The following is a 115,343-nucleotide window of genomic DNA, read 5'->3' on the forward strand; positions in this document are numbered from 1 at the left end:
TAGTAAAAAATGCAGTTGCTTTTCCGCTAAAAATAGATTCTTTTGCAAAAGGGAAATAAGCAATTAGAATTAGCGTGAATATTACAAACTGTTTTAAAATTTTAGAAAGAATTTCTACAGGTGTAGTAAATCGATATACTTCATAAAAACCAACAAAAAAGGCAATTAAAAACCAACCGATAATTTGATAGGTTTCAAAATAAATAAAGTCAATATTTAAACCTTGGTAAAAAAAAAGGGATAAAAAAACCAAGGCCAATAAGTCAACTAGAATGCTTATTGGTCGTATGAATTTTGAATATCTACCTCTTTGAGCTGCTACCATCTTAATGAATAAATCCTGAAAAATCTTTATGCTCTTCTTTAAGTAATTCCTCTGTTGAAAGGGTTTTAAAATAATCGTAAGTTATTTTCATTCCTTCAGATCGAGACACTTTTGGCTCCCAACCTAAAATTTCTTTTGCTTTTGAAATATCCGGTTGACGTTGTAATGGATCATTTATAGGCAAAGGATGATACACCACTTTTTGATTTGTTCCTGTTAACTTTATAATTTCGTTTGCAAAATCTTTAATTGTAATTTCATCAGGGTTTCCGATATTTACCGGTAAGTTATAATCAGATAATAACAACCTATAAATTCCTTCTACTTGATCATCAACATAACAAAAGGAACGGGTTTGCATGCCGTCTCCAAATATAGTTAAATCTTCACCTCTCAAGGCTTGACCAATAAATGCGGGAATTACGCGTCCGTCGTTTAAACGCATTCTTGGCCCGTAAGTATTAAAAATTCTAACAATTCTGGTTTCTAATCCATGAAATGTGTGATAAGCCATTGTTATTGACTCTTGAAAACGCTTGGCTTCATCATAAACTCCTCTTGGGCCAATGGTATTCACATTTCCATAATATTCTTCTGTTTGAGGGTGCACTAAAGGATCTCCATAAACCTCAGATGTAGAAGCTATTAAAATTCTGGCTTTTTTAACACGTGCCAATCCCAACAAATTATGCGTTCCTAAAGAACCTACTTTTAAAGTTTGAATTGGAATTTTTAAATAATCAATAGGACTTGCTGGAGATGCAAAATGCAAAATGTAATCAAGTTGCCCCGGTACATAAACAAATTTGGTTACATCATGATGATAAAATTCAAAATTTGAAAGCTTGAATAAATGTTGAATGTTTTTAAGATCTCCCGTAATCAAATTATCCATGCCAATCACATAATATCCTTCTTTGATAAAACGATCACATAAATGAGAACCTAAAAAGCCTGCGGCTCCTGTAATTAATATTCTTTTCATATTATTTTGTTTCTGGGGCATTCTCTTTTTTTGTATTAAAAAGACAAAAAAGTAGAACAAAAAACATAATGCCTCTTTGCCGACTTAAAAAACTTTCTGTCAAAAATAAACTTATCATTAGAACTGCAAAAGCAATTTGCATAAAATCTTTTGTCTGTATGGTTTTAATAGTGTTAAAAAACAACATTGTTACCATAATCAAAAAACCAAAAAAGCCAATTTCTGCAAAAACTTGAATATATTGGTTGTGAAAGTTTTTATTCAAATATCCATCTTGCTCTTCATTCCCTTTGAAAAGGTTATAATTACCTACTTTTTCATCAATTTTTATTTGTGCTGCATTTAAACCAAATCCTTTCCAGATAATCGGTTCTTCAACTAAAAGTTCAGAAAAAATACGGATTTGAAAAATTCTAAATGCTGTTCCAGAAAAATAATCATTTGGTGTAAATTGTTCATTATTCCAAGCCTCTCTTACACTTATGGCATTACTACCATTAAACTCATTATCAAATTGAGAAATACTACTATTATGAGAATAGTTAGACTGAAATTCTTCTTCAAAGCGATCTTTAATTTTTCCAAAAAACAAAAAAGCAATTACCGGAATTAAGAGTATTACCGTTATTTCAATTTTTCTATTAACGCGTTTTCTAACTGCCGTTAAATAGTTTATAACTACTAAAACCGAAAAAACAACTAGAATGTTCTTGGAAGATAGTAGAATTAAAAAAGCAAAGAGCAAAAAAGTAATAAAAACTTCAAAACGGTTTTTTGAAACGCTATTGAAAAAATAAAAAAAAGCCATTGCAACATAAACAGAAACATGTATGGCATTTACCGGTTCAGTGACTAATTCATGATAAAAAAACACGTCTTGATTTCCTGAGTCTATAAACCTTATAATGGCTTTTATGAGGTAAAAAACAACATAAAGCACCATTGTAAAACTATAGTATTTCATGATTTTATGTGCCTGTTTTTCAGAAAAAGGCTTCATAATCATGAACATAACCGGTATAATTAATAAACCTAATTCTTTAGGCAATGATTTTATCGATTTAGCTACATCAATACTCCAGAAAATAGAAGCGGCATAAAGTAAAAAAAGTAAAATTGGCAAACCTAAAACAAATTGAAAACAAAATTGTTTGTGTTTTAATAAAACAGAAAATACAAAAAGGCCTAAAAAAACATTGTTAATTCCAAGTGATAAAGGAATAGTGCAACACAAAAAAACAAAAGGAATAAACGAAAAATGAGTGTTATTTTCTGTTTTTAAATCCAGCCATACATTGTTCAAAAAGTTGAAGATATTCTCCATTTATTTTCTCCCAGTTAAAATTAGTTATAATGGCTTCAAAGTTTTTTTGAATAAACTGCAAGTTATCACTTTTTTTGATTGTAAGAAGTAATTTTTTAACCTCTTCAGCATTTGAAAAATAATAGGTGTTTTCTTTTAAAATACCACGATTGAAATCATTGTTATGAGCCAAAACCAATGCTTTTGAGGCCATTGCTTCTAAAAGTGAAGGATTTGTACCACCAACAGAATGTCCGTGGAAATATAAGTTAGAATAATACCTTAAATTATTCAAATGTTCTAAATTATAAATTGCTCCTAAAAAACGAATATTTGTGTGGTTTTTGTATTTATTTTTCAAATATTCACCAAATTTTGTTGCATGATTTCCGATTACTAATATTGGTGTTGTTTCACCGCTTTTTACCACACCATCCAAAACCATTTCAAAATTATTTTCGGGTTCAAAACGAGCCATAATCATGTTAAATTTTTCTTTTTCAACCTGATATGTCTTAAGAATCTCCTCATCTGGATTAGTAAAAGGATGAGCTCCATATGCAATATAGGTGGAGTCTTTTTTGTATCTTTTTTTTAAAAATGTTTGAATTCCAATAGAATCTGATATTAAATAATCACTACTGTTTGCCGCCAAACGTTCTGCAAAACGCAAAAATTGTTGAACCAAACGATTGTATTTGGAACGTTTCCATTCAATACCGTCCATATTGGTAATGATAATTGATTTTTTGGGAAGCAGAAAAAACCAAACTGAATTACTAGTGTAACCTAATTGCAGAATGATATCAAAATCCCTTTTACGTGAATCTAAGATACAATTGTAATCATAGATAAATTGGCCAAATGTGCCATATTTATATTCCGGATCATGTTGGTGTATAATGTGTACTCCTTTAAAGTTTTTTTCTTGAAATTTATGATTATGGGAGTTGTAACAATATACTTCGTGTCCATTTTGAGCCAAAAACACCGAAAAAAATTCGGCAAACTGTTCGAAACCTCCATAGTAGTTCGGTATTCCACGAGTTCCGAGAATTGCTATTTTCATCTATTTTCTAATTGTTTTCAAAAATAGTTAAATAAATATTGTACGAAAAGAAAATTAAAAACTAAAGTTCATTTAAAGTTTGTTCAAATGCTTCAATGTAGCTTCTTTCAGAAAAGTCAGCAACTATTCTGTCATGTCCTTTTTCTCCCATTTGTTTTCTGAGTTCTGAGCTGTTGATTAAAGTAATAATTGCTTCTGACAGTTCAGAAACGGAATTAGGTTCTACCAAAAAACCGGTACTGTTATTTTGAATTATTTCTTTTAATCCGCCATGGTTTGTTGCAACTACAGGTTTTTTGGCCAACATTGCTTCTGCTGCAACCAAACCAAATGATTCTTTTTCTGTAGAAGGCATTACAGCAATATCTGTACAATTCCAGATATCATCAAGAGAAGAAGAAAAAGGTAATATTTTAACCTTGTTTTCTAATTTATTGTCCTTGATATAATTTATAACATCCTCCAAATAAAATTCTTGACCAGGGACAGGAGAGCCAACAAATAACAGCTTTAAATTTGAATAAACAGCCACTAATTCTTTAAATGCTTTTAATAAAAAAATATGCCCTTTTAATCTGCTTATTCTACCAACTAGTGTAATAATAATATCGGTTTCATCAAATCCAAAATCAGTTTTTTTAGAATTGCTCCTGATGTCATAAATGGGTACGCCATTATAAATAACCATACATTTCTTTTCGATTCGTGGTTCTCGTTGAACACAATTCTGTTTTGTTGCTTCCGAATTACAAATTATTATATTTGAAAAATAGTAAGCCATTTTCGGAAAGAACCAGGCTATAATTCTAGGGTGTTCAATTATTTCATGAACGTGCCAGAGGTGTTTAATTTTGTTTCTTTTAGAAAATAAAGCTCCAATCAAAACGGCAAAAGTATTTGAATAAACGATATCAAAACGATGTTTTTTGTGCAATTTGTTTAAAATTGAAAAAGCAGAAAAAAAATCTTTACAAAATTGTAACATGTTTTTAAAACGAAACATATCTCTGTAAAGTTTTAAAACAGGTGCAATTACCACTTGAATATTAAGTTTCTCCAGTTCAAGCTTCAAAGGTCCTTCATTGGGTAAGATTACTACTGGAAAAAAAGAATTACGGTCAAGATGATGCAACAAAAGTAAAAAAGTGCGATCAGAGCCGTATAATTCAGAAGATTGGTTTATGAAAAGAATTTTTTTCAATTTTTAATTTCTTTTATTAGTGAAGAATAACAAAGCTCCCAAAATAAAAACTATTGTGTCTTGTGTATTATAAATTCCGGTAATGGTAATTGTTGTAAAAAAATAAAACAAACCTATTGCAGAAATTAATACCGTTTCTAATGATGAGTTGTAATGAATTTTATAATAAAGGGTAAAAAGAAAAAATATATACAAAAGCAAACCAAAAATCCCTGTTTTATATAACACATATGGATACCCATTATGTAATTCTGAAATATACCTCATACCGTCTTTTTCGCCAGAGAGAGGAGCTTTGAACTTTAAATCTACTAAAGAACCGTGGCCAACACCAATAAGGTAACTTAATGGTTTTGTATCCATTAATGCAATGGCTCTATTGGCTTCATAACCTCGCCAATGATCCCATAAATCTTTGTGATTTTCTCGGTCAACTTTTGTTTTAAAAATTTCAGATGGTGCAATTTTTACTTTGTATAAGAATGCTTCATATCCTTTTGCATTTCTATCAATTTTTACTGAAAACAAATAGGTGTATAATAATGCAATGAACAAAAGTATTACTGAAATTATTTTTAATGATTTCATTGTGATTTTTGTATAGCCATAAACAGACATCAACAAAATTATTGAAGCTACAATCATGGTCCTGGAGAAGTAAAAAAAGCAAGAAATCAATAAAAGTAAAAGGATGGTTTTTCTCTTTAGTTCAGAATTAAATAATTGCTTTTTATAATAAATTGGATAAAAAATCAAGAAGAAAACCGCAAAAAGTTCTAAGAAATTATCTCTTGTATATTGTCGGATAGCGTGAACACTTCCTGAAGTAAAATCTGTAAATACAACAACAATAAACAAGTGTATTATTGCAGAAAGCACACCTGTTAAAATAATTGTTTTATAAAATTTTTCTTTATCATTAATTATTTGAAAAAACAAAAATCCAATAAGCAAGCCTTGAAGTGGTTTAATGAAATGAAACACATCTTTTAGAGCTTGTGTAATGGAATTATTAAAAACTAAAAAACCAAGAAAACCAAGAAAAAATACAATGTAAATTGGTGCTGTAATTTTAAAAAAAGATAAAGCTATTTTAGGCTTTTCATACAAAACAAACAAAACCAAAAGTAAAAGCTGAAAGAGAACATTAAACTTAAAAGATGGAATGTACATTTGAAACAAAAGTACAAGTATAAAAATTGTTTTATAAAAAGCAACTTTATTAATCTTCATAAGGATTTATTTGAATTCCAAAAATAAAGAATTAATCTAATCTTAATGCTAATTTTAGTTTTTTTACCATTGAATTAGTTGTTAATGCTAGTGATAGCATTAGTTTGTCTAATCCTTTTGTATGTTTCTTGATAAAAATTTTATAGCCTTTAATTAAAAGTGGGTTTTTTGATTTGTTAAAACCTACATAATGAATGTAGCTCATTTCAGGAACAAAAAGCCTTTTTAAATTTCTATTTGCTATTTTTTTTGAAAAATCTACATCTTCTACATACATAAAATAATCTTCATCAAAGCCCCCGACTCCTTGAAATAGTTCTTTTGAAAGCAGTAAGAAGGAGCCTCCCAACCAATCAACTTCATAGTGGGGTTTTGAAAAATTTCCAGTTGCAAATTCTTCTCCCATTTGTTGCAACTTTTTCATCATAAACATATTTGAAACGTTGGGAAAATTTCCAAAAACCGGAACATATTCTTTATTTGCGTTTAGCATTTTTATTCCAATAACGCCAACATCACTTCTTTCTTCAAGAATTTTAATTGCCGGTGAAATATCATCTAATAGAATAGTATCATTATTAAATAATAAAACATATTTTCCTTTTGCTTTTTTTACTGCTTCATTGTTTCCTTTTCCAAATCCGAAATTTATTTTAGATTCAATAAGAAAAACGTTTGGGTAGTTTTGTTTGATAAAATCACAACTTCCGTCTTGAGAATTATTATCCAAAACTAAAATCTCGTGTTGAATATTTTTAAGAGCTATCTGTAAAGATTCAAAACAATCTTTTAAAAAATGTTTTCCGTTGTAGTTTATAATTATGACAGATAATTGAATCTCCATTTAAAATAATGTATAAAAACCCAGTTTCTTTTTTATGTAATAAATGCAAAGTAAATTAATAACAATATTAGAAACCAAGCTTGCAATTGCAGCCCCATTAATACCATAAATTGGAATCAAAATATAGTTTAAAGTAACATTTACTAGGAAGCAAACGATGGTAATATTTTTTAAAATTTTTTGATGATTGGTCATGTTAAGAATCTGATCAACATTTCCGGAAATAGCACTAAATAAAACACCAATTGCCACAATGATTAATGTTGCACTTCCGGTAATGGCAAGAGTTCCAAAAAAAGACAGTATAAATTTACTGAAAATAACAAGAATTGACACTAATGGAATAGATAAAATTAAAATCAATCGGGTGGCATTATGAATTAATTTTTTTAACTCTTCCATAGCTCCTTTACCATATAATTCAGCCATTTTTGGTGTAATAAATGTACTTACTGAAACAATTACCAAAAATCCTACACTACCAATTTTGTAAGCAATGTTATAAATTCCTACTTGAGCTTCATCTACTAACATGCCTAACATAATAACATCTGTCCAATTCAACAAAAAAAGCAATAAACCACTAAACATCATTGGTGATGCCGTTTTAATTAGTTTTTTTGTTGGAATGGTATTCTCGATATTGGATAATTTAGCTTCATAGGTAACTAAAAACTCTGTGATAACTAATAAAATTATTGATATTGTAAAGGCTAAAAAAGTATAAAAATCTGATTTTCCAACAGCGTAAAACAAAAACAAAAAAATACCTAATAATAAATTTGGTAGCCCAAACATAAAAATATTATAGGTGAGAAATCGCTTGATGGCAATAAAATAATATAAAAACAACTCATGAATAATAAAAAAGGGAATTGTTATGGCTCCCATTTTTAAAAACAAAATAAGATTAGAGTTATTAAAAACAGTTGTTGCTATAAATTCAGCTCCAAAAAAAAGTACAATTATTGGTAGTATTGAAAGTAGAAGTGTTATTTTAATCCCTTTAAATAAAAGTACTTTTGCTTCTCTATTTGATAAATTTTTATTTCCAATCAGCAGAATTAAAGCATTTGGAATTCCTAATGCAAAAATCATTGCTATTGCTTGAGTTATGGTAAAAATTAATGAAAAGTTTCCATAATTTTCTATGCCAAAAAGGTTAGAAATTATAAAAACGATAAGAAATGAAGTGCCTAAACCAATAATTCTAAATAAAAAATTTAGGCCTGAAGAGGAAATTAATACTTTTAAATTATCAGAAAAAATATTCATTAAATAATGGCTTATTTTTTTATGGCAACCACAAAATATTGAGGAGTAAGAAATTGCTCTAGTATTCCAAATGTAATTGTATTAATAATTTTTGCAATGGATTTTCCTTTATAACTATTTATTGAACCTTTTGATTTTATAACTTTAAAACCATTATTTTCTAATAGTTCTAAGATGTTCTTTTTGCAATAAAACCGTACGTGAGTATAATCAAAAATACCACTGGCTTCATATTGAAAATTTCCTTTTAAAAATATTTTACTAAAAACTGAATAATGTCTGACATTGGGCATACTAACAACAATTCTTCCTTTTTCAGTTAGCATCTTGTGGCTTTTTAAAAGCACTTTGTTCGGATTGTTTAAATGTTCCAGAACATCCGGTAATAAAATCACATCAAAGTTGTTTGAAAAATGATCTGTTTGAAGTTCTTCCACATTTCCAAACAACATTTCATCAACTCTCGAATATTTGTCAAGCACTGCTGAATCTTTATAAAGCTCTATTCCAATGACTTGATTTGCATAACCGTTTTCTTTTAAATAATATAAAGTATCACCAAAACCGGCCCCTATTTCTAAAATTTTTTGATTTTTTGATTTTTCAACACCAAAACCAATTAAGTCTAGTCTAACGTGAGAATAATAATCTACCTCTTTATTGTTGTAATCCATTCTTTGGGGTGTTATTGTAAAGCCATAAAAATAAAAAAAGTTATCCTATTTAGAGATAACTTTTAGTATAAAGATTTATTTATTTTATTTTTCGATTACTTTTTTTATTTCATCTGTAAGTAATTCATTAGACCACATTAAAGGATCATAAAAAACACCATCTGGAGTAACTATTGAAATAACAGAAGATTTGTTGTCATATTTCACTTGATTTTCTAACAAATAAAAGTATCTCGAAACCAATGAATCTTTTGCTTCAAAGACATTATCATAAAATTTTAAACGCATTGAATTTACCACAATTGATTTTTGCTCCGGATTTTCACCAAGATCTAATCTAATGTTGGTTGGCAATACATTATTTGGCATTTTGAATACAACTTCCTGAGAATTTTCACTTCCTTTTTGTGGGAGTCTAATTGACATTTCATCATTAAAATTCAATGAACCGTCTTCAGTATAGTACAATTGAAAAACATCGTCTTTTGAAAACGTAAGATTAAAACCTACCTCAAAAACTTCTGGTTCTTTAGTTGCTTTTTCTGTTTGTTCTTCTTTTCCTTTACAAGATGATAAAAGTGTTAAAACCAGTAACACATAAATAAAATATAGATTTTTCATTTTATAAATTTTTGTGCAAATATATAGATATATCAATTCAAAAAAATTTTTCTAAATGATTTTTTAAATGATTTATCAATTGATAATAAGAAATTCTTCATCCATATAAAATCCTGAATTTGAACCATTAACTATATGAACTCCAATTCTATAATTACCTTTAGATAATTTTTTTAAATCAATCATGCCTTTAAACCCTGAATAGTCATAGTTTGTTGTATTTCCAAAATAATTGGTTACATCTTCTCTAACGGTTTTCTCTGGAATTAATTCATAATGGTCTTTATCGTTAGTTATAATTAATTTTATTTCAGAATTTGTGGCATCAAAATCTTTAAGAGCTGCCCAACCTGAAATCATTATATATTTTTTGAGTTTATGAATTTTCTCAAAATTTGCTACAATTTCATGATTATTATGCTTTGGTAAATGAGTTATTGATTTTAATTCATACGTAGAAATTAAGTTTAATGGAGGTATTTCTTCAAACAATTCAACATGATAATTGCCTGTTTGATCTTTAATTGCCAATCCTATTTTGTAAATATCTTTCTCTAGGGTATTGGTAAATATAGTAACTTCAAAACCTGAGTTTTCTAAATTCTCTGCATTAAACGCTGAAGTTATATCATTTCTTTTAATTAATTTGACCTTTTGCAGATAGGTCTTTTTTTCGCCATGAAGAACGACGTTAATTGTGTCTAAAGTATTGTTTTTATGTTCTTTTAAAAAAGCCCATCCATTTATTTTTAAATTATTTTTTGTCTCAAGTACTTGTTCAAAATTTTTACTAATAATATCACTATCAAACTTTAAGTTTTTAACTTCCTTAAATTGAAATGATTTATTAATTACATTTTGTAAGGAATCCTTTTTAGTTGAATTTAATTCTTTTAAACCGGCTAGAGTGGTGTTTGATTTAAAAATTAAATAATAGCCATCTAAAATAACATAATCAACTTCCTTAGAATAAATCAACGGATAAAATGTTTCAATATGGTCTTTTGTCGTAACTATAAGATGATTTTTATCAATTTCACCATTTGCTATATCCTCATTTAAATTTAATAGAAAATCTTTATTTAAACTATTTGTTTCTCTGGCCACATATCCCATTGTAATTGGGAGTTTGTTTTTTAATGCAATAAAACATAAATCTTGATAATCTGAATCAAATTTAAGATTGTTATTATAAGGCGGATAGGTAATCAGTTTATCAAAGTTACTGGTTATTTCTAGCCATGATTTTTCATTAAACTTGCTTAATGTATAAGTTCCTTTTTCTAAATTCCTAAAGCTTAAAATAGGATTAATATCTATGAACTGAATAATTGTAATACCAATTAAAACAAACAATTTAATAGAATAATTTAACTTGATTTTAGAAAGTTGAATGAGTGACACAACAACAATCAAATAATAAAATATCCAAACAAATCTTCCGCTAGCCCTAAAAACACCTCCTAATTTATTTATTATTTCCGGAATTGAAAAACTAAAGATTATTGAATCGTTTATTGAAACTTTATTTGTGATTGAAAAAAGAACACTAAATAATATCAAAACAAAAAGTAAGATTTTCTTAAAATTCAATTTCATTTGAAATTTTGTTTTCACAAAACCCACAAACAAGCTAATCACAGCTATAAAAATCAAAACCATAAAACCAATTCCTAAATAACTATATCCTTCATATTGTAAATCACTAACGAGTTTTAACTTGGGTAATATCAATGAAAAACCATGAGAATTATATAATGAATTTAAATTTAAACTATATAAACCATAACTGTTTTCTACTTCCATTTCAACTTTATTATCAAATGAAATCAACCCTATAATAAACCATAAAATTATAACAGAAAGCAGCGATATGATTGGATAAAGTAGTGCTTTTTTTAAAGACAAAACTTTGTCAAAAAAATAATTTTTAAGTGGTAAAATAAAGTTGAATCCCACTATCATTAAAAACAAATAGGGATTGATTAATGAACTTATTACCAATAATAAAAATTGCTTCTTATTTATTTTGTCAACATTTTCAGGTGTCGGATTCTGTAAGTAATAATATATTGACGCTAATATTAACCAATGTGCACATAAAGCGGGATGCATAGCTCTATAAACCAACATAGGGTTAATTGAAACTAAAACAACAGAAAGTAATATATATATCGCTTTGACATTGTATGTTTTTAAAATTTTAATTGTAAAAACCCCCATTAAAAGATGATTCAATAGTAACCAAAATCCAAAATATTGAAATTCTTCAGGCAATAAAAAAGATATGGATTTAAAAAATAATGCTAATAAGGGAATTGAATCGGTATAACCAACATTTGAACCTGCAGGATAATTATAATTTTCAATGTGACCTAAAGGAAAATGCCATGCTTCATTTTGAAAATTTGCCCAACCTAAGTAGTGAGTACCCCAATCATGATTAGCAGACAAAAGCCAATTTATATTGGAAGGATTTAATATGTGTAAACCATAAATATAATGAAAAAAAGCAATTATAATTATAAAGCTAATTCCATAAATATAGTTGTTTTTCATTTCAGTTTAATATTTGGTATGTAATACGAAAAGTTCTTTTATAATCTTAAATCCGCTTTTAAATCCAAGTTTTGAACCATCAACATCCACCCAATTATAGATAGGGATTTCTCTGCCTGTTTTTAATAAATCTTTTTTTTTCATTCGTATAAAAATTTCAACATCAAAAAGCCATGAAGTTAAAAATGGCTTGTCAAATACTTCCTTAACAATTTGACTTGAAAAAATTTTGGCTCCACATTGTGTGTCATATATTCCTAATTTAAATCTGGTGTTAATTAAAGTAATAATCACTCTGCCAATAATATGACGGTAGAATTTTCTTTGAATCCCTGAATTCAACAACAGTATTCTTGAACCAATTAAAAAAGAATATTTTAAATCTTCAATTTCAGAAAGTAATCGTTTTATCTCTGAAGGAGGTGTTGAAAAATCTGCATCAAAATAACTAATAAAATCAAATGAATTTTCCTTACTGATTTGATTTACTGCTTTATAAATTGTTGCTGCTTTTCCTTGATTCTGTTTATAATCCAATACAACAACTCTCTCAGGATAACTAGATGAAATATTTTGAATTAAATTTAAAGTGCCGTCATTACTGCCGTCATTTGCTAAAAAAATAGTTGCTGATGTGGAAGAAATCAAAGCTAAAATGTCCGATTCTCTGAGCCTATTCTCCTCATTGTAACAAGGAATTATTATCGCTATTTTTTGCATAAACAATAACAAGATAATCCGGGAATTTGAATCCCGAGTTTTTTAAATACTAAACTTTTAAAAAAATCAATTTGCAACATTGTATTAATTAAAAATGTTTTTAAACCGCTTCCTTTCCAATTATCAATAGAAGCTTCTTTATTTTTATTTAAAAATTTGTCCAATTTTCTAAACAAAAGAAGTGATGTAAAATAATATCCTTTGTCTATAATCGTAAAGTTATTTTTTGTTAATAGAGTAGATAATTGATTTAAAGTATATCTTCTGTAATGGCCCAGCAAAACATCATGACTTGAGAAAACAGACTGGAAAGCAGGGACAGCAAAATAATAATAGTTATCCCCTGAAAAATTTAGATTGTCCAAAATTATTTTTTCGTCTTGCAAATGCTCCAAAACATCCATACATAAAAAGAGAGTTGCGTCATTAGAGGAATATTTTTCAATGTATTCTTCTATACTTTGCAAATAAACTACCTCACTATTGGAGTTGTTTTTCTTTAGTTGAATAATAATTTCCGGAGTATATGCAATATCAATTGCAAAATACCTTTTTGCCATTTTCTTTTCAACCAATGTATGTATAACATATGCATCGCCACTTCCAATATCAACAATACGATCAATTGGAAAATTGATTTTAGATTGTTTCAAAAAAGTATGTAGAACATTTTTTCTTGACGTCTCCCAAGGATGTCTTCTATAATTATTTTTATTCTCAAGTCTTGAAAACTCCGATATATCCATTATAATAAACTGTGCCGATTAATTAGCCAAATGTATTCTTTTTTTCTCTTAACTACATTAAAAAAATATTACCTTAAATCACACAAACATAGGAAAATATCTTTTTGTTTTTATTTTGCTATTTTTGCAAATCCCAAATAAATATACTGCTATGATTTTACAAAGAACTTTTATCAGCCTTCTTCTTCTATTTTTATCTTTAAATCTAGAGGCTCAAAACATTGTTATCAATGAAATAATCACGTCTAATTCTTCCATAAACACTGATGAAGATGGTGATTATGAAGATTGGATTGAACTATTCAACACCTCTACTGAAGCTGTAAACTTGATAAATTATGGCTTGTCAGACAATCCAAATAATTTATTTAAATGGATTTTTCCTTCTGTATTGATTCAACCCGGAGAACACGTATTAATTTGGTGTTCAAATAAAAACCGAACTAATCCGGATTTTCCGCTTCATACCAATTTTGCAATTAGTGCCGGAGGAGAAACAATTACTTTAACCTATCCCAACGGAACAATTGCTGACCAAATTCCTCCCATCGTTATTCCGGCAAACTTTTCTTATGGTAGAGCACCGAGCGGATCTTCCACCTTTGCAATTTTTGAAATACCAACACCCGGACTATTAAATGCCAATGAAGGTGTTTCTGAGGCATTGACTCCTCCGGTTTTTTCTGTAGATTCCGGTTTTTATGCCACATCTTTTACACTAACTATTTCTCATCCAGACCCTAGTGTAAGCATAATTTACACCTTAGATGGTTCAGAACCTACTGAAGATAATTTAGATGGAAAATCATATTTTTATAAAAATCAATATGAAGAATTTCCCGGAAACGTTTCCGGAAATTTACTTGAAGAATCTTTTACTACTTACAATTATAACAACGTTATTACTATTATTGACAGAAGCAATTTACCTAATAAAATTGCCTCAATTTCTTCAACATACAATCAAAATCCTACTTATATTCCTTCACAAAATATATTCAAAGGAACTGTAGTTAGAGCCAAAGCAATTAAAGAAGGCTCATTTTCAAGTGAAACTGTTACCAATACTTACTTTGTTACACCTGAATTATCGGACAGGTTTTCATTACCAGTTGTTTCAATCAGTTTAGATGAAGCCTTTTTGTTTGATTATGAAGACGGGATTTATGTTGCCGGAGTAGATTTTGATAACTGGAGAGCTGAAAACCCTTTAGAAAACGCAATATCTTCAAATGCAAATTACAAGAGAAGTGGTGATGAAACTGAAAAGAGTGGGAATTTTAGTTATTTTTTAAATGGAAATCAGGTTTTAAATCAAAATATTGGTGTTAGATTACACGGTGGTTTTTCTCGCTTGTTACCAAATAAATCACTTCGTTTATATGCCCGATCAGAATATGGCAATAGCGTTTTTAATCACTCCTTTTTTAATGACTCTGAATTCAATAGTTTCAAAAGATTAATTCTTAGAAATTCAGGAAGTGATGCTTATTCAACCTATTTCAGAGATGCATTTATTCAGAAAGCTGTTTCGCATTTAAATTTTGATACACAAGCATATCAACCTACCCTAACTTTTATAAATGGAGAATATTGGGGCCTTTTAAATCTGAGAGAACGCTATGATAAACATTATTTTGAACGGGTTTATAATGTTAATGAAAATGAACTTGATTTTCTTGAATACAATGGTTTTTTAGTTAAAGAAGGAGATTTTATTCACTATGAAAATATGTTAAATTATATTGAAAATAATTCTCTTCAAAATACGGCCAACTTCAACTATGTAAAAACTCAAATGGATATTGAAAATTTTACAGATTATTTTATCTCAAATATATATGCCAGAAATACAGATTGGCCTCATAATAATATTGAATTTTGGCGTAAAAAAACAACTCAATATGAACCGGATGCTCCATATGGACAGGATGGAAGATGGCGTTGGGTTTTAAAAGATACTGATTTTGGTTTTGGTGCAGAAGGTGGAGAACTTGCTTATTTACACAATACTTTAGCCTTTGCTACCTCTACTGGTGGTGATGAATTTACAAATCCCGAATGGTCCACTTTGATATTGCGTAAATTACTTGAAAATTCAACTTTTAAAAATTATTTTATAAACAGGTTTGCAGATTTGATGAATACAACCTATTTACCTTCAAGATTAGAAATGATTATTGATACTATGAAAAGTGGTATTGAAAATGAAATTATTGAACACGGACAACGTTGGGGATCTTTTCAATCGATTAGTCAATGGAATTCAAATATTGATAACATGATTAATTTTTCAAATCAGCGATCGTTTTATCAACGAAATCACATTCGTGAAAAATTTGATATCAATTCAAACATTGATGTTCAACTCAATGTTTCTGATGATTCTCATGGTTTTATAAAAATAAATACAATTGAAATTCAACCAACAACTCCCGGAGTAAATGAAAACCCATATCCTTGGGAAGGTGTTTATTTCAAAAACATCCCAATAACTTTCAAAGCTATTGCAAAACCAGGATTTCAATTTAGTCATTGGTCCGGAGCCTCATCAAGCTCGATAGAAGATATCTCAATAAATCCTAATGGAAACATTCAATTGACAGCACATTTCATTCCTAGTGAAGTAATTGAAGAAGATATTCCTATTTATTTTTGGGTTATGGATAACGCTATAGCAAACGACACACCTTTAACCTCAATAAATTCTACTTTTGAAATTCCGGCTGAAGGAACATTAACATTTCAGTCTTGCTTGGTGGGTTATCCTTTTACGAACACACACCCAAATTGGCGAAAAGCTTCAATGGAACGCAGAAACAGCCCTACAACCATTAATTACATTCCTGAAGCAAATGGGAATGTTTCTTTTGAAACTTCAGGCATGAGAGGATTACAGATTAAACAACCGTTTAAAAATAACGGTGAAGAAAACCAAATGATTTTTTCTTTTTCAACTTTAGGTTATCAAAATATATTATTTGGCTTTGCTGCAAAAAATGAAAATGCAGCCGATCAAATCTTGATAGATTATTCTGTGACTGAAGATATCCAATGGACCACACAAGGTTTAACATCATCCCCATTTGAGTTGAGTAATAATTTTGAATTATTTGAAACTGATTTTACTTCTATTGAAACTGTAAATAATAATCCGAATTTTAAAGTCCGATTGCGTTTTGATGGTCCAAACATGACATTAGACAATGGCGATCGTGTTACTTTTAATAATTTCAGCGTAAAAGGAACAACATATAGTTTTAATGTTGATGATAATTCAACTCTTCAATTTAATTTATATCCCAATCCGGTTATAGATATTTTAAAAATTGATCATGCTTATGAAAATGTTGAGTATACTTTGTATTCAGTTGATGGTAAATTAGTTCAAAAAGGTAAGGTAATCGATTCAAGAATTAATCTTGTTACATTGCAAAAAGGTCTTTATCTACTTCTATTGGAAGTTGATGGAAAAACGGATATTAAAAAAATTATAAAGAATTAATTCAACTTTTTTTAAAACAAAAGGCTCAGTGTTTATAATTCATTGAGCCTTTTTTATTTTGATAATTTATGTGTTTTTTAAACTTGTTTCCCAAGACATAACCTCAACACCAAAAGTATTCTTAACTTTACTCTTATCTAAAACACTATAAGCAGGTCGTTTTGCCGGTGTTGGAAAACTTGTTGTTGGAATTGGCTCCAAATTGATAGTAACGTTGTTAAATTCAAAGATTTTTTTGGCGAAATCATACCAACTGCATTGACCTTCATTGGAGAAGTTGTAAATGCCGAAGAGAGATGCTAAAATAAATTCAGCATGACAAAACTTAATAATTTGAATTAAAACTTCGGCTAAATCAACAGCGTTTGTAGGAGTTCCGATTTGATCGTTTACAACTGATAGTTTATCTCTTTCAGAAGCCAAACGAAGCATCGTTTTCATAAAATTATTGCCAAAATGAGAATACACCCAAGACGTTCGGATGATGAAATGTTTATGCCATGTTTCTTGGATGGCTTTTTCTCCGCCTAGTTTTGTTAGACCATAAACCCCAGTTGGATTTGGGAAATCATTCTCGGTGTAAGGAGAATAATTAGTTCCGTCAAATACAAAATCTGTGGAAATGTGAAGTAAAATGGTGTTAAATTCTTTAGAGACTTCAGCCAAATTCTTTGCTCCAATTACATTAATTAAATGGGCTTTTTCCGGTTCGCTTTCTGCTTTGTCAACAGCGGTATAAGCTGCCGCATTAATGCAAAAATTTGGTTTATATTGTTTAAATAGTTGTTTAATGTTGTTCAAATTAGTTATGTCTAACTGCCTAGAATCACAAAAAACAAATTGAATATCAGGATGTTTTGGAGCAATAAATTGAAGTGCTTGCCCTAATTGTCCGTTGGCTCCAGTAACTAAAACTACCATGCTTTTTTGGCGTTAGCTAGTGTTGGTAATTGGATGTCTTTTTCAGAAATGATTAGTTTCTCTGTATCGAAATTCCAATCGATTCCAATCGTTTGATCGTTGTAAATAATCCCACCTTCCGATTCTTTATTATAAAAATTATCACATTTATAAAAAAATGTTGCGGTTTCACTTAATACTAAAAATCCGTGAGCAAAACCTCTGGGTACAAAAAATTGTTTTTGATTTTCAGCTGATAAAACTACGGCTTCATATTGACCAAAGGTTTTAGAACCCGGTCTGATATCAACAGCTACATCCAAAACTTCTCCCTGAATTACTCGAACCAGTTTCGCTTGAGCAAATTCACCGGTTTGGTAATGTAAACCTCGCAAAACACCTTTGGATGAAAATGATTGATTGTCCTGCACAAAATGTACGGATTGCTCTAAAGTATTTTGAAAAGTCCGCTCGTTAAAACTTTCCATGAAATAACCTCTTTCGTCACGTATAACATTCGGTTCTAAAATAAAGCATCCTTGTAGTTTAGTTTCTATAAATTTCATTTTCAATTGCATTACACAACATTAAACTTCTTTTTTGAACATTGATTTAAATAATTAGTAAGATCTGAAAAGTAATTTTTACAATTTCTTTTAATTTCAAAAATCTGTGTTCTAAAATCTATCCGTTTGGTTTAAAATCTTAAATTAAGCCCATCAAATGAGTTCCATAGCCGCTTTTCAGTAATGGTTCGGCTATTTTTTTCAATTGATTAGCATCAATGAAACCCATTCTATAAGCCGCTTCTTCAATGGCTCCAATTTTTAAACCTTGTCGTTCTTCAATTACTTGAACAAACTGTCCGGCTTGCATTAAAGATTGAAAGGTTCCGGTGTCTAACCACGCGGTTCCTCTGTCAAGAATACTAACTTGAAGATTTCCACGGTTTAAATATTCTTTGTTAACATCTGTAATTTCCAATTCGCCGCGATGACTGGGTTTAATATTAGCTGCTATTTCTAATACCGAATTATCATAGAAATAAATTCCCGGAACAGCATAATTTGATTTTGGATGTTGCGGTTTTTCTTCAATGGATAATACTTTTCCACTTTTATCAAAATCTACTACCCCATATCGTTCAGGATCCAAAACATGATAAGCATAAATAATTCCACCATCCGGATCATTGTTCTTTTGAAGTAATTCTGCCAAACCGGTTCCATAGAAAATATTATCACCTAAGATAAGAGCAACTTTATCATTTCCAACAAATTCTTTTCCAATGATAAATGCTTCTGCTAAACCGTTTGGATGTTCTTGCACAGCATATTCAAAACGACATCCCAACTTACTACCGTCTCCCAAAAGTTGACGAAACAGTGGCAAATCATGAGGCGTTGATATGATTAAAATTTCACTAATTCCAGCCCACATTAAGGTTGACAACGGATAATAAATCATCGGTTTATCATAAATCGGCATCAACTGTTTACTTACGGCCAAAGTCAAAGGATGTAATCGCGTTCCCGACCCACCTGCTAAAATAATTCCTTTCATTTTTTACGCGTTTGCTAATTTTTGTTGTCTTTTATAAAAACTTAACAACAGACTAATGACAATGAACCCTAAAATAAATATAAATGGCAAAATTAATTTTAATTTTCCATTTACAGATTTCGTGTTTTTTATATTTAAAGTACTACTTAAATCTTTAATTACTCTGTCTATATTAACTTTTTGAATACGCAAGTTAGCTTGTTCGGTAATCAATTCTTCTTTGGTTTTTAAAACATCGTTCAATTGAGAGTTTTCATTGTTATAATAAACCAGTCGATCGCTTTTTAAGGCTGATGCATCCAATGAACTTGAAAATTCTGCTAAAATTCCATCAATTTGCTCAAGCATTTGATCATTATATTTCATTTGAATCTCAGTATTATTAATCACTTCTTTTTGTAGAGACTTATAATAATCAGAGTCATTTAAAAAATTTAAAATGGGTTGAACAGTCTTATCTTCAGAAGTTATTTCTGAGGTGGTAAACTTTACTAGATGATAAAAATAGTTTTTACTGGTTACCTTGTCTTCTAATATTTTTTGAATGTTACCATCTTCAGCCATTAATTTAATTAAATTAAAATTTTCAGATGTATTATTGATAAACCGGTAGGCGTCGATAATCGGTTCAATTTCAATTTTTTTAAAATTATCAACTTGCTTAATTCCAATTTGCTTTAAAAAAACAGTATCCTTTTCTTTAATTTTTGCATTTAACTGCTCAACTTTTGAATACAGATAATCATTAGAACCAAAATTTGGCATAACAATTAATTGATTATCGTAAACTTTTGAGGTTGTATCCAAATAATAACCAAGACCCACTCCAATTATAAATAAACCTATAATCCAAATTAAATTTCTTTTTAAGAATAAAATTCCATTAAATAAAGCCATTAACAACGATTCAAAGCCATTTGAAATTTTCTTAGAAATCTGACTTAAATCTATTTCTTGATTATCCGTGTTTTGAGGTACGTTCGAACTCATAAAATTTTATTTTATATTAAAAATTTGCTCTAGTATTTTAATGGTAATCAAATAGGTTGGTTTTACACCTGTAGTCCCCAAACCTCCTGAAGCTAATGTACTTCCTGTTTCTAACGGATTATCAGATGCATAATAAGCATAACGAACTTTTACGTCAGGATGTATACTCTTTCTGATTTTTGATGCAGATTGAATTGCTTTTTGATAATAAGCTCCTTCCATCTCTAATCCAATAACGCCCCAAGTGGAATCATGAAAGAACTTTAATAAATCTTTGTTTTGTAAAGACGTTCCCAAAACCGTAACCATTGGTCCGGCACAAACCGGAATACCATTACCTTCAAACATTTCTTTAGTTAACTCGTTTTTAAACGGATAATTATCGGCTGTTCCTTCGTTAATATGAGCATTCGGAATCATGATATCACCTTTTCCTCCTTCTAAAATTCCTGCTTTTCCCATAATGGAAACCGATTCTACATTCAATAAAATCTTGTCTTTTCCGGATTTAAAAGGTTTTAACAGCTCGTCAATGGTTTCATAAGCTTGCTCTCCAAAAGCATAATCCATAACAATCAGCACAGGCTTCTCTTCTTTGAATGTTGCTTTGGCAAAATCTGACTTTGAAAAATCAACTTTTGAAGAATCAAAAATCTGAACATCTATATTTGTTCCTGACTGATCCGGTAATGAAATCATGCCATTTTGTAAAGCAATATTTTCTACTTTTCCTCTCAAATCATCAGCTCCTGATTTGCTCAAATCTTCATAAATGGCATAGGTATCTGCTCCTTTATATTTTGAACCGATTGCTTGTTTAGAAAAAATGGAATTCATGACACTGTGCATGTTGGCACTAATGATATGAATCGGTCTGTTGATTAGATTTTTTTTCAACAAAACCTCTTTGATGTTTGTGGCCCAAATTTCACCATGAATGTGGTGACCCAATCGCTCTCTTAAAATTGGGCTGAATGTTATGGTTCGTTTGTTGTTTTGAATAACTTCTTCAATGGCTAATTTTCCCAACCAATATATAATGTGAAGCAATCTGTCTGGTTTTTCTTTGGTACCAAAATCTTCGTAGATGGCTAAGACTTCAGAAAATGGTCTTCCTAAAATATTGGAAGCATGAGAAATTGCTTTCTCTTTATCCATTAAAGAAAGTTTTTTATTTTGTAGTACAACTTGTTCCAATTTTTCCCAATCACGGGTTACTTCAAAATTATTTTCATCCAATAAAACCCGGTCTTTAATTTTATGTGATTCAATAAAAATAAAGGTCAAGTGGGTTAAAATATCATAGATGTCAGAACGTCCTCTTGTAATTTCAACGTTCATTTGTTCTTCATCTATTCGATAACAATTTCTTCTTCTTTTTGGTGGAACTATTGCTTGAAAATGTGATTTAGAATAGCCTTCATCCGAAGTCAAATTGATAAAACGACATTCTTCAATACCAACGGGAAGTCTTTCAATTACATATAATAATCCGTTTAATTCTACTTTTTCTTCTGCAATGGTTCCATAAATTTCCGGCCTTAATAATAACAACGCTTCTCTGAGTGTATCACCCGAAACTCCCATAGGTTTATAAAACCCACGGTTAAACAAATGTCTCATGGTAATATAAAGACGTTCAATTGCCGCAGATGACTCTTGGGCTCGTGAACGGGATATGTTTTTAATTTCTTTCATTTATATCTATTTTCTAACCCACAAAGGTAGTTTTTTTTATTTTTAATTGGTTAATGTAAGGTTAATAGCTGGTGTCATCACTTTATTGTCCCAAGGCTTGTCTTTTTTTGATGCATAAATTTTATTCCTTACCCATTTACCTCCGTAATATCGAAAAGAATTTTTTGTTTCAGAATAATTAATTACCAATGACGGTGCATAATTAATTTGTTCATTTTTGTTCTTTGATTTACCTGATTTGTATTCAAAAACGTATTTGTTTTCATCAATTATGAGCCACTCTAAACCGATAACAATTCCTTTCTCAGAAAATTTTATGTTGTTTTTAGAAACATCAATTTTGTTGTTTCTCATCCCTTTTTTTACAGATACAATTAACTCTTCATACAATAAATCATTTGAAGGTATTGAATCATTCATCTCATAAATCCGAATTTTTAATTTTGCGTCTTTTATTTCACTATTACTATAAAAACTAATACTTTTGATATAGGGCGTTTCGTTGTATTTTTCTTGAAAAGGAAATAATTTACCATAAATCCAAGGTTTATCTCCTGATAGTTGTGTGTGGTGTATTTTTTTTGCGTCTCCTATTTCTAACTCCTTTGTTTTTTTGAGATTTTCAACTACAACTTCTTCTAATTGATAGATTTTAGGATTTAGTAAAACACTTTTTGCTTTTAATGAAGAAATTATTTTTGTTTCATACCCCAAAGCAGAAAAAACAATATTTTTATTCTCGTTTAAAACCAAATCAAAAAAACCTTTTTCATTAGAAGTTGTTCCAATGTTTTCATTTTCCACCCAAATATTAACATATGGAATGGGTTTTCCGGTTAAACTGTCTTTCACTACACCGGAAATTTGAGCGGTGAGGTTTGAAATGATGAATAATAAAAAAAATAGTTGTTTAAATTTGAACATTTTTTTGCTTTTATTTTTTTGCAGGAGATTCTTATTTCGACTTCGTCATCTTGCAGAATGACAAAAAGTAATTCGACTTGCAACCCGAACCCCGCAATTTTATAACTTTTTAACTAATTTATCTGCTATGATTCTATCATTACTCAATCGCGGTAACTTGTTTTGACCTCCCAATTTTCCAATGGATTTCATATAATTATTGAACCCTTCTTTTTTAACCGGAGTTATCACAACTGTTCTTAAGATTTTGCCCGAGATTAAGTCGTCATAATACACATTTAATTTTCGCATGGCTGCATCAATTTTTAAGGCGAATGCATCCATATCTTGTGGTGGGTTTTCAAATTCTATAAACCATTCGTGGTAAGGTAATCCGTTTTCAGGATTAATTTGAGGAGCCACCGTAAATTCATTAACGCTGGCAGTTGTTCCTTCTAAAGCTTCTTTTAAAGCTTGCTCTACTTCACTCCCGATAACATGCTCACCAAAAGCCGAAATAAAATGTTTGATTCTACCGGAAACAATCACACGATGTGGTTTGAGTGAAGTAAACTGAACAGTATCGCCAATATTATATCCCCAAAGTCCGGCATTAGTAGAAATAATCAAAGCATAATTCACCCCTAATTCCACTTCGCCAATAGTATATCGTTTCGGATTTTCGGTAAAGAATTCATCCGCTTTAATAAATTCATAAAAAATGCCGTGGTTCAATAACAATAACATTCCTTTTTCCTTTTGCGAATCTTGGTAAGCAAAAAATCCTTCCGAAGCCGGAAACAATTCAATGGAATCTATTTTTTTTCCAATTAAGCTTTCAAATCGAGCTCTGTAAGGTTCAAAATTGACACCTCCATAAACATATAAACTGAAATTCTTAAAAATTTCTCCCACTTTCTTATTTCCTTTTTTTTCAAGTTTCTCAAAATACATCTGAACCCATGAAGGAATACCTGAAATCAAAGTCATGTTTTCCTTAAAGGTTTCTTCAACAATAGCATTTACTTTGGTTTCCCAATCTTCAATACAATTGGTTTCCCATGAAGGCATTCTGTTTTTTGAAAGGTATTTTGGAACATAATGGGCAACAATACCTGAAAGACGTCCTAATTTAATTCCATTTTTTTCTTCTAAAACAGGACTCCCTTGCAAGAATATCATTTTTCCCTTAACAAAATCAGCATTCCCGGTTTCATGAATATAACTTAACAAAGCATTTCTAGCCGATTGAACATGAAACGGAATAGACTCTCTGGTTAACGGAATATATTTTGCTCCTGAAGTCGTGCCTGATGTTTTGGCAAAATACACCGGTTTCCCTTTCCAAAGTATGTCTTTTTTACCTTCAATAACCAAATCAACATAGGGTTTTAAGGCTTCATAATCTCTAACAGGCACAAAGTTGGTAAAATCTGAAAACGTTTTTATTTTAGAAAAAGAATGATCACTGCCAAACTTTGTCTTTGCTGCAGCTTTAAGTAAGTTTCGAAAAACTTTTTGCTGTGTTGCAACCGGATTGGAAGTCCACTTGAGTGTGTCTTTATGTATTTTTTTTGCTAAGAGTTTAGCGGCTAATATTTTTATTCGCATAATTATTCAAAATCAATAAATTGTGATGGATCTATTGGAAAACCATCTTTCCATAATTCAAAATGCAAATGAATTCCTGTTGATTCTTTTCCGGTTGATCCTGCTAAGGCAATAACTTCACCAGTTCTCACAACGTTTCCTTGAGCTTTTGTCAAAGTTGCGGCATGTTTATAAACAGATAAAATTCCGTCACGATGATTTATAATAATTACATTTCCTGTTGAAGGTGTCCACTCCGAAAAAATCACAGTTCCATTTGCCACAGCTTTTATTGGTGTGTCTCTTGCGAGGGCAATATCAATGGCAAAATGATTGTTTTTAACATTGTATTTTTCTGTCACATGTCCTTTTGCCGGAGGAAATAAAACCAAACTCATGTTGGATTGTGCTTTTTCAAAAAGATTATATTTATCTTCCTGAGCTACTTGCTCTCGTAACTTAATTTCCTCTTTTGAAGCATTCAATTGATATTTAGAGGCATCTTGAACTTCGGCATTTAAAACAGAATCTTTATTAAACTTGGCATATTCTAAATCACCGGTCAATATTTTTCTGATGGATTGAATATAAGCTTCATTCTTTTTTACTTCAATTTCCAGAGAATCCGATTTTACAGACAACAATGTGGCTTCTTTTTTCAATTTTCCGGAAGTATACCCGGGAATATATTCCCTTAATGGAGTAAAAGCAATGATATAGGTGGTTATTGCAATTAAAAGAATTGAGGATATGGTCAAGACCACAAAAACATTCATCAGGTTTAATTTCAATGAAAAAATTTCTTCAAACGTGTCTTCGTTTAAAATAACCAACCTTCTTTTGTTAAAAAGTCTGTTTTTTAATTTTTGTCTTTTTAGTCTTTTACCAGACATGTTTTTATTTTAATATACAAATATAATAATTATACCTTCTTTAAAAAGTGTCGTATTTGTTGTTTAATGCAAATATAATTCACTTTAACTTGGTTTTTAGTTAAGAATTACTAATAATATAGACAACTACACTAATTTATTTTTACCTTTGTGTTCTTAATTTAGATATTATGAATGCATTAGCAATATTTTTAGGTTTTATTGGAGTTCCGCAAGTTATTTTGATTGTGGTGGTTTTGCTTCTTCTTTTTGGAGGTAAAAAAATTCCGGAATTGATGAAAGGTTTAGGAAGTGGTATCAAGGAATTTAAAAATGCCGCAAAAGAAGACCAGCCTGCTGACAAAAAAGAAGACGATAAAAAGGAATAACTTTTAAAAAGTTCCTATAATTTATTATTCCAAATTCCATGAAAACAGTCATTCGGATTTGGAATTTTTAGTATAAAAGAAAAGCCTCCGAAAATTAATTTCCGGAGGCTTAAAAGAAAATATATGTAGGTTGTTATTTTAAGTCTTAGGTTTTTCTAACCCTTAAACCTTTTACTTAAAAATTAACTGTTTATTATAATACAATAAAAATGCCTAAATAATAGTAAACCTGCCAGTTTCTCTATAAACCATTATTTTTTAGTTTTAATTTATTGAAATTCAGTGATTTAATTTTAAATGAAATTCCTTTTTTAAGATTCAAAAATGAAATTCTATTTATAAAAAAAGTGTATAAACTGAGTAATTTTATGTGTAAGCTGTATATTTTTTATACAATTTTTTAAATTACCATCGTCAACTGAATCCTTTTTCTCACTTCATCTACCTCAACCACTTTTACTTGCACATGCTGATGCAATTTCACTACTTCATTCACATCCGAAACAAAACCGGCTTTGAGTTGCGAAATGTGAACTAATCCACTTTCTTTTAATCCAATATCCACAAAACAACCAAAAGCAGTGATGTTATTGACAATTCCGGGCAAAATCATACCGGTTCGCAAATCGGACATTTTTTTGACATTCGGGTCAAATTCGAATACTTTTGCCGATTTTCTTGGGTCTAATCCGGGCTTTTCGAGTTCTTTTAAAATGTCTTTTATTCCTAAAATTCCAATGGTTTGGTTTGTATAATTTTCGGGCTTGATTAAGGCTATTTTTTCTTTATTTCCGATTAACTCGGATAACGAAATTTTTAAGTCTTTCGTCATTTTTTCTACAATTGCATACGCTTCCGGATGTACTGCCGAATTGTCCAACGGATTTTTTCCGTTTTGAATACGGATAAATGCTGCTGCTTGTTGATAGGCTTTTTCACCCAATCGTGGCACTTTCTTCAATTGCTTTCGATCTTCAAACGGACCATTTTCTGAACGAAAAGCCACAATGTTTTCAGCCATTTTTTCGCCAATTCCCGATACGTAACTCAATAATGATTTACTGGCGGTATTCAAATTTACACCAACCGAATTCACACAACGAACGACAACTGTGTCTAATTCTTCCTTTAATTTCGTTTGATCTACATCGTGTTGGTATTGACCCACTCCGATGGATTTGGCATCAATTTTTACCAATTCTGCTAACGGATCTGAAAGTCTTCTTCCAATAGAAACGGAACCTCGAACGGTGACATCATAATTTGGAAATTCATCTCGTGCTATTTTTGATGCAGAATAAACGGATGCTCCCGCTTCAGAAACTACAAAAACTTGAATTGGTTTATCGAAAGCAATTTTTTTGATGAAAAACTCGGTTTCGCGACTGGCTGTTCCGTTTCCGATTGAAATGGCTTCAATGTTGTAAGCATTCACCATCGAACGAATTTTCTTCATTGCCATCGCATTTTCATTTTGTGGCGGATGCGGATAAATGGTTTCATTGTATAACAAATCGCCTTTTTCATCCAAACATACCACTTTACAACCTGAACGATAACCCGGGTCTATAGCCAAAATTCGCTTTTCACCCAAAGGAGGAGCAAGCAACAACTGACTTAAATTTTGAGCAAAAACATCAATGGCTTTCGCATCTGCTTTGGTTTTAAATTCTTGTAGCGTTTCGTTGGAAATGGCGGGTTCTAACAACCTTTTATAACTGTCTTTTATGGCTAATTTCAGTTGATGTGATGTTTCCTTGTTGTTTTTAATGGTATTATTTTCGATGAATTCCAATGCTTCTTCGGGCTCGATTTCGATATTCATTTTTACAAAACCTTCGGCTTCTGCACGCAACATGGCCAATAATCGATGCGATGGTGTTTTTGAAAGTGGTTCTGCCCATTCAAAATACTGATTAAATTTTTGAGCATTTTCATCGTCTTTTTTTGATTTAACCACTTTCGTTGAAACAATTGCTTTTCGTTGAAATAAACGTCTCAAATTTTTTCGAATAAACATGTTTTCATTAATCCATTCGGCGATTATATCTCTTGCTCCTTGTAATGCTTCTTCTTCATTGGCTACTTTATCATTCAAATAGTTGGAAGCAATGAATTCAATATCATCGCTGTTTTGAACCATGATGATTTTAGCTAACGGTTCCAATCCTTTTTCACGAGCCACGTCGGCTTTGGTTTTTTTCTTCTTTTTGTAGGGTAAGTAGAAATCTTCAATTTCTTGTAAATCGAAAGAATTTTCAATTTTCAACTTTAATTCCGGAGAAAGTTGACCTTGCTCGTCAATCGATTTTAAAATGGATTCTTTTCGCTTAACGATTTCTTCAAATTGCTTGTTGAGTTTAAAAATCTGCTCGATTTGAACTTCATCCAAATTGCCGGTTTGATCTTTTCGGTAACGGGAAATAAAAGGAATGGTGCAGTCTTCGTTGAGTAAATTTATCGTGTTTTCGATTCCTTTTAAGGGAATATTAAGTTGGTTTTGTATGAATTGTATGTTGATCATTAGGTAATAAATTCTAAATAATTTTGTTTGTTAATTACTTCAAAGGATGCTTCCGGATAGGCTTTTGCAAAAGCAATTGGAATTTTAGCCTTCCTATTTTCATTCCATTTGAATTCAAAAGCATTGATACTATCTGCTTCGGTTTCTAACCAATCTAATTCTTGTTGGTCATAGGTTCGCCAGAAATAATTATGTTTTGACATTTTTTGATAGGCTTGTTTTTTCATCCGTTCAGAGGCGAGATAATTTTCCCATAAATCGCCAACATCTGTTCGGTTATTCAACGTAGTAAAATTATTAATAATGGCATTTCTGATACCATTATCGTAAAAATACCAACGGCTTGATTTGGTGATTTCTTTGCGAAGATTTCTTGAAAAACCCTCAACTTTGAACAAAATAAACACTTTAGACAACAAATCTAAATAACGTTCTACTGTGTTTTTAGACATTTGCAATTGATTTCCTAACTCTTGCAACGAAACTTCTTTACCGATTTGAAAAGCAATCAATCGCAACAAATCATAAATTTTATCTGCGTTTTTAATGCCATCAAAAACCAAAATATCTTTTAACAAATAAGCATTCACTATTTCTTTTAAATAGTCTTTTTTTTCATCCCACGATTCATAATGAGTCAACTCAGGATAGCCGCCATAAAGTAAACGGGTTTCAAGATTTTCGGTAGTTTGTTTATAATTTTCAAATTGTAAAAACTCAGATTGTGCCAACGGAAATAAGTACAATGTGCTTTTCCTTCCTACCAATGGTTCGCCTAATTTATTGGATAAATCAAACATTGACGAACCGGTTGCAATGACTTTTATTCCATCTATGGTATCTACTATGAATTTCAAAATCAGACCAATATCTGTAATATTCTGAGCTTCATCAATAACCAAAAGGGAAATATTTTGCAACAATTTTGAATAGTTAGCCAAACTTCTCTCTTCTAACAAACGAGCATCGTTTACGTCTTCACCATTTAGTTGAAGTACTTTTTCATCTGCATTTTCCAAATATTTTTTTATCAGTTGTGTTTTGCCTACGCGTCTGGCTCCCAATAAAATTAATACTTTATTCGGTTTTAATTTGGATTGAAAATCAGCTAACACAGCTCTATTATAATAATTCATTTTGAAAATTGAATTAGCATTTAAAGAACAAAGATAGTAAAAAAATGTAAATTCCGTCAGTTGATTGACGGAATTTAGCTAAATTGAGTCAGTTGGTTGACGGAATTTACAAAAAACACATTATTTTAAAACAATAAAAAACAGAAAGACTACCTCAAAAAGGCAGAAAACCTGTTAGGAAACAATTACCTGCTACCCTTACTTTTTCTCATTACTAATTAAAATTTTTTAATGATGAAAAAAGCAATTCTTTATTCCGTAGCAATTCTAAGCGTATTTTTAACTGTTTCTTGTTCAACTGATGATTATAATGAAAACGAAATTCGATTGGAAAACACAGAGGTAGATGAAAATGGAGGTATAAATACAAGTCCACCCAAAAAAAACGGATAATAATCCCTAAAAAATAATTTTTATATCTTTACGAATCATACATTAACAATGATTCGTAAAGTTTATATTGCCTTTTTGTTACTGATTTCATGCCAAAATGAAGAGTCGAAAAAAACATCAAATCATAATGAATTAGATCAACTCATTATTGATGCTAGAAATGTTAATAATAAAGAAATCGGGGAAAAGAAGCTTGAACTAGCCTATCAACTAAATAATAACTTAGCCAACGATTCTATAAAATCTCGCTTTTTCAGAAAAATTTCGTGTGAATATTATAATTATGGTCTTTGGGAAACCTACTATAATCTGACAAAAGAGAATATTGTTTTTGCAAAAAAAATCAATGATACTTTAACGCTTGGTAAATTATACTATGATTTAGGAGATTATTTTTATGAGAAAAATATAAATGATTCTTCATTTTATTATTACAACCAAGCTTTAAAAGCCATCCCTTTTCATAATAAGGAAAAAATTAGAACTCAATTTAATATTGCAAAATTATATCTAAATGAAAATCAATTAATTGAAAGCGAAGTTCAATTAATTAAAACAATATCTCAAGCAAAAGCAGAAAACAATGTTCGATTATTATATGAATGTTATAGTGTGCTTGGTGGTGTTCAAAATGGTTTAAAAAACTATACTGAAGCAATTAAAAGTTATCACATCTCAAAAAATTACTTAAATAAAATTCCCAATGACGAACTTTATCCTGTTTTAGTAAGTGAAAACTATAATAACACGGCTAATGTTTATCTTGATATGAAAGATTATTCTAAGGCAATAGAATTTTATCAAAAAGGTTTAAATTATGGAAATATCAGAAAAGAATCCCCACTTGTTTATTCTATTCTAACTGATAATTTAACTTATGCAAAATTAAAAAGTGGCACATTAAAAAGTCCGGACAAATTTTTTGAAGCTCTTCGAATTCGAGATAGTCTAGATAATAAGTTAGGTATAATTATGAGTCAGCAGCGGATTGGAGAATATTATTTGCAAGAAAAAGATAGTTCTAAAGCTTTGCAACACTTTTCGATTGCTTATGAATTGGCAAAACAAACAAGAACACACAGAGATCAACTTGCTATATTGAAACTAAAAAAGCAAGCCAATCCGGCAAAAGCTGCTAAATATCAAGAAATTTATATCAACCTAAGCGATTCTTTGCTATTAGAAGAACGCAACACCCGAAACAAATTTGCCAAAATTGAATTTGAAACCGAACAAATTGAACAAGAGAAAACTGATTTGGCAAAAAAGATGAATTTCATTTTGATTCTTTCAACACTTACTGTTTTCTTACTTGGTACGTTGTATTTTTTATACAGACAAAAGGTTAAAAATAAAGTACTTGTTTTAGAAAAAGAACAACAAAAAAGCAACGAAGAAGTATATAATTTGTTATTAACCCAACAACAACAAGTTGATCAAGTAAGAGCTTTTGAAAAAAAACGAATCGCCACAGAACTTCATGATGGTGTAATTAGTGAACTTTTTGGAATCAGATTGCATTTAGAACGGCTTATTTTTCTGGAAAAAGAAGTAGATAAAGCTAATGTAGAAAACTATCTGGGAAAACTTAATTCTCTTGAAAACGAAATTAGGCAAATTTCACATAAACTGGCCGAAGAAACAGCTTTTAGAAACGAAGGTTTTATTTTGCTTGTTGAAAATTATTTAGATGAGTTTGAAAACGACTTTGCCATTGAAACTGATTTGTTATATGATGCTTCACTTTCGTGGGAAACCCTCAGTAATGAACAAAAAATAAATTTATTTAGAATTATTCAGGAAGCACTCACCAATGTTAGAAAATATGCTAAAGCTAAAAAAGTGACTGTTTCATTTGGTTTAAACAATTCATTATTTGAATTTTCTATTGTTGATGATGGAATTGGTTTTGACGTTTCAAAAAATAAAAATGGAATTGGTTTAACAAATATGCATTTTCGATTAGAAAATCTTAATGGAAACCTACACATTACTTCTACTGAAAAAGGCACAACAATTAAAGGGAATTTTCCTATTTAATTATTGCTCAATTGAGATATTTTTGTACTTTTGATTAAATCCGTTTTCAAATGAAAATCGCATTAATAGATGATCATCCAATCATTATTGAGGGCTATAAATCTATTTTAATTTCAAAAAAAATTGAATCAGACGAGAACATCGCTGTCTTGTGTTCGCTTGCTGAGGCATATACTTTTATTAAAGAAAATGCAGAAAATCAAGTTGTGATTGATTTGTTTGTTATTGACTATAATATGCCTGAGAATATTGAAAACAACCTTTACAATGGTGAAGATTTAGCACATCAAATTCGTCTCTTCTTACCCAATGCTAAAATTGTTTTATTGACCTCTATTGCTACACCAATTTTATTGTTTGAAATTATTCAACGTTTACAACCGGAAGGATTATGGTTAAAAAGCGATATTGGTATGCTCAGTTTTTTAAATCATACTACTAGTGTTCTTTCTGGAACAACAGTTTATAGTGAATCTGTAAACAAAGCATATAGAAACGTTGCAAAATACACCTCAATTTTAGACGAAACGAATCGAAAAATTCTATTGTTGCTTAACGACGGAATTAAAACAAAAAACTTGCCTGACTATTTAAACTTATCGATTGACACGATAAATCACCGCAAATCTGACCTTAAAACACTTCTTGGTTTAGACAAATCGGATGATTTTGAACTACTAAAAAAGGCAAAAATGCTAGGATTGTTGTAATTTTTTTCAAAATTCTATTATTTATAAAAATCATAAATTGCTTTAATACAGTTGATTAACTTTTTACATGTCAATATCGTCAGAAAAACTGCCTCAAAAAGGCAGAAAAGCTGCTAGGTAGAAAAAAACGAATGATTTAAACTTGTAGAGAGTTAATTATTTTGGTAAATGTAGTCGCGAATACGTTTATTAAAACTTTAAATCAGGGCGGAACAAACTAACTAAAAAGTAACCCTAATGTTTTCGTCTTTATGACAGGTTTTCTGTAAATGGGAAAATCTTAGTATGAAAAATTTATTTTTTACCTTAGCGTTTATGCTTATTGGGACTTTTGCATTTGCAAATAGTTTAGAAATCGAAAATTATTCAAATGAAAATCAATTGAATTTATCTCAAAGCTATCTTGTTGAAGATACTAGATGTACATCTTGGACTACATTTGTTTCTTGTGGTTTTACATGGTATAGTTGTAATTCAAGTTTTGCCAGTATTGAAGAACAGTGGGAATTTGTAGAATATATTCACGGATTACATTGTAATTAATTTATTCAAAATTAAACCCAACAATAAGAAAAGTTAATGTTGGGTTTTTAACTAAACTTAGATTATATGTCAAAATATATTATAAAATACGTTTGTATTTGCTTGTTATTTAACTCATATTTTTTCTTTGCCCAAGAAATTGTGGGTGGAAATCCCAGTTTTCCGTCCGATCCATATAATGTAAAAAATATAGATGTTGCCAATCAAAACATATTCTACGAATATACTTATGTAAAAAATACCGATGAGAAATTAAAAACAAATTCAGCTTTAACAATACTCCAAGTTGGAACTAATTATTCAAAATATGTGGATTTTTATACCTTAAAACTCGATTCGTTGCGGGAAAAACACAGCAAACTAAACAGGATTGAAAAAAAAGAGATAAGTGAGCAAATGGAATATAGAAGAGAAATTGGTTTTAAAATGACGATTATAAAAAACTTTAAAAACACGGGTTTTATTGCCCAGTCTAGAATCCCAAATAATGATTACGAATTTGAAATCATGTTTCCAAAGTTACAATGGAAATTAGTGCCAGAATATAAAACTATTTTAGACTATAAAACACAGAAGGCCATAATATATTATTCTGGGAGAAACTGGATAGCTTGGTTTGCCGAGTCTATTCCAATCCATTTAGGACCATATACATTTGGTGATTTGCCTGGCTTAATACTAGAATTATACGACGAAGATAACAATCACCATTTTATTGCTATCGGAATAGACCAAAAACCACATATAATTTACAAAAGAGAAGAAAAAAAAACAATAAAAACCGCAAAGAAAGAGTTTTTTAAAACAGAAAAGAGTTTTCATGATAGACCCGACTTGTTTTTTGATATTAATGCCGTCAGAGGGGTTGATAATTTTCCTAAAATACCATATAATCCAATAGAACTTGACTAATGATGAAAATAAAATTGTTGTGTTGTTTTATTCTAATTTCTTATTTTTCGGTTTCTCAAACAATCATAAGTGGAACATTACTTAACGAAAACAATATGAGTATTACAGGTGCAAGTGTTACTATTAATAATATCGATACAGAAAACATTATTGCTTTTGGTATTTCTGATACTACTGGTAAATATGTTATTTCTTATATTAATGAAAATGAAAATGTTCAAATCAATGTCCGCTTAATAGGTTATGCTCAAATTTCTGAAACTATTAGTAATAAATCTCAAACCAAAAATTTTATTTTAAAAGAAAAGGCTTTAGAGTTAAAAGAGGTTACCGTAAAATCATCACCTATTACACAAAAAGGAGATACAATAAAATATTCCGTAAGTTCTTTTTCAAAAGAACAAGACAGAAGTATTGGCGACGTTTTGAAAAGAATGCCAGGAATTGAAGTGCTTTCTAATGGTCAAATACTATATCAAGGCAAACCCATTAACAAATATTATATCGAAGGATTAGATTTATTGGAAGGTAAATACAATTTGGCAAATGACAATTTACCTTTTAAAGAAGTAACACAAGTTCAAATTTTAGAAAATCATCAACCTATAAAAGTACTAGATAGTTTAAAATTTTCTGACCAAGCTGCTATTAATATAAAACTCAAAAATACCTTTACATTTACTGGCCAAGCGAAATTAGCTATGGGTCTTAGTCCTTTATTATGGGATGCAAATATTACACCAATGCTTTTTACAAAAAAAAAGCAAATGCTTACTACCTATCAAACCAACAATACCGGAGACAATGTGGCATTACAACTTCAAAAACTAACCATTGAAGATGTAATTAATCAAACTGAAGGCAAGTCAGTAAAATCAGATTGGTTAGCCATTCAACAATTAGCAACTCCTAACTTTTCAGAAAAAAGATGGTTAAATAATTCAACCCATTTACTATCTGCAAACTATTTACATAAACTTAAGAAAGAGTATGAATTACGTTTAAACACATCATATCTTAATGATTATCAACAACAAAATGGATATACCAACACTCAGTTTATTACACCAACTAATACGATTACGTTGTTAGAGGAAAAACATAATCAATTTTTTTTTAATTCTTTTCAAACCAATTTAACCCTTCAAAAAAATGCAGCTAAAAACTATATCAAAAACAGTTTAGAATTTCAAGGTTTTTGGGATAGTCAGAGAGGAAATATTCAGCTTAATAATGATAATTTAAAACAACAATTACAAAATGAATTTTTTAAAATTTCTAACACGCTAAATTCAATATTTCCGGTTGGAAAGCAATTGTTAACGCTAAGCTCTTACATCAGTTTTAATAAAACACCTCAATCACTAAAAGTAAATCCAGGACAATTTGAAGAAACTATAAACAACGGCAATCCATATCAAGAAATTATTCAAGAAATTGATTTGAACACATTTTATTCTAACAATTCATTTAGTTTTACTAAAGGTATAGATAGATTTTCTTTTGAACCAAAAGTTGGTCTCCAACTAGAAAATCAGCATTTAAATAGTCAAATAGTAATCTCTGAAACTACTATTTTAAACAATGTGTTTTCTAATGATTTAGAATGGATGCGATCTAAAATTTATTTTGAACTAAATACCCAATATAAAAAAAACAAATGGCGTTTAGAGCTAATAACACCTATCAATCTAAATAATTATAAAATAAATGATAAGCCATTAATGCAAAATGAAAATTTAAGCAGAACAACTTTTGAACCAAAATTATTAGTGATTTTCGACATAAATAACTTTTGGAAATTCAATACTTCAGCTGGTTTAAGTAATCAATTTGGTACAATAAACCAACTTCATTATGCTTATATTGTTCAAAATTATAGAACCATACAGCGTATTAATGCACCATTACCTCAATTAAATAGCCAATTATTTACCGCCGGTATTTACTATAGAAATCCAGTAAAATCATTGTTTTGGAACATTATGTATATAAATGCAAAAAGCGAAAACAATCTCCTTTATCAAACACAAGTTTTACCAAATGGAGCAACAGAATTGCAAGCCATAAAGCAAGATAATAGTAAAATTAGTCATACTATTTCAAGTAGAATAAGCAAGTATTTTAGTGATATAAAAACAAGTATTAGTTTTAATACTAGTTACAGATTGCAAAACTTTGAACAAATTTTAAATAATAATTTAACAAACATAACAAATGAAAACTTGAATATTGGTAACAAAATCGAAACAGATATTACCAATTGGTTTGCTTTTGAATATCAAGCAAATTGGGTGTTTTCAAAAAGTAAAATTCAAAACCAATATAATCCTACGGTAACACAACAGAATCATTTGTTTAACTTTACTATTCTTCCAAAAGAAAATCAATTGTTATCAATAAAATCGGAATATATTAACAATGATCTATTTTCAGAACGATCAGAAAATTTATTTACAGACATCATCTATCGATATACCATCAAAAAAAGAAAAATTGATTTAGAATTCCAACTCAATAATTTATTCAATACCAATCGTTTTAGAACTATTAACATCAACGATTTTAGTTATGTAGAAACTAATTTTGATTTAAGACCTAGACAAATTATTTTTAAAATAAGATTCTCTCTTTAAAATATAGATTGAACTAAATCTAGCAAAACTTCTTAATCCTGCACAATAAAATCCTTCGGGTCCACTTTTTGAAATTCAGGTTGAATATTCACGTGGTTAATGTCGAATTTTTCATAAAGTACTTCTTCAATTTCGTGTAATAAATCGTTGAACTCACTCATTTTTATGTCTGCTGCACAATCTAAATGGGCTTCTAAATGCAGTTCTTCTTCATTCAAATGCCACACATGAATGTGATGTAATTTTCCAACTCCTTTGATTTGATGTACTTCTCTAACAATTTCTTTAATGTCAATTGTGTCTGGAGTGAAAAGCATCAACATTTTTGTAGATTTTATAAATAAATCTGTTCCAACAATGATTAAGTATACAGCAATCAGTAAAGTCATTACACTATCCACCCAATAAATTTGATAGAATTTCATCAACAAACCACCAGTTAAAACTGCTACAGATGCCATCATATCGGTAAACAAATGCAAATAAGCCGACTTCATATTCAAATTATGAGCAGCATCTTTACGAAGTAATAAAACTGAAAATCCGTTTACTAGAATTCCTAAAAGTGCCAACCAAATCACTAAAGTTGATTCAATGGGTTCAGGTTTAATTAATCTGAAAATGGCATGATAAATTAAAATAAACGCCACAATAATTAAAGTTGCAGCATTGATAAACGCAGCAATTAATTCGGCTCGTTTATAGCCAAATGTATGACTTACAGAGGCTTTTCGTCGAGATAATTTGTGAGCCACTAAACTGAAAATGAGCGACAACACGTCCGAAAAATTGTGCAACGCATCCGAAATTAAAGCCAAACTACCCGAAATAATGCCACCAATCACTTGAGCAATTGTAATCAACGTATTGAGTAAAATGGATAAAATCAGATTTTTTCCGGTTACGTTGTGCTTGTGGATTTTTGGGTTGGTGGACATTTGGGCTTTTATTTTTAACCATTAAGGAAATGAGGTTCATTAAGTTTTATTTCTTAATGTCGCTTAATTCCTTAATGGTTTAAATTGTTACGAACAACTTATTTTATTCACTCGATTCTGATGTCTTCCGCCTTCAAAATCAGTTTTCAAGAAAGTATCAACTATTTCCACCGCTTGCGGAATCGAAGTAAATCGTGCCGGAATACTAATGATATTCGCATCGTTATGTTGTCTGGCCAAAGCCGAAATTTCTTTTGTCCAACACAAAGCCGCTCTAATGCCTTGGTGTTTGTTGACTGTCATAGCGATACCGTTTCCGCTGCCGCAAATAACAATGCCTAAATCTGCTTTTCCGGTTTCAACATCTGTCGCAACAGGGTGACCAAAATCGGGATAGTCAACGCTATCTGTTGAGTTGGTTCCGTGATTAATGACTTCATGACCTTGTTTTTCTAAAAATGCAACGATGGCTTTTTTATAATCCGGGCCAGCGTGATCGTTTCCAATTGAGATTTTCATTTTAGTTGTGTTGTTATTTTTATCTTTACAAAAATAATCAAATTCAATCAGCTTAGGATGAAATTTAACGGTCAGGTTTGTTCGTTTGATGATAATGCATTGTATTGGGAATTACACATCCCGATTCCGCCGGCTGTTTTTGAAAAATTAGTCAAAGAAGCGAAAGATAAACGCGTAGTTTGTACTCTAAACGAAAATTTTTCTTTTCATTGTGCGATGTTGCCAAAAATCACTTTTCATTATATTTTATTGAATAGAGAAATCTCTAAAAAACTTAATTTGCATTTGAATGATGATGTTAAAGTGGAATTAGTGAAAGACGAAAGCAAATACGGAATGCCTTTATCTGAGGAAATGGAAGAAGTTTTTTTCAGCGACCCCGAAGGAAGCGATTTGTTTCATCAACTCACACCCGGAAAACAGCGAACGTTAATCCATGTGGTGAATAAATACAAAAGTTCGCAACTGCGGATTGAAAAATCATTCGTTATTCTAGAGCATTTGAAAAAACGAAAAGGTGTTTTGGATTTTAAAGGGTTGAATGAGTATTTTAAGAATTTTAAGAATAAATTTTAATAGTGGCCACAAATTCACGAATTCTACAAATTAGAAGAAATAATTCGTTAATTCGTGCCAAACAAAAATTAAATGAAAAAATACGATTACATCATCCTAGGTTCCGGATTATCCGGTTTGCTTACCGCTTATCGGATGGCTACTGATACTTGGTTTTATGATAAATCGATTTTAATTATCGACCAAAAAATCAAAAACCAAAACGACCGTACTTGGTGTTTTTGGGAAGAACCAAATGGCGAATTTGATTCCATCCTATCCAAAACCTGGGAAAAAGCATTCATAGGAAATCAGGATTTTCAACAATCGTTTGAAATGCATCCTTATTTGTATAAAATGATTAGAAGTAGTGATTTTTACAAATTGGTATTCGATAGTATTTCATCCAAATCTAATTTTACTTTAATAAATGATGAAATTTTTAGTTGGAAAACAATTGAAGATTCGGTTGAAGTTCAAGGAAAAAATCAAACCTATTCCGGTAGTTCTTTATTGAATAGTTTCTTCGATGTCAATCCGCTTTTCAACCAAAAAAAGTATCCGTATTTAAAACAACACTTCATCGGTTGGTTTATCAAAACAAAAGCGGAAATTTTTGATGATTCTGAAGTGAAATTTATGGATTTTACGATTGAACAAGATGGAAATACGCGTTTTATGTATGTCTTACCAACATCTAAAACCGAAGCTTTGTTTGAATATACCTTGTTTTCAGAAGATTTATTAGAAATAACGGAATACGAAAAAGCCATTCAAAACTATCTTCAAAATCTGGGGATAACTGATTATGAAATTGTAGAAAAAGAAGCCGGAAACATTCCGATGACTTGTTTTCCGTTTCACAAACAAAATTCGGAACGCGTTTTATTTATTGGAACGGCCGGTGGTTGGACAAAAGCAAGCACGGGTTTTACTTTTTTCAACAGTAAAAAACAAACTGAAAAATTGGTTGAATTCTTAAAAACTAATCAAAACCTTTCAAAATTTCATCAAAAAAATCGTTACTGGTTTTACGATTTAATTTTGTTGGAAGTTTTACATCAAAACAATGAACTGGGAGCTCAACTTTTTGGAACACTTTTTAAAAAAAATTCCATTCAAAATATCTTTCAATTTTTAAATGAAGAAGGAACTATTTCCTCCGATTTAAAAGTAATGTTAACGTTACCAAAATGGCTTTTTATTAAGGCTACTTTTCGGGCTTTGTGGAAATTGGTGTAACCGTTGTCGCTTGTCTGTTATCGGTTGACAGACAACGGATAACTGATAACAGACAACTTTTTAAACGTTAAATCTTTCCATTGTTAACAGTATTTCATAATTGCTTGATATTCAGATAACATTAAATTAACATTAATTGTTAATAAATTCAGATAGAATTTTAGAAGTATTTTGAAGAAGTATGGAAATTTTTTCTAATCAAAAATTGAAATGAATTAATCAACTTTTGTTTTGATTTTTTACTTTAAAATTATCAACTTTTTAAACTCGGTTTTCAACAGTTTTTCACAACAAACTTATTAAAAATTTACACCAAAAAGTTGATGTTAACAACTGTTAATAAAAACTAAAAATTTCTTCATTTTGAGGATTTTATCTTTTTGTAACCCTGTTAACAAGTCTGTATAACTTACTACAACTTTTAAAATCAAGTTTATCTAATAAAGTTATTGTACAAATGAACACACTATAATAACCATCATAAATTTTAAATTAATTTAATTTTTCTTTTTGTTGTATTTAATAAATGTTGAAAACTATTTAAATTTAGATGGAAGTGGGAAGTTGGGAGATGGAAGAAGTTTCAAGTTTAAGGTTTCAAGTTGTGTATTCTTTTTAATTTTAAATACCTTTTTACTTCTAGTTAGGAAATCCGTTTAAATCTGCGTTTAGCGAAGCTAATCCGTTTCATCCGAGTTCCATCTATTATATAGATTTCTTAAATTTTTTAAATCTGTGTTCTTTGATAATAAAAAAGTGAATTTTGTGTTTTTCGTGCTTTCTGTGAGAAATAACTATTCTACAATTCGTAAATGACTATCTAAATTATCCAAAATTCCTTTTACCACTTCCACATCATTTCGATGAACTTTTAATTTAATTCCGCCATAAGCAATACTCGCAAAAGGATCTATTGAAACAATCGTTTCATTTTCAAAAAAGTAGTGAATACCTTCGTTTTCTAAAATAGTTTTTAAAACCGCAATTTCTGTGGGTAAATTAAAAACTGCAACGGTCACAAAGTCTTTCATTTTTCAAATTTGCATAAAGATACAAAAGTTATATTTTCAATAAATCTGTATTTCAAATTCCATTTTCTGCTATCTTATTCGTAATTTTCACCTTTATTAGAAAAGAATTATGAGTAAGAAACCCAGAAAATTAGGTAAAAAAACTAAAGATTTTACTGCACAGATATTTAAAATTCTGTCAAAAGAAACCAATAAATCATTCAATTACAAACAAATAGCTGCTATTTTAGAATTAGATGATACCAAAAGCAGAAACGAAATTATAAGAGATTTAAAAATTTTAAAGTCTCAAGATAAAATTCACGAAGTAGAAGTTGGCAAATACCAAATGGTTTCCAAAGCCGAATATTACGAAGGAACCATCGATATGACTTCTCGAAAAACAGGCTATTTTATTTGTGATGAATTGGAAGAAGATGTGTTTATTCCGTTCATCAATTTGAATCATGCATTAGATAATGATAAAGTTAAAGCCTATATCTACAACCGAAGAAGTTCTCGCCGACCGGAAGCTGAAGTGTTAGAAATTTTAGAACGAGCTAAAACCGAGTTTGTTGGTGTGATTGACATTCAAAAGAATTTTGCGTTTGTAACAACTGCGAATGCTAAAATGTACACCGATATTTTCATCCCAAAAAATAAAATTGGCGATGCCGAACACGGTGATGTAGTTTTAGTAAAAATGGAAGATTGGCCTGCAAAAGCAGATAGTCCGTTTGGTTCGGTTATTAAAGTATTAGGAAAACCGGGCGAACACAATACAGAAATTCACGGAATTTTAGCCGAATATGGTTTGCCGTATGATTTCCCGATTGAAGTAGAAGCTTTTGCAAACAAAATTGATACTTCTGTAACCGAAGAAGAAATTGCCAAACGTCGCGATATGCGAAAAGCATTAACGTTTACGATTGACCCAAAAGATGCGAAAGATTTTGATGATGCATTGTCATTTGAAAAATTAGATAATGGAAATTATGAAATTGGAATTCACATTGCCGATGTTTCCCACTATTTGCAAGAAGGAACAATTTTAGATGACGAAGCATATAAACGAGCCACATCGGTTTATTTAGTGGATCGTGTTGTTCCGATGCTTCCGGAGGTGTTAAGCAACGACGCGTGTTCGCTGAATCCACACGAGGATAAATTTACGTTCTCTGCCGTTTTTGAAGTTTCGCCCAAAGCAGAAGTAGTCAATCAATGGTTTGGAAGAACAGTAATTTATTCTGATCAGCGTTTTTCGTATGAGGAAGCTCAGCACATCATCGAAACCAAAAAAGATATCATTCCGGCCGAAATTTCATTAACCGGAAATGATTATAAAACGCCTCAAAATATTGTTGAAGCCACATTGAAATTGGATGAATTAGCTAAAATTCTTCGTCAAAAGCGAATGGCAAACGGAGCAATATCCTTTGATAAAGTGGAAGTTAAATTCAATTTGAATGAAAAAGCAGAACCGGTTGGAGTTTTCTTTAAAGTATCTAAAGATGCCAATCATTTAATTGAAGAATTTATGTTGTTGGCCAATAGAAAAGTGGCTGAATTTATCGGAAAACAAAAGAAAACTTTTGTTTACAGAATTCATGATGAACCAAATGAAGATAAATTAATCAATTTGCAAACGGTAATTTCGAAGTTTGGTTATAAAATTAACTTCAAATCTAAACAAGATATTTCCAAATCGTTGAATACATTATTGAATGATGTAGTTGGAAAAAAAGAACAAAATTTAGTAGATACATTGACTATACGAAGTATGAGTAAAGCAGTTTATTCTACCGAAAATATTGGACATTACGGATTAGCATTTGATTATTATTCGCATTTTACATCGCCCATTCGTCGTTATCCGGATGTGATGGTGCATCGTTTGTTGCAATATTATTTGGATGGAGGAAAATCGGTTTCGGCAGAATTGTATGAAGAAAAAAGTGCACATTCGTCTGATATGGAAAATTTAGCTGCCAAAGCTGAACGAGACAGCATCAAATACATGCAAGTAAAATACATGCAAGATCATAAAGATCAAGAATTTTTAGGTGTAATTTCCGGTGTAACCGAATGGGGAATTTATGTAGAAATCATCGAAAATAAATGTGAAGGAATGGTACGAATCCGTGAAATTAAAGATGATTATTATGTGTTTGATGAAAAACAATATGCGTTAGTAGGCGAAGTTTCTAAAAAAATTATACAATTAGGTGACGAAGTTTACGTTAAAGTAAAAAATGCCGATTTGGTTAAAAAACAATTGGATTTTCATTTTATTAGAAGGAAAGAGTAAGTGGTCAGTTGGCAGTTTTTAGTGATCAGTTTCCTGCAAGGTTTTTAAAACCTTGTAGGTATCAATTTTAGTTTAAAAGTCTTTTATTATGAAACATCTGTTTTTTTCATTTATACTTTTATCTTTATTTTCATGTGCTACAAAAAAGCATGATTATTCTGAAATGATAAAAAGGGAAGAGTTTTTTGAAAGATTTTATAAAATAGAGATACCATTAATTGAAAAAGAAAATCCGGAGTTAAATATTGGTACAGAATTAATATTAAAAGATAGTATTACAGCTATTCATGTTGCAGAGGCAATTCTTTTTAATAAATATGGAAAAAAACAAATAGAAAGACAAAAACCATATACTATTTTATCTATTCAAGATTCATATTGGGTTATTGAAGGTTCATTACCAAAAAACTCTAAAGAGGGTGTTTTTTTCATTATTTTAGATGCTCGTAATTCAAAAGTTTTAAATATTAGAATGAAAATTAGTCCAAATAATAAACCAACTGCAACAAATTAATTTTTACTAAGTCTTTATAATTTGAACACAATCTTACAATTATGAAAAAACTCGTTTATATATCCGTTTTAATACTTTCTCAAACACTTTTTGCTCAAACCGAAACCAAAAATCCTGGTGATTTTACGACAGTAAAAATATTTGACAGAATCTCAGCTCAGCTCATTCCATCCAATGAAAATAAAGTTGAAATCAAAGGAAACAGAGCCTCCGAAGTGGAAGTGGTGAATAGCAATGGCGACTTAAAAATAAGAATGCCATTTCCGAAACTGTTAAAAGGAGAAGAAATTGAAGTGACGGTTTATTATAAAAAATTAGAAGGTGTTGAAGCGAGTGAAGGTTCGTATGTCAACTCTGAAAAACCAATAAAAGCGATTAATTTTAATTTGAATGCCAAAGAAGGAGCAGAAATTAGAATTGCTTTAGACGTTAAAAAAGCTACTGTTAGAGCTACTTCAGGAGGAAAAATTAGAATTTCAGGAACCACTGTTAATCAAGAAGTGGTTATGTCTTCAGGTGCTGAATTACAAGCTAAAAATTTCGAGTCTGAACAAACCACCATCTCATTAAACGCCGGAGGAAGTGCTGATATATTTGCTACTGAATTTGTGGAAGCAAAAGTTCGTGCGGGAGGAGATATTTACATTTATGGTAGTCCAAAACAGATCAATCAGAAAACAGTTTTAGGTGGTTCAATTAAAGAAATGAAATAAGAATTGTTTCTATTTGAATTTTAAATTTTAAATTAGCATTTAGAAAGTATCGAAACCTGAAACTTGAAACCTGTAATAATTTTAAATGCTTAACGATATTTTAGCTGCCATTCCGTGGGGAATTCTTTTGGCTTTTACCATTGGTCCTGTGTTTTTTGTACTGATAGAAACCAGTATTACTAAAGGATTTAAAGCCGCCATGACGTTTGATTTAGGTGTTGTTTTTGGTGATATTGTTTTTATTCTCATTGCTTATTTCAGTACAAATCAGTTGTTAGAGAAACTCAAAGATGATCCGAGTTTATTTATTTTTGGTGGTGTGATCATGTTTGTTTTCGGTTTGATTTCTTTCATCAAAGAAAAAAAAGGAAAAAAGAAGAATTTAAATCCTGAATTTTTAGCCGATTCCATTCCTAAGAACAATTATTTAGGCTTATTTTTTAAAGGATTTTTGCTCAATTTCATTAACATTGGTGTGTTGGGTTTTTGGGTGGGAATCATCATCGTGTTTGGTCCGCAAATGAACATGGAAACCGACCGAATTGTTCTTTTTATGACGGTGATTATTATTACTTATTTGATTACCGATGTCGTTAAAATCATCTTAGCTAAACAACTTAAAAACCGTTTAACACCCTATATCATTTATAAAATCAAACGCGTTATTAGTGTAATTCTAATGATTTTCGGGTTCTTTTTAATCATTCAAGGCTTCTTTCCGGAAGAGAAAAAAATGATTAAGGATAAGTTTGTAATGATTAAGGAGTAATAAAAGTTTATTGTTTTTAATAAAAAAGCTCCTTTTTAAAGGAGCTTTAGTTCTGAGGCATCGTCCGGATTCGAACCGGAGTAGACGGTTTTGCAGACCGGTGCCTAGCCGCTCGGCCACGACGCCTTATGATTGGATGGCAAATGTAAATAAAAACTTTAAAGTTAAAAAGTATAAAGCCAAAAAACTTTTAGTATGTATTGAAAACTAGTTTCTATATTCTTCCATTTGAACTGTAACCCGCTCAACATCACCACCAATTGGAGGGTTTATTTTTGAAACAGCAACTAATACCCAAGATACTGAAGCAATTTCAATAAAAATACGCGTTATGATGCGTTGAGCAACGTGTTCTAACAACTTGGAACGTTTGTCCATTTCTTCTACCACAATTCGATTGAGCTCCACATAATCAACGGTATCATCCAATTTATCGGTTTGAGAGGATCTTCTTAAATCGGCTTTTATTTCTAAATCAACCGAATAGTCGGAACCAATTTTACTTTCCTCAATCAAACAACCGTGATAAGAAAAGGTTCTTATATTTTTTAATCGAATAATACCCATAATCGTACTAATTAAATTATTAATAGGTACATGGACAGTTGCTGATTCCTTGAAAAATATCTAACCCAATAGTTACCATATGTGTACCGGAATTATAACTAAACAATTCATTCATAGTAACTTGATAGGAATAAGCAAAATAGAAATTTTTCTTTTTCAATCCTGCCATAGGTCCAATATTCAAAGGTTCCATTAGTTGATCGTTTAGAAAACGATAAGAAACACCTGCCCAGTAATAATCTTCAAAGTTATAAAAACGCAGCTTCAAATTCAAATCTGTTGTTGATCTTTGATCACTTTCAAAATATTGAAAATACATTGAGGGCTCTAATTCCCAATCACTACTGTTGATGTTTTTCCATCTGTAACCTGTATATACTTGATAATTTCTGAGTTCTAAAGGTTCAATTCCTGAAAAGATATCCAATTCTTTATTCAAGATATTGGAAACCGCAAAATTCACATAATAATTGTTTATGCGATACAAAACTCCTACATCAAAGTTATGATTGGTCAAACGTCTGTCGTCCGTAACACCGGAGTCGGTTCCGTTGAAATTATCAATGTCAATTCGAAATTGGTTTAAATTATATGAAATACCAAACGATAAAAATTGATCTGCATATTTATTTAACGTCAAGTGATGAGCAAAAGATAGTTTTGCACCCGATTGACGCGTATTTCCATTTTTATCATTGTAGAGATAAATACCAACACCTGATTGATCATGAATTCGCATATCAGCAGCTAAAGATTGGTTTTCTGGAGCATCTTTTATACCAACCCATTGGGTGAATCCGTTAGCTCTAATTTTTACATTATCGCCAATTCCTGCATAGGTTGGTGCAATAATAAAAGGATTGTCAGCTAGATATTGTGTAAAAGTTGGCAAATTTAGCTCTTGAGCATTTCCTTTGGAAAGAGCAAGTATAAGTACTATAGGGAGTAAATATTTTTTCATTTTTGTAGGTTTTAGAGAAACCAACTCCAAGTTTTTGGGAACTTGGAGTCAGTCCATAAATTTATCTATATAAGGTTACATTTCCAACTATTTTTCTTCCGTTTTGTAATGTTATGGTATACCAATAATCACCTGTTGGCAATGGTTTTCCATTATAAGTACCATCCCATCCTCCGTTTTGACCAAATTGAGTGATATTTCTACCATATCGGTCGTGAACATAGATTCTGATATTTGGAAATCCATCCAAATTAGTTGGTGTCCATAAATCATTTTCTCCATCATCATTTGGCGTAAAGAAGTTTGGAATTTCAATATCAATAAATGTAATAAAGATGGATTCTTCAGCAATACAACCATAGGAATCTTTAACTTGAACGACATAAGTTCCTGTGGCAAAGATTTGGAAAACATTTTGTGTTCCAAAATTCTGTCCGTTCAAATAATAGGTATAAACTCCTGAACCACCTGAAGCTGTTGCTGTAATTTGATTCATGGCACTTTCAACTAAAGTTAACGAAAGTGGTGTTTGATTTGAAATGTTGAAAGAAACTTCATCAGAACAACCATTGGTATGAACAATCATTACCGTATGCGGACCATTGCTTATATTGGTAAAGATATTACTGTTTTGGAATGGCATTCCATCCAACGAATAAGTTACACTACCAACCACTGTTGAATTAACAGTTACAGTAACCGTATTTTCTGCGGATAAACTCAAACAACCATAGTCAACCGCTACTTGAGCTTGAATATCTACAAATGGATCAAGCGTAATAGAAACAGAAGTTTGACAGTTATTAGCATCACGAACATAAACCGTGTAGGTTTGACCACCAAGTAAGTTTTCGAATGTAAACTGATTGGCTACATAATTTCCGTTTTGAGTCAAACTTGTAGCATATGGAGCTGTTCCACCTGAAACCGCAATTGTTATTGCTCCATCAGAATCACCAACACACAAATCTTGTATTATGGAGTCAATAGTTGCATTGAGAGCAGCAGGTGCGTTAATTTGAATGGGTTGTTCAACTTGGCATCCGATAGCATCTCTAACTATAACAGTATAATTTCCTGCAGCCAAATTGTTAAATACATTTGAAGAACCGAATGCAGTTAAATTTGGAGAAATTGCATATTGATATGGAGCTGTTCCACCAGTTGGGTTTACGGTTATACTTCCATTTGTCAGACCAAAACAAGTAACATGAACTATTGAAAAAGTTGCTTGTAAAGGTGTTGTTGGATTAATGGTAAATGGAACTGATTTTTGACATCCATTAGTATGTAATACAGTAATGGAGTGTGAACCAACCGTAACGTTTGTAAATGTTGGTGAGCTTTGATAAGCACCACCATCTAATGAATATTGAACAGAAGAACTAACGGATGCATTTACTGACACCGTTACGGTATTTCCAACCGTATTTCCTGAACAATTGTAAGCAACTGCAACAGTTGGATTAATTGTTACTGAAGGGTTCAAGGTTACCGGAATTGAAGATATACAGTTGTTAGCATCTCTTACATAAATCGTATACGTTTGACCTCCTACCAAGTTATTAAATGTAAATTGATTTGGAATGAAGTTAAAGGTGTTGTTTAAACTTGTAGCATAAGGGGCAACTCCTCCGGTTACATTGATTGTAATGGAACCGTTTGCATCACCCGAACACAATTCCTGAACAACAGTTCCGGCAGTTATAACAACTGCATTTGGTTGCGTTATAGTAACAGTTTGTGAGGTGGAACATCCAATGGCATCTTGAGCAATAACAGTATAAGTTCCTGCTGCTAAATTATTGAATATGTTCAGTGATGTAAATACAGTTAAGTTCGGAGAAATAGCATATTGAATAGCACCCGTTCCTCCGGTTGTTGTTGCCGTAATACTTCCTGTATTTGCTCCATTACAAGCAACATTAACCACTGAACTTAAGTTTAAAGTTATTGGTGTTGTTGGATTAACAGTAAACGTAACCGGTTTAATACATCCGTTGGTGTGTTGTACATTTACAGTGTGAGAACCCGGTGTAAGGTTTTGGAAAACATTACTTGATTGATAAGCACCACCATCTAAAGAATAAGTTACTGAACTCACAACACTTGCGTTAACAGTTATTGTAACTGCGTTCCCGGGAACATTTCCTGTACAAGCATAAGTTACTGCAGCAGTAGGATTTATAGTTACCGGAGCATCTAATGTTACTTGAATGGACGAAACACAATTGTTAGCATCACGAACATAAATCGTGTAGGTTTGACCACCCATTAAGTTGGAGAACGTAAATTGGTTTGGAACATAAGAAGTAGTGTTATTCAAGCTAGTCGAATAAGGGGCTACTCCACCTGTTACATTGATTGTGATAGACCCATTAGCATCATTGGTACACAATTCTTGCGTAACTGCTCCAAGAGTAATTCCGATTGCAGTTGGCTCATTGATGGTAATTGTTTCAGAAACTGTACATCCAATAGCATCTTGAGCAATGATAGTATAACTTCCCGCGACTAAGTTGGTATACACATTTTGTGATGTAAATACGGTTAAGTTTGGAGAAATTGCATATTGAATGGCTCCTGAACCACCTGTTGCATTTGCTGTAATACTACCTGTATTTCCGCCATTACATAACACATCAATAACAGAAGAAAGTGTCAAGACAATTGGATTGTATGCATCAATAGTAAAGGTTACTGGTTTGATACATCCATTGGTGTGTTGCACGTTTACAGTGTGTGAACCTGCTGTAAGGTTTTGGAAAACATTACTTGCTTGATAAGCACCACCATCTAACGAATAGGTTACTGAACCAGCAACACTTGAATCAACAGATATAGTTACTGTGTTTCCTGCAACATTTCCGGTACAGGAATAAGTTACCGCTGCAGTAGGATTAATTGTTACCGGAGCATCTAATGTTACTTGAATTGAAGAGTCACAATTATTTGCATCGCGAACATAAATCGTGTAGGTTTGACCTCCAACTAAGTTAGAGAACGTAAACTGATTTGGAACATAAGAAGTAGTATTATTCAAACTAGTTGAATAAGGAGCTACTCCACCTGTTACATTGATAGTGATAGAACCATTAGCATCATTTGTACACAATTCTTGTGCAATTGTTCCAAGGGTAATTCCGATTGCAGAAGGTTCATTAATAGTAACTGTTTCTGAAACAGTACAACCTAAAGCGTCTTGTGCAATAATAGTATAATTTCCGGCAGTTAAGTTTGTATACACATTTTGTGATGTAAATACGGTTAAGTTTGGAGAAATTGCATACTGAATGGCTCCAGAACCACCGGTTGCATTTACAGTAATACTTCCTGTATTTCCGGCATTACACAACACATCATCAGCAGAAGTAACAGTTAATAGGATTGGATCATAAGCATCAATATCAAAAGTAACAGATTTGATACATCCGTTTGTGTGTTGCACATCAATGGTGTGTGTTCCTGATGTAAGATTTTGGAAAATGTTACTCACTTGGTAAGGACCACCATCTAAAGAATAGGTTACATCATTTACAACATCAGCATTTACTGAAACCGTTACGGTATTTCCGGGTACGTTTCCTGTACAGTTGTAGTCAATAGTTACACTTGGAATAACCTCAACAGGAACATCCAAGGAAACAAAAGCTACAGTTTCACAGTCGTTTGCATCTTTTACAAAGATAAAATAAGCTTGACCACCTGCTAAACCGGTAAATGACAATTGATCTTGAACATAACTTGATGGATCAGGGTTGTTTAAACTAGTTGAATATGGAGGTGTACCACCCGTAATTAACATGTCAAATGAACCATCATCATCACCTAAACAAAGGTTTTGAACCACATTTGTAACATCTGCAACTAATTCTGCAGGTTCAATGATATCTATGTTTAACAGGACAAAACATCCCGCTTGATCTTGAACGATAATATCATAATTACCCGGTGCAAGATTTGTAAAAGTATTGGTATTGAAAAATTGATTTAGATTTGGAGATATGGCATATTGAATAATACCTGTTCCACCTGATGCAATAATTTCTACGGCACCATTTTCACCACCAAAGCATAATACATTGGTTATGTTTATGGAAGATACAACTAGCGGTTGTGGATCTGTAATGGTAATCACAGAAGATGTGGCACTACAATCGCCACTAGTTACAGTTACTACATATTGTCCGGATGCTAAATTTAAAAAACTTCCACTTGTTTGTGGTCCGGCCAATACATTGTTTGCATTGTCAAGTAAGGTGTAGTTATAATTTCCTAAACCACCTGTAGCATCAGCAAAAATGGTAGCTGTTGCTTCACCAAAACAGTTGATTGAAGCACTATTTAAATTTAAGTTCAACTCTAAAGCCGGTACCGGAAGAATTGTTACTTGATTCGATAAAACAGCAGTACAATTATTGGCATCGGTTACATAAAACTGGTAAGTACCGGCACCAACAGGATAAATTGTTGTTGTTGTATAAGTTACACCATCTGTACTGTATAAATAAGGAGGCGTACCACCTGTTGCAGAAATAGTTACTTCTGCTAACGTTGTACAAGTTAATGTATCTGTTAATGACAACGAAGCAACAATTGGTGATGGTTCTGTAATGGTTACCGTATTTGTTGTAAAATCACAATTCCAACCATCTGTAATGGTTATACTATAAATACCAACACCTAAACCGGTGAAAGTATTGTTTATTTGTGCGTCAGTACTAAAAACAATAGTAGTTCCTGCTGCGTCATAAATATTTAAAATATATTGATACGAACCTTGACCACCTGTAACACTTACCGCAGATACACTTGCGTTTGTATCACCATGACACAACAAGGACGCATTGGTACTTGTAATAGTTGCACTAATAAATGCCGGTTGTATTAAAATTACAGTGGTTTGAACAATACAACCTCCTGCATCTTGAGCAAAAACGGTATAATTACCGGCAGTTAAGTTTTCAAAAGTTGAAATAGTTCCATAAGGATAAACCGTTGTAGCAGTTGTGTTATTTACCAATTGGTATTGATAACTTCCCCAACCTCCGGTTGCTGTTGCAACAATAACTCCTGAATTGTTATCACAAGTAACATTGGCTGTTTCTGTTGCAACAATTTGTAACGGACTGTCAGGTGAACCAACAGTTGTTGTAGCAGAAATTGCAGTACAAAACGGACTATCAGTTGCCGTGATGGTAACTTGATGGTTACCTGCAAGTAATCCGGTAATTGTAAAAGGATTTACGGAAGTGTTTCCGTTACCGGAAGCAATAGTAGCACCTAAATTATTTTGAACTTCATAAGAATAAGCTCCTGAATAACCTGTAACATCAATGGTTACAGTTCCATCAGTATCACCAAAACAAGTTACAGGTGAATTTGCTGTAATCACCACATCAATAGTATCGAAAGGAGCAATTTCAAATGGAGTTGTCAAACTATAACAACCTGTTACATTGTCGGTTACTTGGAATACATAACTTCCCGGCGTTGTTAATGCGAATATCGGGTTATTAACTTGAACCGGACCACTTGGTAGTAATTCATAAGTGAAATCACCGGAACCACCAACAACACCAATTGTAACAATAGCATCATTTATACAAGTTATAGCTGTTGTTTGGGTTACAGTTACCGCTGTAATTGTTGGTAACGGATTAATGATAACACTTGTTGTTTGAATACAGTTGTTTGCATCTTTTACATAAACAGTAATGTTTTGAACAGCACCATTATCAACTACATTAAATGTATTTGTTGGAAAATAATTTGTTCCATCTATACTGTAATTATACGGTGCAGTTCCAGACGGATTTCCAAACATATCATCTGAAACCGTAACAGTAATTACTGAAGTTTGAACAGTATTCAACGCATCACATACAAAAGAAGTTGCAGTAGCACTTATTGCCAACAAGGAAGGTTCAGTAATTTGAATGATTTGAACATCTTGACAATCTCTATCAGAAGTAACAGTAACAGTATAAGTTCCCGCAGGTAATCCTGTAAAAAATCCGTTGTTTTGAACAATTGGAGGATTAATTCCATCTGTTACTGAAAATACATAAGGAGGATTTGTATTTGAAGCATCTAATACAATAGTGATACTTCCATCACTTCCACCGTTACAGCTAACGTTTTCAGTTGTAGTTGTAAACACAACAGGAGCCGGAACAGATAATGTAACACTTGCGGATGAAGAACAACTGCTAGTGGTGTCTGTAACAATTACAGTATAATCACCTGCAGCCAAACCATTAAAAGTTGAACTTGCTTGTGGCCCTTGAATAGTTACACCTAAATTATTTTGTAAAGTAAATTCATAGTTTCCTGAACCTCCCGAAGGAATCACAGAAATAACACCATCATTATCCGCACAAGTTGGTAAGGCATCAATAACCGGACTTGCGTTTTGTGCAGGTAAAATAGTTACGCTTACTAAGTTGCCACATCCGTTTGCATCTTGAATTTCTATAGTATAAGTTCCCGAAGTTAAGTTGGTATACGTGAAAGTAGACGCAGCTTGACTTTGAAAAGCACCACCATTAAAGCTATAACTGTATGGTGCAATTCCGTCTGTAGTTCTATTTACTGTAATAATGAAACTACCATCTGGTGTATTACATTGATTGTTTACGGAAGCAGTAATAACCGGTTCCGGATCTGATACAACAATTATGGTAGAAGGGGTGGCTTGAATACAATCGTTTGCATCTTTGATATAAATCACATAATTTCCAGCTTCAACATTAAATACTGAATCGCTAGAACCTGTCCATGTTGCAGCAGTTGGAGCAGGATCTCCTGCATTTGTCAATTGGAATTGATATGGAGGTGTTCCAAATTGACCAACTGCTGTAATTTGTCCTGCGTTTAGATTACAATTATCATTTTGACTAATTGAGGCAGTAACTTGAAGCAAGTTTGTAGATTGTGAAATTGTAAAGGAAGCAGAAGCTGTTGAACAACCATCGAATGCTCCACCAATTTCTGTAAATAAAATATAGTAAGTACCGGGACCTAAAAGACCAAAGTTTGAAATAGTAACCGGACCTCCGGGAAGAGGGGAAGTTGTTCCAGAAAAACCTGTTGAGGTATTAAATTGTGAATTAAAAATTTCATAAGTAACACTAGTTGCACCAAAATTATAGTTACTAAAGGTGAAGGTTACATTACCATCAACATTTCCGGTACAACTTACATTACTAATAACATCTAAAGTAGCGGTTAAATCAGACGGCGATTGAATTGGTAAATCTGCAGATTTGATAAAGTAACAATTTGTGGTTTGATCAAAAACTACAAACGTGTAGGTAACTCCCGGCACTAATCCGGTAAAAGTTGCAGTACTTCCACCAGGAACATCTGAAGGAATAAAATTACTGGAATAAGGAGATGTATTTGAATCTAAAATACCAAATTCATAAGGACCACCAATTACAGAGGCAGTTACAGAAACAATTGCAGTACCTCCGGATACACAATCAACAGTAGTTGTTGAAATGTCAATCTCTAAATCATTCGGAGGAGATGCAATATTTATGTTTGCAGTAACAACAGAACATCCGTTGGCATCAATAACATCCACTTGATAAATTCCAAAATTTACAATTGTAAAGGTGTAATCTTGTCCTGTTGTAGCCAAATAAGGCGTAAATGTATCACCGAAATTATTAGTCAAATAATAAGTATATGGAGCAACACCCCCGGTTACATTTAGAATTGTTATTTGTCCTAGATTAGTTCCAGTAGAAGGATCACAAGTAATAGGAACAGGTGAAATGTCATACGTAATTAAATCAGGTTGTGTAATTGTAATTGTTTCTGAGTCACTACAGTTATTAGCATCAGTAAGAGTAATTATATAACTTCCGGCTGTTAAGCCGGCTGTTTGATTTCCATAATTCACGCCAGTGGTAGTATTTACAACTGAAATAGTAAATGGAGCTGTTCCAACAGTATTGTCTAAAGTTATTGAGATTGCTCCTGAAGCTTCACCATAACATAAAATGTTTTGTGTTTGAATAACAGAAGTAATATTTGGTAACGTGATAGGTTGTATTGTATAAACACCCGATGTAAAAGTACAGCCTTGAGCATCTGTAAACAAGAATTGATAGGTTCCTGCAGTGGCTGTTTGATAACTCAAAGTTGTTCCAATTACAGCAGTTGAAGCTCCAAAAGCACCACCATTGATTGCAACTTGATAGGTAAAGGGTGCTAATCCACCGGTTATTGAAGTTTCAATAAGAGCATCTGGACTAGCAGTACAATCTAAACCTTTAACAATTGAAGTACTTGCCAGCAACTGAGGGGTAATAGTCTGAGATACTGTTGCAGTACATCCGAATGAATCTGTTACAACGATTGTATAACTTCCCGGTGCAAGATTTGCAAAAGTATTTGAATTTTGATTTGGTCCACCATTGATACTATATACAAATGGAGCTGTTCCGCCGGTAACAGAAACCACCAAAGTAGCACCATTTGTTGTATCATAACAAATGTCCGATGAAGCAGCAATGGAAGCGGTTAGTATTGGAGGAGTTGCTAAAGTAAATGTTGAGGAAACAATACATCCGTTTGCATCAGTAACCGAAATAGTGTAAGATCCTGTTTGTGATAAGTTTCCAAATGAACCACTTGTTTGAGGACCAACAACAGTTGCGTTAGGTTGCGTTAATGTATATTGATTACTTCCCCAACCTCCTGTTGCGGTAGCGGTTACATTTCCATTTGATAAACACGTAATCGGATTTGTAGTAATGGTCATTGCCAAAGCACTCGAAGGTGCTGCAATGGTTACAACAGTAGTTGCATTACAATTTGTTATTGTATCTGTTACTGTAATAGTATAAGTTGAAGCCGGTAAACCCGTTAAAGGAATAGTTGATAAGCTACTGTTTGAAGCTGAAGCAACCGTTATTCCAGAACCATTTATAACAGTATAGTTGTATGGATTTGGACTGTTTACAGTATAAGTTAACGCACCATTTGAATCACCCAAACAAACGACATTGGCTACTAAAACACCAACAACAGTGATTGGCGTAATAGGATAAATAGTATAGTTTTCTTGATAAAAACATCCGTTACTATCGGTAACTAAAAATGTATAAGTTCCCGGAGCTAATCCATTGAAAGTAGGGTTATTTCCATTGTTTACAGCTTGACCCGTAGGAGCAATTATTTCATATATAAAAGGGGCATTTCCACCAACTGTACTTACTGTAATGTTTGAAGAAAGAGCTGGACAGGTTACCGTCGAAGCCGTAAAATTTAAATCAGTTATTTGATTTAATGGAGCAAAAGTTATTGCGTTTGTAGTTGCAATACAGTTATTGGCATCACGAATTGTGATGGTGTAGGTTCCTGCTGTTAAACCGGTAAATGTAGTTGCAGCTCCAAAATTAATTCCATCAATACTGTATTGATATGGTGGCGTACCACCGGAAACACTTCCTGCAACAATACCTATAGAGCCACTATTTGTTAAACAAGTATAATTTTGAATAACAGCAGCACTTCCAACAATTGGTTCGGGTTGTGTTATTGTAAAATTATAAGTAAACGTACAGGTTCTGTTGCCTTTTGATTGAATTAAATTAACAGTATAATTTCCTGCCGGCAACCCTGTGAAAAGTCCTGATGGACCAGTATAAATAATATTTCCATTTCCGCCAACTAATTGATAAGAAATATTGTATCCGCTTGCATTTGAAATTGCAAAATTGATCGAACCATTGGAGCCTCCATTACAAGATACGTTTTGCACAGTAGTGTTTACTGTAACATTTGGAATCAAATCAATTGTTACTGGGTTTGATAAGGTAAAACAATTGTTATTATCAACCATGATAAATACATAAGTTCCTTGTCCTCCAAAATCAATATCAAATATTACGCTAGTTTGATAATTTGCAGCCGTTGGGTTTAGCAACACACCATTATAGCTATAAATTGCATACGCATAAGGTGGTTGACCACCTCCAGAACTCATCTGAATGTTTCCTTGATTACAAGAAATATGTTGCGAAACCTGAGCTGTTAAATTTAAAGGGTTTGGATTTATTGTGACAGTATTAGTAAACGAACAGCCATCATCTGTGGTAACGGTTACAGTATAGGTTCCTGGATTTAAGTTGTTAAAAGTATAATCATTATCTTGAAGTGGACCAACAGAAATTGAAACCGGACCGGATATTGTGAAATAATACTGAGGCAACACATTTAAGGCTTGCAAACGAATACTTCCTTGTCCGCTACAACTTGCATTTTGAGTAATAACATTAACTTGGAAGTTATTTTGTTGGATTCCTATATTCTGTACTTCAAAAACACATCCATCAACCACTCCAATTTGACTGATTTGTACTAAATAGACTCCTGCTTGAGCCACAGTAAATATTGGATTATTTTGATAGGGTACCAAAATAGTGTTTGTAGTTTGATTCACCAATTGAAATTCATAATCACTAGGTAAATTTGTAATTGTAATCGAACCCGGTGTATTACAAATTATGTTCGTTGCTGTGTATTGAATGTCTAATAAGTTAGCAAATACATTAAAATAAAAACGGGTAAAACAACCGTTTTGATAGTTTAGTGTCACTCGATATTGACCGGCAACAGTAGCATTATAATTTGGACCTGTTCCAACAGTTGACCAACCACAAGCAGTGTTTTTGTTTGCACAATCATCAACACCAACAGGAGGACAACTGGCTTCGTTTAAAACTTCCCAAACAATACTAACCGCATCTGAATTACTTATCTGAAGTAATCGACTGTCATTTACACCACATAAAAAGATTAATGGTAACTCCTCACCATCATTTGGACAAACCACTACTTCGTCAGCAAAAGGAATAATAGGATTAGTTTGTGTAGCTCCAAATAAAGTAACATTGAATGTTTGTGTAATTCCAATACAAGGTGGTGCAGCAGTGTTTACAACAGTATATGTTCCAGCTGCATTAACGGTTATAGACTGATTGTTACCGATAACATTACCACTACTGTTTGTCCATTGATAAGCATCATATCCATTAGCAGCAGTTAAAATAATTGAACTACCACACAATACTTCATTGGTAGCAAAAATACAATCGTCAATATCAACTAAAAAGTTAGCAGGGCCAGGTTGTCCATAGCCACAACTATCTAAACCTGCAAAACTTGGATCATCAGAAATAACATTACTGTTTAGAACTCCTTGATAAGTAGCATAAGCTTGATTTTGAATAATATTTGAACAAGCATCTTCTAATTCACTACAAGTAGATGCCACCTGAACTCTTATTCTTATAGTATATATTGGATCACCTATTTCTAATAGATTATCCGGAATACTGAATAAGAGTTCTTTAATGGCAGGATTGTAAGTGTAGGTCACCCCGGGAGCTCCACTTAAATCCACTGAAATTAAACTAGTATTTACTGGTAATATATCTCTGATTACCGAATTGGTAGAATTATCATTACCTATATTTTGAAATGTAATTACATAATCAAGAAATTGACCCAATGTAACATTGGCCCCACCAATGTTTGCTCCTCCAATATCTTGAATGTTTTTTACTAAATTGATTTCGGGTTCAATAATTTCAACATTAAACGCATTAAAGAACATGAAGTAAGTGTCTTGTGTTGAAGTAATTTGCAAAGTTGCCGCAGTTGAGTTGTTTGGTAAAACCAAATTACTCGGATTTGCAATAGTTATAATATCCGAATCATAACCCAAAGTATTTCTGCTATTTGGAGTTCTATTCAAGAATTCAACATCCTTTAACGTAATTCTACTGTTGAAAAAATTATTTGCCGGTTTTAATGCCCCTGATAAGTTTGTAAATGTTGGATTTGTTGAAGCCTTAAAACGCAATCGATCGCCCGTGATGCTATTATCACCTTCCAAAGCGGCAGAAGCCAATTGTGCTCTTACCGGAAAAGGTGGTGGTAATGTTGTAAATCCTGAATATTCAATATCTGTTGTTCCTATTGAGTTTCTTACCCCAGCAAAACCGTCATAAGAAGTAATATATTTTCCTGGCATTTGAGGATTTTCATATACAAAGAAAATGGTCCATCCACCGGAAATTCCTCCATCATATATAAAACCTTGAGTTGCTCTGATGTTTGCAATAGTATATTCTCCTTCCGGATTTGCCAGACCGGTTACCAAATTTGTAATATCAGCATAACAAGCGTAGGGACTGTTCCCGATAAAACTGGGACTTGTGAAACCATCAAATATAATTTGACCGGTTATATCCTGATAAGCACCTCCCGGTGTTTTTAATTTTACTTGGTTAAAATCAGAAAATCGAATCCCATCACCATCTCCTGGACTGGTAGAATATCCGGTGTTAAATCTGTAAGTGGCAGACCAGTACAATCCGGCATATACAATTTTGTTACAACCTCCGTTTGGCAAGGTTAACACAGCACTACTTGAACTGAAAGTTGATGCATCACTATCAATGTCAACATATCGCATGTTAAAAAGCTCATTACTTTCTGTTATGCTTCCTAATGTATTATAGGGAACGTTTGGTCCAACGGTTGTGGTTTGTCTGTTAACAATATTGTTGGCAATTAAAGTCATGTCACCTTTTAGATTGTTTTCATATCTAACAGTGAAAGGAACAGCAACTTGAGCTTGTGCAATCAAGTTGAAGAGAAACAAACAATTGAATAACACAATTGTTTTGATAGCAGTAGGAAATTTTGGGGCTTTCATTGGGGTTTTTATTTAATATTGATATTCATAATCCAAATCGTGTCAAAATAGGTGTTGTCCACATTAGTATAATATGAAATTAGAGCATCATTCCATGAGTTATATTTGCGTAGATAAACATATCTAAAGTTGTTTTTTGGATTGGTAAAATAATTCGCTTTAATACCTTGTTTTCGTAACTGACTGATAAAATTGTCGGCAGAAGCAGGTTCTGGAAACACGTTTGCAATGACGTAGAATCCGGGTTCTTGATTTGCAATTTCTAAATAATTTTTCTTTGCAGTATCTCTTTTTTTGGTGGTTAGTTTTGAGTAATATTCTTTTATCTCATCATCGTTCAAAGTAAAAGAGGGTTTGTTGCCCACCGTTTCTTTGTTTGAACCCGATTTCATACCGGATAGTTTTGAGTTTATGTCTACTTTTTCTTCATTCGCACTTGAATTTTTGATGTTAGCTAATTTTATTTCATCTACTTGTGATGCAGATTTCATTCCTGATAATAGTGTTGAAACATCGTTTTTAGTTTCTTTAGTTTGAGTTGTTTTTCCGCCTTTTTTAACAGTAGTTGTTGTTTCGGTTACCACTGTTGTTTCTTCCGTTTCATCACAGTTACACTCTTCTTTGGTTTGTGCAGTTTTTTCAACTCTAGCAATATAAGCCATCATGTTATTCAACCTATTTTCAAAATCTTCAGATTTTATTTTTTGAATGGAATCTTCTTTTACAATCATTTCTAAAAATTTAAGATTCGAATCGTCTATGGTCATTCTTAATTTTTCAATTTCTAATGCTTTTGAAACGGCTAAAGCGTCTGTATCGGTAGTTAGTTTAGTATTTGCTTTTTTAAAAGGTTTCTTTTTTGGTTCTTCAATTACCACAACATCTTCTTCTAATTCCTCTTCCGCTATTAATTTATTTGATGCAACATCAACCGGACCTTTGGTATAATTAAAAACACGAGTTGTGTTTTTATTTGTAGTAGATGACAATCTAAAAGATAATGTAATTTCGTGTGTTGGGCCAAAATTTACAGCTCCTTCATTAATCACTCTTTCATAGGTATATCCTAAAGATAAGCGATGTGTCAAATGAGCTCCTGCTCCAATGCTAATTCCATAATAATCATCAATACCGGTTTGAACCCATCCCAAATAAGGAAAGTTTACCAAAATAGAGCCACCCAAGGTAAAGTCTTCCGTAGCATTTATTTTTCCTCTGGTCATCAGTCTGAAATAACCGTTTTCAAACAGCCCCTTTCTTGATTCCATGTCGTGATGATACATCGCATGTGCTGAAAAAGTTTTGTTGGAGTATTCTTTAACCATTTGACTTGATTTAAAATCATAATCAACTAAGTTTTCAGCATATACTCCAACATCAAAACTTCCCCATGTAACATTAAACCCCGGTTTTAATGTTAAAATTGAATTGTTAGACAATTCTAAAATGGCAGGATCCGGCTCATTACCTACAGCTCTATTGCTGTTAACCCCCGTTGAGTAATAAGCCAAATTGAATCCTACGGCTAATTTTATATTTTCTGCTAATTGCAGTTGGTAAGCATAATTTGCAATCCCACCAAAACTGGTGATGATTCCTAAGTTTTGTTGGTATAAACCAATACCTGCACCGGCTTTTTCATTAAATTTTCCGGCATAACTCAACATATATAATTCTGGTGAATCTTTAAATTGTATCCATTGGTTTCTGTGATACATTGTAATGTAATTTTCGTTTTCTCTCACAACCGAAAAAGTTGGGTTTATCAAAAATCTATTAAATTGTAAGGTGTTTTGAGTAGGTACATTAAATGTCAAAACAGGACCATCTTGTGCTTGACTATTTTCAAACACAACCACAATCAACAAGATATTTATAAACCAATGCTTCATCTTTATTGTATAATTGTAATAGTTCCTTTTTTTGTAATTTCATCATTTTCAGAAATCGTATAATACACTACAGGGTCTGCTTTAACTAGGCTATAGTTTTCATTTGGCCAGTTATTTTGATAGTTTCTTGCTCTGAATAATACTTTGCCTGCCGATGAATATATTATAATTTCTACATCTGGTTTGTTGGTATATTTTTCTGGAATTTCCCAATAATCATTTCGACCATCATTGTTGACCGATACAAAATTTGGAATCACAAAACTATTATTTTCTTTTAACGTTACAACAAATGTTTTAATAATTTCACAATTTCCAATCATAGCTTTTAATGTATAAATTCCCGGTTGAACAACTGTATAACTTGAACCTACCCCAACCATTTCAGCTCCTAAAAACCACTGATAAGAATCTCCACCTGTTGCATAAACCACAACCGAAGCTCCTTCAAATAATTCAAAAGCATCACCTTCACTAATTGTTATAAATGTTTCATCAATAGCCTGAATAGTAACTGTATTTGAAAGATAAACACAACCATTGTATTCAACTTCTAAGTAATAATCGCCCGCTTGCGAAATAGTGATCTGTGATTGATTTCCTATTTGTTGGTCCAAGTCTATTGAATGCCAACGATATATATAATTGTTATCAGTAACATTTGAAGTTATTAAAGTGCTTCCGCCGTTTTCACAAATTGCTGTAAACTCCGGTGTGATTTCTATGGTCATTGGAAGTCCAAGTGTAATAGTTACCGTATTTGAAATAACAAGATTGAATTCAGGAATTATAATGCGTAACTCATAAACACCATTTTCAGTTAATGATGTGATGGGTAATGTATTTTGATTGGAAGAAACAACCAATGTTCCGTTTTTATACCATTGATAAATATATCCGTAATCATTATTCAAAATTGAAATTGTTCCTAAAGTCGTTAAAGCATCAAAAGACGTAATGTTCAAAACGGTTTGATCACTAAAACAAGCAGCATAATTTGAATTGGGAGCTATTGTCACGGTGAAACTATCAGGATAAATTAAATTAACAATTGCCTCTTGTGTAGCCACACAATCTTGACTTTGAGTTACAACAACTTTATAGGTTCCAAATTGTGATGCTATATAGGTACTTGCTGTAGCTCCGTTAATTATAATGTTGTTTCTATACCATTGAAATGTTGGATTTATTGCATTTGTAGTTACCGTTAATGTTCTGGTTTGACCCGGAATTATTACTTCAGTTGAAGAAACATTTAATGTTGCAGTTATGCTTGACTCTTCTAAAGAAACGGTGTTGGAAGAAGCCGAACAGGAACTTTGAGAAAGCACTAAATGATAAGCACCGGTTTCGAATGTTGTATAAGTTGGTTGATTGGCTCCTGCAATAATTACTCCGTTTTTGTACCAATTATAACTGTAAATAGCGTTTGTTTCGGAACTATTTAGTTGAACACTATTTCCACCACAAAAACTACCCTGAACAGTTACAACAGGAGCCGTTATTGCCAAAGCAACTGCAACATTGTTGGAACTTACGTTTCCAAAATTAGGTAAATTAACAGTTAATTGATAAGATCCGTTTTGTGAGGCATTCGTGATTGGATACGTTATTGAAGTAGCACCCGGAATCGCAACACCATTAAATAACCACTGATAGGAATAATTCGGATTTGCAGGATTTACGTTGCTATTTCCTTGTGATGTTTGAGCCACAAACGAGTTAATAGCCAATGATGTTGTGGTACTCACACAGTTTTGATAACCGGCAGCAACATTAATGGTCAAATTAAAACTATCAGGATAACCCAAAGTAACAGATGCTTCTGCTTGAAGAGAACATCCCGTTCCTTGAGTTGCAACTACTTTATAAACACCATCTAAAGTTGCTGTATACGAACTTGATGTCGCTCCTGAAATTAAAGTGTTGTTTCTATACCACTGATAAGTTGGCTGTGATAAAGAGGTTGTTGTGGTCAATATCTTTTCTTCACCCGGCAATATAATGTCAAATGCTGGATTGTTGATGGTGATTGTTCCCGAAGTGGAACTTACTAAAATAGTATTTGATGTTAACGGACAACCACCGTTTGTTACAATTACATAATAATTTCCTTCTTGATTAGTAGCATAACTTTCTGTCATTGCTCCACTAATAGGATTACCATTTCTGTACCATTGATAGGTATATTGATTTCCGGTATAATTAGTGTTGAAAGTTACCGTTGTTGTTGAATTACAATATGCTCCTGTTTGAGTTATCATAGCAGGATTTGAACCCCCTAAGGATATCACTATGGAGTTGGATGTCACAGGAGTTGCAATTCCAGGAATTGTTGTCACTAAATGGTAGGTTCCATTTCCTGTCGTTTGATTAACGGTTAAAGTCGTTGCTGTAGCTCCTGAAATTGGCTGATTGTTTTTATACCATTGATAAGAATAGTTATAATTGTTGTTTAACAAACTAACCACGCCGTTGTTTGTAAAGGCATTAAATTGAACAATGTTTAACAAAATTTCAGTGCTGATACATTGTTGATAATCTCCGGCACTTGCAATAGCAATTTCAAAACTGTTTGGAAAAATTACTTCTACAGAAACGGTTGTTGTTAACGAGCATCCTTGTGTTTCTGTAACGGTTAATGAATAAATTCCTGCATCATTCGCTGTATAATTTATTGAGGTGGCACCCGGAATGTTTACACCGTTTTTCTTCCATTCAAATGTTGGATTTATGGCATTTGTAATTCCGTTTATTTCAAGAGTAGTACCAGGAATTAAAATTTCAACAGCAGCAGTATTTAAACTTACTTGTAAATCGATAAGCTCTAAGAAAAAGGTATTTGATTCAAAAACACAACTTCCAACAGTGATGATTAATTTGTAGGTTCCTTCTAAAGTGGCATTATAGCTTGGTGCAGTTGCTCCGCTTATTGCTACATTATTTCGATACCACTGATAGTTGAATGATGCATCTTGATGTGAAGAAACCAATGTTTTTGATGAGCCTTCACAGATAAAATCGGTAGAGTCGGTTGTGTTTATGGTTAACTCAAAACCGGATATTACATTTACTGCAACAATATTTGAATAGGAATTCATAATGCAACTACCATAATCAACAATTACATAATAATTTCCGGATTGAGTAATTGGTAATGATGGTCCGGTTTGTCCAACTATTTCAGCAAAATTTCTATACCATTTATAGTTTAATCCAGGATAAAACAAAGGCGAAGAAGGTGTTCCGTTTGAATCAATTTGTAAACTGTATGTTGAGCCCTCACAAACAGTTATTGAACCTGAATTGTTGTTTATTGAAAAAGGCTGGTTGTGAATAGCATAATATGCTGGAAAACTAACACTAGAAGGACTCGTTGCTGCCGGAGCTGTACTTCGTACTCTTAGTCTGTAACTTTCTCCAGCGGTATTTGTTGGCAATTGAAAATTTGTATTAACCGGTGAGGTACTGCTGGTTAATGTTTTCACTGTTGTTGCACTTGCAAAATTCCCTGAAGGATCAGACATTTCAATAATGAAATTATTACCTGCTTGTAGATTTGCAACCGGAAAAAAAGTAAAGGAAACATTATATGTATTAAAACCTGAAGAAGCACAAGCTTGAGAGAAGCCTAAAGTTGGTGTGCCAATCACTATTTGTGAAGCAACCGTATTAACAAACAATGTTGTTAACAAGGTGAGCAGTAAATAGCTTTTCTTTGGGGTAAAATTATACATATAATACTAGCTTATATTTGTCTGCTTCTACCCCTAAAAGCATCCAAAATACATTCAATTTAAATACTACTTTCTACTACACTTTAAATACTATTACGAGAATAGTTGATTTAAGGTTTTCAGTTTGCAAAGCACACTGAAATTATTTTTATGAAATAGTATTATATAATCCCAAAATAGGCATGGGTTGTATAATTCTTCGTCGAAGATATAGATTTCTTTTATATGTTATATACATGATATAAAAAAAATGCGTTTTTTTATGAAAAAATGCGGTAAACCGTAACTTTTAACACATATAATTGTAGTCTATTTCTTTATTGATATGTTTTTAAACGTTTATTGCTGCACTTTGTCGATGTTTTTATTTTGCAACACAATATAGTAGGTTAACTTGAATTTGTGTATTTTTGTCCTTCAAAATTGAATTATGTCAGAAGAAAAATCATTAAATTTTATCGAACAAATAATAGAAGAAGATTTAAAAAAAGGTTTTCCTAAATCAAACTTGCGTTTTCGTTTCCCGCCTGAACCCAATGGATATTTACATGTGGGTCATGCCAGTGCAATTTGTCTGAATTTCGGATTGGGATTAGATTATCAAGCACCAGTAAATCTTAGATTTGACGATACAAATCCTGCAAAAGAAGAACAAGAATTTGTTGATGCTATAAAGAAAGATGTCTCTTGGCTTGGTTACCAATGGGCTGAAGAGCGTTATGCATCTGATTATTTCCAACAATTATACGACTGGGCCGTTATTTTTATTAAAAACGGAAAGGCTTATATTGACAGCCAAACTTCTGAAGATATGGCCAAACAAAAAGGAACCCCAACGCAAGTAGGAACCGATAGTCCTTTCAGAAATCGTTCAGTTGAAGAGAATCTTGAACTGTTTGAAAAAATGAAAAATGGCGATTTCCCAGAAGGAACTCACGTGTTGCGAGCTAAAATAAACATGAGTGCCACAAATATGTTGATGCGTGATCCAATCATGTATCGCATTTTACATAAACACCACCATAGAACAGGTGATGCTTGGTGCATTTATCCAATGTATGATTGGGCTCATGGAGAAAGTGATTATATTGAGGGAATTTCACATTCACTTTGTACACTTGAGTTTTTACCTCACAGAGAATTGTATGATTGGTTTTTAGATCAAATTTATGATGCTACTAAAACAAGACCAAAGCAAAGAGAATTTGCTAGAAGAAACCTTTCACACACGGTTGTTAGTAAAAGAAAGTTAATGCAGTTGGTTCAAGAGGGATATGTTTCGTCTTGGGATGATCCTAGAATGAGTACCATTTCCGGTATGCGTAGAAGAGGTTATACCCCAACAGCCATTCGAAATTTTGCAAAAACTATTGGAATCGCAAAACGAACCAACTTAATTGATGTGTCTCTATTAGAATTTTGTGTTCGTGAAGATTTAAACAAAGTTGCTCCAAGAGTAATGGCAGTTTTGAATCCGGTAAAATTAGTTATAACCAATTATCCTGAAGGGAGTGAAGAATGGTTAGAAGCAGAAAACAATCCGGAAGAGGAAGTAATGACGTATAGAAAAATACCTTTTTCTAAAGAATTATATATTGAAAGAGAGGATTTTCAAGAAGATGCAAACAAGAAGTTCTTTCGACTGACTTTAGGAACAGAAGTTCGACTTAAAAATGCGTATATAATTAAGGGTGAGAAAGTTATAAAAGATGCAGACGGAGTAATTACAGAAATCCATGCAACATACGATGTAGATTCTAAATCAGGAAGTGGTACTGAAGCCAGTCAACGAAAAGTAAAAGGAACCATTCATTGGGTGTCAATTCCTCATGCTGTTGAAGCGGAAGTAAGAGTTTATGATCGATTATTCACTCACGAAAATCCTGACGGAGATAAAGAAGTAGATTTTAAAGAATACATCAATCCAAATTCTTTGCAAATCATAACAGGATATGTGGAACCAAGTTTGCAATCTTCAAATCCGGAAGATAAATACCAGTTTCAACGTTTGGGTTATTTTTGTGTTGACAAAGATTCTTCTGCTCAAAAATTGGTTTTTAACAAAACGGTTGGTCTTAGAGATTCTTGGGCAAAAATTGAAGCAAAAGAGTAAACCAACAATTATAGAAATATCAAATGTAAAAGCTCGATTTATGTCGGGCTTTTCTATTATTGTTTTTTTATATAACAAAACAAAAAACAATAATTATTACTTATTAAAATTGACGCCGTGAGATTTGTTTAAATCCGTCCAAAAAAAACGGTAATATGATTTTATGTTTTACTTAAAGAAGTACTCTTACAGCTAATTTATTTCGTTTTTTAGATTTAAAGCATAAAAAAAGGACCTTTCGGCCCTTTTTAGTTATTCGTTTTCTTCGGTTGTTCCAAATTCATCTTTAGAATTGGCTTTCGGAACTCGTTTTGTACTGTTAGCTTTTTTCATAGCTTCACCAACTTGGTTACTTGCTGTGAAACTTGCCACCATATTATTTAACATTTCACTCCCTGCTTGAGGTGAATTTGGCAATAAGATTAAATTTGAATTTGCATCGGCTCCAATAGCTTGTAATGTGTCATAATGTTGTGTTACAACAATCAATGCAGAAGCTTCTTGGGAATTAATACCCACTTTATTCAATACATCAACACTTTCCACCAAACCTCTTGCAATTTCTCTTCTTTGATCAGCAATACCTTGACCTTGAAGTCTTTTGCTTTCTGCTTCCGCTTTTGCTTTGGCTACAATTCTGATTCTTCCGGCTTCTGCTTCATATTCTGCAGCAGTTTTTTCACGATCAGCAGCGTTAATTCGGTTCATCGCATTTTTAACTTGAATATCCGGATCAATATCTGTGATTAAGGTATTGATAATATCATAACCATAAGTGGTCATGGCTTCGTTTAACTCACGTTTAACGGCAACAGCAATATCGTCTTTACGCTCAAAAACATCATCCAATTTTAACTTAGGAACTTCAGCACGCACAACATCAAATACATAAGAAGTAATCTGATCATGAGGATATTCCAGTTTATAAAAGGCTTCATAAACCTTCTCCTGAATTACTTTAAACTGAACGGATACTTTCATCTTAACAAAAACATTGTCTTTTGTTTTTGTTTCAATGATAACATCTAGTTGTTGAATTCTAAGGTTTAATCTTCCGGCTACGCGATCAATCACAGGAATTTTTAATTGTAAACCTGATTGTCTGGTGCTACTGTATTTCCCAAATCGTTCAATGACAGCAGCCGATTGTTGCTTAACTGTAAAAAAAGAGGCCAGTAAAAGAAATACGGCTAAAACAATAAATACATAAGGAATCATAATAAGTAATAGTTAAATGTTAGTATGTATAATGATACGTAATATTATGCAAATAGTTACAATAAAAGCAAAAGCTTAACGAAAAAATCAAATTAACTTTTTAATGACACAATTGCGTTTTGAATTCTTTTAACCGTTTCTTCTTTCCCAATCATCTCAATAATATCAAACAAATGCGGCCCTTTTAAAGCTCCAACCAAACTCAATCGAAGGGGTTGCATCACTTTTCCCATGCCAATTTCATTGGTTGTCATCCATTCTTTTAAGAGGGTTTCAATGTTCAAAGAAGTAAAATCTTCTATCGATTCTAAAACTTCAATTGCTTGTTTCATCAGATCAGGTGTTTCAGGTTTCCAATTTTTTGAAGCTTTTTCATCATAAGATGTTGGTGCTTCAAAGAAGTAGTCGGCTAATTCCCAAAAATCCGAAACAAAATTGGCACGTTCTTTAATTAAACTTACGATTTTTGTCATTTCGATGAAGGAGAAATCACATTTCCCCGTTTTGTCTACAATCATTTTCTTAAATGCATCTACCAAACTTTCATCGCTTTGTTGTTGCAAATACTGATGATTAAACCATTTGTTTTTTTCTGGGTCAAATTTAGCACCCGCTTTGTGAACACGATTCAAGTCAAATTTTTCAACCAGTTCATCTAAGCTAAACAATTCTTGGTCCGTTCCATCATTCCAGCCTAATAAAGCTAAAAAGTTAATCACCGCTTCCGGAAAATATCCTTTTTCTCTATATCCTGATGAAATTCCTTCGTCTGTTTTCCACTCTAAAGGAAACACAGGGAATCCCATTTTATCTCCATCTCTTTTTGATAATTTTCCATTACCAATTGGTTTTAAAATCAATGGCAAATGAGCAAATTCGGGAGATTCCCAGCCAAAAGCTCGATAAAGCAAACTGTGAAGTGGGAGTGAAGGCAGCCATTCTTCGCCACGAATAACATGTGAAGTTTCCATTAAATGATCATCAACAATGTTAGCCAAATGATAGGTTGGCATTCCGTCATTTTTAAACAAAACTTTATCATCTAATAAATTAGTGTCAAATTTTATATCACCACGAATGATGTCTTTTAGTTCCAAAACCTCATTTACCGGAGTCTTAAAACGAATCACAAAATCCTCTCCTGACGCAATTCTTCTATCAGTTTCCTCTTTAGAAAGCACCAAAGAAGTATCCAACTTTTCACGATTGTGCCAGTTATAAATAAATGTTTTTCCTTGTTCTTCGTGTTGTTTTCTGTGCAAATCCAAAGCCTCAGCAGTATCAAAAGCATAATAGGCCCAACCTGAATTTATCAATTGATCGGCATATTGTTTGTAAATCGCTTTTCGCTCGCTCTGACGATAGGGTCCAAACTTTTCGTTTTTATTCACCGTTTCATCCGGAGAAATCCCCAACCATTCCAAGGCCTCAAAAATATAGTTTTCAGCTCCGGCAACAAATCGGTTTTGGTCTGTATCTTCTATTCTCAGATAGAAAACACCATTGTTTTTCTTTGCAAATAAATAGTTGAATAATGCGGTTCTAACACCCCCAATATGTAATGGTCCGGTTGGACTTGGAGCAAAACGAACTCTAACTGGTTTTGACATGGATTTTAAATTTTGTGCAAAGATACGTTTTCATATTTTTTATAGTATTTCTTTTCAAGTGAAATCATCCATTTCTACTTATTTTTTCCAAATTTCATTAGAAAACTTTTAACTTTTGCCTAAAAAATAAAATTGTACTTTTATAAGTTAATAAACTAGTACGTTATCAATTGGAAACAAAAACCCTGATATACCAGAAATTAGAAGACTTTATCAAGAAGTTTTATACAAATGAATTGCTTAAAGGATTGATATTCTTTATTGGATTAGGTTTGTTGTATTTTCTTTTTACGCTGTTGATTGAATACTTTTTGTGGTTAAACCCCTTTGGTAGAACTCTTTTATTCTGGGCATTTATAACAGTTGAGGTTTTTTTATTGTGTCGTTTTATTGTTTTTCCTCTTTTTAAATTGTTCAAACTCCAAAAAGGAATTGATTACAGTCAAGCATCAGAAATAATTGGAAATCATTTTTCAGAAGTAAGCGATAAGCTGACTAATTTTTTACAACTTTCATCACATCCCATACAATCTGAATTGCTTTTAGCATCTATTGACCAAAAAGCAACCTCGTTGCAACCTGTTCCTTTTGGCAATGCAATTAACTTCAAAGGGAATATTAAATACCTTCCTTGGGCAATAGTTCCTTTGCTTTTGGTTGCTTTTTTTGTTATTTCCGGCAACTCAAATATGCTTTCAGAAAGCATGAATAGGGTAGTTCGTTATAATGAAAAATTTACGCCACCAGCACCTTTTTCGTTCAAAGTATTGAACAATCAATTACAAGCTGAACAAGGATCAGATTTTATATTAAAAATCAAAACAGAAGGAAAAATTGTTCCTGAAAATGCCATGATTGCCATTGGAGATGAAAGGTATTTTATGGAATCTTCAAAACCTGGTGAATTTGAATACCGTTTCAGTAATTTGAAAAACAACGTTTCTTTTCATGTTGAAGCAAATGCTGTGATTTCTCCGGATTTTCAATTACAAATAGTTGAAGTGCCTTCTATTGTTAATTTTGAAATGCTTTTACAATTTCCGGGTTATTTAAATAGAAAATCGGAAACAGTAAAAGGTTCAGGAAACGCTGTTGTTCCTGAAGGAACGAGAGTAATTTGGAAAGTAAGCTCTAATGCAACAAGTTTAGTGGAATGGTTTGATTTTCAGAAAATGAGCCCATTTACCTTTATCAATAATCAATATCAATTCAACAGGACAATTATTCAAAATACAGAATATCAAATACTTACATCAAATAAAAACAGCAAACACCACGAAAAATTAAATTATCAAATTGCAACCATTAAAGACCAGTTTCCCTCAATTACTGTGGCAAAAGCTCCGGATAGTTTAAAATCAGGCAAAGATGTTTTGATTGGTCAGGTTTCAGATGATTATGGGCTTACTAAACTGCAAATATTTTATTACCCTAAGGACAAGCCTCAATTAGCCAAGAAAGCCACTTTAAAGATTAATAATGATGTGTTTGACCAGTTTGTATTTACGTTTCCTTCCAATTTAAATTTAGAAGAAGGCGTTTCTTATGATTATTACTTTGAGATTTTTGATAATGATGCCATTCACAATTTTAAAAGTTCTAAATCTTTAGTTTTTTCTGACCGTTTGGCTACTCAAGACGAGCAAAAAGATCAATTGTTGCAACAACAAAATGATAACATCAAAGGACTTTCAAAATCAATTAAAAATCAAGACAAGCAATTATCAGAACTTGATCAATTGAAGAAATTAGGAAAAGAAAATAAAGAATTAAACTTTAAAGACCAACAAAAAATTAATGATTTCATCAAGCGTCAAAAGCAGCAAGAACAAATGATGAAAGAGTTTTCTAAGAAGTTAGAGGACAATCTAAAGGACTTTAAGTCTGAAAACGATTTGTATAAAGAAGAGTTGGAGAAAAGAATGGAAAATGCCCAAAAAGAAGCAGATGAAAATGAAAAACTGTTAGATGAACTTCAAAAGCTCTCTGAGAAATTACAAGAGGAAGATTTGTTTGATAAAATGGATAAATTCAAACAAAGTTCTAAAAACCAAATGAAAAATTTAGAACAGTTGGTTGAACTAACCAAACGTTATTATGTGGAAAAGAAAGCAGAACAGTTAGCTTCAAAGTTGGATAAATTAGCAGACAAACAGGAGAAACTCTCAAATGACGATAATCAGAATAAAGAAGCAAACCAAAATGAATTAAATAAGGAATTTGATAAAATACAGGAAGAACTTCGTCAGTTAGATAAAGACAATAAGGAATTAAAAAGTCCTATGGATATTCCTTCCGATGAAAATCAGGAAAAGAGCATCAAGGATGACATGAAAAAAGCAGCTGAGGAACTTCAAAAAGATAAGAAAGAAAATGCCAAACCTAAGCAAAAAAAGGCTGCAGAAAAGATGAAGCAAATGAGTCAAAGCATGATGGAAGGTATGTCTGGTGGAGAAATGGAACAATTAGAAGAAGATGTTAAAATGATGCGTCAAATTTTGGATAATCTTTTAGCTTTTTCGTTTTCACAAGAAGATTTGATGAAACAATTTAAAGGATTAAAAAAAGGAGCACCGTCCTATAATTTTAATCTCAAAAAACAACAAGATTTAAAACTACAATTTAAGCATGTTGATGATAGTTTGTTTGCTATGTCTTTAAGAAATCCAATGATTACTGAGCGAATTACGGAAGAAATTGGTAACGTTCATTATAACGTTGATAAATCACTTGAAAATCTTGCTGAGGCTATAATTTCAAGAGGTGTGTCACATCAACAATATACCATTTCTGCCGCAAATCGTTTGGCAGATTTTTTAAGTGATGTTTTGAATTCAATGCAAATGCAGATGCAATCTTCCGGTTCCGGAAAAGGGATGCCAAAACCCGGACAAGGTGGTAGCGGTCAACTTCCTGATATTATCCAAAAACAACAAGGTTTGGGAGAAAAAGTAAAACAGGGAATGGAAAAAGGAGACAAACCGGGCGATGGGAAAGAGGGTGAAAAAGGTGAAAAAAAGGGAGAAAAGCCTGGTAGTGAAGGCAAAGGTGGCCAAGGTAGTGGCGATGGTGAAGAAAATGCCAAAGAGTTAATGGAAATTTACAAAGAGCAAAGAAGATTGCGTGAACAATTGCAAGATGCTCTTCAAAAACGAGGACTCACTCCGGAAGGACAACGGGTTATTGATCAGATGAAAGACGCAGAAAAACAACTTTTAAATAAAGGCTTTAAAAATGAAGTATTGCAACGCATGTTAAACATTAAATATGAAATGTTGAAACTTGAGAAAGCGTTACAAGAACAAAATGAAGATGACAAACGCGAATCACAAACCAATAAAAACAGTTTTAATTCAGGAACAAAGCCCATTTCTTCTGAATTACAAGAATATTTGAATAGTGTTGAGATATTAAACAGACAAACATTACCTTTGCGTCCCGGTTTTAATCAAAAAGTACAAGACTATTTTAAAAAGAATGATTAGCTTTCATTACGAAATCGATTTTAAACTTCCTTCAGAACGAGCTTTTAAAAGTTGGTTGAGTCAAGTTGTTCTTTCTGAAGAAAAAACAATAGGTGATATTAATTATATTTTTTGTGATGATGTCTATCTACACAAAATCAATGTTGACTATCTTAATCACGACACCTTAACAGACATTATTAGCTTTGATTACACCATAGGAAATGTATTACATGGTGATATTTTCATTTCTGTTGAAAGGGTTAGAGAAAATGCAGCTGAATTTAATGTGTCATTTGAAGATGAATTAAAACGAGTTATGGCACACGGTGTGCTTCATTATTGTGGCTTTAAAGATAAGAGTGCTAAAGATCAAAAAACAATGAGATCTAAAGAAGATGAGAAAATCGCAATGTTCCACGTGGAACAAAATACTAAATAGCACCAACAAATTTAAATTAGAAGAGGAAGATGTTTCAAGATAAATATGATGTTATTGTAGTGGGTGCAGGTCATGCTGGTTCAGAAGCTGCTGCTGCTGCTGCAAATATGGGCTGCAAAACCTTATTGGTAACTATGAACCTGCAAACCATCGGACAAATGTCCTGTAATCCTGCCATGGGTGGAATAGCAAAAGGACAAATTGTTCGCGAGATTGATGCATTGGGCGGATATTCCGGACTGGTATCAGACAAGACCGCGATTCAGTTTAAAATGCTTAACAAGTCAAAAGGCCCGGCTATGTGGTCGCCGAGGGTTCAAAGTGATAGAATGCGGTTTGCGGAAGAATGGCGTTTAATGTTAGAACGCACGCCAAATTTAGATTTTTATCAGGAAATGGTTGCAGGGTTGATAATTGAAAACAATCAAATCAAAGGAATTCGAACTTCACTTGGAATTGAGATTAGGTCTAAAGCGGTTGTGCTAACCAATGGAACTTTTTTAAATGGTTTAATTCATATTGGAGAAAAACAATTTGGTGGTGGCAGAGCAGGAGAAGGTGCTGCATTTGGAATCACAGAAGATTTGGTTAAAATAGGTTTTACTTCGGGAAGAATGAAAACTGGAACGCCGCCTCGTGTTGACGGTCGTTCGTTAGACTATTCGAAAATGCGTGAAGAAAAAGGAGATGATATTCCACATAAGTTTTCTTATTTGGAAAGTTCTAAACCCTTGCAGCTTCAAAAATCATGTTGGATGACTTATACCTCCGAGATTGTTCACGGTTTATTGCGTGAAGGTTTTGATCGTTCGCCAATGTTTAACGGAAGGATTCAAAGTACTGGACCAAGATATTGTCCTTCTATTGAAGATAAAATTAATCGTTTTGCAGATAAGGAAAGGCATCAATTGTTTGTTGAGCCCGAAGGTTGGGATACTGTTGAGGTTTATGTAAACGGCTTTTCAACCTCTTTACCTGAAGAAGTTCAGTTTAAAGCATTGCGTTCTGTAGTTGGTTTTGAAAAAGTAAAATTCTTTAGACCGGGTTATGCTATAGAGTATGATTACTTTCCGCCTACGCAATTAAAACATACCTTAGAGACAAAATTAGTAGAAGGTTTGTATTTTGCTGGACAAATAAATGGAACTACAGGTTATGAAGAAGCGGCTTCTCAAGGATTGATGGCTGGAATAAATGCAGCGTTAAAAGTTCAGGAAAGAGAACCATTTATATTGAAAAGAGATGAAGCTTATATTGGCGTATTAATTGATGATCTAATAACTAAAGGAACGGAAGAGCCTTACAGAATGTTTACATCTAGAGCAGAGTTCCGTACGTTGTTACGCCAAGATAATGCCGACCAACGACTAACACCAAAGGGATATGCTATTGGTTTAGCAGCTGAAGAGCGTTTGAAACGAATGGAATATAAATTTAATGAGTCTGATAAATTAGTGACTTATTTTAAAGAGACTAGTATTTCCCCTGAAGAAGCAAATCCTGTTTTGGAAGCAAAGGGAAGTGCATTAATGACTCAATCTGATAAAATGTTTAAGGTTTTTTCAAGACCTCAAATTGAATTGGAAGATATTGTTTTGTTTGACAAAGTGAAACATTATATTCAGAATGAAAAATTAGATCAGGAGGTTGTTGAGCAAGCAGAAATCCAAGTTAAATATTCAGGTTATATTGAGAAGGAAAGAAATAACGCAGACAAACTAAAACGCTTGGAAGATTTAGTTATACCGCAAAATTTTGATTACGATAAAATTAAATCAATGTCTATTGAAGCAAAAGAAAAATTAAAAAAGATACGTCCGGTAACAGTTTCTCAAGCTTCAAGAATTAGTGGTGTATCACCCTCTGATGTTTCTGTTTTGCTAATTTATATGGGACGGTAATTTTGATGTTAAAACAAATGTTCCACGTGAAACTATTTTTAAAATCCTAATAAGAACAATACATTGCAAAGTTTTTATTGGATTATTTTATACAAAAAAAATGAATTTTTTAAAAGAGCCTTACTTAAAGTTGAAAGATTATTCTGTTACGGGAGAAGCTTTTGAATTGTTGATTGATGAAGAATTACAACTATTAAAAACGTATCCACAACCTACTCTTGATGTGCTACCAAAGTATTATGAGAGCGATGCTTATATTTCTCATTCCACTGCAAAGAACACTTTTTTTGAAAAAGTATATAATTTAGTTAGAAACAAAACCATTAAGAAAAAACTGAAATTAATTCAGCATTGTAATGTTGACAAAGGTTTACTTTTAGATATTGGCACAGGAACAGGTGAGTTTTTAGCAGAAGCAAAAAAACAAAGTTGGAAGACTTATGGAATTGAACCTAGTGAAAAAGCCAAGTCAAGTTCTAAAGCAAAAGGACTTTGTATTGCAGAAGGCACAAAAGGTTTTGAAGATAATTTTTTTGACGTTATTACCATGTGGCATGTGCTAGAGCATGTGCCGAATTTGGAAGAGCAAATTGCTGAATTAAAAAGAATCATAAAACCTACAGGTACAATTGTTATTGCTGTTCCAAATTTTAAATCATTCGACGCAAAATACTATGGTAAGTATTGGGCTGCTTTTGATGTGCCTAGACATCTTTGGCATTTTTCAAAACATGCAATTCAAGAATTGTTTTCTAAAGAGAAACTAAAAGTTGTTGATATAAAACCAATGTTGTTTGATAGCTTTTATGTTAGTTTACTTTCAGAAAAATATAAAAACAATAAGTTGAACCTTCTCAAAGCATTTTACATAGGTTTGCGATCTAATTTATATGGTGGAAAAAACAAAGAATTTTCGTCTCATATTTATGTAATCAAAAATAAATAAAAAACTTGCTTTTTGAAATCCCCATTTGTTAGTTTAAACAGAATTATTACTTTTACATCAAAATTATAGAAAAACATAAAAATGAAAAAAACAATTGTATTACTATCAGCTATTATTGCATTAACTTCTTGTAATTCAAGCACATCAGATACAAAGGAAATCCAAAGTGCTTCTGGAATAAAAACAGCCTATGTTGACACATCTAAATTAATGGATGAAAATCTTGAAGCTAAAGATATTAAATCAAAATATGATGCATTATTAGAAGAAAAAGGTAAAAAATTTGATGCTGAAGTGGCTTTATTTCAATCTGAAGCAGCAAATTTTGAAAAGAATGCTCAGCAGTACGGTATGCAATGGGCTCAAACAAAAGGAGCAGAGCTTCGTAAAAAAGAACAGTATTTAGCACAACAAGAACAATTGATTGTTAGAGAAGCACAACTTGAAGGAAGCAAAGAAATGGATTCATTAGTTAAAAGAATTCGTGTTGTGATTAAAGAGTACGGTAAAGAAAAAGGATATGATTATATCTATGGAACAGGTGAATCTGCAACAGTTCTTTACGGAAAAGAAGAAAACGATTTAACACAAGAATTTATTAAAATGTTAAACGAAAAATATACTGCAACTTCAAAAAAAGTTGAAGAAAAAAAATAATTTCAATTTGTTACTAAACTAAAACCTCTTTAATCAAGAGGTTTTTTTTATTTGTGTCACTTCTTTTTTTTTTATTACTTTAGACATTCTTAAATATACGCCATATGAATTCAATTGAAAACACTGCAGAACAAGTCCTGAGGTTTATTAATCAAACCAACAAAAGTATTTTCTTAACCGGAAAAGCAGGAACCGGAAAAACCACATTATTACATCACATAATTCAAACATCCCACAAAAACACGGTGGTTGTTGCTCCAACAGGCATTGCCGCACTTAATGCCGGTGGAGTAACAATTCATTCCCAATTTCAGTTGCCTTTTGGAGGTTTTATTCCGGAAAATACTTCCATTTCAAACACTTCAGATCATCTTAAATTTGAAACAAAAAATACGCTTGTCAAGCATTTTAGAATGAGCGGACAAAAGAAGGCGGTAATTCAAAACATGGAATTGCTCATTATTGATGAAGTGAGTATGCTCCGAGCCGATTTATTGGATGCTATTGATTTTACACTTCGTAAAATTAGAAAAAGAGACACCCCTTTTGGAGGTGTTCAGGTGTTGTTTATTGGTGATTTATTGCAGTTGCCGCCGGTGGTAAAAAACGAAGAATGGCATGTTTTGCGTAATTATTACAACGGAATTTTCTTTTTTAATGCCAAAGTAATCCACGAACAACCACCTCTTTATATTGAATTAACTAAAATTTACAGACAATCGGATGAGCAATTTATTTCGGTTTTAAATAACCTTCGGAATAATCAAATCACTAAACAAGATGTGTTGATGCTCAACGATTATGTGAAGCCCGATTTTGATGTAAAAGCTAATAAAGGCTATATAACATTAACGACTCACAACGCAAAAGCAGATGCTTTAAACACTGCATCTCTAGCAGATTTGGACGGCAAAAGCTACACTTTTAAACCCGAAGTTGTTGGTGATTTTCCTGAAAGAATTTATCCTGTGGATGAAACATTACAATTAAAAGTTGGAGCTCAAGTTATGTTTATAAAAAACGATTCGTCACCAGAGAAAAATTATTTCAACGGAAAAATGGGTTTTATAAAATCACTTTCTGAAGGAGAAATTCTAGTTCATTTCCCTGATGAAAATAAAACAATTGCCGTTGATAAATACGAATGGAAAAACATTCGCTATTCAGTCGATGAAATGACAAAAGAAATTCAGGAAGAAGTTTTAGGAAGTTTTGTGCATTATCCATTAAAATTGGCTTGGGCAATAACAGTTCATAAGAGCCAAGGCTTAACTTTTGACAAAGCCGTGCTCGATGTCTCGCAAGTTTTTGTTTCCGGACAAGCTTACGTTGCTCTTTCGCGATTGCGTTCGTTAGAAGGGCTGATTTTGCTTAGTCCGATTCAATTAAACGGCATCTCAAACAACAGTGATGTTATGACTTATTCAGAATCAAAAGTGGATCCAGAAACACTTTCAAATTCTTTGGTTAAAGAAACTCACAATTTTGTAAAAGACTATCTTAAAAATGCCTTTGAATGGCATGATCTAGCACAAGAATGGCGAAATCACAGATTTAGTTATCCTACTGATTCCGAAAAATCAGAACGCTCAAAACACCTGTTATGGGCCATTGAAAAAGAAGAGGAAATTAGTAAACTTCTAGAACCGGCAAATAAATTCAGAGCCCAACTTGATTTTTTGTTTGCTGCAGAACAAGTTGACTTAAAAATGATTTCCGATCGCATTGAAGCGGCTTATAATTATTTTTTTCCAAAATTAGACACCACTTTTTTAGAACTTTTATTAAAAATTGAAACAGTACAACGCATCAAAAGAGTAAAAGAATTTTATCAGGAATTACAAGAACTGGAAGACAAACACTATCAAATAATCTTAAAATTATTTAAAGCTGTAAAACTGATTAAAATTATAAATGAAGGAAAGGAAATAAACAAAGAAAATTTAAGTTCAGAACTCATTCGTAACTATCGAAAAAATAAAATTGACGAAGCTCAGGAGTTGTTTAAATCTTCTAAAAATGAAATCATTGTAGAAGATGAAGTTCTGGATAAACATTATTATTTACCTAAAAAGAAAAAGTCAAATGAACCCAAAAAATCTACGGTTCAGGAAACTTATGAATTGTGGATTCAAAACAATTCGGTAAACGAGATTGCAAAAATTAGGGTGTTAACCACGCAAACAATTTATGGTCATTTAGCAAAATTAATTACAGCCGGAACAATTTCTATTAGTGATGTACTTCCTGAAGATAGAATTCAGCAGTTAGCAACCGCTTTTCAAGATTATCAAGAAGATTCATTAAATGCTTTAAAAGAAAAATTTGGCGACCAATTTACTTGGGACGAATTACGATTGTATAAAGCGACTTTGTCAAATGTTACACAGAAATAAAAATAAACCAAGGAAGCTAAATTCAGCTTCCTTGGTTTATTTAAGAGAATAGTTTTTATTTAATTCAGCCAATAAACTGCTAAGACTGCCGGAACAAAATAAATAACAATAGTTCTGGCTCCGTCATAATCTTTGGCTAAACGTTGACCAAATAACAAGAAAAGCAAAGTGATACAGCTTAGAAAAGCGGCATAAAACCCATAAATCCTATCGCCGTTCATTAAAAGTTGCACCATTCCAACAATAGCCAAAACACCTGATACTAGTTCTAAAACTAAAATTTTAGCTAAAGCTAAGGGGACAAAATTTTTCAAAACAGTTTTTGAAAAATGACCTTTCAACCATTCTAAATTATCTTTCCAATAAAAAAGCTTGTCATAACCTGACTGTAAAAAAGTTATAGCTAGAAAAAGTAAAATTAAAAAAGATGCTGGATTGTTCATACGTCTTATTTTTTATGTAAATATCGGGTTAGTTTTATAGATAAATCCGTTAAAATGATTTTCGGATTTCCATTTCTTTCAATGAGATAAATCGCATTGGAAAGTTCGTTAAAAATTTCATTTATATTATTTCCATTCACAAATGGAGCAAAATTTTCGAGTTTAAATTTATCAATTTTTGGTTCAAGATACACTAAATTAGGTGTTTGATAATTTATTAATAACGCTTGTCTGAACATTTCTATACAAAACGACAGAAATTTTTTTTGAGTTTCACGACCTAATTTTGCGACAGCTTCGCTCCAATCTATCAAATCATGAATAGCGGTGGCGTTACCTTTAGCCCTGAATGCGGCCCTAACCCACAAAACAAACCATTTTTCAAATTCAACATCGTCACTTTCTTCATGAATCAGTTTGAGGGCCTTGTTAAAATTTCCTTGGGCTTGATGTGCTATTTTTAAAGCTAAATTTTCTTCAACAGCATGTTTTGTTACTAAAGCTTCTGCAATAGATTGTTCGGATAATTTATGAAAATGGAGTATTTGACAGCGAGATCGAATGGTTTGAATAATAGCTTCTTCTTTTTCGGCAATAAGAATAAACAAAGTGGTTTCAGAGGGTTCTTCTAAAATTTTCAGAATTTTATTGGAAGCAGCAATATTCATTTCTTCTGCCATCCAAATAATCATAACTTTATAACCTCCTTCATAGGCTTTTAAAGATAGTGTTCTTAAAATTTCTTGCGAATCATCAACTCGAATTTCGCCCTGTTTGTTTTCAGTCCCTAATTGTTTGTACCAATCAAACAAACTACCATAGAGAGATGTATTTAAAAACTCACGCCAATCTTTTATAAAATCAATACTTTTTGGTTTTGATTTTACATCTTCAGTTGTTACAGTTGGATAAATAAAATGCAAATCAGGATGTGCAAAGTGTTCAAATTTAGCATTGCATGCCTCGTTTCCTCCAGAATTTTCATTGTTACAATTCTTGCATAATAAATATTGAGCATAAGCAATAGCTGTGGCTAATGTTCCACAACCTTCAGGACCAACAAAAAGTTGAGCATGTGGTATTCGGTTCAATTCAATATTTCGAATCAAATGATGTTTAACGGCTTCTTGACCTACAATTTCTGAAAACTTCATATCGCAAATATAAATTAAAAAATAACGATATTTTTAAAATACCGTTGTAGTACAAAATATGGTTATCTACAAAACAAAAACACATAAAGGATTATTTTTATTTACAAAATTGTTAATTTTGACTCGACTGTTTAGAATTTTATAACAGTTTTATAACAATGAGTGCAATACAACTAGCTCCTACTTCTTTTTTGAAGCCACAAATGAGTAAATCACCACTTTTAAACTTATTCTTTCAATTTTGTTTTTTTTTCATAAGCTTGAATGGGTTTGCTCAATTAGCCAAACCGTTTGAAATTCGATATCAGAACTATGTTAATGGAGATATCACCTTGATTGCCAATCAAATTGTAAATAGAAAAGAAGGCAATTCTAATGCAAATACTCCATATAATGTAAACGACAAATCTGCAAAATTAAATGACGAATGGTTCATGGATTACATCGATATTGACGACGATCCAACAACATTTTCGTCTAGTAGTGCTGATTTGAATTTGGAAAATGTAACTTCTAAAAAGATAAAGTATGCCGGGTTATATTGGTCAGCTACCTACAAATACGAAAAAGGCAAACAAAAGAAAAACAAAAAATTTGTAGCCTCCAATAAAAAGAGATTCAACATTGGGGTTATAAAAATTAAATTACCAGGCGAAAAAAACTACGAAGAAATTTCTGGTGAAATTCTTTATGACGGACATGAAAAAGAAAGATTTTCAGAAAACGCACCCTATGCTGTTTATGCTGATGTATCGGATAAAGTAGCACAATTAAAAAATCCAAACGGAACTTATACAATTGCCAATATTAAAGCAACTTTAGGGACATTGAGTGGTGGCGTTTCCGGCGGCTGGACATTAGTAATTGTTTATGAAGATAAAAATCTTTCCGGCAAACAAATCACTTCCTACGATGGTTTTGCCGGGGTTACAAACAAATCAACAGTTATCGATTTTATTGGTTTTGAAACGTTACCTAGAGGTGAAGTAAAAGCAAAAATTTTAGGATCAGCTTTGGAAGGAGATCAAAACTTAAAAGGAGACCAACTTTATATAAAAACCAAATCAAGTCAAAATGAAGTTCCGATTGAAGAACCTTTGCGAGACAAAAACAACTTTTTCAATAGTTCCATTACAGTTAATCAATCCAATTTCAACAAAAGAAATCCAAATAGCAGTAATACTCTTGGTTATGATGCGTTTTTAATTCCAATTAAAAACAACGATAATTCAGTAATTGCCAATAATACCGATGAAGTTTCGGTACGATTGAAATCTACAGGCGACAGGTATTTTATGTTTTTTTGTGCCTTAAGTGTTGAAGGAATCGATCCCTCAAAACCTGTAGAACAAGAAACTATTGTTGAAAGCAAAGTAGAACTAGTTGAGCCAGCAAAAGATAATGCTGTTCAAAAAAGTAAAGAGTTAAAACCAACAGAAGTAACAACAAATCCTATAAAAAACAGTTCTTCAATAGGGTCTAAACCTAAAAGAGTTGACCCCAAGCAATCAGATAAAGTGGCTATTCCAAATACAAAAGACGGTTTTTACTTGATTGCCAATGTTTTTAGAGTTCACTCAAACGCTTTAAGTTTCATTCAAAAATTAAAAAAAATGGGAATTGAAGCTAATTATTTCATTAACCCAAAGAATAATTACTGCTATGTTTATGTGAGTAATTTTTCTAATTGGAATGAAGCCAAAGAAAATTATCATTCCAATTTAAACAATCGTTATTTTGGTGAAATGTGGATCATGACTTTATATAACGACAAAATTTTGTAGCAATTAAATTATACAAACAGCAATAGAATAAAACCATCATTTTTAATTTTAATTAGTTTTACTACATTTGTAAAATAACATATTCAGAACCAATGAAAACCATAAACGACTTCAATTTTGCCAATAAAAGAGCCTTAATTCGTGTAGATTTTAATGTTCCTCTTGATGAAAACTACAAAGTAACTGATGCCAACAGAATTGAAGCAGCAAAACCAACAATTGATAAAATTTTGGCCGATGGCGGTAGTGTTATTTTGATGTCACATCTTGGAAGACCAAAAGGTGTTGAAGAGAAATATTCTTTACGCCATATCGTAGATAAAGCCTCTGACATTTTGGGTGTTAATGTTGAATTTGTTTCCGATTGTGTTGGAGATAAAGTTGAAAAAAGAGCCGCAAGCTTAAAACCAGGAGAAGTTTTATTATTAGAAAATCTTCGTTTTTATGCAGAAGAAGAAGCCGGCGATGAGGCTTTTTCAAAAAAACTAGCGGCTTTAGGCGATATTTATGTTAATGATGCGTTTGGAACCGCACATAGAGCACATGCTTCTACTACAATTATTGCTAAGTTTTTTCCCAATTCAAAATGTTTTGGGTTGTTATTAGCTAAAGAAATTGAAAGTTTAAATAGAGTTTTAAACAATAGCGTGAAACCCGTAACGGCTGTTTTGGGTGGTTCAAAAGTTTCATCAAAAATTACAGTAATTGAAAACATATTAGATAAAGTGGACCACATGATAATTGGAGGTGGAATGACCTTTACCTTCATAAAAGCACTTGGTGGCAATGTTGGAAATTCTATTTGTGAAGATGATAAGCTTCAATTGGCTCTTGATATTTTGAAATTAGCTAACGAGAAAAATGTTCATATTCACATTCCCGTAGATGTTGTTGCCGCAGATGCTTTTTCAAACGATGCCAACACACAAATTGTTGATGTTCGTCATATTCCTGATGGTTGGCAGGGTTTGGATGCCGGACCAAAATCGTTAGAAAACTTCAAAGAAGTTATCATGAATTCAAAAACGATACTTTGGAACGGACCTTTGGGCGTTTTTGAAATGGAATCTTTTGCAAACGGCACCATTACATTAGGAAATTATATTGCAGAATCAACCAAAAACGGAGCTTTTTCCCTTGTTGGAGGTGGCGATTCGGTTTCAGCTGTAAAACAATTCGGACTAGAAGAAAAGATGAGTTATGTTTCAACTGGTGGTGGAGCTATGTTAGAAATGTTAGAAGGACAGACTTTACCTGGAATTGCTGCAATTCTGGAATAATTGAACTTTAACAATAATTAAACAAAAAAAAACGTTTATATTTTCGTATGTTTGCACAACCCCTCAACTACCTGAAATATAATCTGTTAACAAATAAAAATGAAGTTACAAAATACCACATTAGTTTTTTTACTCCTTTTGTCAGGACAGCTATTTGCTCAAGACTCTTTGGCAACAGCAAATCAGCTTGTAGAACTACCCAAAATTTCTTTTTTAGATTCTATCAAAAAATCATTTGTTCATCATGAAATTGCAGCTTGTGTAGATGAAAGATTTATCACCGAAATTGCATCTCAAGATTTATTTAAGGAAATTACAAATGATATTGAAAATATCGACTTAGATGTAAAAGTTGATTATGAACTTTCAACCGAACTTCTAAAAGAAAGATTAAAATTGCTTGATGCAAAATCAGCGTTTAATATCGAATATAATCCTGGATTAGAAAACATCATTAAACATTACTTGAAAAACAGAAAAAAATCCTATGAACGATTGATGGGATTATCTCAATATTATTTTCCAATTTTTGAAGAAGCATTATCAAAATATAATGTTCCTTTAGAAATTAAATATTTGGCAATAGTTGAGTCGGCCTTAAACCCGAGAGCTGTTTCAAAAATGGGAGCTACCGGATTATGGCAATTTATGTATGGAACTGGAAAACAATATAACTTGGAAATCAACACTTTTGTTGATGAACGAAGCGATGTATTAAAAGCCACCGAAGCCGCATGTCAATACATGGTAAACATGTATGCTATTTTTGGTGATTGGGATTTGGTTTTAGCATCTTATAATGCCGGGCCAGGAAATGTAACAAAAGCCATCAGACGCTCTGGCGGGAAACAAAATTATTGGAACATTAGACCGTTTTTACCAAAAGAAACACAAGGTTATGTTCCGGCTTTTTTAGCAACAATGTATGTTTATGAATATCACAAAGAGCATGGAATCGTGCCAAACAAACCAATTTTAAATACTTTTTCAACTGACACCATAAAAATTAAAAACAAAATGTCTTTCAAACAAATTTCTGATTTGTTAGATATTTCTGTAGAACAATTACAGTTTTTAAATCCTTCTTATAAAAGAGATTTTGTTCCTTCAATACCGGGAAAAAATCATTTTTTACGTTTACCAATAGATAAAGTAGCTGTTTTTACATCTAATGAAGATAAAATTTATGCCTATTCTGAATATGATTTTGGAAAACGCGAAAAACCTTTTTCTTCACAGGAAGCTCTGGCTGCTGCAGATGGAAGTTTTGATGTAATGTCAACCACAAAATACCACACAGTAAAAAGAGGTGAAACACTTGGTGGTATTTCTAATAAATATGGAGTTCCTCTTACAAAAATTAAACAATGGAACAATTTGAAATCAAACAATATAGCCTTGGGTAGAAAGCTAAAAATTGTTACTAACGAAAGAATTGCAACTACTGCAAAACCTAAAACAGAACAAGCAGCTGTAAAAACAGCAGAAAAAGTTACTAATACTACTATTGTTTCTAAAGACTCAATTATTAAAAAAGTACACCAGGTTGAAAAAGGTGAAACTCTTAGTTTTATTGCTAGAAAATATGATATAACGATTGATGAAATTAAATCTTTAAATGGATTAAAAGACACTAATATAGCAATAGGATCAAAGTTAATTGTGTCGAGAGAAACATCAGACCAAGAAATTGAAACATCAGACATTCACATTGTTCAAGCCGGAGAAACACTTTACAGTATTGCTAAAGCAAATAATGTGTCAACTGATGATTTGGTAAAATGGAATAACCTTGAAGATGCAAGTGTAAAAGCAGGTATGCAATTAAAAATAATAACTTCGGAAGATATAGCAACTACTGTTGCAGAAGTGAAAACAACACCAAAAACAGTCTCAAAACCAAACAATTACAAGAACGAAAACGTTTATGTTGTTAAAAAAGGCGATTCATTATTTAGTATTTCACAAAAAATTCCAGGAGTAACGGTAGCAGATTTAAAAAAATGGAACGGTATTAGTGGGGGAACGGTTATCAAACCGGGAATGAAATTAAAAATAAATGGATAATTTATTATAATTTATTTCGAGTTCCTTTAATCTCATGTATAATGAAAAATATAATTTTTACTATTGTAACAGCTTTAGTATTATTTTCTTGTAAAGAAGAACAGCAACAAAAAACGTCATTAAAAGATTCCTCAGGAAAAATTAATTCGCTATCCGTCATCATCGAAAATCAAATGTGGAGTGGTGAAGTAGGTGATAGCATTAGAAGTAAATTTGCTGCTCCTGTAGACGGTTTGCCACAACAAGAGCCTTTGTTCAATATTTCTCAGTACGCTCCAAAACTTTTTGAAGGTTTTATGACTAACAGTAGAACAATTCTGATTGTTACAAAAACCGAGCAAGCTAATTTTGAAATTAAAAATAATGTTTATGCTCAACCTCAAACTGTAGTTTATGTTTCAGGAAACACAATTTCTGAAATTATAAATAAACTAGAAGAACATTCAAAAGAAATTATTTCAACATTAAAAGCGGGAGAAATTCTTGAAAACCAAAGAAGAATAGCTATATCCTTGCTGGATGATTCTAAAATCAAAAAAAAGTTCAACATTTCTCTAAAAATACCAACCGCTTACAGATACATCATCGAAGAAGATAAGTTTTTTTGGATTAGAAAAGAATTAACTTCCGGAAACAATAGTATTTTAATCTACGAAGTCCCAATTACAACTATAGAGAAAGATCCTAATTTTGTATCATCAATCATTTCGCTTCGTGATTCAGTCGGACAAAAACACATTCAAGGTACTTTAGCAAATACCCACATGGTAACCGAAGATTCCTATGCTCCTTACTTCTCAAAAATAACTTTAAAAGGAAAAGAAACTTTTGAAACCAAAGGCACTTGGGAATTGAAAAACGATTTCATGGCCGGCCCATTTATCAATTATGCCATTAAAGACGAAGCAAACCAACGCTACCTGGTAGTTGAAGGTTTTTGTTATAATCCATCAACTTCAAAAAGAGATTTAATGCATGAATTGGAAGCCATTATTAAATCGATTACTTTTTTAAATTAATTTTGGGGTTAATTTAAAATCAAATGGATTTAATTTTTAAAATAAAGCGATTTAACGAACTTTCAGCCCTTGAAATATATAATTTACTTCAACTGCGAAGCGAAGTCTTTGTAGTAGAGCAAAATTGCGTTTATCAAGATATTGATGGCAAAGATGACAAAGCCATTCACCTTTTAGGAATTTTTGATGACGAATTGGTTGCTTATGTTCGCATTTTTAAACCTAGTGATTATTTTGAAGAAGCCTCTATCGGCAGAGTTGTAATCAAGAAATCTTATAGAGATAGAAAATGGGGTTATATTTTAATGAATAAAGCTATTGAAGTCGTTAAAGCAGAACTTAATGAAACAAAAATTACTATTTCGGCTCAATTATATCTCAAAAAATTCTATGAAAACTTAGGTTTTAAACAAACAAGCGATACTTATTTGGAAGACGATATTCCGCATATTCAAATGAAGCGGAACTAAATTTTAGTGACCAATAGCTCAACTCTTCTATCTAAATCAGGTGTTTTTCCTAACGGTTTTGTGTTGCCATAACCTTTAAAAGTCATTCGCTCTTTAGCTACTTTTTTAAAGATTAAATATTTATAAACCGTCTCGGCTCTGTTAATTGAAAGCTTTCTTTTTTTAGTGTCTTTGTCAATAGCTTCTTTGTGGTTTGGTGGTGTACAACAAACATGACCTTGAATTTCAAAATGAATGTTTTTGTATTTCATCAGTAATCGCGAAATTTTATCCAACTCGTTTTTTGATTGCAAAGTCAATTTACTACTTCCACGTTCAAATTGAATATTTTCTAAATAAATTCGATCACCAACGATATGTTTTTTTTGAATTGTGCTATAAACACCCGGAACGTCATTGAGCGTTGCTTTTGGTTCCGGTTTTAAATTGATGACAACATCCACGCGACGGTTTTTTGATCGAACTTCGGGTAAATTATCAACAATATCATCTTCAATCAGAATTCTTCCTTTTCCTTCAATGGTTATAATTACTTTATTTTTTATGCCATTTTTCACAAACAAGTCTTTTACTTCATTGGCTCGATCGTTGGATAGCTTTCGGTTGTAATCATCTTTTCCAACATCATCACAGTAGCCAAAAATTTGTAAGCTTTCAATTCGAGTACTGTCAGTTTTCTTAACAAAATCAATAATTTGACTAGCTTGAGTTGTATCAATTGAAAACTTGTTAGTGTCAAAATAAACAGATTGAACCATTTCTTCTTGAGCATAAATCGACACGGAAAGCAGAAGTATAACAACTCTAGAAAAGGTTTGCATTATTTAAGTATTTTGTTGTATTCAGTAGGATTGTTCAATAAAGTGGTTGCTTTTTTTACTTCAGAATTATTTAAAATATAGTAAGCATATAAACCTTCTTTGTATTGGTATCTTTTAATTAATTCATCCGTTAATAATTGCATTATTTCTGCTTTGTTTTTATTCAGCTGCAATTCTTCACTTTTCTGTAAAGCGGCTAAAAGATTTTGATATTCTGTTTTGATATTCTCATCAATTTTTTCTTTTTGTGCAGCTTCCAATGTTTTTTTCAAAGCTTTTTCGGTTTCTGTATCAAATGAAAAGTTTTTCTTTTTTAAGAAGATTTTGAACTCTGAAAAATCAGCATCAGTAAGTTGCGGAACTTTTGCACCTAGAGATGGATTTTTATAATAATAAATCGTAGCAAAGTCAAAAACAGCATCATTTTTTTGTAAAGCTTCAGCAATTGCACTAAGTTGCGTTTCTACTAAAACTACATCAGGCAATATACCACCTCCGTCATAAACGGTTCTTCCGCCTCTTGTTTTAAAAGCGGTAAAGTTTTTTTCCTCATTTTTAATGGCTTTTCCGTTTGCATCTTTTTTTGAATAATCCAAAGCTTGAATGCATCTTCCTGTTGGAGTGTAATATCTGGAAATAGTAACTTTTACTTGTGTGCCATAGGTTAAATCCATTGGTCTTTGAACTAAACCTTTTCCAAAACTTCTACTTCCAACAACCACAGCACGATCTAAATCTTGCAAAGCACCCGAAACAATTTCAGACGCAGAAGCACTTTTTCCATCAACCAAAACCACTAACGGAATTTCAGTATCAATAGGATTTCTGGTCGTTTTGTAAGTAACATTGTGTTTGTCAATTTTTGATTTTGTGGTAACAATTACTTCCCCTTTTGGAACAAATAAATTACAAATATTTACCGCTTCACCAAGCAACCCCCCCGGATTTCCCCTTAAGTCAAGAATGATTCTGTCAACACCTTGATTTTTTAAATCCATTAAAGCCGCTTGTGTTTCTTGAGAAGCTTTTCTGTTGAATTGAGAAAGCACAATATAGCCAGTATTATCGTTGGTTTTTCCGTAGAACGGAACGGCTTTAACGTCCACTTCATCAAGTACCAAATCGGCAGTTAAAGTTTTTCCTTGACGGATAAATTTTAGTGCAACTTTTGCGTTTTTTGCTCCTTTTAATAATTGCGAAGCATCTTCTTTGAAATCAGCTAAATTCACATCGCCAATTTGAATAATTTCGTCACCTGCTTTTAATCCTGCTTTGTCAGCCGGATAACCTTTATAGGGTTCTTTGATTATTATTTTTCCCTCTTTTCGGGTAATCATGGCACCAATTCCGGTATATTCTCCGGTGTTGTTAATTTTGAATTTTACTACATCAGCTTCATTAAAATAGTTGGTATAAGGATCTAAATCGGCCAACATGCTTTTAATGGCTTTATCCATTAATTCACCCGGATTGGTTTCGTCAACATAATTCATATTCACCGTTTTATATAAATTGGTGAAGATTTCAATTTGTTTTGCAATTTCAAAAAAATCTTTGCTGAAACTCATTCCAACAAACAAGAAACCCGATAAAATAATTGGAACTATATAACGCTTTTTGATTTTTGTAAACATGATATTATTGATTTTTTCTTTTTAATGTTTTTCTAACAAAGATGAAAATTGCAACTAAAATAAGAATAAAAGGCCAAATATGAAGCAATCCAATAAGGAAACTCGATATTCCGTTCCATCCGGATTTTATAGCATTCCACATTTTTGTACCATAAGAAACAGTTGCATAATCTGCTTTGGCCACTTTTTTATAAAATTCTATTTGGATGGTGCTCAACGAAATTTTATTTTGAAGGTAATTTAATTGTCCCTCTTTGGCTTCAATTTCTTCACGAATGGCAGATAGTTCTTTTTCAATTTCTAAAATTTCGGAGACTTTCACTGCTTTTTTCAATAATTCCAAATAGCGTTCTTCCAAGGTTTTTTTTGCCTTAATCCTAGCTGATAAGTCAATATATTCAGCTGTTACATCTCTTGACGAAATTTCCTTTCGGTCAAAATAGGCAACATCTTTTCCGATTTCATTTAAAAAAGCATCAAAATTTTTATTCGGAATTCGTATAATCAAATGTTTATAAATGGAATTATAATCTTTTCCTTCAGAATCATTTTGAAGATAGGCATTGTGTTTTTTTAAACCTGAGAGAATCTGCTCGTAAGTTGTTTTTAAATCTTGGGTTTCATAGCGGAGCGATGCCTCTCTAATTATTTTACTTTCCAAATCGGGGGCTTCAAACTTCGTGTCATTAATGGCAATTTTTGAATCCATTTCTTCCATTACAGGCATTGTTTCTCCTACCACAGAAGTTTCATAGTCAGGATTTCCGCCACATGCTAATGGCAAAACTAAAAACGATAAATAAGCTATTATTGTCTTCATAAAAAAAATTTTAAGTAAAACGGAAAGTTAGCAATAATCGTACAGCAATTGTCAGGCCATTTTTATTTTTTAATTTCTAGAAGAAATTTTTCAAAGAGCTGAATTGTTTTTTCATTCATTTCTTTAAAACACATGGTTTCTTTAGATTGATAAAAAAACATAATTGCATAAGGTTTCTCTAGGTTTTCCAACAACATTTTTTTGTTTAAACGATAGCATTCTCTGAGCAGTCTTTTGTAGTGGTTTCGATTTACAGCATTTTTAAAATGCTTCTTTGAGACGGAAACACCAATTTTAATTTTCTCGTCATTTTCTAACACAACCGGAGCAAAAACCAAACGCAACGGATATTTGGAAATCGATTTTCCTTCAGAAAAAAGCAAATCAATATGCTTTTGACTTTTTAATTTTTCGTTTTTGGGATAATTGAAGGACATTTTAATTGGATTCTTTCCTGACAAAGGTAATCAGAACAGATTAATTCTGCTAAAATCTATTTTTTAGTATCTTTAACAACAAATAAAAGTAAAATGAAATTTCTTTCAACACGTTTTTTAGCGGGTCTGTTTTTAGCCTTACTTAGTTGCAATAACAAAGAAAACCAGATAAAACCTCAGGTTGATGCTGTTGAGAAATTCTGCATTGTAATTCACGGAGGAGCCGGTACCATTTTAAAAGAAAACATGACAGATTCTTTAGAAGCGGAATACAATCGAGTTTTGGATTTAGCCGTTTCAAAAGGCTATGAAATTCTTAAAAACGGCGGTAATAGTTTAGATGCTGTAACACAAACTATTATGATTCTAGAAGATTCCCCTTTGTTTAATGCCGGAAAAGGAGCCGTTTTTACTAACGAAGGGAAAAATGAATTAGACGCATCCATTATGGATGGAAAATCAAAAGCGGCGGGAGCTGTTGCAAGTGTTACCAAGGTAAAAAACCCAATTACTTTAGCAAGAGCCATTATGGAAGTTTCTGAACATGTGATGATGGTGGGACCCGGAGCAGAAAAATTTGCAGAACAAAACGGAGTGGAATTAGTGGATCCAAATTACTTTTATACCGTAAAAAGATGGGAAGGTTTGGAAAAAGCAAAAGATCGTGAAAAAACAGAACTAGATCATGCAGCCGCAATGCATTATGACCCCATGATAAAGGATCAAAAGTTTGGAACTGTGGGTTGTGTTGCTTTAGATAAAAATGGAAATATCGCTGCCGGAACATCAACCGGTGGCATGACCAACAAACGTTATGGACGTGTGGGTGATGCTCCGATTATTGGAGCAGGAACGTATGCTGATAATGCAACCTGTGGAGTTTCTGCAACGGGTTGGGGTGAGTTTTTTATTCGAAATGTTGTGGCTTATGATATTTCAGCACAAATGCAATATAAAAAAGTTAGTCTAGCAGAAGCCGCCAAAGAAACAATTCAGAAAAAAGTACCCGAAATGGGTGGAGATGGTGGAATTATTGCTATTGATAAAGACGGAAACATTATCATGGAATTCAATACAGCCGGAATGTACAGGGCTTCTATTGACAAATCAGGAATAAAAACAATTGCTATTTATAAATAATTAGATAATCTTGAGTTTTTTTCAATCCTTTTATCTCGGTCATTTGCTGAAAAATAAATAATATCTAGTTTTACATCAGTTCTAATTGACTTTAGAAATTAGAATTTAAAAAAAGTTATAAAATCCCATTGTTTTTTAACTATCAAAATTAATTTCTTGTGAAATTATTCTTAGTTTAGTAAACCAATTTATCTCACAATGAAAAAATTATTTATTTTATCGTTTTGTTTTTTTATGCAATCTTCGTTTGCAAATGAATTGTATAAAATTAAAGTAGAAAAAAATCAAAAAATACAAGGAACCCTTAGTGCTGAGTTGAGTGATAATGCAACTATTCATTTTGTGTTTACTAAAAATTCAGAATCCAAAAAATTTGAAATCATCCCGATTTTTGTAGATTCAAATAAACAACCAAAGCAACTGGATATGTTTGAATCGTCAGAAATTCCGAGTATTCTCTCTTATCATAAAAACGGGTCTATTGTAACGCTTTCTAATTTTTATGAAAAGAAAAAAGAATTACAACGAATTGATTTTGATGTGAATTCCGGAAAATTTCAATCAACTACCACCAAAGATTTTTCTAATCCGAAGAATATTTTTCGCTTAAGCGATCAAACGGTTTTTGTTGATTTTGATAAAACAAAAAACAAGTTGTCTACAATATCTTTTTCCAATTCAAAAGAAATGAAAGAAGATAAATTTGAATTTTCTGCAACAGAATTCAATAATTTCAAAGCCTTTTTTAACGAAACGCCGCAAGAAGTGAACCAAAATGAATTTGTAAAAAACGGACCGATTTCTAAACGAAAAAGTTATTTTTCTGACAATAAATTAATTTTTACTTCCGAGAAAGACAAAAGCAATATTCAGGTGTTAACTTTACAACTTGACGGAAGCAAACAATATAAATTTACTGATTTTGACTTTAATTACCCCAAAGATATTAAAGACCAAAACACGTATGTGGTAGACAACATGCTTCTGTCTGTAGCCGTTTCAAAAGAAGATGTTGTGTTGAATTCTTTTGACATGACTACCAAAAAAGCAACAAAAAGCATCTCATTACAAAATGATTTAAAGCTTAGACTTAGTGCAGAAAACCGAGACAAATTTATTCAAAGTGCCGCCAAAAACGCAATGAAACCTACCGTTACGGTTAATAAAACAAAAGACCCAAATAAGTTGTTGGTACTATTGGATCATGTTAATAAGAACACGTATAATTATAATCACAATTGGTGGCATTTTCATTGGATGATGATGAATCAACAGCAAATGATGCAACAGCAAATGATGCGTCAACAGCAGCAAATGATAAAACAATCGATGCCTAGAGGTTTTGGACCCAACATGGAATATTATGATGCTTTAGCGATGGTATATTTCAACAAAAGTGAGCTAAAGCCCATTCAATTTGTCATAGACTCAAATCTAAACCTTGACGAAGCCTCTGGAGCAGAAACAATACATAAATCAATCGAACGTGATGATTATCTAGAAAAATTTAAAGATGATAAATCACTTAAAGAATTATCGGCAGGCTTTACATCTACAGATTTCAGATATATTTATTTTGATAAAAAGAATGAAACGGTTTATTTAAAATTGGAAAGTTTGTAATTGAAAGCAAAAAGGAACCAGACAACATCTTACTATCAATAAAAATGAACTAAACATATATTTTTTTCAATTTATTAAACGGATGTTTGATTAAAATTATATAACAAATAGAAAAAATTACGTAACACAAAAACTACTTTATTGCACAATCTTTGCTTGTCAGTTCATACTATAACAAAACTAAAAAGTAAAGATCATGAAAACAATTAAATTTATACTGTTAGGATTATTGTTGAGTAGTTTTACTATGCAATCACAAGTTTCCGTAAACGTAAACCTTGGAAAACCTCCGGTTTGGGCACCTGCAGATAGAGTTGAAGTGCAATACTACTATTTGCCGGAAGTAGATGTTTATTATGATGTACCTGCACAACGATTTATTTATATTAGAAACGGCCGTTGGCATCATTCGGCAGCACTTCCTGCCAAGTACAGAGGTTACAATTTAAACGGAGCAAATATTGTTTACCTTACTGATTATAGAGGAAATGCACCTTATAAATTTCATAAAAGTCATAAAGCAAAATATGGAAATCGTGGCAATGCTTATGTTGTGAAACAAACTAAACATAAGAATAATTCCAAAAAAGCTACCGGAAAGGGAAAAGCTCGTGGAAAAGGAAATAAAAACTAATAAATATTGTTCTAGTTACTGTTTCTTCGATAGAATTATAGCATTTATAGTTTTAAAAACAAAAAATCCGGACACGTCCGGATTTTTTTCTAATTTTCTTTAGGATATATATTGTTCTCCTTATTCACATCGGCCATTAAGCCACTTGGATCAATCACAACGGATTTAATTTTAGATTTACCTTGTGAGAGTGAGAATTCATAGGTTGGATAAGCCCAATCCCATCCTTTTAAAACCGTTCGTTTTATTTGTGGATAAGGGTTTTCTTTTTCCCATCGCATCAATGGGTTTGGGATATAATAACTTTCAACAGTTCCGTCTTCATAAGCTACCAAAATATCCAAAGGCATTGGCATTCTTCCGATGCGTTCAAGGGTGATTTTTCCGTTATCGTCAATGTTTTTAATACTGTAATCAATCGTATTGGTAGTTTGAGTCCAATCCACCAAATACCAGTCTAAAACCGCTCCCGAAACGCGTTCAGCAGAACGTTTAAAGTCGTTTGGTGTTGGGTGCGTAAATTTATAATCGTGGTAAAAACGTTTTAAGGTTTTAAACATGTTATCCATTCCAATTACATAAGCCAATTGGGTCAAGAAAACCGTTCCTTTGCTGTAAGATGAAATACCATATACCATGTTTTCATCAAAACGATCGGCATGTGTAGATTGCGGTTGTTCACGACCTGTACTTACCATATAAAAATAGTTGTTATAAGCACTTTGAAACGGGTTGTCGTCTTCTTTTTTGTTTTTAGGAGGCATCACTTGCTTCATTGCCAAATCGGATATAAAGGAAGTAAATCCTTCGTCCATCCACTCATGTTTACTTTCGTTGGTTGCTAAAACATGCTGAAACCAAGTGTGAGCCAATTCATGTGCGGTGACACCAACCAAACTAGGCAACGAACGTTTCCCTGTTATCAAAGTACACATGGCATATTCCATACCACCATCACCACCTTGAATAACAGAATATTGTTTGTAGGGATAAGTTCCGATTGCATTATTGAAAAAAGTCAATAATTCAGCCGTTTTAGGTTGTAGTGCTTTCCAATTTTCAATGATTTCTTTATCATTTTTATATAAGAAATGAAGTTCAACACCATTGTCACCTATAATTTTATCATGAATAAAATCATTGTCAGCACCCCAGGCAAAATCATGAACCTTTGGTGCCACAAAATGCCACGTGAGGTTTTTGGTTTTTTTAGGATGTTTTACTTCTACACCTTCGTCTTGGTAGCCATGACCAATTTCGTTTTTGTTTTGCAAATAGCCCGAGGCTCCAATCGTATAATTTTTATCAATCGAAATTTTCACATCATAATTTCCCCAAACACCGTGAAATTCTCTACCAATGTAAGGATCAGCATGCCAACCTTCAAAATCAAATTCACACATTTTAGGATACCATTGCGTCATTGAAAGAGCCACACCTTCAGCACTATTTCTTCCCGAACGACGAATCTGCTCCGGAACTTGTCCGTCAAAATCTAACGTAAATGTCGATTTTGATTTAGGAAGAATCGGTTTTACTAAAGTAACTTCCAAAATGGTTCCCACTACTTTTGTTGAAGCAACTTGACCGTCTTGTTTGAAATTAGTGATTTTTAAATACCCAATTTGATCCGGTTTTAAGGTGGAAATTCTACTTTCTTTGACTTCTTTGTCGCCAACTTTAAAGCTTTTCACCATTCGTTTGTCAGGATCGGTGATGGTTTGCAAACGAATATCCATTTCACTTCCGGGCTGAAACGCATTTAAATACAAATGATAAAAAACCTTGTGAAGCGTATCCGGCGAATTGTTAGTATATTCTAATGTCTGTGTTCCTTTATATTGAAAGGTTTTTACATCCATAGCCAACTCCATAGTGTAATCAGCTTGTTGTTGCCAATAGCCTGGATTTGGATTTTGAGCAACAAGCTGCAATAGCATGAATGAAAAAACAAAGGAAATGGAGTATTTCATGAGAGTTGAATTTATAATTATTTAGACATTTTATCTGCCATTAACAAAGCATTGTAAGCATTTACAATTTTTCCGGAAACAGATAATTCAGTAAACGAAGCTTTGTTAGAAGCTTCGCCACCAACAATGACAGTTCGGTCAATGGCAACACCGCTTTCTTTCAAAATTTGTTTTACTTGCGGAGCGGTTAAACTTGGATAATAGGAACGAATCAAAGCAGCAACTCCTGCAACATTTGGAGATGCCATAGAAGTCCCTTGTTGGTGTTCGTATTTGTTGTCAGGAACAGTGGCATAAATTTTTACACCAGGTGCAAAAACATCTACATCTTTTTTTCCATAATTTGAAAAATCAGCAACCATTTTTGTTCCATAATCATGATTTAAGGCACCAATTTTTATAAAATTGTTTGCAATTTCATTTTCACCAACTCTATCGTTTGGATAGCTTTCTACTACGTTCAAATCCTCGCCATCATTTCCTGCGGCATGAACGAATAATACATCTTTGCTTGCAGCGTATTGAATGGCTTCATAAACCCATTCTTTTTGAGGAGAGAAACCTTTTCCAAAACTTCCGTTGATAATTTTTGCACCGTTATCTGCCGCATAGCGAATAGCAAGTGCGATATCTTTATCATATTCATCTCCGTTTGGAACAGCACGAATCGCCATAATTTCCACGTTAGTAGCCACACCATCACCTCCTAGATTGTTCCCTCTCACTTGTGCAATAATTCCGGCAACGTGGGTTCCGTGTAAAGCGTGTTTTTTATCCGGGCCCCAAACTTGGTTATTTCCGTAAAATTTAGTGGAGAAATCTTCGGCATTGTCGCCTAGAAGTTTTCTTCCGTCATATTCTAAATTTAAATGGTAATTTAATTGGTCATAAACATAGTCTTTAAATTCTTCAATTCCTTTTTTAAATTCTTCAGCAGGGGTTCTGGTTAAGACTTGAACCATAACCATTTTGTAATTTCCAAGTGTAGGGTTTGAAGTTAAAATAGATTTTACATCTTCCAGTGTATAATCTTCTTTTTTTAAGTGTTCTGAAATGGCTTTGTCAGCAGCTAAAATAAAATCAAGTTGCTGCTTATTAGCCATCGCTTCTTGCTTTTTTTCTTCAAATTTCTTTTCAGCTTTCTTAAAAGTATCAGAACCGTCATCACCTTTTTTAAGAATTCGAGTCATTTCTAAATTTTCATTAACAACATCACCCAAAAAATTCCAACCATGAATGTCGTCAACATAGCCATTATTGTCATCATCAATTCCGTTACCGGGAATTTCTTTGGCGTTGGTCCAAACTCGACCTTTTAAATCTTCGTGTTCAATATCAGTACCGCTGTCAATGACGGCAACAATTACTTTTTGACCTTTTTTGTTTTTTAATAATTCTTCATAAGCACGGTCAACACTCATGCCGGGAATCGTGTCTTTGATTAAATCCAAATGACTCCAACGCAACAATTCCGCATCAGAAATTTTACCATTCTTTAAAGGAACCGTTTCAGAAGTTAATGGTTTTAGATTTACAAAAGATGATTTTGAAGCACTACATCCGGCTAAAAACAAAAAAGCCACACCTAGTGAAATAGTTAATTTTATAGAATTCATAGAAATATATTTTGAGGTAAAAATAATCGTTTTTTAAAATTTTTGTTTAGCATTAACACTACCTTAAGACATCTTCACAACGGAAAACTTCTTTCAAACGAACACCTTTTTCAGTTTTTTCAACCGTGATAATTTCGTTGTGAGCATCGTGTTCTAAAAATAAATAGTAGTTGTTTTCGGCAGCGGAATTCATGAATTTCGCTTTTTCATCTAAGGTTAAAAGCGGTCTGGTGTCATAACCCATCACATACGGAATTGGGATATGTCCGGCTGTAGCCAATAAATCCGCACAAAAAATAATGGTTTTATCCTGGTATTGGATGTGTGGAAGCATTTGTTTTTCTGTATGACCATCCGCATAAAAAATGCCAAAATTCAGTTCTTCCGAAAAGCCGAAATCAGCATTTGGTCTTTTAATAAAATTCAACTGACCACTTTCCTGCATCGGAATGATATTTTCATGTAAAAATGAAGCTTTTTCTCGCGAATTAGGTTTGGTAGCCCATTCCCAATGATTTTCATTTGTCCAAAATTTAGCATTTTTGAAAGCCACTTCATAACCGGTTTTATCCTTATTCCAATTTACGCTTCCACCGCAATGATCAAAATGAAGGTGCGTCATAAAAACATCCGTTACATCATCCCGATGAAAACCATATTTTGCAAATGATTTATCTAAAGAATGTTCGCCCCAAAGCGAATAATAACCAAAAAATTTATCCGATTGTTTGTTGCCCATTCCAGTGTCAATTAAAGTCAGTCGATTTCCTTCTTCAATCAATAAACAACGTGCAGCAATGTCGATGAGGTTGTTTTCATCTGCCGGATTTGTTCGGTTCCAAATGGTTTTGGGTACTACGCCAAACATGGCTCCGCCGTCGAGTTTAAAGTTTCCGGCTTCAATAGGGTATAGTTTCATTTTTGTATTTGATAATTTAATGTTTCGCAAATTACTAAAAACTTACCTTTTTAAGTCGGAATTATAACTATTTTCTATCCATCCATTCGTTATAAAAATGTTAGAAATTGTTTTACTTTTCTTGATTTGGTGTATATTTGCCCTTTATTTAGACAAAATCAAAATAGCAAATGATAAAAGTTTCAGATATAGCTAAAAAGAAAATCATCGATTTGATGCAAGATGATGGTTTTGATGCTACCCGAGATTACGTTCGAGTAGGCGTAAAAAGCGGCGGTTGTTCCGGTTTGTCTTATGATTTAAAATTTGACAAAGAAATCGGAGAAAATGATAAAGTGTTCGAAGATAATAATATACGGGTAGCAGTTGAAAAGAAAAGTTTTCTCTATTTAGCCGGAACAATTTTAGAATTTTCAGGAGGTCTTAACGGAAAAGGATTTGTTTTCAACAACCCAAATGCAAATAGAACGTGTGGTTGTGGTGAAAGTTTTTCACTTTAAAAATTAAATTATTTTCAACCCTGACAGAGTTGAAAACTCTGTCAGGGTTAATATAAAAAAAATGGCAAAATATACCGAAGACGACTTAAAAGTCGAATTAGAAACTAAAGAATACGAATACGGATTTTATACCGAATTAGACTCGGAAACATTTCCTATAGGTTTAAACGAAGACATTGTCCGTGCGATTTCTATGAAAAAAGATGAACCGCAATGGATGACCGATTGGCGTTTGGAAGCTTTTCGTGCGTGGCAGGAAATGATCGAACCGGATTGGGCAAATGTTCATTATGAAAAACCGGATTTTCAAGCGATTTCCTATTATTCTGCTCCAAAAAAAGCCGATCCCAATAAAACGTTAGATGATGTTGATCCGGAATTGTTAGCGATGTATAAAAAGCTGGGAATTTCGATTGATGAACAAAAGAAAATGAACAATGTGGCGATGGATATTGTAGTGGATTCGGTTTCAGTAGCAACAACTTTCAAAAAGACTTTGGCTGAAAAAGGAATCATTTTCATGAGTATTTCTGAAGCTATCAAAGAACATCCTGACTTAGTTCAGAAATATTTAGGGACGGTTGTTCCGCAACGAGATAATTTTTATGCAGCTTTGAATTCCGCTGTTTTTTCGGATGGAAGTTTTTGTTACATTCCTAAAGGAGTTAAATGTCCGATGGAATTATCAACATATTTCCGAATCAATCAAGCCGGAACAGGTCAGTTTGAACGAACGTTATTAATTGCTGATGAAGGCAGTTATGTTTCCTATTTAGAAGGTTGTACCGCTCCAAGTCGTGACGAAAATCAATTGCACGCCGCTGTGGTAGAATTAATTGCGATGGATGATGCTGAAATAAAATATTCAACCGTTCAAAACTGGTATCCCGGAAATAAAGAAGGAAAAGGTGGTGTTTTTAATTTTGTTACTAAAAGAGGTTTGTGTGAGAAAAACGCAAAAATTTCTTGGACACAAGTGGAAACCGGTTCGGCCATTACATGGAAATATCCATCAGTAATTTTAAAAGGAAATAACTCAATTGGCGAATTTTATTCAATAGCCGTAACCAATAATCACCAACAAGCCGACACCGGAACGAAGATGATTCACTTGGGAAAAAACACTAAATCAACCATCATTTCCAAAGGAATTTCTGCTGGAAAATCACAAAACAGTTATCGCGGTTTGGTTCGAATTAGTGCCAATGCAGATAACGCCAGAAACTTTTCGCAATGTGATTCGCTTTTGATGGGAAATAATTGTGGAGCACACACTTTTCCGTATATCGAAAGTAAAAATACATCTGCCAAAATCGAACACGAAGCAACGACTTCCAAAATTGGAGAGGACCAAGTTTTTTATTGCAACCAACGTGGCATTCCAACTGAAAAAGCGATTGCTTTAATTGTGAATGGTTTCAGCAAAGAAGTATTGAATAAATTGCCGATGGAATTTGCAGTAGAAGCTCAGAAATTGTTGGAGATTTCACTAGAAGGCTCTGTTGGATAAACAAAACTTAATGAATCTTAATACCTTAATGGTTTAAAAAAATAAAAATGTTAAGCATAAAAAATTTACACGCTTCCATTGAAGACAAAGAAATATTAAAAGGTATCAACCTTGAAATTAAAGCCGGAGAAGTACATGCCATTATGGGTCCAAACGGATCTGGAAAAAGCACACTTTCTGCTGTAATTGCCGGAAATGAAAATTACGAAGTAACTGAAGGCTCTGTTGAATTATTAGGCGAAGATTTAGCCGATTTAGCTCCAGAAGAACGTGCTCACAAAGGCATTTTCTTATCATTTCAATATCCTGTGGAAATTCCTGGTGTTTCGGTAACGAATTTCATGAAAACAGCCATCAACGAACACAGAAAAGCCAACGGAAAAGAAGATATGCCGGCCAACGAAATGTTGAAACTAATTCGTGAAAAATCAGAATTATTAGAAATTGACCGTAAGTTTTTATCCCGTTCATTAAACGAAGGTTTTTCGGGTGGAGAAAAAAAACGTAACGAAATTTTTCAAATGGCGATGTTGGAACCCAAATTAGCCATCTTAGATGAAACAGATTCAGGATTAGATATTGATGCTTTGCGAATTGTAGCAAATGGCGTGAATAAATTGAAAAGCAGTGAAAATGCTGTTTTAGTAATCACACACTACCAACGTTTATTAGATTATATAGTTCCTGATTTTGTACACGTTTTGATGGACGGAAAAATCGTAAAATCCGGAGGAAAAGAATTGGCGTTGGAGTTGGAAGAAAGAGGTTACGATTGGATAAAAAGTGAATTGGTTTAATATGGAACTAAAAGAAAAACTCATATCATCCTTTATGGCTTTCGAAGAAAAAGTTGATGTAACTGCACAGTTGCATGATATCCGAACTTCTGCCATCAAAAACTTTGAAAACAAAGGCTTCCCAACCAAAAAAGAAGAAGCTTGGAAATATACATCGTTAAATACTGTATTAAAAAACGACTTTTCTGTTTTCCCAAAAAGAGAAAACTCGATTGAATTTAAAGACGTAAAGAAATTTTTTCTACACGAAATTGACACGTACAAATTAGTGTTTATCGATGGAAAATTCAGTTCGTTTATGTCGTCAACAACGCATGAAGGAATTGATGTTTGCTTACTTTCATCTGTGTTGACAAAGCCAAAATATAAAATGGTTTTGGACACGTATTTCAACCAAATCGCCAGTAAAGACGAAAGTTTAACGACTTTAAATACAGCTTTTGCTCAGGAAGGAGCGTTCATCAACATCCCGAAAAGTAAAGTGGCTGATAAACCAATTGAAATCATTCATTTTTCTACAGGAGTCGAAAGTGCATTAATGGTTCAACCGCGTAATTTGATTATCGTGGGCGAAAATGCTCACGTGCAAATCATCGAACGCCACCAAAGTTTGAATAGTAATCCGGTGCTGACTAATTCAGTAACCGAAATTTTTGCTCAAAAAAGAGCGATTGTCGATTACTATAAAATCCAAAACGACGAACAAACAGCTAATTTGATTGACAATACGTATATTTCTCAAAAACAAGAGAGTAGAGTTGCGGTGCATACGTTTTCGTTTGGTGGAAACATCACCCGAAACAACCTGAATTTCTACCATTTTGGCGAACGAATCGATTCAACTTTAAAAGGAATTACGATTATTGGCGACAAGCAACATGTGGATCATTACACGTTAGTGAACCACGCGACACCCAATTGCGAAAGCCATCAAAACTATAAAACTATTTTAGGCGGAAGTTCAACCGGCGTTTTCAACGGAAAGATTTTCGTAGAAAAAGAAGCCCAAAAAACCGATGCTTTTCAGCAAAACAACAACATTTTGTTAAGCGACAAAGCCACCATCAACGCCAAACCGCAATTGGAAATTTTTGCCGATGACGTCAAATGTTCACACGGCTGCACCATTGGTCAGTTAGACGAAAGTGCGATGTTCTATATGCAGCAACGCGGTATTCCACAAAGAGAAGCCAAAGCGTTATTGCTATATGCGTTTTCTAACGAAGTTATTGAAAGCATCAAAATCCCTGAACTCAAACAACGCATCACGAAGATTATTGCGATGAAACTGGGTGTGAATTTGGGTTTTGATCTATAGGATTTACCCTCATTTTTGTCATTCCGACGAAGGAGAAATCTCAAACCTTCTCCTCAATCTTGTCATTCCGACGAAGGAGGAATCTCATAAAGTTTTATCTAGTTTATAGAAGCGAATAGTTCGGGCATTTTAGCAAACCATTTTCCCGCTTTTCGTTGCAATAAAAAAGTTCCGAAAAAACTCGGAACTTTTTTATTTCCACTTCAATCGTGGCTAGAGGATTGACTGTATTGAACTTCAGGAAAATTTATTCTTTTGAATTCCAGTAAGAAAATGATTGAGGCGGAGTTAAATTATAATCTGCCTTTAAACATTTTGGGTTTTCAAATCTTTTTTTATTCTTAATCTGAATTGCAAAACCATTTTTTCTGTCAGCAAAATATTCATAAAAGTAATCTTCTGTTATACCTGAGTGTTCTTTAGTTTTATCCCAAAGAGTTTCTAAGTCAAAATTGAAAATTTCTCCAATTTCAAATTCTCCAATTACTTTTTGCACAGGTGAAGAAGCATAAACTAAAACCGAAGTAACATTTTGGTTTTTGAAAATAGCTTTTCTGAATTCAAATTTTTTTGTCCCATCAAAAATCTTATTTGCAAATTGGGGCTTTATTGATAGTACTACTTTCATATTTTATAATTTATAGGCAAATTTAATCAAAACATTAAACTGTTCATTCGTTATTTTAATAAATCCTCTCGGCATATTTAATATATCTGGAATTATACCCAATCTATTTAAATCATCAAGAGTTGGTTTTGGTGTTGGTAACGAATGAGCATATAAAAAATTTACAACAAATGGTCTGTTCTTTGGGTTTTTGTCCCACCAATTTGTTTTTAAATCTTCTTTTGAAATCATAGTTCTTCTTTTACAAGCATTAAAAAAATCTTCAAAGGAGCTAAAGTTATTTTGTACATTTTCTACAATACAAATTGTTGTAACAGTACTGGAATATTTTTTTGGAGATGTTTCACCCATTCGATAAATTATCAAAAGATCCCCGGATTTTAAATTTCTATCTTGAGAATGCGATATATATACTTTACCAATTCTATTTCTATGCGGCTCATTTTCAGTATATTTCTGAATATCTTCTCTAGTATTTATACTATCTGGAAAAAGCTCGGTATGATATTGAGCCTCAATTTTAATAATATATTTATCCGTTTTTCTTGATAAAAAAGGAAATGTAAGTTTTGGATTCTCTAAATTAACGGCGGTTTCTCTACTAAAAGGTCTAATATAAACTTTTTCTTCTCCGTTTTTTGTTGTTTTTAATCCATAATAAATAAATCCCCATTCTTCTAACATTTCTACTAACTGCTCTTGTTCAGGTCTTTTCGTAAAAAGTGTAACATATATTTCTTTGACTTTAAATTGGATCGCATTATCAAAAATTGTTTTTAAAAACCTTTCTCCAATTTTATATCCATTTCCAGTGACCTTTAAAGTTCCTATTTTCAATCTTTTTTTTGGTTGAAAAACAGGATTTATATTAGAGTAGTTTTCATTTTCGTTTTCAATTTTGACAAAAAGAAAAGCTGTCAAATTTCCATCGCTATAACACACATAACAGGGCTCTTCGGATTTACCGTTAAACCAATTGTCGAATTCTTCATAGTCTGATCTGAAACTATCAAAAAACTCGTCTTTAATATTTACTTCAGCAAAATCAACTTTTTTAACTGCAAGAACTTTGTAATTAACTAAATCAGGGTTTTCCGAAATTACTTTTTCTAAAAAACTTTGAATTTTAAAAACCCGATCACCTATTCCAAGTAAATTCGCTTTAGTGTGAATTTTTTTATCTTCAGAGATTAAAATATCAACTCTACCTTCATAAACTTCGTTTAGTATCTGTGAATCAATAATATCGTTATCATTTCCATCTACTTGAGATATAACTTCTAACATTTTTTCGCTAAAAGGAGCTTGATGCTTTAGTAAATTATAACTTTCAATTTTAATGCTCATTGTGTCGAGAGCATTTTTATCTTTATACTTTTCTAATTCTTTAACAGTTAATGGATGAATATATTTGGAGTATTTAAGGTTATCAATCCATTTGAAAAGTTGACCAATTTCAGGCTTATAAATTTTATTCGCTTCTCGGTGAATAATAATGTTGGTGTCGAGTAAAATTTTCATCATTAAATAATGTTTAAAAGGCTTTTATAATTACTATTCCATATTTCAATATATGGAACAGAATATTTGTTTGAAAGATACTTTGCATACTCAATTTCCATTTCTTGCAATTCATTTAAGATTTTAGAATCATATTTTCTTTTATCTCTTTTTTCCAATCTTTCTACAACTTTTTCAACATCATCAATTACGATTGCAACAATTCTTGGATTAATATAGTCAAATGTTTCCTCTTCAATTTTACTAGGAATTCCTTTTGAATTCAACAAACAAAAATGTCCATCAAGTAAATATTGTTTATCTTTTTCAATAAGATTTTTTAAGCCTAAAATCAATCTTTCTTGCGTCGTAGAAATATTATCAACTAATTTATTATCAGATTTACTAATTTCATTCCATTTTAAAACTTGACTTGCTGTAAGATGGATTAGTCCAGATTCGTTTGAAATTTTTTTACAAATTGTACCTTTTCCGACTCCGTGAATTCCTCCAATAAAAACAATATTTTTGTTAAAAACCATAAAACTGAATAAATAAATTATGGTAAAATTAAGAAAAAACTCATTAATATAAGAAATTTACTTTTTTAAACTTGAAATTATTTCCCTCATCATTCCATTAAAATCAAAATCCTCATCTTCCGTCAATCCAAAACGAACAATAACCATTTCTTTACTCGGAATAATGATTACTTTTTGCCCTTGAAACCCACCACAGAAATACATATCTTTTGACACATCAGGATATTTTCCACCGGCATTTAACCAAAAATGACCACCATATTCTCCTTTGGAAGTGGGTGTTGGAGTAGCGACGTATTTTGCCCAACTTTTATCAAAAATTTGCTTGCCATTCCAATTGCCTTCGTGCAAATAAAGTAAGCCAAATTTTGCCCAATCACGAGCTGTTGCCCATCCATAAGAAGAACCAACGTAATTTCCCGCCATATCAGGTTCAATCAACATCGAATGCATACCTATTTTATCAATTAAAGACGAATACCAAAAATCTAAATACTCTTGATGATTTTGAAATTGTCTTCGTAAAATACCTGACAGCAAATTTGTGGTTCCTGAAGAATAATTCCAATGTGTATTCGGTGCAAAAGCGGCCGGTTTTTCCAATTGCACCTTTGGCATATCATCTGCTAAAAACAACATTTTCGTGACATCCGATATCTTTCCATAATCTTCTTCCCATTCTAAACCGGAATTCATTTGAATTAAATTATGCAATGTAATTTTTGAACGTTCATCATTTGCCCATTCTTTCACCGGAGCAGGTTTATTAATGTCAATTTTACCTTGTTGTTGCAAAATTCCAAAATAAGTCGCCGTAATACTTTTTGTCATTGACCAACCTAAAAATTTAGTGTTTTTAGAAAAACCGTCTTCATATTTTTCGGCGATAATTTGGTCTTTATAAATCACTAAAAGAGCTCTTGTTCGCTTAATTTTTTCACCATTTTTATCAAATGCATCAGCAACAGCCAAATTGAGTTTTTCGTAATTTACTTCCGGAAAAAGGGTGTCTTTTTGTTCAAGATTTCCATACGGAAAAGGTAAATTCGTTTCGGTTTTTGTTCGATTCGGAACCAAATACGGTTTTGTTTCATCAAAATCATCGGTTACCAAGGTGGCACCTAAACCTTCGCGGTAAATAGCTTTTCGTTTTTTTAGCCCATAAACAGATGCTGTAGCAAATTTCGAGTCTTTATTCGTTTCAATTTTAGCCAATCGAACCAAATCAATATCATTATCACCTTGTTGAATTGCTTCTAAAGGGCGGTTATCAATAAAAATTCCGGAAGCCACGCTTTTAGCCGCAAAACCTGAGAGAATGTCCAATTTTGGATAAGTGGTAAAACCAACAAAGAGTAGTACTACCAGAAGGAGTAAACCGAAATACTTGAGAAACTTTTTCATTTTAAAATTATTTCTTGCAATTTATAAAAATATACAAAAGAAAAGAGAAATGATTTTGATAATTAAGACTATCACAATTCATAAAAATTCGTGAATTGGTGGCAAATAAGCAATCATTTTTACTACTTTTGTATTTAGAATTTTTCTAAATAAAGAAATGTTAGATATCCAAAAAATCAGAAACGATTTTCCTATATTTTACCAAAAAGTAAATGGAAAACCACTCGTTTATTTCGATAATGCCGCTACTTCGCAAAAGCCGACTCAAGTCATTGAAGCGGAAGCGAATTACTATAAAGAAATTAATGCCAACATTCATCGTGGTGTCCACACTTTGAGTCAGTTGGCAACCGATGCATATGAAGCTTCGCGTTTGAAAATTCAACAGCACATCAACGCAAAATTTAGTCACGAAGTGCTTTTTACTTCCGGAACAACTCACGGAATTAATTTGGTTGCAAATGGTTTTGCAAGTTTTCTTAAACTAGACGATGAGGTAATGGTTTCTGCTTTAGAACACCACAGCAACATCGTTCCGTGGCAAATGTTATGCGAAAAAACGGGGGCGAAATTGGTAGTAATTCCGATGAATGAGAACGGCGAATTAATTCAATCTGATTACGAACGATTACTGTCAGATAAAACAAAAATCGTAACCGTAAATCATATTTCCAATGCGTTGGGTACTATCAATCCAATTAAATGGATGATTGAAAAAGCACACGAGGTTGGAGCAGCTGTTTTAATTGACGGAGCACAAGCAACGCCACATTTAAAACCGGATGTTCAAGATTTGGATTGTGATTTTTATGTGTTTTCAGGACACAAAATCTGCGGACCAACAGGAACAGGAATTTTATATGGAAAAGAAGACTGGTTAAACAAATTGCCTCCCTATCAAGGCGGAGGCGAAATGATTGCCACCGTTTCTTTTGAAAAAACAACCTATGCGGAATTACCTCATAAATTTGAAGCCGGAACACCCAATATTGCAGGAGGTATTGTGCTCGGAACCGCCATTGATTATCTCAATGAAATTGGTTTTGATAACATTGCAGCTTATGAAAACGAATTGTTAGAATACGGAACCAACAGATTGTTAGAAATTGAAGGATTAAAAATTTATGGCACATCCAATCAAAAAACTTCCGTAATTTCGTTTAATATTGATGGCATTCATCCGTATGATGTTGGTACGATAATTGACAAGCTAGGAATAGCGGTTCGCACCGGACATCATTGTGCTCAACCGATTATGGATTTTTACAAAATCCCCGGAACGTTGAGAGCTTCGTTTGCATTTTATAACACAAAAGAAGAAATAGATGTCTTGGTTGAAGCAGTAAAAAAGGCACAAATGATGCTATCATAAAAACCAAAATATGAAAACAATTACATTTATATTTCTATCTCTTTTTATTGCAAAAGGATGTAGCCAGCAACAAAAAGAAGAAATGAAAAACACAAGTATTGAGTACCAAGCGATGTCTCGCGGGTTTTATTTAAATATAGTAATAAAAGACAAAGAACTAGTTGTAGTTAAAGAACGCGATGGTAAACCGGAATTGAGAAAAATATCAAGTTCTGATTGGAATGAACTTTCAGATTTGTTCTTAAAAATAAAACCTGAAGATTTATCAAAATTTAAAGTTCCATCAGAAAACCGATTTGTTGATGCAGCAGCAATAGGAAATTTGAGAGTGATTTATGAAGGTAAATTGTATGAATCAGAGAGCTTTGATCATGGAAATCCACCAAAAGAAATAAAAAACTTAGTAAACAAAATTATTTCAATAGCTAAAATTGAAAGATAATGACCATTGAAGAAATACAACATGAAATAGTTGATGAATTTTCCATGTTTGATGATTGGATGCAACGATATGAATATATCATTGAGCTAGGAAAAACACTTCCAATTATTGATGAAAAATTCAAAACAGAAGAAAATATTATTAAGGGATGCCAATCAAAAGTTTGGGTACATGGTGAAGAAAAGGACGGAAAAATTATTTTCACTGCCGATAGCGATGCCATTTTAACCAAAGGAATAATAGCTGTTTTAATCCGAGTTTTTTCCAACCAAAAACCGGCAGCTATTTTGAATGCAACTACTGATTTTATTGATGAAATTGGTTTGAAAGAACATTTGTCTCCAACACGAGCAAATGGTTTAATTTCAATGATAAAACAGATAAAAATGTATGCTTTAGCTTTTGAAGCGAAGAATTAAAAGAATAGAGACTTATTTAACTTTATGTCTTAGTGGCAAAAAAACTTAGAAGTAAAAAAATGGAAGAATTTAAAGACGAAATAAACCTAGGAGAAGATGTAGTAAAAGTGCTAAAAGCAATTTACGATCCTGAAATCCCAGTCGATATTTATGAACTAGGATTAATCTACGACGTAATGATCAACGAAGATAATGACGTTAAAGTTTTAATGACTTTAACTTCCCCTAATTGTCCCGTTGCAGAAACATTACCAAGAGAAGTTGAAGAGAAGGTAAAATCGCTGGATGCCGTTAAGTCTTGTGAAGTTGAAATTACGTTCGACCCACCTTGGTCGAAGGATTTAATGAGCGAAGAAGCAAAATTAGAATTAGGTATGTTATAAAGCAGTTGTCGGTTGACTATTATCAGACAACCGCCAACGGACAACCGCCAACAGAAATGAACGAAATCATCAACAAAGTAGCCAACTCAACCCTCGAAATTTTCGACTTGGAAGATTATTATCCCACAGGAGTTCGAACACAAATCGATATTGCTCAATGGCTTGAAGAAGGATTTTTGTTAAAAGAGAAAGACTTCCGAGAAGCATTAAAAAATCACGATTGGTCGCAATATCAAAATCATTTTGTAGCTATTCATTGTTCTACGGACGCTATTTTACCTGCTTGGGCGACTATCTTAGTAACAGTTCATCTTCAGCCGTTTGCTCAAAAAATTATTTTAGGTAAGAAAGAGGAAATCGATACTTTGTTATATAGTGAAATTCTCAGTCAAATTGATTATTCTATTTATCAAAACAAACCGGTAATTCTAAAGGGATGTTCCAAAAAACCGGTGCCGGAAACAGCATACGTTTTTGCAATTCAAAAACTTCAAAATGTAGCCAAGAGTGTTATGTTTGGTGAAGCTTGTTCGGCTGTTCCTTTGTATAAAACTTCAAAATAATCAACAAAACCTTAAGACTTTCTCATATTAAAATTGTTAATTTTAGAACAATTGCTAACTTTGTCCTGCAAAATCTTAAAAATAACAAGATGAGAAAAACAGTAATTGCACTTTGTTTGATTTTTGAGCTACAAGTTTCAGCTCAACAAGAAGTTGTAAAAAGTGTTGAAGAAGTTGTAAAAGCTGTCAACGATACGACTCGAACAAAAGGATGGGTTAAAAAGGGAAATATTTCATTTTTGTTCAATCAATCTACATTTGAAAATTGGGTTGCCGGAGGTGAAAACAACATTTCGGGAAATTTGGGGTTGAATTATGATTTCAACTACAAAAGTGATGATTGGTCTTGGGACAATAAGATTATTGCATCTTATGGATTGGTTAAAACCAAAAATTCGGAGTTTGAAAAAAAGACAGATGATCGTTTTGAGTTCAATTCATTAGCAGGAAAAAAAGCCGGTGGATATTGGTATTATTCTGCTTTCTTAAATTTTAGAACACAATTTACAAAAGGTTTTATTTACGGAACAGATGAAAACGGTAAAGAAATTAGAGATGAATATACTAATTTGTTTTCTCCGGCCTATTTAACTTTTGGTCCGGGTATGATGTGGAAAAAAAGGGATGATTTAAAATTTAACTTAGCTCCACTTTCATCAAAAATTACGTTTGTAAATAAAGATTTTACTTTGCCTGAAGCTGCTTATTTTGGAGTTGACGAAGGTAAAAGTATGCGATATGAATTAGGATTTTATGCCGCAGGATATTATAAATTCAAATTATTTGACAATGTTTCAGCAGAAAACATTTTGAGTTTGTATTCAAACTATTTGGAAGACCCACAAAATGTTGATGTTGATTATCAATTAAACATTGTGATGACCATTAACAAATTTTTGTCAACCAACTTGTCATTTCAAACCATTTATGATGACAACGCATTTAGAGGCCTTCAAACAAGACAAGTTCTTGGGGTTGGCATCAATTACGGATTTTAATACATAACAACTATATGAGCAAAAAACCACGCAAATCGCGTGGTTTTTTTTATTAATCTAAAATCATTTCAGGAATGTCTCCTTCAATAATAAGTGTTCCTTCGGTTGCCTTTTTAATTTCTTCAACACTAACGCCTGGAGCTCGTTCTAAAAGTTTAAATCCTTTTGGTGTTACTTCTAAAACAGCTAATTCCGTTACCACTTTTTTAACGCAACCTACTCCGGTTAGCGGGAGCGTGCATTTTTTCAAAACTTTAGATTCTCCGGCTTTGTTTACATGCATCATGGCTACAATGATATTTTCGGCAGAAGCAACTAAATCCATAGCTCCTCCCATTCCTTTTACCATTTTTCCGGGAATTTTCCAGTTGGCAATATCACCGTTTTCAGAAACTTCCATAGCTCCTAAAATAGTTAAATCTACTTTTTGACTGCGAATCATTCCGAAACTGAAAGCAGAATCAAAAAAAGAGGCTCCAGGAAGCGTTGTAATGGTTTGTTTTCCGGCATTTATAATATCGGCATCTTCTTCGCCTTCAAAGGGAAACGGACCCATGCCTAGTACGCCGTTTTCACTTTGAAATTCAACAGAAATATCGTTTCGAACAAAATTAGCAACTAATGTCGGAATGCCAATTCCTAAATTTACGTAGTAACCGTCTTTTACTTCTTTTGCAATGCGTTTTGCAATTTGGTTTTTATCTAAAGCCATGTTTTAAGGTGTCAATGAGTTAATGTGTCGATGTGTCAATTTGGGAAAGTGTCAATTAATTGTCTAATTGGCAAATTGTCCCATTGCCACATTATCTTTGTCTAACAGTTCTTTGTTCAATTCTTTTTTCAAAATTATTTCCTTGAAAAATTCGGTTTACCATAATTCCGGGAATATGAATTTGATTAGGGTCTAATGTTCCGGCTGGAACTAATTCTTCCACCTCGGCAATTGTTATTTTTGCAGCACCTGCCATACATGCATTGAAATTTCGTGCTGTTCCTTTGAAAATTAAATTTCCGGCTTCATCGCCTTTCCAGGCTTTTACAATGGCAAAATCTGCGTTGAAAGCTTTTTCCATGACATACATTTTTCCATTAAACTCTCTGGTTTCTTTGCCTTCAGCTACTTCAGTTCCAAATCCTGCCGGAGTAAAAAAGGCCGGAATTCCGTGTTGAGCAGCTCTGCATTTTTCGGCTAAAGTTCCTTGAGGCGTTAGTTCCACATCCAATTCTCCGGAAAGCATCTGACGTTCAAATTCAGCATTTTCTCCTACATAAGAAGAAATCATTTTCTTGATTTGTTTTTTTTGTAGTAAGAGTCCCAAACCAAAATCATCAACACCTGCATTGTTTGAAATGCAAGTTAGGTTGGAAACACCCAATTTAACTAAGTGTGCAATACTGTTTTCGGGAATGCCACATAGCCCGAAACCGCCAAGCATAATGGTCATATTATTGGTAATTCCTTGAAGAGCTTCTTCTACAGAATTTACTTTTCGTGTAATCATATGTTTGTTTGTTTTTTTGGATTCTAAAGGTATAAAAAAACGGGCTTTTTGCAAAGTCCGTTTTCTACTGTTTTGATATCTATTTTAAAAATTAAATTCATTGACGTCCTGGTCAAAATCTAAGGTGTCTTTTGATGCTTTCCAACAATCTACCTTAACGGTTAAATCTTTTGGACGCTCAAAAGGTTCTTTAGAAACAGAAAGCTTCGGGTCTTTATAACATTTATCCATATAAATTCCCCAAATAGGCAAAGCCATTGTTGCACCTTGACCCATTGCAGTGGTGTTAAAACGTGCGGAGCGATCCTCGCAACCTACCCAAACTCCGGTGCATAAATTAGGCACAAACCCCATGAACCATCCGTCAGAGTTGTTTTGAGTTGTCCCTGTTTTTCCGGCAATAGGATTGTCGAATTTGTAATCATACGATCTAAATCCGGCTCTTCCTGCTCTTAAACGGGTTCCGGTTCCGTCTTCCGTTACACCTTCTAATAATTTCACAACAGCATAAGCAATATCTTGGTTTAAGACATCGTGTGATTCAGGAACCGTTTGAAAAATAACGTTTCCGTTTTTGTCTTCAATTCTAGAAATGATTTGTGGTTTTATATAAATTCCGTTGTTGGCAAATGTACTGAAAGCGGCGACCATATCGTGAACTGTAATTTCTACAGCTCCTAAACAAATTGAAACTTGAGCAGGAATTTCAGATGATACACCAAGTCTTTGCGTTAAATCGATTACTGCCCTTGGGCCGGTTCTATCAATTAGCTTGGCAGAAATTGTATTTATCGAATTAGCCAAAGCTCTTTTCAAATTAATCATACCACGATATTTGTGATCAGAGTTTTTTGGAGTCCAATCAGCACTTACACCGTGTCTTCCTCTAGGAATTGTGAATGGAGAATCAATAATTGAATCACATGGCGACATGTTCAACTGTTCAATGGCTGTTGCATAAACAAACGGTTTGAAGGTTGAGCCAACTTGACGAGCCCCTTGACCGGCGTGGTCATATTGAAAATGTTTGTAATTGATTCCGCCAACCCATGCTTTAACATGTCCGGTTTGAGGTTCCATTGAAATCATTCCACTTCTTAAAAAATGCTTATAATAACGAATAGAATCTCTTGGAGTCATAATGGTATCACGCTCTCCTTTCCAAGTAAAAACAGTCATTTCTGTTTTAATATCAAACGATTTTAAAATTTCTTCTTCGCTGATATCTTGAAGTTTCATTAGTCGCCAACGTTCCGAATTTTTAATTGCTCGTAACATTAGTTTGTCTGTTTCTTCTTGATTAATTTTATAAAAAGGAGCGTTTTTGTTATTTTTTTGAGATTTAAAAAATTCAACTTGCAGGTTTTTAATGTGCTCATCCACCGCTTCTTCGGCGTATTTTTGCATTCTGGAATCAATCGTTGTATAAATTTTTAAACCATCACTATAGATATTATAATCAGAACCATCAGGCTTTTTATTTTCTTTTACCCACTTTCTCATATAATCTCTGAGGTATTCCCTAAAATAGGTAGCAATTCCTTCTTTATGACTTTCA

87 protein-coding genes, 1 tRNA gene and 1 pseudogene (1 of these 89 running past the window's edge) are annotated in these 115,343 nt (G+C 32.5%); 39 read left to right on the plus strand and 50 right to left on the minus strand.

Annotation, left to right across the window (positions count from 1 at the left end):
* The 13 genes and pseudogenes from B3L86_RS02445 to B3L86_RS02505 all read right to left on the minus strand — a co-directional run.
* Nucleotides 1-325: pseudogene (locus tag B3L86_RS02445) on the minus strand (undecaprenyl-phosphate glucose phosphotransferase); the annotation flags it as partial.
* 1 nt (nt 326) lies between these two features.
* Nucleotides 327-1,310: a UDP-glucuronic acid decarboxylase family protein gene (locus B3L86_RS02450; RefSeq protein WP_291114693.1), complete on the minus strand. Its 984-nt coding sequence runs from the start codon at nt 1,308-1,310 to the stop codon at nt 327-329.
* Between the two features lies 1 nt (nt 1,311).
* A complete protein-coding gene (locus B3L86_RS02455; RefSeq protein WP_291114695.1) occupies nt 1,312-2,634 on the minus strand; it encodes an O-antigen ligase family protein in 1,323 nt (440 codons plus the stop codon).
* On the minus strand, nt 2,576-3,682 hold the full coding sequence (locus B3L86_RS02460; protein ID WP_291114697.1) for a DUF1972 domain-containing protein: 1,107 nt from the start codon (nt 3,680-3,682) through the stop codon (nt 2,576-2,578). The genes B3L86_RS02455 and B3L86_RS02460 overlap by 59 nt, the downstream gene beginning before the upstream one ends.
* Before the next feature lie 61 nt (nt 3,683-3,743).
* Nucleotides 3,744-4,883, minus strand: a complete 1,140-nt coding sequence (locus tag B3L86_RS02465) for a glycosyltransferase family 4 protein (RefSeq protein ID WP_291114699.1) — start codon at nt 4,881-4,883, stop codon at nt 3,744-3,746.
* Between the two features lie 3 nt (nt 4,884-4,886).
* On the minus strand, nt 4,887-6,116 hold the full coding sequence (locus tag B3L86_RS02470; protein ID WP_291114701.1) for an O-antigen ligase family protein: 1,230 nt from the start codon (nt 6,114-6,116) through the stop codon (nt 4,887-4,889).
* Nucleotides 6,117-6,147: 31 nt separating this feature from the next.
* Complete coding sequence (locus B3L86_RS02475; RefSeq protein ID WP_291114703.1) at nt 6,148-6,960, minus strand: glycosyltransferase family 2 protein; 813 nt, start codon at nt 6,958-6,960, stop codon at nt 6,148-6,150.
* Entirely contained in the window at nt 6,961-8,235 is a 1,275-nt protein-coding gene (locus tag B3L86_RS02480; RefSeq protein WP_291114705.1) for a flippase, read from the minus strand.
* 11 nt (nt 8,236-8,246) lie between these two features.
* Nucleotides 8,247-8,909 carry a class I SAM-dependent methyltransferase gene (locus B3L86_RS02485; RefSeq protein WP_291114707.1) on the minus strand — a complete coding sequence of 221 codons (663 nt, stop codon included), beginning with the start codon at nt 8,907-8,909 and terminating at the stop codon, nt 8,247-8,249.
* Between the two features lie 84 nt (nt 8,910-8,993).
* On the minus strand, nt 8,994-9,530 hold the full coding sequence (locus B3L86_RS02490) for a hypothetical protein (protein ID WP_291114708.1): 537 nt from the start codon (nt 9,528-9,530) through the stop codon (nt 8,994-8,996).
* 75 nt (nt 9,531-9,605) lie between these two features.
* The gene (locus tag B3L86_RS02495; protein ID WP_291114710.1) at nt 9,606-12,089 is read right to left on the minus strand and encodes a DUF6311 domain-containing protein; all 2,484 of its coding nucleotides are present in this window, start codon (nt 12,087-12,089) and stop codon (nt 9,606-9,608) included.
* Between the two features lie 6 nt (nt 12,090-12,095).
* Nucleotides 12,096-12,809, minus strand: coding sequence for a glycosyltransferase (locus B3L86_RS02500; protein ID WP_291114712.1), 714 nt, complete (start codon nt 12,807-12,809; stop codon nt 12,096-12,098).
* Entirely contained in the window at nt 12,797-13,555 is a 759-nt protein-coding gene (locus B3L86_RS02505; protein WP_291114714.1) for a hypothetical protein, read from the minus strand. The genes B3L86_RS02500 and B3L86_RS02505 overlap by 13 nt, the downstream gene beginning before the upstream one ends.
* 151 nt (nt 13,556-13,706) lie before the next feature.
* Here B3L86_RS02505 and B3L86_RS02510 point away from each other — a divergent pair, with 151 nt between their 5' ends.
* Entirely contained in the window at nt 13,707-17,060 is a 3,354-nt protein-coding gene (locus B3L86_RS02510; protein WP_291114716.1) for a CotH kinase family protein, read from the plus strand.
* A gap of 66 nt (nt 17,061-17,126) precedes the next feature.
* Here B3L86_RS02510 and rfbD read toward each other — a convergent pair whose 3' ends face one another.
* The 8 genes from rfbD to B3L86_RS02550 form a co-directional block, all read right to left on the minus strand.
* On the minus strand, nt 17,127-17,981 hold the full coding sequence (gene rfbD, locus B3L86_RS02515) for a dTDP-4-dehydrorhamnose reductase (protein WP_291114718.1): 855 nt from the start codon (nt 17,979-17,981) through the stop codon (nt 17,127-17,129).
* Nucleotides 17,975-18,526 (minus strand): dTDP-4-dehydrorhamnose 3,5-epimerase, encoded by a 552-nt coding sequence (gene rfbC / locus B3L86_RS02520; RefSeq protein WP_291114720.1) that lies wholly within the window; start codon nt 18,524-18,526, stop codon nt 17,975-17,977. Before rfbC ends, rfbD begins: the two co-directional genes overlap by 7 nt.
* Nucleotides 18,527-18,665: 139 nt before the next feature.
* Nucleotides 18,666-19,523, minus strand: a complete 858-nt coding sequence (gene rfbA, locus B3L86_RS02525) for a glucose-1-phosphate thymidylyltransferase RfbA (RefSeq protein WP_291114722.1) — start codon at nt 19,521-19,523, stop codon at nt 18,666-18,668.
* Nucleotides 19,524-19,526: 3 nt separating this feature from the next.
* Nucleotides 19,527-20,420: a hypothetical protein gene (locus B3L86_RS02530; RefSeq protein WP_291114724.1), complete on the minus strand. Its 894-nt coding sequence runs from the start codon at nt 20,418-20,420 to the stop codon at nt 19,527-19,529.
* Nucleotides 20,421-20,519: 99 nt separating this feature from the next.
* The gene (locus B3L86_RS02535; protein ID WP_291114726.1) at nt 20,520-22,211 is read right to left on the minus strand and encodes a DUF6909 family protein; all 1,692 of its coding nucleotides are present in this window, start codon (nt 22,209-22,211) and stop codon (nt 20,520-20,522) included.
* 42 nt (nt 22,212-22,253) lie between these two features.
* Nucleotides 22,254-23,135, minus strand: coding sequence for a carboxypeptidase-like regulatory domain-containing protein (locus tag B3L86_RS02540; RefSeq protein WP_291114728.1), 882 nt, complete (start codon nt 23,133-23,135; stop codon nt 22,254-22,256).
* A gap of 99 nt (nt 23,136-23,234) precedes the next feature.
* A complete protein-coding gene (locus B3L86_RS02545; protein WP_291114730.1) occupies nt 23,235-24,725 on the minus strand; it encodes a GH3 auxin-responsive promoter family protein in 1,491 nt (496 codons plus the stop codon).
* A 2-nt stretch (nt 24,726-24,727) separates the two neighbouring features.
* On the minus strand, nt 24,728-25,597 hold the full coding sequence (locus B3L86_RS02550; protein ID WP_291114732.1) for a M23 family metallopeptidase: 870 nt from the start codon (nt 25,595-25,597) through the stop codon (nt 24,728-24,730).
* Nucleotides 25,598-25,767: 170 nt separating this feature from the next.
* Between B3L86_RS02550 and tatA the strand changes: the two genes are divergently transcribed.
* Nucleotides 25,768-25,965, plus strand: a complete 198-nt coding sequence (gene tatA, locus B3L86_RS02555) for a twin-arginine translocase TatA/TatE family subunit (protein WP_291114734.1) — start codon at nt 25,768-25,770, stop codon at nt 25,963-25,965.
* Nucleotides 25,966-26,365: 400 nt separating this feature from the next.
* Here tatA and B3L86_RS02560 read toward each other — a convergent pair whose 3' ends face one another.
* Both B3L86_RS02560 and B3L86_RS02565 read right to left on the minus strand, forming a co-directional pair.
* Complete coding sequence (locus B3L86_RS02560) at nt 26,366-28,489, minus strand: Tex family protein (protein WP_291114736.1); 2,124 nt, start codon at nt 28,487-28,489, stop codon at nt 26,366-26,368.
* Nucleotides 28,489-29,625: an ATP-binding protein gene (locus B3L86_RS02565; protein WP_291114738.1), complete on the minus strand. Its 1,137-nt coding sequence runs from the start codon at nt 29,623-29,625 to the stop codon at nt 28,489-28,491. Before B3L86_RS02565 ends, B3L86_RS02560 begins: the two co-directional genes overlap by 1 nt.
* Before the next feature lie 234 nt (nt 29,626-29,859).
* On the opposite strand from B3L86_RS02565, the gene B3L86_RS02570 reads away from it, so the two are divergent.
* The 6 genes from B3L86_RS02570 (at nt 29,860) to B3L86_RS02595 (ending at nt 36,859) form a co-directional block, all read left to right on the plus strand.
* Nucleotides 29,860-30,018, plus strand: a complete 159-nt coding sequence (locus B3L86_RS02570) for a hypothetical protein (RefSeq protein ID WP_291114739.1) — start codon at nt 29,860-29,862, stop codon at nt 30,016-30,018.
* Between the two features lie 48 nt (nt 30,019-30,066).
* Nucleotides 30,067-32,058 carry a tetratricopeptide repeat-containing sensor histidine kinase gene (locus tag B3L86_RS02575; protein ID WP_291114741.1) on the plus strand — a complete coding sequence of 664 codons (1,992 nt, stop codon included), beginning with the start codon at nt 30,067-30,069 and terminating at the stop codon, nt 32,056-32,058.
* 50 nt (nt 32,059-32,108) lie between these two features.
* Nucleotides 32,109-32,768, plus strand: coding sequence for a response regulator (locus B3L86_RS02580; RefSeq protein WP_291114743.1), 660 nt, complete (start codon nt 32,109-32,111; stop codon nt 32,766-32,768).
* 285 nt (nt 32,769-33,053) lie between these two features.
* Entirely contained in the window at nt 33,054-33,311 is a 258-nt protein-coding gene (locus tag B3L86_RS02585) for a hypothetical protein (RefSeq protein ID WP_291114745.1), read from the plus strand.
* Between the two features lie 66 nt (nt 33,312-33,377).
* Nucleotides 33,378-34,223, plus strand: coding sequence for a GLPGLI family protein (locus B3L86_RS02590; RefSeq protein WP_291114747.1), 846 nt, complete (start codon nt 33,378-33,380; stop codon nt 34,221-34,223).
* Entirely contained in the window at nt 34,223-36,859 is a 2,637-nt protein-coding gene (locus tag B3L86_RS02595) for a carboxypeptidase-like regulatory domain-containing protein (protein ID WP_291114749.1), read from the plus strand. The genes B3L86_RS02590 and B3L86_RS02595 overlap by 1 nt, the downstream gene beginning before the upstream one ends.
* Before the next feature lie 32 nt (nt 36,860-36,891).
* Here B3L86_RS02595 and B3L86_RS02600 read toward each other — a convergent pair whose 3' ends face one another.
* Both B3L86_RS02600 and rpiB read right to left on the minus strand, forming a co-directional pair.
* Entirely contained in the window at nt 36,892-37,797 is a 906-nt protein-coding gene (locus tag B3L86_RS02600; protein WP_291114751.1) for a cation diffusion facilitator family transporter, read from the minus strand.
* Nucleotides 37,798-37,884: 87 nt separating this feature from the next.
* Nucleotides 37,885-38,316: a ribose 5-phosphate isomerase B gene (gene rpiB / locus B3L86_RS02605; protein ID WP_291114753.1), complete on the minus strand. Its 432-nt coding sequence runs from the start codon at nt 38,314-38,316 to the stop codon at nt 37,885-37,887.
* A gap of 57 nt (nt 38,317-38,373) precedes the next feature.
* On the opposite strand from rpiB, the gene B3L86_RS02610 reads away from it, so the two are divergent.
* Nucleotides 38,374-38,892, plus strand: coding sequence for a DUF1905 domain-containing protein (locus tag B3L86_RS02610; protein WP_291114755.1), 519 nt, complete (start codon nt 38,374-38,376; stop codon nt 38,890-38,892).
* A 72-nt stretch (nt 38,893-38,964) separates the two neighbouring features.
* Nucleotides 38,965-40,113 carry a lycopene cyclase family protein gene (locus B3L86_RS02615; RefSeq protein ID WP_291114757.1) on the plus strand — a complete coding sequence of 383 codons (1,149 nt, stop codon included), beginning with the start codon at nt 38,965-38,967 and terminating at the stop codon, nt 40,111-40,113.
* A 794-nt stretch (nt 40,114-40,907) separates the two neighbouring features.
* Here B3L86_RS02615 and B3L86_RS02620 read toward each other — a convergent pair.
* Entirely contained in the window at nt 40,908-41,144 is a 237-nt protein-coding gene (locus tag B3L86_RS02620) for a DUF2007 domain-containing protein (RefSeq protein ID WP_291114759.1), read from the minus strand.
* Between the two features lie 109 nt (nt 41,145-41,253).
* On the opposite strand from B3L86_RS02620, the gene rnr reads away from it, so the two are divergent.
* The 4 genes from rnr to B3L86_RS02640 all read left to right on the plus strand — a co-directional run bounded on the left by rnr (nt 41,254) and on the right by B3L86_RS02640 (nt 45,427).
* Nucleotides 41,254-43,431 (plus strand): ribonuclease R, encoded by a 2,178-nt coding sequence (gene rnr, locus B3L86_RS02625; protein WP_291114761.1) that lies wholly within the window; start codon nt 41,254-41,256, stop codon nt 43,429-43,431.
* 88 nt (nt 43,432-43,519) lie between these two features.
* Entirely contained in the window at nt 43,520-43,945 is a 426-nt protein-coding gene (locus B3L86_RS02630; protein ID WP_291114763.1) for an NTF2 fold immunity protein, read from the plus strand.
* A gap of 41 nt (nt 43,946-43,986) precedes the next feature.
* On the plus strand, nt 43,987-44,658 hold the full coding sequence (locus tag B3L86_RS02635; protein WP_291114765.1) for a head GIN domain-containing protein: 672 nt from the start codon (nt 43,987-43,989) through the stop codon (nt 44,656-44,658).
* Nucleotides 44,659-44,743: 85 nt separating this feature from the next.
* A complete protein-coding gene (locus B3L86_RS02640) occupies nt 44,744-45,427 on the plus strand; it encodes a LysE family translocator (protein WP_291114767.1) in 684 nt (227 codons plus the stop codon).
* A gap of 55 nt (nt 45,428-45,482) precedes the next feature.
* Here the strand turns inward: B3L86_RS02640 and B3L86_RS02645 are convergent.
* The 6 genes from B3L86_RS02645 to B3L86_RS02670 all read right to left on the minus strand — a co-directional run bounded on the left by B3L86_RS02645 (nt 45,483) and on the right by B3L86_RS02670 (nt 65,326).
* Nucleotides 45,483-45,553: transfer RNA gene (locus B3L86_RS02645), tRNA-Cys, on the minus strand.
* 81 nt (nt 45,554-45,634) lie between these two features.
* Nucleotides 45,635-45,994, minus strand: coding sequence for a dihydroneopterin aldolase (folB, locus tag B3L86_RS02650; RefSeq protein WP_188361515.1), 360 nt, complete (start codon nt 45,992-45,994; stop codon nt 45,635-45,637).
* Nucleotides 45,995-46,013: 19 nt separating this feature from the next.
* Nucleotides 46,014-46,955, minus strand: a complete 942-nt coding sequence (locus B3L86_RS02655) for a PorP/SprF family type IX secretion system membrane protein (protein WP_291114769.1) — start codon at nt 46,953-46,955, stop codon at nt 46,014-46,016.
* Between the two features lie 61 nt (nt 46,956-47,016).
* Nucleotides 47,017-59,697, minus strand: a complete 12,681-nt coding sequence (locus B3L86_RS02660; protein WP_291114771.1) for a T9SS type B sorting domain-containing protein — start codon at nt 59,695-59,697, stop codon at nt 47,017-47,019.
* Nucleotides 59,698-59,705: 8 nt separating this feature from the next.
* Nucleotides 59,706-61,589, minus strand: coding sequence for a PorP/SprF family type IX secretion system membrane protein (locus tag B3L86_RS02665; RefSeq protein WP_291114773.1), 1,884 nt, complete (start codon nt 61,587-61,589; stop codon nt 59,706-59,708).
* Nucleotides 61,590-61,591: 2 nt separating this feature from the next.
* Nucleotides 61,592-65,326, minus strand: a complete 3,735-nt coding sequence (locus B3L86_RS02670; RefSeq protein ID WP_291114775.1) for a gliding motility-associated C-terminal domain-containing protein — start codon at nt 65,324-65,326, stop codon at nt 61,592-61,594.
* Nucleotides 65,327-65,753: 427 nt separating this feature from the next.
* Between B3L86_RS02670 and B3L86_RS02675 the strand changes: the two genes are divergently transcribed.
* The gene (locus B3L86_RS02675) at nt 65,754-67,439 is read left to right on the plus strand and encodes a glutamine--tRNA ligase/YqeY domain fusion protein (protein ID WP_291115084.1); all 1,686 of its coding nucleotides are present in this window, start codon (nt 65,754-65,756) and stop codon (nt 67,437-67,439) included.
* Nucleotides 67,440-67,691: 252 nt separating this feature from the next.
* On the opposite strand, the gene B3L86_RS02680 is transcribed toward B3L86_RS02675, so the two are convergent.
* Together B3L86_RS02680 and gltX are read right to left on the minus strand one after the other, a co-directional pair.
* Complete coding sequence (locus B3L86_RS02680; protein ID WP_291114777.1) at nt 67,692-68,657, minus strand: SPFH domain-containing protein; 966 nt, start codon at nt 68,655-68,657, stop codon at nt 67,692-67,694.
* A gap of 92 nt (nt 68,658-68,749) precedes the next feature.
* Nucleotides 68,750-70,267, minus strand: coding sequence for a glutamate--tRNA ligase (gltX, locus tag B3L86_RS02685; protein ID WP_291114778.1), 1,518 nt, complete (start codon nt 70,265-70,267; stop codon nt 68,750-68,752).
* Between the two features lie 170 nt (nt 70,268-70,437).
* Between gltX and B3L86_RS02690 the strand changes: the two genes are divergently transcribed.
* The 6 genes from B3L86_RS02690 (at nt 70,438) to B3L86_RS02715 (ending at nt 80,073) form a co-directional block, all read left to right on the plus strand.
* On the plus strand, nt 70,438-73,752 hold the full coding sequence (locus B3L86_RS02690) for a DUF4175 family protein (protein WP_291114780.1): 3,315 nt from the start codon (nt 70,438-70,440) through the stop codon (nt 73,750-73,752).
* Nucleotides 73,745-74,173 (plus strand): rRNA maturation RNase YbeY, encoded by a 429-nt coding sequence (ybeY, locus tag B3L86_RS02695; RefSeq protein WP_291114782.1) that lies wholly within the window; start codon nt 73,745-73,747, stop codon nt 74,171-74,173. The genes B3L86_RS02690 and ybeY overlap by 8 nt, the downstream gene beginning before the upstream one ends.
* A gap of 29 nt (nt 74,174-74,202) precedes the next feature.
* Nucleotides 74,203-76,074 carry a tRNA uridine-5-carboxymethylaminomethyl(34) synthesis enzyme MnmG gene (gene mnmG / locus B3L86_RS02700; protein ID WP_291114784.1) on the plus strand — a complete coding sequence of 624 codons (1,872 nt, stop codon included), beginning with the start codon at nt 74,203-74,205 and terminating at the stop codon, nt 76,072-76,074.
* A gap of 100 nt (nt 76,075-76,174) precedes the next feature.
* Nucleotides 76,175-77,020: a class I SAM-dependent methyltransferase gene (locus tag B3L86_RS02705; protein ID WP_291114786.1), complete on the plus strand. Its 846-nt coding sequence runs from the start codon at nt 76,175-76,177 to the stop codon at nt 77,018-77,020.
* An 81-nt stretch (nt 77,021-77,101) separates the two neighbouring features.
* Nucleotides 77,102-77,677 (plus strand): OmpH family outer membrane protein, encoded by a 576-nt coding sequence (locus tag B3L86_RS02710; protein WP_291114788.1) that lies wholly within the window; start codon nt 77,102-77,104, stop codon nt 77,675-77,677.
* Between the two features lie 104 nt (nt 77,678-77,781).
* Complete coding sequence (locus B3L86_RS02715; RefSeq protein ID WP_291114790.1) at nt 77,782-80,073, plus strand: helix-turn-helix domain-containing protein; 2,292 nt, start codon at nt 77,782-77,784, stop codon at nt 80,071-80,073.
* Nucleotides 80,074-80,132: 59 nt separating this feature from the next.
* Here B3L86_RS02715 and B3L86_RS02720 read toward each other — a convergent pair whose 3' ends face one another.
* Together B3L86_RS02720 and B3L86_RS02725 are read right to left on the minus strand one after the other, a co-directional pair.
* Nucleotides 80,133-80,516 carry a DoxX family protein gene (locus tag B3L86_RS02720; protein ID WP_291114792.1) on the minus strand — a complete coding sequence of 128 codons (384 nt, stop codon included), beginning with the start codon at nt 80,514-80,516 and terminating at the stop codon, nt 80,133-80,135.
* Nucleotides 80,517-80,521: 5 nt separating this feature from the next.
* Entirely contained in the window at nt 80,522-81,670 is a 1,149-nt protein-coding gene (locus B3L86_RS02725; RefSeq protein WP_291114794.1) for an ATP-binding protein, read from the minus strand.
* Nucleotides 81,671-81,828: 158 nt separating this feature from the next.
* Here B3L86_RS02725 and B3L86_RS02730 point away from each other — a divergent pair, with 158 nt between their 5' ends.
* From B3L86_RS02730 to B3L86_RS02750, 5 genes are all read left to right on the plus strand, one after another.
* Nucleotides 81,829-83,454 (plus strand): SPOR domain-containing protein, encoded by a 1,626-nt coding sequence (locus tag B3L86_RS02730; protein ID WP_291114796.1) that lies wholly within the window; start codon nt 81,829-81,831, stop codon nt 83,452-83,454.
* Nucleotides 83,455-83,546: 92 nt separating this feature from the next.
* On the plus strand, nt 83,547-84,734 hold the full coding sequence (locus tag B3L86_RS02735; RefSeq protein WP_291114798.1) for a phosphoglycerate kinase: 1,188 nt from the start codon (nt 83,547-83,549) through the stop codon (nt 84,732-84,734).
* Nucleotides 84,735-84,833: 99 nt separating this feature from the next.
* The gene (locus B3L86_RS02740) at nt 84,834-86,801 is read left to right on the plus strand and encodes a LysM peptidoglycan-binding domain-containing protein (protein WP_291114800.1); all 1,968 of its coding nucleotides are present in this window, start codon (nt 84,834-84,836) and stop codon (nt 86,799-86,801) included.
* Nucleotides 86,802-86,842: 41 nt separating this feature from the next.
* Entirely contained in the window at nt 86,843-87,820 is a 978-nt protein-coding gene (locus tag B3L86_RS02745; RefSeq protein ID WP_291114802.1) for a DUF4837 family protein, read from the plus strand.
* Between the two features lie 23 nt (nt 87,821-87,843).
* Nucleotides 87,844-88,290, plus strand: coding sequence for a GNAT family N-acetyltransferase (locus B3L86_RS02750; RefSeq protein WP_291114804.1), 447 nt, complete (start codon nt 87,844-87,846; stop codon nt 88,288-88,290).
* On the opposite strand, the gene B3L86_RS02755 is transcribed toward B3L86_RS02750, so the two are convergent.
* The 4 genes from B3L86_RS02755 to rnpA form a co-directional block, all read right to left on the minus strand.
* Nucleotides 88,287-89,111, minus strand: a complete 825-nt coding sequence (locus B3L86_RS02755; protein WP_291114806.1) for an OmpA family protein — start codon at nt 89,109-89,111, stop codon at nt 88,287-88,289. The two genes, B3L86_RS02750 and B3L86_RS02755, sit on opposite strands and share 4 nt — an antisense overlap.
* Nucleotides 89,111-90,745 (minus strand): S41 family peptidase, encoded by a 1,635-nt coding sequence (locus tag B3L86_RS02760; protein WP_291114808.1) that lies wholly within the window; start codon nt 90,743-90,745, stop codon nt 89,111-89,113. Before B3L86_RS02760 ends, B3L86_RS02755 begins: the two co-directional genes overlap by 1 nt.
* A 4-nt stretch (nt 90,746-90,749) precedes the next feature.
* Nucleotides 90,750-91,565 (minus strand): DUF4349 domain-containing protein, encoded by an 816-nt coding sequence (locus tag B3L86_RS02765; protein WP_291114811.1) that lies wholly within the window; start codon nt 91,563-91,565, stop codon nt 90,750-90,752.
* Nucleotides 91,566-91,627: 62 nt separating this feature from the next.
* The gene (gene rnpA / locus B3L86_RS02770) at nt 91,628-92,002 is read right to left on the minus strand and encodes a ribonuclease P protein component (RefSeq protein WP_291114813.1); all 375 of its coding nucleotides are present in this window, start codon (nt 92,000-92,002) and stop codon (nt 91,628-91,630) included.
* Between the two features lie 93 nt (nt 92,003-92,095).
* Here rnpA and B3L86_RS02775 point away from each other — a divergent pair, with 93 nt between their 5' ends.
* The 3 genes from B3L86_RS02775 to B3L86_RS02785 all read left to right on the plus strand — a co-directional run bounded on the left by B3L86_RS02775 (nt 92,096) and on the right by B3L86_RS02785 (nt 95,399).
* Nucleotides 92,096-93,142, plus strand: coding sequence for an isoaspartyl peptidase/L-asparaginase family protein (locus B3L86_RS02775; RefSeq protein ID WP_291114815.1), 1,047 nt, complete (start codon nt 92,096-92,098; stop codon nt 93,140-93,142).
* A gap of 198 nt (nt 93,143-93,340) precedes the next feature.
* Nucleotides 93,341-94,765 (plus strand): hypothetical protein, encoded by a 1,425-nt coding sequence (locus tag B3L86_RS02780; protein ID WP_291114817.1) that lies wholly within the window; start codon nt 93,341-93,343, stop codon nt 94,763-94,765.
* Nucleotides 94,766-94,961: 196 nt separating this feature from the next.
* The gene (locus B3L86_RS02785; RefSeq protein WP_291114819.1) at nt 94,962-95,399 is read left to right on the plus strand and encodes a hypothetical protein; all 438 of its coding nucleotides are present in this window, start codon (nt 94,962-94,964) and stop codon (nt 95,397-95,399) included.
* 89 nt (nt 95,400-95,488) lie between these two features.
* Here the strand turns inward: B3L86_RS02785 and B3L86_RS02790 are convergent, their stop codons facing one another.
* The 3 genes from B3L86_RS02790 to B3L86_RS02800 are packed head-to-tail and all read right to left on the minus strand — an operon-like array spanning nt 95,489 to nt 99,907.
* Complete coding sequence (locus tag B3L86_RS02790) at nt 95,489-97,372, minus strand: M1 family metallopeptidase (RefSeq protein ID WP_414655118.1); 1,884 nt, start codon at nt 97,370-97,372, stop codon at nt 95,489-95,491.
* Between the two features lie 17 nt (nt 97,373-97,389).
* Complete coding sequence (locus B3L86_RS02795; RefSeq protein WP_291114821.1) at nt 97,390-98,988, minus strand: S8 family peptidase; 1,599 nt, start codon at nt 98,986-98,988, stop codon at nt 97,390-97,392.
* A gap of 58 nt (nt 98,989-99,046) precedes the next feature.
* Nucleotides 99,047-99,907: an MBL fold metallo-hydrolase gene (locus B3L86_RS02800; RefSeq protein ID WP_291114823.1), complete on the minus strand. Its 861-nt coding sequence runs from the start codon at nt 99,905-99,907 to the stop codon at nt 99,047-99,049.
* A 170-nt stretch (nt 99,908-100,077) separates the two neighbouring features.
* On the opposite strand from B3L86_RS02800, the gene B3L86_RS02805 reads away from it, so the two are divergent.
* From B3L86_RS02805 to sufD, 4 genes are all read left to right on the plus strand, one after another.
* Entirely contained in the window at nt 100,078-100,407 is a 330-nt protein-coding gene (locus B3L86_RS02805; protein WP_291114825.1) for a HesB/IscA family protein, read from the plus strand.
* A 61-nt stretch (nt 100,408-100,468) separates the two neighbouring features.
* A complete protein-coding gene (sufB, locus tag B3L86_RS02810) occupies nt 100,469-101,917 on the plus strand; it encodes a Fe-S cluster assembly protein SufB (RefSeq protein WP_291114827.1) in 1,449 nt (482 codons plus the stop codon).
* Between the two features lie 47 nt (nt 101,918-101,964).
* On the plus strand, nt 101,965-102,714 hold the full coding sequence (gene sufC, locus B3L86_RS02815; RefSeq protein WP_291114829.1) for a Fe-S cluster assembly ATPase SufC: 750 nt from the start codon (nt 101,965-101,967) through the stop codon (nt 102,712-102,714).
* 1 nt (nt 102,715) lies between these two features.
* Nucleotides 102,716-104,032, plus strand: coding sequence for a Fe-S cluster assembly protein SufD (gene sufD / locus B3L86_RS02820; protein ID WP_291114831.1), 1,317 nt, complete (start codon nt 102,716-102,718; stop codon nt 104,030-104,032).
* 247 nt (nt 104,033-104,279) lie between these two features.
* Here the strand turns inward: sufD and B3L86_RS02825 are convergent, their stop codons facing one another.
* From B3L86_RS02825 to B3L86_RS02840, 4 genes are read right to left on the minus strand one after another with little or no spacing between them, the layout of a single operon-like run.
* Nucleotides 104,280-104,660 (minus strand): hypothetical protein, encoded by a 381-nt coding sequence (locus B3L86_RS02825; RefSeq protein WP_291114833.1) that lies wholly within the window; start codon nt 104,658-104,660, stop codon nt 104,280-104,282.
* Nucleotides 104,661-104,663: 3 nt separating this feature from the next.
* Complete coding sequence (locus tag B3L86_RS02830; protein ID WP_291114835.1) at nt 104,664-106,184, minus strand: PIN domain-containing protein; 1,521 nt, start codon at nt 106,182-106,184, stop codon at nt 104,664-104,666.
* Complete coding sequence (locus B3L86_RS02835) at nt 106,184-106,702, minus strand: ATP-binding protein (RefSeq protein WP_291114837.1); 519 nt, start codon at nt 106,700-106,702, stop codon at nt 106,184-106,186. The genes B3L86_RS02830 and B3L86_RS02835 overlap by 1 nt, the downstream gene beginning before the upstream one ends.
* A 57-nt stretch (nt 106,703-106,759) precedes the next feature.
* Nucleotides 106,760-108,106, minus strand: a complete 1,347-nt coding sequence (locus tag B3L86_RS02840; RefSeq protein WP_291114838.1) for a serine hydrolase domain-containing protein — start codon at nt 108,104-108,106, stop codon at nt 106,760-106,762.
* A gap of 157 nt (nt 108,107-108,263) precedes the next feature.
* Here B3L86_RS02840 and B3L86_RS02845 point away from each other — a divergent pair, with 157 nt between their 5' ends.
* The 6 genes from B3L86_RS02845 to B3L86_RS02870 all read left to right on the plus strand — a co-directional run bounded on the left by B3L86_RS02845 (nt 108,264) and on the right by B3L86_RS02870 (nt 112,283).
* Complete coding sequence (locus tag B3L86_RS02845; RefSeq protein WP_291114840.1) at nt 108,264-109,478, plus strand: aminotransferase class V-fold PLP-dependent enzyme; 1,215 nt, start codon at nt 108,264-108,266, stop codon at nt 109,476-109,478.
* A 10-nt stretch (nt 109,479-109,488) separates the two neighbouring features.
* The gene (locus B3L86_RS02850) at nt 109,489-109,920 is read left to right on the plus strand and encodes a hypothetical protein (RefSeq protein ID WP_291114842.1); all 432 of its coding nucleotides are present in this window, start codon (nt 109,489-109,491) and stop codon (nt 109,918-109,920) included.
* Nucleotides 109,920-110,339, plus strand: a complete 420-nt coding sequence (locus B3L86_RS02855) for a SufE family protein (RefSeq protein ID WP_291114844.1) — start codon at nt 109,920-109,922, stop codon at nt 110,337-110,339. The genes B3L86_RS02850 and B3L86_RS02855 overlap by 1 nt, the downstream gene beginning before the upstream one ends.
* A 59-nt stretch (nt 110,340-110,398) precedes the next feature.
* Nucleotides 110,399-110,722, plus strand: a complete 324-nt coding sequence (locus B3L86_RS02860; RefSeq protein ID WP_291114846.1) for an SUF system Fe-S cluster assembly protein — start codon at nt 110,399-110,401, stop codon at nt 110,720-110,722.
* A 56-nt stretch (nt 110,723-110,778) separates the two neighbouring features.
* On the plus strand, nt 110,779-111,285 hold the full coding sequence (locus B3L86_RS02865; RefSeq protein WP_291115088.1) for a DUF2480 family protein: 507 nt from the start codon (nt 110,779-110,781) through the stop codon (nt 111,283-111,285).
* Between the two features lie 89 nt (nt 111,286-111,374).
* Complete coding sequence (locus B3L86_RS02870) at nt 111,375-112,283, plus strand: DUF3078 domain-containing protein (protein ID WP_291114848.1); 909 nt, start codon at nt 111,375-111,377, stop codon at nt 112,281-112,283.
* 52 nt (nt 112,284-112,335) lie between these two features.
* Here B3L86_RS02870 and B3L86_RS02875 read toward each other — a convergent pair whose 3' ends face one another.
* The 3 genes from B3L86_RS02875 to B3L86_RS02885 form a co-directional block, all read right to left on the minus strand.
* A complete protein-coding gene (locus B3L86_RS02875; RefSeq protein WP_188361469.1) occupies nt 112,336-112,995 on the minus strand; it encodes a CoA transferase subunit B in 660 nt (219 codons plus the stop codon).
* A gap of 91 nt (nt 112,996-113,086) precedes the next feature.
* Nucleotides 113,087-113,785 (minus strand): CoA transferase subunit A, encoded by a 699-nt coding sequence (locus B3L86_RS02880; protein ID WP_291114851.1) that lies wholly within the window; start codon nt 113,783-113,785, stop codon nt 113,087-113,089.
* Between the two features lie 84 nt (nt 113,786-113,869).
* Nucleotides 113,870-115,343, minus strand: the 3' portion of a protein-coding gene (locus B3L86_RS02885; RefSeq protein ID WP_291114853.1) for a penicillin-binding protein 1A. Its footprint extends 806 nt past the window's final position; only the last 1,474 of its 2,280 coding nucleotides appear in the window; its start codon lies off the right edge, out of view; the stop codon is at nt 113,870-113,872.

Origin of the sequence: Flavobacterium sp. UBA6135, from assembly GCF_002428305.1 — a bacterium.
Taxonomy (GTDB): Bacteria; Bacteroidota; Bacteroidia; order Flavobacteriales; family Flavobacteriaceae; genus Flavobacterium.

What these genes read in the sequence shown, in the direction of transcription:
- B3L86_RS02710 (WP_291114788.1), top strand. Translation starts at nt 77,102, where the DNA reads ATGAAAAAAACAATTGTATTACTATCAGCTATTATTGCATTAACTTCT.
- B3L86_RS02830 (WP_291114835.1), bottom strand. Translation starts at nt 106,184, where the DNA reads ATGATGAAAATTTTACTCGACACCAACATTATTATTCACCGAGAAGCG.
- gltX (WP_291114778.1), bottom strand. Translation starts at nt 70,267, where the DNA reads ATGTCAAAACCAGTTAGAGTTCGTTTTGCTCCAAGTCCAACCGGACCA.
- B3L86_RS02780 (WP_291114817.1), top strand. Translation starts at nt 93,341, where the DNA reads ATGAAAAAATTATTTATTTTATCGTTTTGTTTTTTTATGCAATCTTCG.
- ybeY (WP_291114782.1), top strand. Translation starts at nt 73,745, where the DNA reads ATGATTAGCTTTCATTACGAAATCGATTTTAAACTTCCTTCAGAACGA.
- B3L86_RS02620 (WP_291114759.1), bottom strand. Translation starts at nt 41,144, where the DNA reads ATGAAAGACTTTGTGACCGTTGCAGTTTTTAATTTACCCACAGAAATT.
- B3L86_RS02470 (WP_291114701.1), bottom strand. Translation starts at nt 6,116, where the DNA reads ATGAAGATTAATAAAGTTGCTTTTTATAAAACAATTTTTATACTTGTA.
- tatA (WP_291114734.1), top strand. Translation starts at nt 25,768, where the DNA reads ATGAATGCATTAGCAATATTTTTAGGTTTTATTGGAGTTCCGCAAGTT.
- B3L86_RS02720 (WP_291114792.1), bottom strand. Translation starts at nt 80,516, where the DNA reads ATGAACAATCCAGCATCTTTTTTAATTTTACTTTTTCTAGCTATAACT.
- B3L86_RS02750 (WP_291114804.1), top strand. Translation starts at nt 87,844, where the DNA reads ATGGATTTAATTTTTAAAATAAAGCGATTTAACGAACTTTCAGCCCTT.
- B3L86_RS02795 (WP_291114821.1), bottom strand. Translation starts at nt 98,988, where the DNA reads ATGAATTCTATAAAATTAACTATTTCACTAGGTGTGGCTTTTTTGTTT.
- B3L86_RS02460 (WP_291114697.1), bottom strand. Translation starts at nt 3,682, where the DNA reads ATGAAAATAGCAATTCTCGGAACTCGTGGAATACCGAACTACTATGGA.
- B3L86_RS02670 (WP_291114775.1), bottom strand. Translation starts at nt 65,326, where the DNA reads ATGTATAATTTTACCCCAAAGAAAAGCTATTTACTGCTCACCTTGTTA.
- B3L86_RS02855 (WP_291114844.1), top strand. Translation starts at nt 109,920, where the DNA reads ATGACCATTGAAGAAATACAACATGAAATAGTTGATGAATTTTCCATG.
- B3L86_RS02540 (WP_291114728.1), bottom strand. Translation starts at nt 23,135, where the DNA reads ATGTTCAAATTTAAACAACTATTTTTTTTATTATTCATCATTTCAAAC.
- B3L86_RS02850 (WP_291114842.1), top strand. Translation starts at nt 109,489, where the DNA reads ATGAAAACAATTACATTTATATTTCTATCTCTTTTTATTGCAAAAGGA.
- B3L86_RS02835 (WP_291114837.1), bottom strand. Translation starts at nt 106,702, where the DNA reads ATGGTTTTTAACAAAAATATTGTTTTTATTGGAGGAATTCACGGAGTC.
- B3L86_RS02760 (WP_291114808.1), bottom strand. Translation starts at nt 90,745, where the DNA reads ATGTTTACAAAAATCAAAAAGCGTTATATAGTTCCAATTATTTTATCG.
- B3L86_RS02730 (WP_291114796.1), top strand. Translation starts at nt 81,829, where the DNA reads ATGAGTGCAATACAACTAGCTCCTACTTCTTTTTTGAAGCCACAAATG.
- B3L86_RS02740 (WP_291114800.1), top strand. Translation starts at nt 84,834, where the DNA reads ATGAAGTTACAAAATACCACATTAGTTTTTTTACTCCTTTTGTCAGGA.
- rfbA (WP_291114722.1), bottom strand. Translation starts at nt 19,523, where the DNA reads ATGAAAGGAATTATTTTAGCAGGTGGGTCGGGAACGCGATTACATCCT.
- sufB (WP_291114827.1), top strand. Translation starts at nt 100,469, where the DNA reads ATGGCAAAATATACCGAAGACGACTTAAAAGTCGAATTAGAAACTAAA.
- rfbD (WP_291114718.1), bottom strand. Translation starts at nt 17,981, where the DNA reads ATGGTAGTTTTAGTTACTGGAGCCAACGGACAATTAGGGCAAGCACTT.
- B3L86_RS02480 (WP_291114705.1), bottom strand. Translation starts at nt 8,235, where the DNA reads ATGAATATTTTTTCTGATAATTTAAAAGTATTAATTTCCTCTTCAGGC.
- B3L86_RS02475 (WP_291114703.1), bottom strand. Translation starts at nt 6,960, where the DNA reads ATGGAGATTCAATTATCTGTCATAATTATAAACTACAACGGAAAACAT.
- B3L86_RS02800 (WP_291114823.1), bottom strand. Translation starts at nt 99,907, where the DNA reads ATGAAACTATACCCTATTGAAGCCGGAAACTTTAAACTCGACGGCGGA.
- B3L86_RS02735 (WP_291114798.1), top strand. Translation starts at nt 83,547, where the DNA reads ATGAAAACCATAAACGACTTCAATTTTGCCAATAAAAGAGCCTTAATT.
- B3L86_RS02640 (WP_291114767.1), top strand. Translation starts at nt 44,744, where the DNA reads ATGCTTAACGATATTTTAGCTGCCATTCCGTGGGGAATTCTTTTGGCT.
- B3L86_RS02660 (WP_291114771.1), bottom strand. Translation starts at nt 59,697, where the DNA reads ATGAAAGCCCCAAAATTTCCTACTGCTATCAAAACAATTGTGTTATTC.
- B3L86_RS02840 (WP_291114838.1), bottom strand. Translation starts at nt 108,106, where the DNA reads ATGAAAAAGTTTCTCAAGTATTTCGGTTTACTCCTTCTGGTAGTACTA.
- B3L86_RS02845 (WP_291114840.1), top strand. Translation starts at nt 108,264, where the DNA reads ATGTTAGATATCCAAAAAATCAGAAACGATTTTCCTATATTTTACCAA.
- B3L86_RS02680 (WP_291114777.1), bottom strand. Translation starts at nt 68,657, where the DNA reads ATGATTCCTTATGTATTTATTGTTTTAGCCGTATTTCTTTTACTGGCC.
- B3L86_RS02655 (WP_291114769.1), bottom strand. Translation starts at nt 46,955, where the DNA reads ATGAAAAAATATTTACTCCCTATAGTACTTATACTTGCTCTTTCCAAA.
- B3L86_RS02560 (WP_291114736.1), bottom strand. Translation starts at nt 28,489, where the DNA reads ATGATCAACATACAATTCATACAAAACCAACTTAATATTCCCTTAAAA.
- B3L86_RS02495 (WP_291114710.1), bottom strand. Translation starts at nt 12,089, where the DNA reads ATGAAAAACAACTATATTTATGGAATTAGCTTTATAATTATAATTGCT.
- B3L86_RS02580 (WP_291114743.1), top strand. Translation starts at nt 32,109, where the DNA reads ATGAAAATCGCATTAATAGATGATCATCCAATCATTATTGAGGGCTAT.
- B3L86_RS02530 (WP_291114724.1), bottom strand. Translation starts at nt 20,420, where the DNA reads ATGGCTTTATTTAATGGAATTTTATTCTTAAAAAGAAATTTAATTTGG.
- B3L86_RS02450 (WP_291114693.1), bottom strand. Translation starts at nt 1,310, where the DNA reads ATGAAAAGAATATTAATTACAGGAGCCGCAGGCTTTTTAGGTTCTCAT.
- B3L86_RS02860 (WP_291114846.1), top strand. Translation starts at nt 110,399, where the DNA reads ATGGAAGAATTTAAAGACGAAATAAACCTAGGAGAAGATGTAGTAAAA.
- B3L86_RS02865 (WP_291115088.1), top strand. Translation starts at nt 110,779, where the DNA reads ATGAACGAAATCATCAACAAAGTAGCCAACTCAACCCTCGAAATTTTC.
- B3L86_RS02570 (WP_291114739.1), top strand. Translation starts at nt 29,860, where the DNA reads ATGAAAAAAGCAATTCTTTATTCCGTAGCAATTCTAAGCGTATTTTTA.
- B3L86_RS02755 (WP_291114806.1), bottom strand. Translation starts at nt 89,111, where the DNA reads ATGCAAACCTTTTCTAGAGTTGTTATACTTCTGCTTTCCGTGTCGATT.
- B3L86_RS02875 (WP_188361469.1), bottom strand. Translation starts at nt 112,995, where the DNA reads ATGGCTTTAGATAAAAACCAAATTGCAAAACGCATTGCAAAAGAAGTA.
- B3L86_RS02775 (WP_291114815.1), top strand. Translation starts at nt 92,096, where the DNA reads ATGAAATTTCTTTCAACACGTTTTTTAGCGGGTCTGTTTTTAGCCTTA.
- B3L86_RS02665 (WP_291114773.1), bottom strand. Translation starts at nt 61,589, where the DNA reads ATGAAGCATTGGTTTATAAATATCTTGTTGATTGTGGTTGTGTTTGAA.
- B3L86_RS02565 (WP_291114738.1), bottom strand. Translation starts at nt 29,625, where the DNA reads ATGAATTATTATAATAGAGCTGTGTTAGCTGATTTTCAATCCAAATTA.
- B3L86_RS02455 (WP_291114695.1), bottom strand. Translation starts at nt 2,634, where the DNA reads ATGGAGAATATCTTCAACTTTTTGAACAATGTATGGCTGGATTTAAAA.
- folB (WP_188361515.1), bottom strand. Translation starts at nt 45,994, where the DNA reads ATGGGTATTATTCGATTAAAAAATATAAGAACCTTTTCTTATCACGGT.
- B3L86_RS02715 (WP_291114790.1), top strand. Translation starts at nt 77,782, where the DNA reads ATGAATTCAATTGAAAACACTGCAGAACAAGTCCTGAGGTTTATTAAT.
- B3L86_RS02590 (WP_291114747.1), top strand. Translation starts at nt 33,378, where the DNA reads ATGTCAAAATATATTATAAAATACGTTTGTATTTGCTTGTTATTTAAC.
- B3L86_RS02545 (WP_291114730.1), bottom strand. Translation starts at nt 24,725, where the DNA reads ATGCGAATAAAAATATTAGCCGCTAAACTCTTAGCAAAAAAAATACAT.
- B3L86_RS02535 (WP_291114726.1), bottom strand. Translation starts at nt 22,211, where the DNA reads ATGAAAGAAATTAAAAACATATCCCGTTCACGAGCCCAAGAGTCATCT.
- B3L86_RS02765 (WP_291114811.1), bottom strand. Translation starts at nt 91,565, where the DNA reads ATGAAGACAATAATAGCTTATTTATCGTTTTTAGTTTTGCCATTAGCA.
- sufC (WP_291114829.1), top strand. Translation starts at nt 101,965, where the DNA reads ATGTTAAGCATAAAAAATTTACACGCTTCCATTGAAGACAAAGAAATA.
- B3L86_RS02615 (WP_291114757.1), top strand. Translation starts at nt 38,965, where the DNA reads ATGAAAAAATACGATTACATCATCCTAGGTTCCGGATTATCCGGTTTG.
- B3L86_RS02500 (WP_291114712.1), bottom strand. Translation starts at nt 12,809, where the DNA reads ATGCAAAAAATAGCGATAATAATTCCTTGTTACAATGAGGAGAATAGG.
- B3L86_RS02745 (WP_291114802.1), top strand. Translation starts at nt 86,843, where the DNA reads ATGAAAAATATAATTTTTACTATTGTAACAGCTTTAGTATTATTTTCT.
- B3L86_RS02790 (WP_414655118.1), bottom strand. Translation starts at nt 97,372, where the DNA reads ATGAAATACTCCATTTCCTTTGTTTTTTCATTCATGCTATTGCAGCTT.
- sufD (WP_291114831.1), top strand. Translation starts at nt 102,716, where the DNA reads ATGGAACTAAAAGAAAAACTCATATCATCCTTTATGGCTTTCGAAGAA.
- mnmG (WP_291114784.1), top strand. Translation starts at nt 74,203, where the DNA reads ATGTTTCAAGATAAATATGATGTTATTGTAGTGGGTGCAGGTCATGCT.
- B3L86_RS02505 (WP_291114714.1), bottom strand. Translation starts at nt 13,555, where the DNA reads ATGGATATATCGGAGTTTTCAAGACTTGAGAATAAAAATAATTATAGA.
- B3L86_RS02575 (WP_291114741.1), top strand. Translation starts at nt 30,067, where the DNA reads ATGATTCGTAAAGTTTATATTGCCTTTTTGTTACTGATTTCATGCCAA.
- B3L86_RS02635 (WP_291114765.1), top strand. Translation starts at nt 43,987, where the DNA reads ATGAAAAAACTCGTTTATATATCCGTTTTAATACTTTCTCAAACACTT.
- B3L86_RS02725 (WP_291114794.1), bottom strand. Translation starts at nt 81,670, where the DNA reads ATGAAGTTTTCAGAAATTGTAGGTCAAGAAGCCGTTAAACATCATTTG.
- B3L86_RS02705 (WP_291114786.1), top strand. Translation starts at nt 76,175, where the DNA reads ATGAATTTTTTAAAAGAGCCTTACTTAAAGTTGAAAGATTATTCTGTT.
- B3L86_RS02870 (WP_291114848.1), top strand. Translation starts at nt 111,375, where the DNA reads ATGAGAAAAACAGTAATTGCACTTTGTTTGATTTTTGAGCTACAAGTT.
- B3L86_RS02485 (WP_291114707.1), bottom strand. Translation starts at nt 8,909, where the DNA reads ATGGATTACAACAATAAAGAGGTAGATTATTATTCTCACGTTAGACTA.
- B3L86_RS02610 (WP_291114755.1), top strand. Translation starts at nt 38,374, where the DNA reads ATGAAATTTAACGGTCAGGTTTGTTCGTTTGATGATAATGCATTGTAT.
- rnr (WP_291114761.1), top strand. Translation starts at nt 41,254, where the DNA reads ATGAGTAAGAAACCCAGAAAATTAGGTAAAAAAACTAAAGATTTTACT.
- B3L86_RS02510 (WP_291114716.1), top strand. Translation starts at nt 13,707, where the DNA reads ATGATTTTACAAAGAACTTTTATCAGCCTTCTTCTTCTATTTTTATCT.
- rpiB (WP_291114753.1), bottom strand. Translation starts at nt 38,316, where the DNA reads ATGAAAATCTCAATTGGAAACGATCACGCTGGCCCGGATTATAAAAAA.
- B3L86_RS02805 (WP_291114825.1), top strand. Translation starts at nt 100,078, where the DNA reads ATGATAAAAGTTTCAGATATAGCTAAAAAGAAAATCATCGATTTGATG.
- rfbC (WP_291114720.1), bottom strand. Translation starts at nt 18,526, where the DNA reads ATGAAATTTATAGAAACTAAACTACAAGGATGCTTTATTTTAGAACCG.
- B3L86_RS02825 (WP_291114833.1), bottom strand. Translation starts at nt 104,660, where the DNA reads ATGAAAGTAGTACTATCAATAAAGCCCCAATTTGCAAATAAGATTTTT.
- B3L86_RS02585 (WP_291114745.1), top strand. Translation starts at nt 33,054, where the DNA reads ATGAAAAATTTATTTTTTACCTTAGCGTTTATGCTTATTGGGACTTTT.
- B3L86_RS02550 (WP_291114732.1), bottom strand. Translation starts at nt 25,597, where the DNA reads ATGTCTGGTAAAAGACTAAAAAGACAAAAATTAAAAAACAGACTTTTT.
- B3L86_RS02490 (WP_291114708.1), bottom strand. Translation starts at nt 9,530, where the DNA reads ATGAAAAATCTATATTTTATTTATGTGTTACTGGTTTTAACACTTTTA.
- B3L86_RS02595 (WP_291114749.1), top strand. Translation starts at nt 34,223, where the DNA reads ATGATGAAAATAAAATTGTTGTGTTGTTTTATTCTAATTTCTTATTTT.
- B3L86_RS02630 (WP_291114763.1), top strand. Translation starts at nt 43,520, where the DNA reads ATGAAACATCTGTTTTTTTCATTTATACTTTTATCTTTATTTTCATGT.
- B3L86_RS02785 (WP_291114819.1), top strand. Translation starts at nt 94,962, where the DNA reads ATGAAAACAATTAAATTTATACTGTTAGGATTATTGTTGAGTAGTTTT.
- B3L86_RS02600 (WP_291114751.1), bottom strand. Translation starts at nt 37,797, where the DNA reads ATGTCCACCAACCCAAAAATCCACAAGCACAACGTAACCGGAAAAAAT.
- B3L86_RS02880 (WP_291114851.1), bottom strand. Translation starts at nt 113,785, where the DNA reads ATGATTACACGAAAAGTAAATTCTGTAGAAGAAGCTCTTCAAGGAATT.
- rnpA (WP_291114813.1), bottom strand. Translation starts at nt 92,002, where the DNA reads ATGTCCTTCAATTATCCCAAAAACGAAAAATTAAAAAGTCAAAAGCAT.